Genomic DNA, 112586 nt, shown 5'->3' with positions numbered 1-112586 from the left:
CGTCGCCTTCGCGACGCTGGCCGAGCGCTGGCCGACGATCGACTTCCTGGTCCACGCGATCGGCTTTTCCGACAAGAATGAGCTGCGCGGCCTGTTCGTCGACACCAGTCTCGACAATTTCCTGATGACGATGAACATTTCGGCCTACAGCCTGGTAGCGGTGACGAAGCGTGCCCGCCCGATGATGACCGAGGGCGGCTCGGTGCTGACGCTCAGCTATTATGGCGCCGAAAAGGTCGTGCCGCATTACAACGTCATGGGCGTGGCCAAGGCCGCGCTGGAGACGAGCGTCAAATATCTGGCGATGGACCTGGGCCCGGAGAATATCCGCGTCAATGCGATCTCGGCCGGCCCTATCAAGACCCTGGCCGCGAGCGGGATCGGCGATTTCCGCTATATCCTCAAATGGAATGAGCTGAACTCACCGCTTCGCCGCAACGTGACGATCGACGATGTCGGCGGGGCCGGCGTCTATCTTCTGTCGCAGCTGGCGAGCGGCGTGACCGGCGAGATCCACCACGTCGACGCAGGCTACAACGTCATCGGCATGAAGGCCGAGGACGCGCCGGACATCGCCTTGGCTTAGCAAATGAACCCTCTCCCTTCAGGGGAGAGGGAGGGACCCGCCGCACAGCGGCGGGAGGGTGAGGGCAGGCTCAATGCAGCGACCACCTGGCACCGAGCCGATCGAACGGCTGAGATCGCTCCGTACCTTCTGTACGGACGCAGAGAAGCTGCTCTGGTCGAATCTGCGCGGTCGACGCCTCGAAGACGCGAAGTTCCGGCGGCAGATGTGGCTTGGAAACTATATTGTCGACTTCGTATGCCTCGATCGGAGGCTCGTGATCGAAGCCGACGGCGGCCAACATGCCGAGCAGCAGGAATATGACGATCGACGCACGGCCTTTCTCGCGCAACAGGGCTATCGCGTGCTGCGCTTCTGGAACAATGACGTGCGCGACAACCTGGACGGGGTACTGACTTCAATCATGAATGCCTTGAAAGAAGAACCCTCACCCTCCCAAGCCTCCGGCTTGGGTCCCTCCCTCTCCCCTGAAGGGAGAGGGGCTCTATGAGCTACAACTCCTTCGGCCGCGTTTTCCGTTTCTCCACCTGGGGCGAGAGCCATGGCCCCGCGATCGGGGCTGTCGTAGACGGCTGTCCTCCGGGGCTCGAACTGAAGGAAGGCGACATCCAGCCCTGGCTCGACAAGCGCCGGCCGGGCACTTCGCGTTTCACCACCCAGCGGCAGGAGCCGGATCAGGTGCGCATCCTGTCCGGGGTTTTCGAGGGCAAGACGACCGGCACGCCCATCAGCCTGATGATCGAGAATGTCGACCAGCGCTCAAAGGATTATTCCGAAGTCGCGCTCGCCTATCGGCCTGGCCATGCCGATTATGCCTATGACGCCAAATATGGCTTTCGCGACTATCGCGGCGGCGGGCGATCGTCGGCGCGCGAAACGGCGTCGCGGGTTGCCGCCGGCGCCGTGGCGCGGCTGGTGATTCCCGAGGTCCGGATCCGCGCCTACCTGGTCGAACTGGGCGGGGATGCGATCGACCGGGCGTTCTTTGACGACGCGGCGATCGACGAGAACCCGTTCTTCTGCCCGGACCGGGCGGCGGCCGAGCGCTGGGAAGCCATTGTCGACGGGGCGCGCAAGGCGGGATCGTCGGTGGGCGCTATTGTCGAGTGCATAGCCGAGGGACTGCCGGCCGGCTGGGGCGCGCCGCTTTATGCCAAGCTGGACAGCGAACTGGCGTCGGCGATGATGAGCATCAACGCGGTCAAGGGCGTCGAGATCGGCGACGGCTTCGCGGCGGCGCGGCTGACCGGCGAGACCAATGCCGATCCGATGCGGCCGGGCAAGGACGGCAAGCCGCTGTTCCTCGCCAATCACGCCGGCGGCGTGGCGGGCGGCATTTCGACCGGGCAGCCAGTGGTGGTGCGGGTCGCGCTCAAGCCGACCTCCTCGATCCTGACGCCGGTGGAGACCATCGGCAATGACGGCCAGGCCGCAGACATCCGCACCAAGGGCCGCCACGATCCCTGCGTCGGCATCCGCGCCGCGCCGGTGGTCGAGGCGATGATGGCGCTGGTGCTCGCCGACCAGAAGCTGCTGCAGCGGGCTCAGCGCGGATGAGCTCCGATCCGGGGCGGATTGCCCGGCGCATCCACGTCAAGGGCAAGGTCCAGGGGGTGTGGTATCGCGGCTGGACGATCGATCAGGCGAACGAACTCGGCCTCGATGGCTGGGTGCGCAACCGGATCGATGGTTCCGTCGAAGCCGTGGTGGCCGGGCCGGCCGACAAGGTCGAGGCGCTGATCGTGCGCTGCCATGCGGGGCCACCCGCAGCGCGGGTCGACAAGGTGACCGTCGAGGACATAGCCGCCACTGTCGCTGCGGGCTTCATCCAGAAGGCGACGATATGAGCGTGAAGCCGATCCGCGTCGATGCGTTGGGCGATCTCCCCCACGGCTTTCTCGGCCGCGAGGGCGGCGTGTCCGAAGGGATTCACGCCGGGCTCAATGTCGGGCTGGGTTCCGACGACGATCGCGCCGCTATCGTCGAGAACCGCCGCCGCGCCGTCGAGGCGATCGCTCCGGGCTATCGCCTCGTCACGCTCCACCAGGTTCATTCGGCAGACGCCGTCGCGGTCACCGAGCCCTTTGCCGATGCTGGACGGCCCCATGCCGATGCACTGGTCACCGACCGGCCGGGCCTGCTGCTCGGCATCCTCACCGCCGACTGCGTGCCCGTGCTGTTCGCCGACAAGGGGGCAGGGGTGATCGGCGCCGCCCATGCCGGCTGGAAGGGTGCGATCTCGGGCGTGACCGATAGCACCATCGACGCGATGGAGAGGCTGGGCGCACAGCGTTCGGCGATCACCGCCGCGATCGGCCCCTGCATCGCGCGCGCAAGCTATGAAGTCGACGAGGCTTTCGTGCGGCGTTTCGAGGACGATGATCCAGCCAATGAGCGCTTCTTCGCGGACGGGCGCCGGGCCGGCCATGCCCAGTTCGACATCGAAGCCTATGTCGCGCATCGGCTGGCATCGGCCGGCATCGCGCGGGTGATCGCACTTGGCGAGGACACCTATGCCCAGCCCGATCGATTCTACAGCTTTCGCCGCGCGACCCATCGCGGCGAACCGGGCTATGGCCGGCAGATCTCGCTGATCGGACTGCCCGCCTGAGCGATCCTCAGAACGGCACCGCCTTCGATTCCCGGGTGAAGTTCATATAACCCACATTGACGCCGAGCCGCCAGCCGACGCCGAGCCGGATCGGGATCAGCACGACGTCGCCCCGGCGCAAATAGGTCGCAGTGAACCCGCCGACGACATAGGCCGCCCCTTCGGCGGAAGGATAGCGGCGGAAGAGGTCGTTGCTGTCGAACAGGTTATAGACGAGCACGAAGCTCTTCGAGCCGTTGGCGCCGAGATCGAAGCCCAGCGACGGGCCGGTCCAATAGACCGGCATCTGCCCCTCGACCTTGTGGAACAGAGTGCCCGAGCCGTAGCGCACGCCCACCACGATCGCGCCGCCGGCCTCGCGGCCGGCGATATAGGCGTTCGGTCGCCCCTGTTCCTTGAAGATTTTCTCGACCAGCTTGGCAAGCCCCTCGGCGCCCCGGCCGAACACGCCTTCGGCGGCGCTGAGTACGTCATCCTGGGCATAGGTGTTGTTGGCGGCGGCATCGGCGGCCTGCGCCCGCGCACCGGCGGGCGGCGGCGGGGCGGCCTCTCGTGACACCGTGTCAGCAGCGGCCTCGGTGGATTGCGGGGCAGCGGGCTGTGCAGGCGCGGCGGGAGCGGCCACCTTCGTGCCATAGTCGGCCTCGCTCGCAGGTACCGGCGCAAGGTCGTTCGCCTGGTTGGGATCGACGGTGCGCACCTGCGCCCGGGCAGCGCCCGTTCCGCCAAGGGCCAGCATCACCGCCACGCCCAGCACCTTGCCGTAGTTCATCGCCACTCTCCGATAACCGCCTTGCCTTGGCACAGGTAAAGCCGCTTTTGCCTGTCGCTGCAATGAACGCGGTGATGATTATCCGGATAGGCGATCGAGGCGGTTGATCGCAGGGCATGCGCTCGCTATAGCCCGGCCTCTGCCTTCCCGGAGACGTGGGTGAGTGGCTGAAACCAGCGGTTTGCTAAACCGCCGTAGGGGGATTACTCCTACCGAGGGTTCGAATCCCTCCGTCTCCGCCAAGCGCCCTTCCGCAGGGGTCCGCAACAGCCTGCTGGGATTGGCTAAACAGACCATCGAACATCGGCGCTTGCAGCACCGCAAGCTCGCCGCCTAACGTCAATCCCCAGACGAGGCCCGCACTCCGCTAATTTACTCCACGACCTGCGCCAAATGTCCTGACGACGGACATCCGCAAACTTGAAGCGATCCAAGTTTTAATGAGGCGATGATGGAAAGAGTTGATGCCATCATTGTGGGGGCCGGTGTCGTCGGGATCGCAATCGCGCGCGAGCTGGCGCTTTCAGGGCGTGAAGTGGTGTTGGTGGATGGCGAGCCGACCCAGGGCAGCTGGACCAGCAGCCGCAACAGCGAAGTCATTCATGCCGGTCTTTATTATCCAGCCGGTTCGCTGAAGGCGCGGCTGTGCGTCGAAGGGCGGGACCGACTCTATGACTATTGCGCCCGCCATGCAGTTCCCCACAAGCGGCTGGGCAAATTGATCTTTGCACGGGACGAAGAGCAGATCCCCGTGCTCGAACGGATCCTGGCCGCCGGGACGGCCGCCGGGGTTTTGGACTTGCGCGTTCTGGATGCGATGGGTGCTCGTCGGTTAGAGCCGCGTCTGGATTGCGCGGCGGCGCTTTTTTCGCCCTCGACGGGTATTGTCGATTCCCATGCACTGATGGCGACCATGCTCGGCGAGGCGGAGGCGCATGGAACTTTGTTCGTTCCGCGCACCCGCGTGACACGCGCCGTGCGCCGTGAAGACAGCTGGCATATCTACGTAGAGGGCGAGGACAACGCCGTTCTTTGTGCGTCATTGCTCGTGAATTCAGCGGGACTGGCAGCGCAGGATCTTGCATCCGCGATCGAGGGACTCGATCCTCATTTCGTTCCGCCGCTATATCTGGCGCGCGGGGTCTACTTCACCCTTTCGGGTCGAGCGCCTTTCGAACATCTCATATATCCGGTGCCCGAACCCGGCGGTCTGGGCCTTCATCTGACGCTCGACCTCGCCGGACAGGCGCGCTTCGGCCCCGACGTCGAGTGGATTGATCATGTCGACTATCATCTCGACGCGACCCGCAAACCGGCCTTTGTCGCGGCGGCAAAGTCAATCTGGCCCGATGTCGATCCTGACCGTCTGGAACCCGGTTATACGGGGATCAGGCCAAAACTCAGCGGCCCAGGCGAGCCCGCGGCCGATTTCGTGATTTCGCTTCCGAGCGATCACGGATGCGCTGGATTGGTCAATCTGTTCGGAATCGAGTCCCCCGGCCTCACCTCTGGCCTCGCGATTGCGCGCTATGTGCGGGACGGGCTTGTATGAACGACGGTGAACGATTCGATTATATCATAGTCGGTGCAGAAAGAGATCGTGGTGCGTCCAGTTGCGTCGCAAGGTCGAGACGGTGTCCGCTACCTTCGATACACGGGCCGAGGCCGAAGCTTGGATTCGCATCATCTCGCAGGCGACGCCTGGCGGTATCTTCCTTTCCGGCGGGCTGGGGGCACGTACTTCATCCCCGATGGTACAACCGGGCCAATTCAACTTCGGTTCGATCGTGAGCGATACCCGTTTTGTCTGATCAAAATGGGTCGTTGAGGCGTTGTAGCGCGCCTTCAAGCATATGCGCATGAACTTCCGGGTCGCCATTCTCCAGTTGTAGCCTGCCTACGGCAATGCTGGTCTCGATAACATCGCGACAGCGTTCGAACCGGCGCTCCTGATAGGCAAGAAGCGCCTTCGCCACCTGGTTGGAGTTCGCAAGCTCCTCGGCCAGCACGATGCCGCTTTCGACGGCCATACCGGCCCCCGACGCGAGGTGCGGAGTCGTGGCGTGTACAGCATCTCCGACGAGCACGATCCGTCCATTGAACCAGTCCTTCGGCTGGAGCGCGGCAGCAAGGGGCCGGTAATTGATCCAGTCCTCGGGCGTCATGTTGTCGCGGATCCAGCCGGCATTGCCGCCGAAGTCCTTGAGCAGTTCTTTCAGGGTATCGAAGAGCTGCTCTTCGTCCATGAAAGTCTCGCGCTCGACATGGGGTGTAAGCATCCACATGTAGACGTGGTCGGGCGCACAGGCGGTGATGCCGCAGGGGTTGGCATGGCCGAGAAAGAATTCGCCAGCTTCAAGCCCCGGCGGCTTGCGGATCGAGATGCGCCAGCATCCCTGCCCGGTCGGTACGGCAGGTCGCATATGCGGGAAGGCGAGATCGCGTACGGCCGAGAACACGCTGTCGGCACCGACCACGAGATCGTAACGGCCTTCACCGCCATCGGAAAAGTGCACGTCGACGCCATCATCGCGGTTTTCGAGCGCGGCGACAGTGAGGCCGAGGCGCACCGGCATGGCAAGTTCGCGCACGCGCTGCTGCATGATGTGATGCAGCACGGGGCGCATGATCCCGCCGGTGGCGGGCAGGCCTTCCTCGATTACCGGCTCGTCGAGATCGAACATGTGCGTGCCGTCATAGCGGAACAGACGGGTCTTGCTGGTGATCGCGCCCTGCTGCTTTATCTGGTCGAGCAGGCCTAGCCGCCGATAGGCGCGCAGGGTGGGGCCGGTTATCGTGATGCCTGCGCCATAGACGCGCCAGTCCGGGTCGAGATCGATCAGGTCGACCATCACCCCTCGTTCGGCAAGGCTGATCGCGCTTGCCATTCCGCCGATACCCCCGCCCACGACAAGCGCCGTTGCGATGCTGCTGATGCTCTTCCCGGTCATGGCCGATGCATGAAGGGGCCGGTCCCGGCTGGCAAATTGGAACAATGGATAGGAATCCATCGACGCCGGCGGGACGTTCGGCCGCGCGCTTTCAGGTCAGTGCTGCGCCCTCGTCTGCGATCTTCTGGGCGAGCAGGCGACGGGCGCGGGTGCTGGCCGCATCGATCTTGAGCAGAACCGGCTCAAGCGACCAGAAATCCGTATTGCCGATGCGCGCCTGTTGGCTTTCCAGCATGGGCTTGTCCTCCTGCACGAAGGCCTGCTCGAGCGCACCGCGCAGGAACTGGCTGAAGCCCTCGTCGTCCACACGGAAGCGGCGGGTCGAGCAGTAGAAGTAGTGTGTCGACGTGGCTGTTTCCGGCACCATGTTGTGCAGGGTATAGCCCTCGTCGTGCCAGGTTCGCGGTTGTCCGGCGGGCACGGCAGCCACGCCCAAAGTCATCACCGCAGGAGCCTGCCAGACAACTTCGGTCCACACGTCGGCGCGACCGGCTCCTTGGACGGTGGCGCGGAAGGCCGGAGGCGGGTCGCAGTTCTCGGCCAACCAGTCGACTACGACCTTGCCGCCCTCCTGCCGGTTGGTGGTCTTCGCGGTGCTGTTGATGCCGCCGAGCGTATCGGGGTGCAGGAAGTCGGCGTGACTGAGATCGAGGATGTTGTCGCTGAGCAGCTGGTAGTTCGCGGCGGTGGGCATGTAGCCGGAAATACGGGCCTGTGGCGGAGTCTCGTCGATGTACGACAGATCGGGGATCAGCGCCGGATCGGCGTCGGCATCGCCCAGCCAGACCCATATGATCGTGTGCCGCTCGGCCACCGAAAAGCTGCGCACGGCCAGCGCCGATACGATCGGTCCGTGCGGATTGTGCATGCAGTTGCCGTCCGCGCCGAAGCCGAGGCCATGGTAACCGCAGAAGATGTTGTCGCCATCGACCCGGCCCGCCGAGAGCGGCGCGAAGCGATGCGGGCAACGGTCTACCAGCGCGGTCAGCGATCCTTCGGCGCGGCGGTAGAAGACGAGCGGCACTTCGCAGATGGTGCGGGCGAGCTTGCCGCCTGCCGGGACTTCGCCGGAAAACCCGGCCTGATACCAGGTGTTCATCAGGTATTTGGTCATGGTTCGCATCCTACCAGGCGGTGGCACCGGCATCGATCGAGAAATCTGCCCCGGTGACGTAGCGCGCCTCGTTGCTGGCAAGCCAGGTGGCGCACCATGCGATGTCGGATGGTTCGCCGACCAGCTTGAGCATGTTCTTCGACAGCACGATCTCGAGAAATTCCGGATGCATATCGAGATGGCGACCGGTGGATTCGGTGCGGATGAAGCCGGGGGCGATGGTATTGGCGCGAATGTTGTGCGGCGCGCCTTCCATGGCCAGCTGGCGCGTCATGGAAAGGATGCCACCTTTGCCAGCGCAGTGGGCAAGCGCGGGCGAGCCTTCGAGCGCCTTCCAGGCATTGGCGCTGGCGAAATTGATCACGCTCGCCGCCGCGCTTGCCTTGAGGAGGGGCCATGCCGCGCGGGTGGGCAGGAAGACGATGTCGAGTTCGGCATCGAGCGTCCTTTTCCAGTCGGCATAGGTCAGGTCCTCGATCCAGGCGAAGATGGCAAAGGCTGCGGCGTTGACGAGGATATCGATTTTGCCGTGCTGCGCACCGACCTCGGCGAAGAGGGCGTTGGTGGCGGCTTCGTCGAGCAGGTCGCAGGCGTGGTCAGCCCCCTTGAGATCGACCCCGATCACCGTTGCGCCTTCGGATGCGAAGATTTCCGCACAGCCTTTGCCGATGCCGTTTCCGGCACCCGTGACGATGGCGATCTTGCCTGCAAGCCGGTTTGCCATTGTTTTCTCCCACGATCTGCGTTGCCAATGCGCAGGCATATGCCCGCCATTGCAGTTGGATAGAGCGCCTTGTCCGGCAGGGAAAACTCGAAGTGTCGATAGGTATCCATCGACCGGCAGGGGTTCGGGACGCGCAACGCTGGCAAGTGTTGCCGCGCATACATTCGAACCGTCGATAGGAAAGTATCGATACAAGGAGCGGGCGTTTCAGGCGAGCAGGCACTATCCCGGCAGCCAACAGCGATATCGAGCAATAGGGGAGGGATTCTTATGCGCCTGGTACTTCTTGGAACAACCGCCATCACCGCCCTTGCTCTGGCCGTGCCGGCCTTCGCGCAGGAAGCGCAATCGACCCCGTCCGACGACACTGGTCTGGGCGAAATCATCGTGACCGCGCAGCGCAGGGAAGAAACGCTGCAGAAAGCGGCGCTGGCCATAGATGCCGTGTCGGGCGCGGATCTTTCCGAGCGCGGCATCAGCAATGCCATCGACATCACCAAGGCCGTTCCGGCAATTTCGTTTCCGGCAGCGGGCGGGAACATCTCGTCGATTTTCGTCCGCGGCGTGGGGAACATCACCACGGCAAGCTGGACCGATCCGGCCGTAACGCCGAGCTATGATGGCGTAGTGCTGGGCCGCGGCGGCGGCGTGTTCGGCGCGGCCTTCTATGACCTTGCCCGCGTGGAGGTGTTGAAGGGGCCGCAGGGTATCCTTTATGGTCGCAATGCCACGGGCGGCGCGGTCAACATCATTCCCGCCCGTCCCGAGATCGGCCGCACCTCGGCAGGATTCAACCTTGGCTACGGCAACTACAATGCGGTCGATGTCGATGCGCATGTCAACCTCGGCGTAAGCGCCAACAGCGCCCTGCGCCTAGGGGCTGCCTATTCCGACCGTGATGGCTTCAATCGCGACGGGACCGACGATCTGCACCGTGGCTCGCTGCGTGCGCAGTACCTGATCGAGCCTTCGAGCGACCTCTCGCTGCGCATCGGTGCCGATTACACGCATCTTGGCGGCAAGGGCATCGGCGGTACCTACATCGGTGGTTTTGCGCCCAACGGCACCGGAGGCTACAACTTCTTCCCTTCGGGCCTTGATGACAGCGAAGGCTTCAACACCGCTGCGGCCAACGCCTTCCGCCGGCAGAACCTTGGCGGGCCGGCCTTTGCGTTCCTCAGCTCGATGAACGCCGACCAGCGGCTGGACAGCACCTACTGGGGCGTCAACGCCGAGCTGAACTGGAAAACCAGCATCGGCAAGGTGACGATCATTCCGGCCTATCGTGAAAGCGAGGATCACACCTTCTTCTATGGTCCGGCATTCAACACCGCGAACACCAACGAGAAGATCCGCCAGACCAGCTTCGAGGCGCGTCTCGCGGGGAACGTGGGCATGGTCGACTATGTCGTCGGCGGGTTCTTCTTCAACGAGAAGATCGACGCGAACAACCAGTTCAACCAGGAGTTCGTGCTCCCGATCATCGACTATCGTCACAAGACCGACAGCTATGCCGCGTTTGGCCAGCTGACCGCGCACGTTTCGGATCGTTTCCGCCTGATCGGCGGCGCGCGTTACACGCATGACAAGAAGTCGATCGACGGACTGATCAACAACTTCATCACGTTCTGCGGCGGATTGCCGCCGGCATTGGTGACTCCGCCTGCCTCGTTCGGGATCGGCTGCGCCACGCCGGGCAACGTGCCTCATTACCCGAACTTCCTGAATTCTGCCGATACGGTCAACTGGCTGGCGGCCAACGGCTGGATCGCCGCCAACAGCGCGAACCAGAACAACCCGCAGGTCTTTCCGCTGCTCAGCGGCGTCGGCGCGATTCTCAAGACGCACAGCCCGGTGAAGGACACGCTTGGCTTCTCGCGCGTGACGTGGAAGGCTTCGGCGGAATTCGACGTGACCGACCAGAACCTGCTCTATGCGACGGTGGAGAGCGGCTACCGGGCGGGCGGCCTGCAGATGAGCGAGAGCCGCACCCGCTACAAGCCCGAGTTCATTACCGCCTACACCATCGGGTCCAAGAACCGCTTCTTCGACAATCGGGCCCAGCTGAACCTCGAAGCCTTCATCTGGAAGTATCGTGACCAGCAGATCACCTACTTCACGGTCGATACCTCGGGCACGCTCATCAACTCGAGCGAAAACGCCGGCCGAGCCACGATCAAGGGCATCGATGCCGACCTGCAGGTGAAGCCTGCGCGGGGCACCGCGCTCAGCGCCAAGGTCCAGTACCTCGACGCCAAGTACGACAACCTGCACCTCTTCACCGCTGCCCCACGCGACAACTTTGCCTGTCCGTTCACCTTCACTGGCGGCACGGCTGGCGGCGCGCCCGTCAAGGACTTCAACTGCTCGGGCAATCCGCTGCTCTATTCGCCGAAGTGGACGGTGAATCTGGGAGCCGAACAGGTGGTGCCGCTGGGCGACAGGCTGGAGCTGGTGGCCAATATCGATACCGCCTGGCGCGACCGCCAGTGGGGCGGGTTCGAATATCTCGCCTTCGAGAACATCCCGGCCTACTGGACGACCGATGCCTCGCTGACCCTGCGGACGGCGGATGGTGGCTGGGCGCTGACCGGCTTTGTGCGCAACATTGAGGGCAAGCGCCGCAACCTTGCGCCGCAAGCCGCGCCGATCGGTGTGGCTGTGGGCCACTTCTCGGCACCGCGCACCTATGGCCTGCGCCTGTCCGGCAATTTCTGAGGAGCCCGACGGCGTGAACGTGGTGGTGACCGGTGCCGGCGGGTTCGTCGGACGAGAGCTAGTCCGCCTGCTCGTCGATGCCGGTCACACGGTTACCGGGATCGACAGCGCGGCGGGGGGCGTGCCCTCGGACGCTCGGTGCGTTGCCGGCGACCTGGGCGATGGCGCGGTGCGCGCCGCGGCACTGGGGCAGGGCTGCGACGCGCTGATCCATCTTGCCACGGTTCCGGGGGGCGCGGCCGAGGCTGATCCGGCCGCCTCGCGCCGGATCAACCTCGATGCGATGTACGATCTGCTGCTGGAAGCGGCGGCGGTCAATCCGGGCCTGCGCGTCGTCTACGCCAGTTCGATTGCGGTGTTCGGCGATCCGCTGCCGCCGCTGGTCGACGATACCACGCCGCTTTCTCCCAAGATGATCTACGGGGGGCACAAGGCGATGATGGAGGACGCGGTGGCGATGTTTTCCAATCGCGGCCTGATCGACGGGGTGAGCGTGCGTCTGCCCGGCATCCTTGCGCGGCCCAAAGGGCCTTCGGGCATGAAATCGGCGTTCATGTCGGACCTGTTCCACGCATTGAAGGCGGGCGAGGAATTTACCTGCCCGGTTTCAACGCAGGGCAGGATCTGGGCGCAATCGGTGCGACAATGTGCGCGCAATTTCGCGCATGCGCTTACGCTGGATTCTGGCCTTATGCCATCGACCCGCGTAGTGACGCTGCCCGCGCTGCGCATTGCGATGGGTGATCTTGCGACAGAAATTGCGCGTCAATGCGCAGTTCCGACGGACCTCGTCTCCTACGCGCCGGATGCCGCCCTCGAAGCGACTTTCGCAACGCAACCGCCGCTGGCGACGCCTGCCGCGGAGCGTGCCGGTTTTGCGCATGATGAAGACCTTGCTACACTCGTGGCAAGCGCCCTCGCAACGATTTGAAGGCGCGGCGGAGGTGGCGATGCGATTCGGACGACTGGACCTCAATCTGCTCGTGGCGCTCGATGCATTGCTGGCCGAGCGCAGCGTCAGCCTTGCGGCCGACCGGCTATGCCTCTCGCAGTCGGCCACATCGAGTGCGCTGGGCCGTTTACGCGAGTATTTCGGTGACGAATTGCTGGTGGTGAAGGGGCGTAACATGATCCTCACCGCGCGGGCCGAAGAGTTGATAGATCCGGTCCGGGCGGTGCTCGAACAGATCCGCACCACCGTCGCGGTAGCCCCGCCGTTCGATCCCCTGACGGCCGATCGCCTGATACGGATCATGGCTTCGGATTATTCGACCGAAGTCCTGCTGGCAGCTATGCTGGCCAAACTGGAGACTGAAGCACCGAACATACGTTTCGAGATCCAGACGATGAACGACAACCCGATCGAGGCGATCGACCGGGGTCACGTCGACCTCCTGCTCACGATCGACTATGCGATTTCTCCCGATCACCCGAGCCAGCTGCTGTTCGAGGACGACTACGTCGTTGTTGGCGCTCAGGACAATCCCGCCATGCACCAGCCTATGACGAGGGAACTCTACTTCGGCCTTGGCCATGTTTCCGCGCGCTTCGGCAAGTCTCGCGTGCCAGCATTTGAGGACTGGTTCGTGCGGCGCCACAAGCAGCAGCGCCGGGTCGAGGTGGTGGCGCCGACGTTCCTTTCGCTGCCGGGCCTGATCGGGGGGACCAATCGCATTGCCACGATGCACCGGCGCATGGCGGAAATCGTGGTGCGATCCATGCCGCTGGTGATGCGGGAGGTTCCTTTCGCGATCCCGCCGATCCGTGAGAGCGTGCAATGGAACATCGCCAACAGCAACGACCGCGCTCTTCGGTGGGTGGTTGAGAGGCTTCAGGCCGCGGCATTGGCGACCGCGCCGGTGCGCGATGCCAACGTGGTGCCGCTCGAAACCGCCTCCACGCTCGATCGCGGCGAGATCGATGTCGAATACCGCATGCACCACCCGCAGCGGTAATCAGGCCCTTGCGCAATCGAAGTCGTCGCGGGCCTCCATGTATCCAGACTGTCGATAGCTGCCCTGCCGAAAGATCGGTTTCCGCTAGGCGGAGGCATTGGGCATGACGGCAGCCTGAGACGATTTCGGAGAGAACCATGTCCGACCAACAACCCTGCCTCGCCAGCATTTCTGCCGTACTCGGGGTCGAGAGCGTGGTTTTCGGCGTTGCCGACCTTGCCGAGCACACCCGCTTCTGGACCGACTTTGGCTTGCCGCTGGAAAGCCGCGGCGAAGACGAGAGCGTGTTCCGTCTGGCTTCGGGTAGCCGTGTGATCCTGCTGCGCCACGGCGATGCGCGCCTGCCTTCGCCTGATCCGTTCCCCGGCGACGGGGTGAAGGAGACCGTGTGGGGCGTGGACTGCGCCGGAAATCTCGACAGGATCGCCGCAAGCCTCGCGACGGAGGTGGCAGTCCGGCGCGATGCCGATGGCACTGTGCGGTGCCTGTGTCCCGATGGCCAGCCCATTGCGCTACGGGTGTGGGACAAGCGTGCCGTGGTTTCCGCGGCGAGCCCGGTCAACACCCCGTCAAGCTGGCCGCGTTTCAACCAGCATCGCATCTGGCGCCGCAAGGCCACTCCCAAGACGATCAACCACGTGGTGTTCTTCAGCCCGGACTATGTCGGCAGCTTCGAGTTCTACGAGCGTCACATGGGCTTTCGATATGTGGACCATTCGAAGGGCACCGGCATCTTTGCCCGGCCGGGCGGAACTTACGAGCACCATTCGATCTTCTGGGTAAACTGCGATCTGCCGATTGCGCCAGACCACTTCAGGTTCATGCACATCGCGTTCGGGATGGACGACATCGACGAGGTCATGCTCGGCGCGAACATCATGGACAACAAGGGCTGGAAGAACACCACGATGAACACTAGCGGCGGCATCTCCCGCCACCGCATCTCCAGCGCAATCTACTATTATTGCGAAATTCCGGGCGATGCGGGCGAGGCCGAGTACCACGCCGATACCGATTACCTCGATGACAACTGGGTGCCGCGGGCCTGGGACTTCAAGTTCGGATCGCTGCTGTGGTCGGCCAATGCCCCTGCGATTTTCCGGGGCGACGGCATTCCGTGGGATATGGCGTTCGATCAGGACCGCAGGAGCTTCGAGCCGTTCCGCCGGGCAAAGCCGGGCAAGCAGCAGATCGACGGCGATCTGGCCAAGCTGACCGCCGAGGACGAGCACGCCATCTGAGCGCGGGCAGGGTCAGCGGCGCAGTCCTTCGAACAGCTCGAAACGCAAGGGTCCTTTTGCGTGCCATGGCTGAGCGGCTGCGCGCGGGCTTTGCCGGTCAGCCCATCTCCGCGAAGATCTGCGCGCACCAGTCGGCGATATAGTCGCGCATGCCGGTACCATTGTCGGCCCCGCAATGTTCGACCTCGAAGTCGTTTTTCGTGAACATGCGCAGAGTGCGCTTGGGGCTGTTCACCGCCTGATCGTAGCTCATCTGTGCATTGAAGGCGGGAATCTGGCGGTCGTTCTCGCCGTGGGTGATGAGGAACGGCACCCGGATCTTCTCGACCTGTCCGTCGAGCGTGATCTGGTCGGCATATTCGAGGAAGGCATCGCGATCGTCGATGCCGAAAACCCACATGACGTGGTCCCAGTAGTGCGGCACGGGGTTCTCGCCCTCGTTGGCAACCCGTTCGCGCTGGCGCCGGCCCCAGACGTGGTTGGCGCCCATCACCGCGCAAAGGGCATAGCGGGGATCGTTGGCGGCAATGCGCGGAGCGTGATAGCCGCCGAACGAAAGGCCGAAGATACCGATCTTCGAATGGTTCACATCGCTGCGAGTCAGCAGATAGTCGAAGGCGGGACTGCCCCAGCGTTCGGCAGCGAAGACGGCAGGCAGGTTGCGCTTGCGGATCGCCTCGCCGGTTCCCGGCTGGTCGAGGAACAGCGTGTTCATCCCGCGCTCGAGATTGACCGCGCCGTGGCCCGCCATGGCGACCTGTTCTTTCATCGAATCGAGACCGTTGACCGAGACCAGCGTAGGGCGCGCCGTGCTGCTGCCATCGTGGACGAAGATCGCGGGGTAGCTCGATCCTTCGTAGGGAATTTCGACCTTGTCGACATGCAGGCCGCGCAGGGCGCAGCCCTTGTGGTAAAGATCGAGGCCCTTGTCGTAGGCCACCCATCGCGGTGCGTAGTCGCGGCTCTGCAGGCGTTCGGCGCCGAGGTAATAGCCCGATGCGCGCAGGAACTTGGCACCGGCGGACAAAAGAAAGCCCTCGGCCTCGTCCCGTTCGGCGTTGCGGGTGACCTGATCGGCCACCGCGATCCAGCTGTCGAACAGCATGGCAGACCCCGCGTCGGCTCCAGCCCTGGCCCCTTCGCGAACCGGGCGGCACACCGCGTCCAGCTCGCCATGATTGCCGCCCGCGATCAGGGCGAGGTTGATGCCGAGGTTCCAGACGTAGTTTCCTGGGAAGGGTTCGAACATGCTTCTCCCCGCAGGGCTGTTGTCGGTCGTGCTACCCTTGCAGTAGGGCACGCCGAGCCACCATCGCATTGTATCGATGCAAGACTATCGACCGAATGCCTTTGTCCAGCGCCGGCGGGCCTTATATCGACAGGGTCAGGCAGCGGTTCGGGAGATATGGCAGGATGCGACTGGCGACACTGCGCGATGGCACGCGGGACGGGCGGCTGGTCGTCGTATCGCCCGATGGCCTGGCCTGTGCGTCGGCTCCGGTGCCGACCATGCAGCAGGCGCTGGAGAACTGGGGCAAGGTCGAACCCGCATTGAGTGGGATTACCACCTTTCCCGACCCTCTTGATCCCGCCGGGATAATGGCGCCCTTGCCGCGCGCGTGGCAGTGGCTCGATGGTTCGGCCTTCCAGAGCCACGGCGATCTGATGGACGCGGTTCTGGGCATAGCCAAGCCGAAGACCGACGTGCCGCTCATGTATCAGGGCACCTCGGACAAGTTCTATGGCCCAACCGACGACGTGAAGTTCCCCGATGAGGCTCTGGGCATCGACTTCGAGGGCGAGTTCGGGGTGATCGTGGATGCCGTGCCGATGGGCACCGGCAGCGTAGACGCGATGCGGCACATTCGCTTGCTGGTGCAGATCAACGACTGGTCCTTGCGCACGCTGGCGGGCCCGGAGATGAAGACCGGTTTCGGCTGGGTCCAGGCCAAGCCTCCATGCGGCATGGCGCCGTTCGCCATCACGCCTGACGAACTGGGTGACCAGTGGCGCGATGGGCGCGCCTGCCTCGACCTCATTGTCGACTGGAACGACCGGCCCTTCGGTGCGGCCAATGGCAAGCCGATGGGCCACGGCTTTCATGAACTGATAGCCCATGCGGCGCGGACCCGTGATCTTGTGGCGGGGACAGTCATCGGATCGGGCACGGTTTCGAACGCCAATTTCCGCGAGATCGGATCGTCTTGCATTGCCGAGCGACGCGGGATCGAAGTGATCGACGAGGGCGCCGCGCGCACGGAATTCATGCGGTTCGGGGACAGGGTGAAGATGGAAGCCGTGGACGCGCGGGGCCGCGCTCCGTTCGGCGCGATCGAACAGACCGTTGTCCGTGGCTGACCAAGCTCCGCCATTCGGCCCGATCAAGCTGGTGATCCTGCCGCGCACGCTTGCAGGCCTCGGGCGCGCCGGATTGCGCCGCCACCTTTCGGCCGTGCACGGGCCGATGGTCATGTCCGAGCCTGCGGTCTCCGGTACCTTTCGCGGCTATGTCCATCACTACGCCATCGACTGTCCGGTGGAGCCTGTGCTGGAAGATCGCGATGCGGTGACGGTGATCCGATTCGATGCGCTTGCCGATATGGCTGCCTCGAGGGCGAGCGCCGCCTACCGTGAGCGGATCGGGCCTGACGAGGACAACTTTCGCGAAATCGAAGGTTCGGTGGCCATGTTCGCGCAGGAACAGGCCATAGCACCCGGTACGGACGATGCTCCGCGCAAGCTGTTCGCCTTTCGCACCAGCGGCGATGACGATCTCGACGTGCGGGCAGACAGACTTTCGGCGGTCATTTCGCTGCCTGGTGTGCGGGGCGTAACGACCAACCTTGGCCGCGTGATCGAAGACAGCTTCGATCATCGCTGGTTTGACGAGATCGGCCTCGATCCCGGCGCCGACGTCGCCACGGTAGCGCGGACCGTGGCCACACTCGACGCGGCGAGCGATGTCCGTTTCCTGCTTGTCGATGCCTTACGTTTCATCTGATTCCGACGGAGCCTATCCTCATGCAGATTTCCGATTCCGGCCTTCCTCCCGTGCAGCGCATTGTCACCGGGCATGACGGAAACGGCCGCGCCGTGTTCAAGTCCGAGGATGTGGCGCCGACGAAGTTGATCCCTTCGGGCGATGCCTCGTTTCTGCTGATCTGGACGACGCCGACGGTGCCGGCCGACAACAACGATGAGACCGATGGCCGTCAGCGCGACGCAGGGCTGACGCTGGAAGGAGGATCCGTGATCCGCGTGGTCGACATGCTGCCGGGCAAGGAAAGCCCGATGCATCGCACCAACTCGATCGACTACGGCATCGTCCTGGAAGGCGAGGTCGAGCTTGAACTCGATGATGGGGCGAAGCGTACGGTGCGTCAGGGCGGGATCGTCGTGCAGCGGGGTACGAACCACCTGTGGCGCAACACGACAGACAAGCCCTGCCGCATCGCGTTCGTATTGATCGAAGCGCCGGCCTATCTGCACAATGGACAATCGTTGCCGGAGGATAAGCCGGATCTCAAATGACGAGATCTTCGCCGGACATGCCGGTGACGACAGCGGCGGTTGGTGGACCGGATGCAACGTCCCAGGCGTGGCTCAGGTCGATGCGGCCTGAGCTGAACGCCCTGGCGCCGGATAAGCCGCGTCGGCTCGCCGCCGGGTCAAAGCGGAAGCCCCACATAATTCTCCGCGATCACCCGCTGCATTGCCTCGGACGAGGCAACATAGTCGAGTTCGGAAATCTGCATCCGGTGTTCGAAATCACCATCCTCCGGGAAACGATGCATCAGCTTGGTGAGATACCAGCTGAAGCGCTCGGCTTTCCAGATACGGGCAAGCGCCCGCTGTTCATAGGCCTCCAGTGCGGAGTCGCTGCCATCGCGATAGTGGGCGATCAGGGCATCTGACAGATAGGCCACATCGGATGCAGCAAGGTTGAGGCCCTTGGCTCCGGTCGGTGGAACGATATGCGCCGCATCCCCGGCCAAAAACAATCGACCATGCCGCATTGTCTCGAACACATAGGACCGAAGCGGCGCGATCGACATCTCCAGTGCAGGGCCAGTTGTGACGCCACGTTCAGAGATCGGGTCGAACCGGAGCGCCAGTTCGTCCCACAGACGTTCCGGGGGCCAGTCCTCCAGTCGCTCGGTCAGTGGTACCTGGATGTAGTAGCGGCTGCGGGTACGCGAGCGCATCGAAGCAAGCGCAAAGCCGCGAGGGCCGTTTGAATAGATCAGCTCGGGGTGGCATGGCGGTACGTCGGCGAGAATGCCGAGCCAGCCGAAGGGATATTCGCGCTCGAATTCGCGAATCCTGGCCGTGGGGATCGCTCGGCGCGACGGCCCGTGGAAGCCGTCGCACCCCGCGATGAAGTCGGCGGTGATCCTCTGCTCGATTCCGTCCTGGGCGAAGGTCACGAATGGCTTGTCGCCTTCCAGCTCGTGGAGTTCGACGTCCTTGGCCTCGAAGATGATATCAAGCCCGCGATCGGGCGCCGCGTCGATCAGGTCGCGCGTCACCTCGGTCTGGCCATAGACCATGACATGCCTGCCGGTGAGCCGGGCGATGTCGATACGGATAAGCTTTTCGCCAGTGGCCAGATTGAAGCCTTCCTCCTTCAGTCCGACGGCGTTCAGCCCGGTATCGACCCCCAGCTTGCGAAGCAGATCGGTCGTGACCGTCTCCAGCACGCCAGCGCGAATCCTGCTTTCGACGTAGTCCCGGCTCTGTCGCTCGACGATGACGCAGTTTATTCCAGCGGCCCGCAAAAGATGTCCGAGCAGCAGTCCTGCGGGACCGCTTCCGACGATCGCGACCTGCGTTTCTGCGCCTATTGTCGTTCCCGGGACCGGCCTCATGCGCCGAGCTGCCTCTCCAGGACGTCCAGCACGCGGTAGCAGGGCATGACCTGCGCCACCGAGGCATTGGGTTCGCGGCCCTCGCGGATGGCGCTTACGAATTCGCGATCCTGCAGTTCGATGCCATTTGGAGAAATGGCCACGCCGCTCAGGTCGATCGGCTCCTCCTTGCCCGTGACGAGATCGTCATAGCGCGCGATCCAGGTGCCATTATCGCAGATGTACCGGAAGAAGGTGCCGAGTGGGCCGTCATTGTTGAAGCTGAGCGAAAGCGTGCAGATCGCGCCGCTCTCCGCCTTCAGCTGGATAGACATGTCCATTGCGATGCCGAGTTCGGGATGGATCGGCCCCTGCAGGATGGCCGACTGTACGATCGGGCCCGCCTGATATGCGAAGAGATCGACCGTGTGCGCGGCGTGATGCCATAGCAAATGATCGGTCCAGCTCCGCGGCTCACCCTTTGCGTTCATGTTCTTTCGACGGAAGAAATAGGTCTGCACGTCCATTTGTTGGATGTTCAGCTCGCCCGCACGGATCTTGTTGTGAATATATTGATGGCTCGGGTTGAATCTGCGGGTGTGGCCAACCATCGCGACGAGGCCGGTTTTCTGCTGCTTCTTCAGCACCGCCTCACCGTCGGCCAAGCCGTCGCACAGTGGGATCTCGACCTGAACATGCTTGCCGGCTTCCATGCACTGGACAGCCTGTGAAGCGTGTAGCGGGGTCGGTGTGGCCAGGATTACGGCATCCAGGTCGGGCAGCGCGAGCGCCTCGGCAAGGTCGGTGGTCGCGTGCGCAACGCCATATCTGGCGGCAAGCGCCCGGGTGGGTTCGAGGGGCCGTCCAACGATCGAAATGATCTCGACGTCATCGATCTGTTTCAGGGCATCGAGATGCTTCTCTCCGAAAGCGCCGCCGCCGACGAGGGCAATTTTCATGGATCAGGCTCCGCTGGAAGAGGGGACGGGTTCGAGGACGATGTGCCCAATCGCGGTGTTGCTGCATGGGACGTGGTAATGGCGATGGAGGAGGCGGGTCGCCGGCCCGAGCGCGCCGCGCATGATCAACCACATCACCATTTCGATCCCTTCGGACCCGGTTTCGCGCAGATATTCGATGTGCGGGACCCGCCGTAAATGATCGCTCTCGCCGATCAGCCCGTCGAGAAACATGTTGTCCCACGCGGCATTGATCAGCCCCGCGCGAGGGCCCTGGAGCTGGTGGCTCATCCCGCCGGTCCCCCACATCTGGACATTGATGTCCTCCGGGAAGCTGGCGACGGCGCGGCCGACAGCTTCACCCAGAGCCCAGCACCGATTGCCCGAAGGCGGCGGATAGGTCACGACATTCACCGCCAGCGGGATCACCCGGCACGGCCATTGCTCTACGCGGCCGAACATCATCGAAAGCGGCACCGTCAGGCCATGGTCGACGTCCATCTCATTGATGATGGTCATATCGAACTCGTCGAGGATCAGGCTCTGGGCGATATGCCAGGCGAGATCCGGGTGCCCGATGACATCGGGCACCTGGCGAGGTCCCCAGCCCTCGTCAGCGGGCTTGTATCGCTCGCCACAGCCAATGGCGAAAGTCGGGATGACCTTCATGTCGAAAGCGGAGGCGTGATCGTTGTAAACGAGGATCACCACATCGGGTCTTGCGGCTTTCTCCCAGTTCCGGGTCCACTCATAACCGGCAAAAATCGGTCCGAAGTAATCGTCGCCCTCCTTGCCCTGATCATGTGCCACTCCGAGCAGAGGAACGTGGCTGGAGCCGACGCCGGCGGTGATGCGAGCCATCAGAGTTGTTCCTTCCTGGAGCGCAGCCCTTCGGGCGATCGGCCGCCAGCGTTCATCATGGCCTGATAGTCGGTGACGGTCATGCGGGTCATCGTGCTGACCGCCTGGACGAAACTCAGTCCATCCGTCGAAAAGATCTTCGACAGGAAGTAGATGTTGCCGCCGAGATCGAGCATCCGGTTGTAATCGCGCGCGAGCACCGCGGCCTTCTGTTCGCCCGACAGTGGCCACTGATCGAGATAGGTTTTTTCGTCGGCTTTCCAGCGTTCGCGATTTTCAGGCTTCATCAGGCTCATCGCGAACTGGTTGAGATGATATCCCTGTCGCGCGCGTGACGCGGTGAACACCCGCGTGCCGGGTATATCCTCGAACTCCGCGAGATACTCGTGGATGTCGCGGGGGGCGGTCATGCGGTGGCCGATCCGTTGGCGATAATCCGGCTGATGATCTGCCGCGCTCGCGTGCCGCCCTGATCGATGCTGTAGGCGTTGAGCTTCATCGCGGGGTTTGCGGCGATCGCGCGCTGCTGCGCCTCCAGGATCTCCTTGTCCTCCAGAAAGACGCCGCCTTGCTGTTGCTTGAAACGTGCGGTGAAGCCTGCGTCATCGATATCGAAACTGCGCGCCATGCCCCAGAAATAGTGCATGCTTGTGTCCGATTCCGGCGTGGCGACATCGATGACGAAGCCGCGCACGCCCTGATCGTGATGTTGCAGCGTCGCCCCCGCTTCGACGGGCGCCACGCCGACATCGATGATAACCGCGGATGGTGGGATGAATTCGCAAATCTGCCACCGATCGACCGGACCATCCTTCTTCAGGGCGCCGCGCCAGAAGGGGGGAGCATCGATGCCCGGCATCCAGCGCGACACAAACACGCGATCGCCATCGACCCTCGTCTCCAGCGGCGCTTCCATCAATTCGGGCTGGCCGATGGAGCCGGCATGGACATAAGTTTCGTGGGTCAGGTCCATGAGATTGTCGATCATCAGCCGATAATCGGCCGCGACATGGTAGTAGCCGCCGTCCACGGTCCAGCCTGGCGCGGAGCAGGGCCAGAGATCGGGGATCAGGTTCGGGTCGGCGGCCCGCCGTTCGCCTACCCATATCCAGACGAAACGATGGCGCTCCTCGACGACGAAAGTCTCCGCGCAGATCCGCTTGTTCACCTTTTCCGTCCTGAGCGGCATTTCCTCGGCCATGCCGTCGGCGGCAAGCTTGAGGCCGTGATACTTGCAGCGTATCGAATCGCCTTCGCGCAGGCCCATCGACAGCGGGAGAAGGCGGTGCGGGCACGCATCGCGCATGGCGACGACCGACCGGTCGAGCTTGCGATAGAACATCATCGGCACGCCGCAGATCGTCCGGGCGATCGGCTGATCGCCGATCTCATGGTCCCAGGCGGCGACATACCAGGCGTTGGTGATCCAGGTCGTCACAACCCCCTCTGCCGCAGCTGCGCGTCGAGCCGCGGGAAGACGCGGCGCGCATTGCCCTCGAATATCGCCCGGCGTTCGGCATCGCTGATCTCGAGCGCATCGATATACCGTTTGGTATCGTCGAAATAATGTCCCGTGGTCGGATCGATGCCGCGCACGGCACCGATCATTTCCGAGCCGAAGAGGATATTCCTGGTCTCGATTACGTCGGCAAGCAGGTTGATCCCCGGTTGGTGGTAGACACAAGTGTCAAAGAAGATGTTGTTCATCAGGTGGATCTCGAGAGATGGTTTCTTCAGCATGTCGGCCAGTCCCCGATAGCGTCCCCAATGATAGGGCACCGCGCCGCCGCCGTGCGGGATGATGAAGCGCAAGGTCGGGAAATCGGCGAACAGATCGCCTTCCAGCAGCTGCATGAAGGCAATGGTGTCAGCTGCGATGTAATAGCCGCCGGTCGCGTGCATCGCCGGATTGCAGCTGCCGGAGACGTGGATCATCGCCGGCACGTCCAGCTCGACCATCTTCTCGTAAAAGGGATACCAGTAGCGGTCCGTGAGCGGCGGGTGCTGAAAATAGCCGCCGCCCGGATCGGGATTGAGGTTGCAGCCAATGAAGCCCAGCTCGTTCACGCAGCGATCGAGCTCGGCGATCGAGGCCGACATGTCGGCGTTCGGACTCTGCGGCAGCATGCAGACGCCGGAGAAGGTTTCCGGGAACAGGCCGACGACACGCGCTATCAGATCGTTGCAGCGGACCGACCATTCCCGCGCGACGCCCTGATCGCCGACATGGGGCGCCATCGCGGAGGCCCGCGGCGAGAAGATGGTGATGTCTGCGCCGCGTTGCCTGATCAGGCGCAGCTGGTTGGCCTCGATCGTTTCGCGGATCTCGGCATCGGCAATGTCGGGATAGGCCGGGGGCGTTGTCAACGCCTTGTACGCGGCCTTCTGCTCTTCCCGCCAGGCGTCATGCTTCTTGGGCAGGACGGTGTAATGGCCGTGACAGTCGATGATCAGGCTCATGCTGCTTTCTCATGCCTTCGGGATGTGAGGGCATCGAGCTTGGCGTCGAGTCCGTGGGGCGCGCCCAGGCCGAGGCTGCCCAACGCCCGCTGGCGCTCGACGGTACCGCGCGACATCGCGCTGCCGGTCCCCAGACCGTCGAGGGTCTTGACGACCTCTTCCATTTCGGCGGCGCGGCGCAGGCCATGGACGAGCATTCTTTCCAGATTATAATCGGCGCGTTCGCTCCAGCTGCCCGGCTTCTCGCCGGCGTCGAGCGAGGCGAGCACTTCGTGGCGGACGCCCGCCGCCTCGGCAGCCATCAGACATTCCGCCGTCAGCGCCTCCATTCCCTTGATCATGACCGACCGGATCATTTTGACAGCCGACGCCGCGCCGATCCCGCCTTCCATCCTGCGAATCCGGGTGAATCCCATCGCCGCCAGCAGAGCCAGTCCCGCTTCCGCATGGGGACCGCTTGCGAGCAGGGGAACGTCGCGGCCGGCAGGATGAACCGGTGCCAATATGGCGACATCGACATACCGGCCACCAGCGGCATGGATCGCATCGGCGGCGGAGCGTTTGGTGTCTGGCGCAACGCTGTTCATGTCCAGCCACAGGGCGTCCGGCGTGAGATATGGCGCATAGTCCCGAGCTGCAGCCAGCGCCTCGTCGGCGGTGACGAGCGAAATCGCCGCGCCAGCACCTCGAAGAGCCAGGGCCGCGTCCTCGAAGCCGTCGACGCCTGCCGCGGCGAAGGCGGCAACCATCTCGTCACGAAATGCCGCCTCACCGGTTTTTCGGTCGAACGCGCGCGCTCCGGCGGAGGCGAATGCCCGGCCGGCCTCTCCAAAGCCGATATATGCGACAATCGGTGACATGCGGTCGGGGTAAGCGAACGGAGCGCCGACCCCCAATCCAAATCGAGTATGGCCTAGTGATTTTCCTGAAGTCTTGTTTCTATCGAGGCCAGGTTCAGGAGGTCGATCAGCCGCTGTTGGGATCGCGTCGGCCGCCAGTCGCTGCGCATGCTGAGCCCGATCGTGCGGACGCGGTTCGACAGGCCGGGGCCGATACGCACCAGCATGGAATTCTCGATCTCCACGGCGATCTGGTCGGGCGACAGCAGGGTCAGCAGATCACTCTGCATGAGCAGGCCCCGGATCACCATCACGGAGCCGCATTCGACCGGCATGGACGGCTGCGGCGCACCCTCGAACAATGCCTCCCAATGGGCGCGCAGTGGCGTTTCGGCCGGGCCGACGATCCAGGATTGCGCGCGTAGATCATCCAGGGTGACTGGGCCGCGTGCGAGCGGATGATCCTTGCGGCCGAAAATGGCGAGCCTGTCGGTGAAGAGGGATATCTGATCGATGCCCGGCGTAACTTCGTCGCGGAGCGCGCCGATCATGATGTCGATGACGCCGTCGAGCAAAGGATCGACGAGCTCCCGCCAGGAACCTTCCACGACATTGACCACGGTTCCGGGCGATTCGCGGAGAAAATGCGCCAGCGCCCTCGGCAAAACCAGCGCTCGGCTCAACGGCATCGCGCCGATCGCAATGCGCGCACCTTCGTTCGGTTCGTCCCTGGCCTCGCCGATGCCCGCCGCGATCTCACCGGCAGCGAGGCGCACACCTCGGGCCAGGGCGTGCCCTGCTGCGGTGAGGGTCATTCCGCGGCCCCGCCGCTCGGCCAGGGGAACCGCGCAGACCTGTTCAAGCTCGCGGACGGCGCGATGGATGGCCGGCTGGGAAAGGCCGCTGACGGCAGCGGCACCTGCAAAGCCCTGTGCATCTGCGAAGTGCAGAAAGGCTTGGAGCTGGGTGGCTGTCATCAACCGCTCAGGGCTGGAAAAGCTGCGCGGGCCGCCGCGTGAAGAGCGACGCGCCGCCGTGGCGAGGTGCGTGAAGGCCCTCTCCGCGCGCTCGATCAGGGCTTTGCCCGCGATGGTCGGCGTCACCCCGTCCGAATGTCGCTCGAACAGGAGCACGCCAAGCTGTTTTTCCAATTTTCCCAGACCCTGGGTCAAGGCGGATTGCGAAAGGCCGGCCGTTTCGGCCGCGCGATTGAGGCTCCGCTGCGCCACCACCTCGCTGAGGGCGCGCAGGTGCCGCAGATTGATGTCGAAGGGCTTGATCACGACACAAACATAGCAAAAACTTATTGCCCGTGCACAAGTTGGATTGGCACATATTCGAGCGTTGGGCGCACGGCTCCATGACAAAGGAGATCGAGCATGGGCGTGGTTGTACAGAATATCGAGCGCGCGGCGGCTGCCATCATCGACGGTCTCGCCCATGCCGGGGTCGCTACCGTCCATGAAGCCCAGGGGCGCACCGGATTGCTCAGCCATAGGATGCGGCCGATCTATACCGGCGCGCGCATCGCGGGATCGGCCGTCACCATCTCCGCGCCGCCCGGCGACAACTGGATGGTTCATGTTGCGATCGAGCAGTTGAAGGCGGGCGATGTTCTCGTGCTTGCACCCACGTCGCCGTGCACCGATGGATATTTCGGCGACCTGCTGGCGATCAGTGCGATGGCGCGCGGATGCCGCGGCCTGGTGATCGACGCGGGAGTTCGCGATGTTCGCGACCTGACGGCGATGGGGTTCCCGGTCTGGTCCAAAGCGGTTTTCGCGCAGGGCACGGTAAAGGCTACCTTAGGCTCGGTGAACGTGCCTATCGTCTGCGCCGGGGCGGCGATCGAACCAGGCGATGTGATCGTGGCGGACGACGACGGCGTCTGTGTGGTCAAGCGCGCGGACGCTGAAACAGTGCTGCAAAAGGCGCAGGCGCGCGAGGCGGTCGAGGCGACAAAGCGCCAGCGTCTGGGGGCGGGCGAACTCGGTCTCGACCTCTATGGCATGCGGGCGCGTCTCGCCGAAATGGGCCTTAAATATGTCTAAGGGCGTGCGCTGCATGTGGATGCGGGGCGGGACGTCCAAGGGTGCTTTCTTCCTCGCCGACGATCTGCCTACCGACAGCGCGGCCCGCGATGCATTCCTGCTGCGTGTGATGGGCTCGCCCGATCCCCGTCAGATCGACGGGATGGGGGGCGCGGACCCGCTGACATCGAAGGTAGCGGTGGTGGGTCGTTCGGAGCGGGAAGGCGTCGACGTCGATTATCTCTTCCTCCAGGTGTTTGTCGATCAGGCGATCGTCACCGATAGCCAGAACTGCGGCAATATGCTCGCCGGCGTGGGCCCGTTCGCCATAGAGCGGGGACTGATCACCGCGGTCGGCGAGGAAACGCCTGTTGCGATCTTCATGGAAAACAGCGGCCAGGTCGCTGTCGCAACGGTGCGGACCCGCGAAGGCCAGGTCTGCTATGATGGCGCCGCCGCGATCAGCGGCGTGCCTGGAACCGCCGCGCCGATCCCACTCGCCTTCCGCGATACCGCGGGTTCTTCCTGCGGGGCACTGCTGCCGACGGGCAACGGCGTCGACGACATCGACGGTATCGCGTGCACCCTCATCGACAACGGCATGCCCTGCGTGGTGCTGGCCGCTGCCGACGTCGGCGTAACCGGCTATGAGGATCGCGATACCCTGGATGCCGACATCGCGATGAAAGCCAGGGTGGAGGCGATCCGCCTCAAGGCGGGTCCGCTGATGAACCTAGGCGATGTCGCCCGGAAGTCTGTCCCGAAGATGATGCTGGTGGCGCCGCCGCGCGAAGGCGGTGCGATCAATGTGCGCTCACTCATTCCACACCGCGTTCACGCATCGATAGGCGTTCTTGGCGCGGTGAGCGTCGCGACGGCCTGCCTGGTCCGGGGCTCGCCGGCCGCTGCCAGTGCCCAACTGCCCGTGGGCAGGAGGCTCACCCTGGGCGTCGAGCATCCGACCGGCGTGACGGAATGCGTCGTTACGGTCGATGCCGGTGGACAGCCGGTCGAGGCGGGAATGCTGCGGACCGCGCGCAAGCTGATGGACGGAGAAGTTTTCGCATGATCACCGACAAGGATGGCCGCATCCGCTCCTGGACGCTTTCGCCTTCGCGGCCGCGGTTTGCTTTACCGTCTGGTGCCGTGGATGCGCATTGTCATGTCTTTGGTCCGCAGGCCGGCTTCCCGTTTAGTCCGAAGGCCAAATATCTGCCGCAGGACGCCGGTCCCGAGGCTCTGTTCGCTCTGCGCGATCGGCTGGGCTTCGCGCGCAACGTGATCGTCCAGGCGAGTTGCCATGGCACCGACAACCGCGCTACCCTGAATGCGATCGCCCGGTCGGGTGGCATGGCGCGTGGCGTAGCCGTGGTCGATCCGGCCATCCGCGATGCCGAGCTTGACTCGCTCCATCGTGGTGGCATCCGCGGCGTGCGATTCAATTTTCTCAAACGGCTGGTGGACGATGCGCCCAAGGACAGGTTCCTTGATGTCGCGCATCGCATCCAGCGGCTGGGCTGGCACGTCGTAGTATATTTCGAGGCCGATATCCTCGACGAGATGCGCCCCTTCCTGAGGGCGATCCCGACCCCGATCGTGATCGATCATATGGGCCGGCCCGACGTGACGCAGGGACCGGACGGCTCCGATATGAGAGCGTTTCGCGCGCTGCTCGACAGCAGGGACGACATCTGGACCAAGGTGACCTGTCCGGATCGTCTCGACCCCGCCGGGCCGCCATATGGCGATTTCGTCCGTTCGGTGCGTCCACTTGTCGAGGCCTATTCCGACCGGGTGTTGTGGGGCACGGACTGGCCGCACCCGAATATGGAAAAGGTGTTGCCGGATGACGGTCTGTTGGTCGACGTCATTCCCGAGATCGCAGTGACCGAGGAACTTCAATGCAAGCTCCTCGTCGATAATCCGACCCGGCTTTACTGGCCTGATTTGTAGCGTCTTTGCCCTTGGCGGAAGGCGATCACGGCGAAAGAGCGAGGCGCCGGGAGTCACGCTAGGCCTGGCTAATCTTTGACTAAATCTCATCTCAATCGTAGGCTGAGATGAGAAAGGTTTATCGAACTTATGTCGACGAGTCTCCCGAGCGAACTGCTGAAAACCTTCGTTGAAGTGGTTCAGGCCGGCTCCATGCTGAGGGCAAGCGAGCGCGTATTCCTGACCCCGTCCGCGGTGAGCTTGCAGATCAAGCGCCTCGAGCAGATCGTGAATGCGCCGCTCTTCTTCCGCGACAAGCGCATGCTCACCCTTACCACAGCGGGAGAGACGCTGCTTCGTTTCGCCAAGGATATCCTTGCGCTGAACGACCAGGCGATGGCCGTGCTCGCCGGCGAGCGCGCCACCGGTCCGATCCGGGTTGGAATGGTCGAGGATTTCGCGCGAACCGTCCTGGTGGGTAGCCTGAAGCGCTTCTCGGAGCTCAATCCTGATGCCCAGATCCAGCTTCGGGTCTGCGGCTCGGTCGAATTGCGCGAGCTGATCGAGGTGGGCAGGATCGATATCGCCCTGTGCATGCGGCTGCCGTCGGAGGACGGCGTCATCGCTACGCGCGCCGTTCACTGGTTCGGCGCGGAAGCATTACTCGAGCGTCCGGTTCTCCCCCTCGCCTTGCTCGAAGCGCCCTGTCTGTTCCGGGCACAGGCCCTCGCGGCGCTCCAGGATGCCGGCATCGAACATGAGCTCGCGATCGAAACAGCCAGCACCTCGGCGCTGCACGCCGCCGTCGTGTCGGGCCTGGGTGTCACGCCGCGGACTGCGGGGTTCATGGCGCCGGATCAGCAAGCGCTCAGGCTCTCCGCGCTGCCGATGCTGCCGCCCATCGGATATTGCCTGCTTCAGTCCGCTACGGCCGCTCCCTCTTGCGAGGCGCTGAAATCCATCCTTCTGCAAGCGGTCGAGCAATTATAGGCCTGGGTAGGGATTACTCGGATAGTTCGGTCGCCAGGGCGGAGATGGCCGATGGCCGCGCGAGCAGGGCCAACTGATGTTCGGACCATCGGGGAAATGAATCCATGTCCATCTTGAGCCGTTGAGCCCAGCGGAAGAACACACTCAGATAACCATCGACCACGCTGAACTCCGACCCAAGCGCCCAAGGGCCAACCAGCTTTTGCTCAATGCATCGAAAGGCGTTCTCGAGCCGCCCGGGCGCCGCTGCCATCACCGCCTCCGCGACGGCGGGGTCATCGACAAATCGCTCCGTGCGCCATAACTGAGCGATGGTGACATGCACATTGCTCGCCAACCACGCCATGAATTCATAGGCCTTGGCGAGCGCCGTCGGATTACCGAACGGCAGCAGGTCGGCATGGGGATTCGAATGCGCGGCATAGCTCAATATGGCGATCGTTTCCGTCACGACCTTGCCGTCGATTTCAAGCACTGGCACGCGGCCCAGCGGATTGAGGGCCCGGAACCAGGGGCTGTCCTGCTCTCGATCCGCGAGTTTGACCCTACGCGCCTTGAACTGCAGCCCGGCTTCGTTGAGGGCGATCAGCGACGCAAAGGCGCATGAGCCCGGGGCGAAATAGAGCGTAGCGGAAGGCATTGGTTCTCCTTGAGCACGTCATAGCGGTGATCTCGTGCCCCCGACTGACCGAGATCCGAATATAAGAAGGAAACATAGGGATCGCTTGACGCAACTCCGATGACGCAAATCCGAGAAACTATATCTTTTATGTAAATATGCCGGCTATCAATGATCCGAAACCTGTGTGCCGCAACTGAATTGGCCTTAACGGCGGTTATGATTTTCTCACTTGAGTGGTTCCAAAGTCGAGAGCAGGTGTCGCGGGAAATAAATGGCGCGGCGATCGTCGGGCGCGGGCCACGGGACATTGGAGCGGCTATGACCACGACGGGTTCCAGAGGATGACACTCGACGCGAGGTCAATGCCGAATTCGTCAATTGTGAAAGAAAGGCGCAGTGCAGACTCAGCGCTTCGCCGGCCTTGGAACGGCTGGGTGATAGCTGTCCGAACCCTGTGGGCTATGGTCGGGGAGGAACCCGAGGCGCTCGATCGAACCTGCTGTTCGTCTGGGATGGCCCGATATTATTTTAGGCAGGACTATCCGTGACATGACGCCCGACCGCAGCATCCCGCTCGCGCGCCCTTGCCCCGACGCTGGTGCCGGTCGCCCATCCGCTCGCTCCAAATTGTCGTCTTGTGCTTATGATTCACTTGGCAGCTTCCACGGGCTTCCAATCGAGGCGGAAACCGAGACCAGTATGTGGTCGGGATACGGCGATCACGTCCGGTATATTTACCCGGGGATATTGGTCGCGTTGACGGCGGCAGGCGCAGCGGAATGGCTCTCGGAGCATTATTCGACGCCGGTAATGCTGCTTGCCTTGTTGATCGGCATGGCCTTCAACTTCCTCCGTCAGGAAGCTCGGTTCGCGCCGGGGATCAGTTTCGCGGCAAAATCGGTGTTGCGGATTGGGATTGCCATGCTCGGCGTGCGCATCACCCTTCACCAGCTCGTCGGCCTTGGTCTGTTTCCCGTCGTGCTTGTCCTGCTGTCGATTGCCAGCACGCTGGTTTTTGGGATTGTGCTGAGCCATTTCATGCGGCTGGACAGGAGTTTCGGGCTATTGTCCGCCGGCGCCGTGGGGATTTGCGGCGCGTCAGCGGCGCTGGCCATCAGCGCGATACTCCCGCGCAAGCCTGAAACCGAGCGGGATACGATCCTTGTGGTCATCGTTGTAACCTCGCTCTCTACGCTGGCGATGATATTCTATCCGCAGGTCGCGCTGCATCTCCGGCTCGACGATGCGGATTCGGGTATTTTCATCGGCGGAACGATTCATGATGTCGCGCAGGTAATTGGCGCCGGCTTCTCGATCTCGGATCGCGCTGGAGACATCTCGACCTATGTGAAGCTGCTGCGCGTCGTGATGCTGATTCCCGTCATCCTGATGATATCATTTCTGATCGGAACGCGCGCCGTCGAGGGGGGAGGGCGGCAGAGGGTGCCATTCCCGAAGTTCCTTATCGGCTTTGCGGCCATGGTCATCCTGGCCACCACACTGCCGATACCGCACACCGTCAGCGGCGGGATATCGTCACTCTCCCAGCTTTGTCTCGTCACGGCGATGGCGGCGGTGGGCATGAGCACATCGTTCCGCTCGATCCTGGCGGTCGGATGGAAGCCTATAGGGCTCATGGTCGCGGAAACCGCCTGGATTGCGGGCGTGAACCTGTCGGCCCTGCTGCTTTTTCGATGATAGGCCTGCTCCCTCAGCGGTGACCTTCGTGGGCAGGGCTCGGCACCTGGTTCGAATTCAGCTCGCGCTCGATGTTGGCTGCAGCTTCACGCACGAAATTACGGAGCTGTTTCACTCTGGCAGCGGGCGAAATTCGGAAATCAGGCCCGGACACGCCGATCGCAGCGAGCGCCTGCCCTGAAAGGTGCTGAACGGGCGCCGCAATGCCCCAGACGCCGTCGCGCCATTCGCCCCGGTTGATGGCGATGCCGCTCTCGCGAATGTCGGCGAGCTGATCGCGAAGCTGTCTCGGGTCAGTGATAGTGAAACGTGAATGCCGCGGTAGATCGACCAGCAGACGATCGAGTTCGGGGTCGGAAAGTCGGGAGAGAAGTGCCTTGCCAGTAGCTACGCAATGCGCTGGGCCACGGCCGCCAAGCCGCGAATAGGCCTTCACCGGCTCGGGGCTGTCGACCTTGTCGACATAGACGACCTCCATGCCGTCGAGTATTGCGAGATGAACCGTCTCGCGCGACTGCTGGGCCAGCAGCTGGAGTGCTCCGGATGCAACCGATCGGATATCGAGGCGGTCGATTACCTTCATGCCCAATTCCCAGACACGAATACTCGCGGAATAAATTTTGGACCGAGGGTTCTGTTGAAGAAGCCCCGCGGCGCGAAGAGTGTCCAGGGAGCGATGGGCATTGCTCTTCGTCAGCCCGATTGCGGCCGCGACATCGATCAATCTTGCGCCACCAGGCTGCTCGACCACGAAGGTCAATATCTCGAGGCCTTTAATAAGTGTCTTGTCCATTGCCTCTCAACGCAGCTGACGGGTTGCCGAACTCTCAGATCCTAGCCTCTTGACCGACGCATGCCCCGGTTAGTATCAATATATAGAATAAAGTTCCAAATAATAGAACCAACATCTGCGGGGTTGCGCGCGGCGGTTCTGGCTGACCGAGCGGGTTCGGGATTTGGTTCGGCAGTAATAAAAGGCATCGATCCAGATGAATGAAGCCCGGAATGCGAATGATCTCGAAGAGGGGAGGGCGGCATATATCGACCTGCCGCTCAACGGCCTCAAGGTTATCGAGTTCTGCAATGTTGCTGCGGGGCCATTCTGCGGCATGCTGCTGGGCGATATGGGAGCCTCGGTCATCAAGGTTGAACCCGCTGCGGGTGATTCCTTGCGCCAGTGGCCGCCAATCACGAACGGCTTCAGCGAGAATTTCGCTTCGCTCAACCGAAACAAGCGATCGATCGCGCTGGATCTGAAGAGCCCCGATGATCGCGCAATCGCTCGCGGTCTGATCGAGCAGGCGGATGTCGTCATAGAGAATAATCGTCCGGGCGTGATGACGCGGCTGGGCCTGGGCTATGAGAGTTTCGCCGAAACGCATCCGCGCCTGATCTATTGTTCGATCTCCGCTTATGGCCAGACCGGCCCGCGCTCGCAGGGAGGCGGGTTCGACGTTACCATTCAGGCTATGTCGGGGATCATGTCGGTCACGGGCGAGCCGGGGCAGCCTGCCGTCAAAGCGGGTGTTCCGGTATCCGATTTCACGACCGGCCTGTACGGCGCTTTTGCGGTGTCCTCGCTTCTCAATAGAGTGCGCACGGGCGGCCGCGGCGGCTTCATCGATATTTCGATGCTCGGTGCCAGCCTGGCCGTGTCCGCGCTCCAGGTGAGCGAGTATTTCGGCAGCGGCCGGGATCCGAAGCCGCTAGGCTCGGCCCATCCCCGCAACGCGCCTTATCAGGCGTTTAGCGCGCGCGACGGAGACTTCGTGCTGGCAGCCGGTAATGAGAAATTGTGGCGCCAGGTCTGCGAGATTCTCGGCTGCATGGACCTGCATGCGGACGAACGCTTTCACCTGATGGCGAACCGGGTCAAAAATCAGCAGCTTCTCGCGGAGTTCCTGTCCGAGATCTTCGCCCGCTGGTCTGTCGATGATCTGTTGAAGGCGTTCGAAACGGCCGGAATTCCCTGCAGCCGGATCAACAGCTATTCCGAGGCGCTCGCTGATCCGCAGGTCGGGCATATGGGCTGGGTAAGCGATGTCGAGCTGCCAGGCGGATCGATGACGCATATGTTCGGCTCCCCGCTGATGATCGATGGGGTCCAGCTTCCGATCCGCCTTACGCCTCCCGCTCTTGATGCAGACCGTGCGGCAATCTTGGCCGAAGGCGGGTTCGCACCGCCTGCCTCCGTCGCGCCGGTCCGAGCATGATGGCCCCAGGCGCCGCAACCTCACCCGAAGGGCGAGCTCGCTTTGCTGGGTTCCTTGACCTCGTGTCGCGCGAGACCGCCGATGAGGCAAGCAAACGCGCGCGCATGCCGGACGTGATCAAGGAGGAGTTCCGCTCTCTGCTGGCTCAAGACGACTGGCTCGATGAGGAATTCGCCCGTGCGGACCCGGATAGATACCAGCAATATCTTCTCTACTGCGACGCACGGCGACGATTCAGCGTCGTCAGCTTTGTGTGGGGCCCCGGCCAATCTACGCCGATTCACGACCATGGCGTGTGGGGAATGGTCGGGATGCTTCGAGGCAGCGAAATTTCCGAGAACTTCGATATTCGGAAAGGGGAATTGGTCAAGGTTTCGGAGGATCTCCTCACATCCGGGCAGATCATGAGCTTCACCCCAGATGATGGCGATATTCATCGGGTTCGCAACGCCTATTCGGATCGCACGTCCATAAGCATCCATGTCTATGGTGCTGACATCGGTTCGGTCGAGCGCTCCGTGTTCAGTTCCGATGGACAGCGAAAGCCATTCATATCGGGCTATGCCAATCGCAGGCTTCCGAATTTCTGGGGGCGACCATGAGCGACCAGCTGTTGACCCGCGTCGATGGAGACGCATTCTTCCTGACGCTGTCCCGGCCAGAGGTCGGCAACTGTCTTTCAGCGGCTCTTGTCGAAGACCTTCATCTCGGGTTGGATCGATTTGAGCAATCGTCGGCCAAAGTCGTCATTTTCCAGGGAGAAGGGCGGCATTTCTGCACCGGTTTCGATCTTCACGATCTTGCCGACCAGAGCGACGCCGATCTCGCCTTGCGCTTCATCCGGATCGAGCAGCTTCTGGCTCGGATTTGGACCGCCGACTATCCGACGATAGCCGTCGCCAACGGCCGGACGGTTGGCGCCGGGGCTGACCTGTTCGCCGCCTGCGGCCGACGCATCGCTATCGAGGGCTCGACCTTTCGTTTCCCCGGTGCCGATTTCGGCGTGATTTTGGGCATAGCCCGGCTCACGGCCCGAATGGGCTCGCACGCGCTCGACATAGTCGAGGCTGGCCGGGAGATAGGGGCCATCGAGGCGTTACGGCTCGGGCTCGTCGATCACCTTGTCGATCCGGATGCCTCGTCGGACGTGCTGGCGAGGGAGGTCCGTTGTTCCACCCGGCTCGAGGCGGGAACGCTCGCCCAACTGCGAACGGTTCTCGCTGGCGACGGTGGTTCGGCCGACCGCGACCTCGCGGCGCTGGTGCGCTCCGTGGCGATGCCGGGTCTCAAGACAAGGATCGAAACGTACCGCCATCGGCAGCTTGGGGGTGGGCGTGCGGGGATGTCTAACCGATCGCCGTGACCGTGATGAAATCAGGCGGTCGCCCGATAGGAGAATGGAATGCATGTGAATAAACGGCGAAGCCGCGCAATTCTCCGCGGTGTTTCGTGCGCGCGGCGCCTATGGGGCGGGATGGTCGAATGAGAGATAGTGGCAAGGCGGCGGAGCCGCTCATATTGTCGGTTCTGGAAAGCTTCTACATAGGCGGGGAGGTGGAGGGGTTCCTGAACCCTGCAGGCGCGCGCGACCAACGACTGTGCGGCGCAATGTATGTCCAGCGACTCCGCCCGGCGAAACTGAGATTTCCATTTCCTGTCCTTTTCATTCATGGCGGCTGCCATACCGGCGTGACATGGGAAACCACTCCGGACGGTCGCGAGGGGTGGGCCCAACTCTTCGTGCGCCAGGGATTCGAGACTTTTGTGATCGACCAGCCCCGGCGTGGCCGCTCAGCACCCCTCATGGAGGAGGCCGGCAGCGCCTGGTCCGCCGGCTTTTCCGCCATTCGCCTCTTTACGAGAGAAGGCGGGCGATTTCCGGAAGCGCACAGCCAGACCTATGCGTCTCAGCTCTGGCCCGATTTCGGTATCGGTGACGCTGTCGGTCGGGGCCATCCAGGCTACAGCGATCCACGTGCACTGCCGCCGCTCGTCGATCTACTCGATCGGCTCGGCCGCACGGTACTCGTTACACATTCGCAGGGTGCGGATCTTGGCTGGCGCGCGGCCCTTCAAAGACCCAGCGGGGTGGCAGCTATTTTTTCGGTCGAACCGGGCATCACCACCGCAGGAATCAACTGGCACGATTTTTCGAACATTCCGGTGCGGATCATGTGGGGGGACAACCTGCCCGTGGAGGGTGAAGTGTTAACACGCAAGGATGTCGAAGATGCGCAGCTCCTCGCCGAGCAGTTCGAGAATGTCAGTCTCGATTGGCTGCCGGCGGCCGGTATCCACGGCAATGGCCACATGCTCATGATGGAAGACAACAGCGCTGATCTTGCGGCTCGTGCTATGACGTGGCTTCGCGAGTGCTTTCCCATGATAGGGGACAGTGACGGTCGAGAAATCCCGACGGGGTCATCTGAGTAAAGCGCATACATGGAGAAGCGGTAGTCATAACCGGAGCAACTGAGGCATCGGTTCATCGCGGCGTACCGACACATGCATTCTGTGATCCTGATCAGCCCGATCGAGACCGCTGGCGGGGATTGACGCCAAACGTCTTGCGAAAGACCTCTGCGAAGTGGCTGGGATCGCTATAGCCCACGGCAGCAGCGACGTCGCCGATCGACATGCCGCCACTGACGAGAAGACCGTGAGCACTGTGCATCCGCCTTTCCTGGAGATAGCGCAACGGTGGCAATGATGTCGACATCTTGAACGCGCGTGCAAAATGGGATGGGCTCAGCCCCGCGATGGAAGCGAGCTCTTCGATTCGAAGTTTTTCGCCGAGATGCATGTCCATATATTTCTGAACCTGGAGCAATCTTCGGCGCGATAGACCTCCCTGTACGATCTGCCTGGGCTCCGGAACGAGCAGTCCGCCGGTGATAAGGCGAGCAGCGAATGCATAGCTGGCCGCCTTATACTGGAACGTCCTGACTGCAATCTCCTCCATCCCCATGATGGCGACCATTGCGTGCGCCAGATGCAGCAGCCCCTCGTCCTGAAACGAGCATGGCCGAAGATCCAACCCGCTTCTGCCGATCGATCGTGTTGCGAAGTCCGCTAGGACGTTGTCGAGCCACCATGCCGGCAGAAACAGCTGAAGGATGTCGAAACCGTCCCTGATTTCCGACTGAACGCGACTGCTTCTGGGTATGAAGGCGATTGTGCCGACTTCGAGCGGCCCGTCCACGAGGCTTTCACCGTTGACCTTCAGTTTATGATAGGAGCTGGACTGGAAATGCACGGTCACCTGATGGGTGTCATCGGGAATGAGGCGGTCGTAAGACATCGCCGTTCCGCGCCTCGCAACGAGATGGCATCCTGCCGCGGCGATATCGTCCCCTTCGTCAAGCTGCGATTGAGGCTTGGTGAGGATCAGATCGTGAATCTTTACAGACATGGCGTCATCCCATCTCCATGGCGGTTTTACCGCAATACTCGTAGCTTTATATGGCGAAAATACCCGCAAACAGCAGGATTACCCGCGCTGGCCAATTAAATTCCCCATAAGGTGCCGCTTGTCGACAGATCGCCGAAAGGGCGGCGCGTCGCTTAGGAGGCATCGGTGCACGCCACTGCGCAAATTGATCGAAGCGATGTGCCGGTGGACCGCCTGTTCGACGGTTGGGCTATCGGCTCGCTGCGTCTGGCAAACCGGATGGTCATGCCGCCAATGGGGCGGCACTTCGTCGAAGATGGGGTACCTTCCGCTGATTACGCCGATTATTTCGCGAGGAGGGCGGTAGGGGGCTTCGGCCTCGTGATGACGGAATTGTGCTGCATCGATCACCCCTCATCGCAAAAGACGCCGGGATATGCCCGCATGTATGGTGACGACGTGCGGGCGCCATATCGTGCAATCACAGCTGCGGTGCACGCGGGTGGCGGACGGATCGTCGCTCAGATCGCGCACTGCGGCGTGATGCGACCGCTGGGCACCGCGCCCAATCCTGAAGCGCCGCCGCTCGGTCCCTCCGGCCTATTCCTTGCCCTGGGTGGACTCGCCGGCGAACCCGTCCGTTACGCCGAACCGGCCAGCACCAAGGATATCGAGCATGTGGTGCGGGCTTTCGGTGATGCCGTGGCGTTCGCCCGTGATCTCGGCTTTGACGGTGTCGAACTTCACGGCGCACATGGTTATCTGATCGATCAGTTCCTGTGGCCGCGAACCAACCTCCGGACCGATGAATATGGCGGCCCGATGGGAAACAGGGTGCGGCTCGCGGTGGAGGTCGTCCGGGAATGTCGCCGGCGCCTGCCGGCCGATTATCCGCTGTTCTTCCGATGGTCGCAGTGGAAGCAGCAGGATTATGACGCGCGGCTCTGCGAGAGCCCAAAGGAACTCGAGGCCTTGCTGCTTCCGCTGGCCGATGCCGGGGTGGACGTCTTCGATTGTTCCACCCGCCGGGTTTGGCAGGCCGAGTTCCCAGGCAGTCACCTCAATCTTGCCGGATGGACCAAGAAAATCTCAGGCAAGCCTACGGTGACGGTCGGCTCGCTGCTGCTGGATCAGATTCCTCTGCTGGACGGGCCCGGGGCATCGCCGGATTCGCCTGCGACACCAATCGCAACCGATACGCCGGCCAGCATCAGCTTCGCGGTCGCGATGTTGGAGCGCGGTGAATGCGATCTCATTGCCTTCGGGCGGTCCTCGATCGCCAATCCCGATTTGCCGGCGAAGATTCGCGGGCGGCATTGGGCGGCCATCGAATCTTACCGCCCGGAGCTGCTTAACACACTTGTTTAACGGACTTTTCCACGGGAGAGAGCATGATCGGAGAACAAAATCGCGCGGCTATCCATCCCGGCTACCTGACGGATACCGGCAGGAAGCTGTTCAATCCTGACAAGGAAGCGATGCCGCCAGAAAAGCGATTGCAACATTACACGCAGGCGCTCGAGCACGAATGGGAACGCGCCTGGAAACTTCCCTTCTATCGGGACAAATTCGCCGCGGCCGGTCTGAAGGCCAACGATTATCCAGGGCTGGAAGCCATCCCGCTCACCCGGAAATCCGAACTGCGCATGAACGAACTGGCACATCCTCCGTTCGGGACGCATCGCGCCGTCCAACTGCACGACGCTGTCCGGGTCGCTCGCTCCTCGGGAACGACCGGCAAGCCGTGGTACACTTTCTACACAATAAACGACATCGAACGGATGCGGGAGATCGATCGAACGATCTACTGGCGTGCCGGATACCGGCCCGGGATGCATTATTCGCTCAGCTTCCCGCAGAACCTCTATCCGACCAACGTCAATGGCGGCCGGAGCATGCGCGATGCGGGGATGCTTGAAATGCCAGTGGGTGTGCCGTTCACGCTCGACGAGGCCGCCAGTCATATCCGTGTCTGGCAGGAACTGGGTGTGGATATCATGATGTGCTCGCTCCCGCAGCTCAATCTGTACGATGAGGCGGCGAAGTCGATCGGTGTCGACCTTCCAGAGCTGCTCGATGGCAATATCCTCTCGATCATCGAACTGAGCATGCAGTGGGAAGCACCCCGTTCACGTCTGGAAAGGGCATTTGGGGTCAAGGTCCGCAACACCTATGGCGTCTCCGACTGCATCGGCTTTTCCTGTCTCGACGGTGAGACGCATTCGGGAATGGCCGCGCCGGTCGATTATTACATCACCCAGGTCTGCGATCCCGAAACCGGGCGGGAAGTGCCGCCAGGTACTCCCGGTCACCTCGTCGTTACCATGTTCGGGATGGACCAGTTCGTCATGCGGTTCGATTCCGAGGACGTGGTGGTAAAGCGCACCGAGCCCTGCTTGACGGGTTCGACCTTGGACCGCTGGAATTATCTCGGCCGAACGCCAGACATGGCCATTGTCGGCGACGCCAGGCTTCTGCCGATCCATGTCCAGCTCGAACTGGAGCATTTCGGTGCGCCCGAGTTTACCATCAACGCCGGCGAGGTCCGCGTACTGTCCGTCCAGGTCGAGCATGAGGATGGCACCGCGATCAGGAAGCATCTCGCCGACGCGCTCGATGTCCCCGTCGAAGTGACGAGCCTCGAGGTCGGTGCGCTGCCGCGATCATCCTATAAACCGCGTCGCCTGGCGGCTGCTTGAAGGAGCGTCTTCCCATGACACAACAGACCTTGAGCACGGCCGATGACGAACGGCTCGGCAGCCTGATCGAAAATCCCGCACAATATGTCGAACGGCCCTATCGCGAGATATTCCAACTTGCCGACGACGAGCGCGAGCGGTTGTGGATCGAGGTGGCCCGCCGCCGTTTCGCGGAACTGCGCGGCAGCTTGCCGATGTTGAAAATTCTGGCCGACAAACAGGATATCGACGCCATCGAGACGCTGGACGATCTGGCGCCGCTGCTGTTCAAGCTGTCCGTCTATAATTCCTATCCGCTGAGCTGGTTGGAAAAGGGCGATTTCGCCAAGCTGACGAAGTGGCTCGGCAAGCTGACCACCGTCGATCTTTCGGGTGTCGACGTCGCCGACGTCGAACTGATCGAGGAATGGTTCGCCGCGCTCGCCAAACAGACCCCGCTCATCATCTGCTATTCGACGACGACCGATGGGAAGATGATCTTCCTGCCCCGCACCAGGGACGAATGGCAGCTTTACTGGCGTGGCGGCCAGTGGCGGATGGAGCCGTTCGGCGAGGAACGGAAGGGTTTCCGCCGAATGCAGCCGGGCGTCGACAAGGTGCCGATCTTCTTCCCGGGCCCGAAGGGCGGAAACCGCCCGTTCAACATCAACCTCGCCATCTACGAGGACGTGTTCGGCGAGGGACTTGTAAGGGGCCCGACCGATTACATGGATGCGGATTTGATGTCGCTGGCGGGCCGTATCCAGGCAGCGAGCAAGAATGGCGAGCAGGGGCTCTTGAGCGTCAACCCGCGCTTGCTCGCACGCAAGGACGAAGTCACTGCGATGCGGGAGCAGGCCCCCGCCCGCTATGCCGCCTGGGTCGATGACCTGATCAATGGGCATAAGGGTCAGCGGGTGTGGGTGTTGGGGACCATGAGCAGCGTCCACACGCTTGCCCTGCAACTGCTGAGAGAAGGGACGGAGGCGGCATTCGCCCCGGATTCCATGATTTCCGTGGGCAGCGGCTTCCCGGAAGGCGAGCCCGCCGGCTGGCAGGACGAGGTGCTGAAGGCTTTCGGCATCCCGGCCCAGAATATGACGATCGATTTCGGCATGGGCGAGATGATGAGTGTGGCGACGCGCTGCCCTCATTTGAACTATCACCTGCCACCCACGACTATCCCCTTCGTCCTGGATGTGGAAACGGACGAGGTCCTGCCCCGCACCGGCGAGCAGACCGGGCGCCTGGCCTTCTTCGACCTGCTTCCAACCACCTATTGGGGCGGGTTCGTGACCGGCGACAAGGTTACGCTGAAATGGGACCCGTGCCCCTGTGGACGGACCGGCCCGCATCTCGGATCGACCATCGGCAAGATCACCGAACATGGCGAAAAGATCGGCTGCGCGGGATCCGCGCAGGCGCATGACGAAGCTACCGAATTCCTGCTGGAGAACTGAGATGACGCAATCCCACATCCTACCGATTTTCGCGCGCGGCGAACTGATCGAGGATGCCGACACCGAGTTTCAGGGGCGTTTCGGCGTAAACTTCTTCGCACCTGATCCCTCGAAGCATATCGACAGGCTGGTGTTGCCGAACCGCAAGGTGCTGCAAGAGCTTTACAAACTCTCGCTGGACGAGATCATCGAGTTCCTCGTCGAACTCGGCCGGCGTCTCAACGTGAACGACAACGCGCACGTCCAATGGGCGATGGGTTTGAACAAGGAATTTTCCGACCTTCCACCGGTCTTGTGCGAGCATTCCTATCGCGATCTGGATGGTGCCAACGGCATGCTCTCGCGAGGCCGCATCGACGCTGTGATCAAGACGATCGGGCGCGAGCATCTCGAAGGATGGGCAGAGCAGGATCAGTATAATCGTCGGCGTATCGGCGTGCGCGCCATCGGTGTTCCGACCGTTCACGTCATCGCGGGCAACGCGCCGGGCATCGCGGTGATGACGTTCATCCGAAATGCTCTGATCCGTGGCTACGCGTTGGTCAAAATCCCCTCAAACGAACTCGGCTCCGCGATCGCGATCGGCCGAACCCTGGTGGACATGGCTCCCGACCATCCGCTGACCAAATCGTGGAGCGCCGCTTATTGGCGCGGCGGCGACGAGGCGTTCGAGAAAAAGCTCTACCAGCCCAAGAATTTCGACCGCATCGTTACTTGGGGCGGGCACAGCGCGATCACCCATATTGCCAAATATCTACGGCCAGGGCTGGACCTGGTGATGTTCGATCCCAAGAACAGCCGTGCGTTGATCGGCGAGGAGGCCTTCTCTAGCGAGGATATGATGCGGGAGGCGGCGTTGAGGCTCGCCGCCGATGTGGGTTATATGAACCAGGTCGGCTGCGCCAATGCGCGGCTCGCCTTCGTCAAATGTGAAGACACCCCCGAGGGTGCCGCAAAGCTGCGGCGCTTTGGACAACTCGTGTTCGAAGCGATACAGCGGCTGCCTGGCTCGATCAGCACACCAGCGCAACGGCTGGACCCGGATTTTGCGGCAAAGCTCGACACGCTGGCTCTGCTCGACGACGAGTTCGAACTGATTGGCGGCGATGAGCGCGGCGGAGTAATCCTGTCCCTCGACGGAGAACCGGTGGACTTCTGGAGCGATCTCGCGCACCGCACCGTCAACATCATCCCGATCCGCGATTATGACGACATGCTGCGCCGGACGACGCGCGATGTGCAGACGGTCGGCGTCTATCCCGAGTCCCTTCGCGACGAATTGAAATTGCCGCTGGCTCTCCATGGCGTTCAGCGGGTCACGTCGCTCGGTTACATGCTCAACTATGACGCGCTGACGGTACCCCATGACGGCACGGAGGCCTTGCGCCGCATGGCGACGTGGGTCGTCGCCGAAGACTGTTCACGTGTTCCCGAACTCTGGCAGTCGCTCCTGCCGACGAAAGAGCTTGCCTGACGGTTTGGCGAACCCGATCTGCCTGCTTGTCGCGCCGATCGGGTTCGACAGTCTGAGGATTTTAATCAATGACTAGCGATATCGATACCAAAGACGACTTGACCAGCAACACCGAAGGGCGCCGCAAGGACGGCGAGCCTCTTCCAAGCATCTTCATCGTCATGACCGAGGCGATCGAAGGGCGGGAGGACGAATTCAACGACTGGTACACGAACATCCATTGCCACGACACGATGCGCATCGAAGGAAGCGTAGCGGTTCAGCGGTGGAAGCGCTCACCATATCAACTGCGATACAACAAGGCCTATATTGGTCCGGCACAGCAATGGCTGTGCATCTATGAAATGAACGATACGCAGGCCAACATCGACGCGCACGTCAGGGACTGCTTCACCGATGCCATGCCGATTACCTCCGCGATGAAAATGGAGATGGGCGAAGACTTCTATTATGTTCCCGCGACGCCGGGGAAGAAATCTGCTGTCGAAGCCTACGATTCGCGGGACGGCGACGTACTGTTGATTCGCATGAATGCGCGCCCGGGCAAGGAAGCCGAGTTCGGCAAATGGTATCGCGAGCATTATCTTCCGCGCACCCTCGGTCTGACAGGTTTCGTCGATGGTGAACTTTACCGGGTGAGCGATCTCCAGCTCGTCAACGCCGTACCGACATTCGCCTTCTCCGCAGTGTATCATGTTGCGGATGCCAGAACCGCGATCGAAAGCCTCGACAGCCATCTGGCGCAGGCCGGTACAGTCCTCGACTGCCCCCTGGTCGATCCGAGCAGCATCGGCATTGCCTGTTATCAGCCGATCACCAACCGGTTCTTGGCCAAGGAAGCCCGCAATTTGTCATCCACCCGGCAAAAGCTGGAAAACGAGTTGCGCGCCAACATGGGCGACCGCCGCAGCATGGCGGAAGCCGCGGGCGGCATGAAGATCAAGCGAGACTGATCCGTATCGCCGCTCCGTGCGAGCGGCGAGCTCGGCACCGCGGCCTGTTTGTTGGAACGTCGTCACGATGCTGATTCAGCATAAGAGATACTTGGTCGACGATAACTATTTCTCATCTTTAGATTGTCACATTTTACAGAGCCGGCGGTTGCTTCTTTGCCGCCATTGTGCCGGATCGACCCTTTGAAAAAAACCTAGGCCGAACGGACGATGCCGCCTGTCTCGTCAGGTCATGTAATCGCGTTCGACAATAACGGGTGGCTACGGGCGATACGCCCCGGCAGACCGAAAAAGCGCAATGAATGCGCGTCGGTACTGGCGAGCCGCAGGACGACGGACGGCCCGTCGCCAGGACGCTTTCGCCTGGCTGGGATCGCCGATGGAGATGATGGGAGGGCGAATTGGAAACGGTCAGTTACGCTGCGTGCTCGCCGCTCACTCTCATCGCGGGGGTGCATCTCACTGCACCGGGCCACTGGATTGGCGAGCCATGACGTCGATCAACTATGGTTGGGTCATCGTGGGCTTCACGGTGCTCATGCAGATGTTCTCGCTGGGCGTCTTTCTGTACAGCTTCGGCGTTGTGCTGCTGCCTTGGACGGAAAGCTTCCAGGTAACCCGCGCCGAGTTGACGATGATCCCGGTGGCGATTCAGATCACAACCGGCGTCGCCAGTCCGTTCATCGGCCATTTCATCGACAGGCTGCCGACCAAGCCTGCGATCCTGACGGGTGTCGCTTCGACGGTGCTGTCGCTTCTTTTGCTCTCGCAAGCCACGAGCTTCTGGCAAGTTATGGTCATCAGCGTGATTCCCGTGGCGATCGCGGTCAAGCTTGCAGGCCCATTGATGGCCCAGGCTGTCACCGCGAAATGGTTTCGATCACGGCTGGGCCTCGCGCTTGCGGTCAGCGCGGCTGGGGGCAGCGTCGGCGGATTGGTGATGCCGCCGATCATCCAGTGGATCATCAGCTTTTCCGACTGGCGCACTGCCTATCTTTACCTTGCGATCGGTGCTGCGGTCATCTTCGTCCCGTTCTGTCTGCTGCTGAAGGAAGTGCCTGTCGCCGATGCACCGGCTCAGCAGGCCGGTACGACCACACGGGGCGATTCCAATCTCACCAATCTCACCACGCTCACCATCCTGTTCGACAAGATCTTTCTCATGACGGCGATCGGCATGGGGATCGTCGCGGCTATACAATTGGTGTTCCAGTATAACCTGCCGGCGATCGGCTATGACAACGGCATCTCGGCCGCCAGGTCTGCTCTTCTGCTGTCGGCACTTTCGTCGGGATCGATCCTCGGCAAGCCGGTTTGGGGGCTCATCGTCGATCGCCTCAAGGCTCACGCTGTCTATCTGCTGGTCACCTGCTGCTACCTGTTCTCCATCTCGCTGATGCTCGGGGTGGTCGGGCCGATCGGATATGTTCATCTGCTGGTGGCCGCGGTGGTCGCCGGTTTTGCCTCGGCCGCGATCTCGCCGCTGCTCGGCGTGGTCCTCGTCAAGAGGTTCGGCGTGGAGAACGTCGGCAAGACCCTCGGGCTCGCTTATCCGTTCCTGAGCCTGAGCGCGCTCGGCCCGGTCATCGCCGCCTATGCCTATAGCCAGACCGGGAGCTACGATATCGGGCTCATGGTCCTCGCCGGCTGTGTCCTGGCGAGCGCGGTGGTGATCGTTCGAAACCTCCGTACGGAAGCCGTGGCGGGAAAGGGCCTCGCGCCGGCTCGCGCCGGCTGAGCGGCCTGATTTTAATCGGTGGTGGCGCCCAATGAACACACGAGAGGAAGCGATGATGGACATCACGGAACAAACGCGGGCAGTGAACCAGCAGTGGTGGCATTATTTGGCAAGCGGCGACTCCGAGGCGATGGAGGCCCTGTTGGCCGATGACTTCAGGAGCTGGTCGCCCAGTCGTGGTTGGATCGGCAAGGCGGAGACATCGGAATTCACCAAATGGTTTCGGACGCTCCTGGTCGACGGGTGGTTCAAGTTCGAAGAGCCGGTTGTGACCGTGGAGGGACCCCGCGCCTGCGTTGCGACGTCGTCCTACGCGAAACTGAAGAACGGCGGAATTTACAACAATCACTACCATTTTCTGAACGTCGTGCGGGACGGGAAGATCATCGAGAGCCGCGAATATAACGATTCTCTCCACGTCTGGAGCGTGCTCGAGGCGGAAATCACCGAACATCGCGCGCAACGCGCTGCAGCCGCTCAGGCCTGAGTCCGGCGGAGCGAGCAGAATTTCCAGGAGATCCGACGATGGACGTGACCGAACAGACAAGGGCCATTCACAAGCAATGGTGGGATTGCATGAGCGCGGGCGACACCGACGGCATGTACCGGCTCGTCGCCGATGATTACCGTAGCTGGTCGCCCCGGCGCGGATGGATCGGCAAGGCCGAAACCATGAAGTTCGCTCAGTGGTTTCGGACGTTGCTCGTGGACGGGTGGTTCCATTTCGACGACCCCATCATCACCGTCGAAGGCGAGCGGGCCTGTACCGCTACGGCGTCACATGCCAAGCTCAAAAACGGCAATATATACAATAATCATTATCATTTCCTGCACGTAATCAGGAATGGGAAGATCGTTGAGGCACGCGAATATAACGATAGTCTCCACGTTTGGCAGGTTCTTGGAAATGAGCTTGCCGATCTGCAAAACAAATCGAAATAATATTCGATATGCTCAGGAAATCACGGGATGATCTTGGGGAATCATACTTTATAAATTGGATCGGCCATGGGTGACGCGCAATTCATTGCCAATCTTGGCATCAGGCGGGTAGCGGGGAACATTGGAGCGGAGGTCGCCGATGTCCAGCTTACTGCGGACATTTCGGCGGACCTGGTCGAGGCCCTGAAGCAGGCCCTGTGGCGGCATAAGGTGCTCTTCTTTCGAAGCCATGGTCATATCGATGACGTCATGCACGAAAGGATTGCCCTGCTGTTTGGCGACATCCATGATCATCCGACCACGCCGAACAAGCCGGGCACGCACATCAGCGAACTGGATTCTCGCCGCAAGGAGTTCGCAAATTTTTGGCATACCGATCAAACTTTTCAGGATGCTCCTCCTTCGGCGGCTTTTCTGCGCGCCGTAACTGTGCCCGACTTCGGCGGCGATACGATGTGGGCCAATGCCGCCAGTGCTTATGCCGCATTGCCCGACCAACTGCGCGAACTAGCCGATAGGCTGCGTGCGGTTCACACGAATGCGCGGTGGGACGTCGAGTATGAAGCTGGCCTCATGGCCATGAAGAACCCTTTTACGGCGACGATTTACGAGACCGAGCACCCGGTCGTCAGGGTCCATCCCGAAACGGGGGAACGATCGCTGATGCTGGGCAACTATGCCCAGAAATTCGTCGGATATTCGGGCGAAGATTCACAGCATCTCTTCAGGGTTTTCATGAACGAGATCACGCGGCCGGAGAATGTCGTCCGGTGGCGCTGGCGCGAGGGCGATTTCGTGATCTGGGATGAGCGCGCGACGCTGCATTACGCCATCCGCGATTATGGCGACCAGCGTCGCGTGATCCGGCGGATCACCGTTTGCGGCGAGGTTCCGGTCGGCGTCGATGGAAGGCCGAGCGAGCTCCGATACAAGGTTCGTAATCCGCTACAGCCTTTGGAGTGAATATTGCAAACAACATTACTAAAATAATATCGGTTATGATATTATCATGAAGTGTAAGGTGAGCGTAAACCATTATCCAACAAAAACTATCGAAGGGGGTTGTCATGAATAGGGCTTTCTTACTGTCCGGAGTCGCGTTCTTTGGTGTGATGATGCCGATGGCGGCACAGGCACAGGTCGAGGCTGGCAAGCCGCCAGCCGAAGAGACGGGATTTGCGGACGGCGATATCGTCGTTACGGCTCGCCGGCGTGAAGAGTCGCTGCAGAGCGTGCCGGTCGCGATCACCGCATTCAGCAGCGAGGCGCTCAAGGAGCGCTCGGTCACCACCTTCGTCGACCTGCAGGCGTCGACGCCGTCGCTGGCGTTCCAGGGTGCGGCCGGCCGTCGCGACACGCCATCGATCAGCCTTCGCGGCCAGCGCACCCAAGATACGCAGATCGTCGCCGACGCTTCGGTCGCGGTCTACATGGACGAAGTCGTGCTGACGCCGAACCAGGGCATCAACCTCGGCCTGTTCGACCTGCAGAACGTCCAGGTGCTGAAGGGGCCCCAGGGCACCCTGTTCGGCCGCAACAGCACGGGCGGCGCGGTGCTGTTCACCACCGCCAAGCCGACCGATGAGCTTGGCGCCGGGGTCACCGCGCACTACGGCAACTACGACGAAGTGCAGGTCCAGGGCTACCTCAACCTTCCGATATCCGACACGCTGCGGGTGCGCGTTGCGGGCAACTACCTCAAGAACGACGGTTACGCTGTCGTCGTAGGCGGGACGGAAGCGGGCCACCGGCTGGAATCGGCGGACCAGCATTCGATCCGCGCGATCGTCGCCTGGGAGCCCTTCACGGGCGTCAAGAACACCACGACCTACGAATATGACCACAGCAATGGCGGCGGGTCGGCATTCGTGCTGACTGCGGTGAGCCCGGCGACGACGATCCGCTTCTTCCCGGGGATGCTCACAGCGCTCGCTCGGCAGCAGGCGCGCAGCGTGCGTGAAGTCGAAGCGAGCTCTCCCATTCACGAGAGGAGCAGGGCAACCCTGCTGGTCAACACGACCGAGATCGAACTGGGCGAGGTGAAGTTCAAGAACATCTTCGGCTACCGCAAGATGGACTACGACATCAATTACGACGGGGACGATTCGCCGCTTCCAGTGTTCTACGTGCAGAACCCGGCGCATACCAAACAGTTCACCGATGAAATGCAGTTCCTTGGCAATGCGTTGGGCGGCAAGATGAACTGGATTACCGGTGTGTACTTCTTCAACCAGAAGGGTAGCGACATTTCATTGTCGAACTCATTCTTTGGTCTAAATCCGAACGCACCTGGCTATACTGGCCCCGTTGTGGACAACACCTCGTTCTCCGGCTATGTGCAGCAGACGACCGAAGTTCTGCCGAAGCTTTCGTTGACTACCGGCTTCCGCTTCACGGTTGACCGGCGCCGGACGAAGGTCGTGCAGTACACTTCGCCGATTGCGGGCAACCCGAACAAGTGCCAGGTCCTGGATGACAACGGGGTGCCGCTGACGTTCAATCCGGCGCTGCCCTATAACGGCTGCGCGTTCAATCTGGAGAAGACGTTCACCAGCCCGACGTGGACCATCAGCCTCGACTACAAGCTCGATCCCGACAAGCTGCTCTACGTCTCGAGCCGCCGCGGTTACCGCACCGGCGGGTTCAATGGCCGGGCGTCGGACAAGGTCCAGCGCCTTCCGTTCAGTCCGGAAACCGTCACTGACTTCGAGGCCGGCCTCAAGGTGGACACGCATCCCGCCGGCATGCTTTTGCGGACGAACCTGGCAGCTTATCTGCAGAAGTATAACTCGATCCAGCGCAGCGTGACCCTCATCAATCCGATTACCGGCAGCGTCACTTCGTCGATCATCAATGCGGCGAAGGCGAGGATTTGGGGGATCGAGGCCGAGGCCACCCTGATTCCGACCCGGTCGCTGGAACTGAGCGCCAACTACAGCTACGTGAATGCGAAATATACCAACTTCCCGGCTGTCCTGGCGGACAAGACGGTCGTTCAATATACCGACCGGAAATTTGCGGGCGTGCCTGTTCATCAGTTCAACGCCTCCATCAAATATACGCCGATCGACGACGAGCAGATCGGCAAGGTGACGTTCTTCGGTTCGTACAGCTATCGCAGCGGCTATTTCATCAACGAGCTGATGCAGACCCCGGCGCAGATCATCCTGGGCCAGCAAGCAGCGGATAGGGCGGCTGGCCGGACGCCTGCCACGGCGCTGGCGCCATTGATCCCGACCTCGATCCCGGGGCTCCGGATCCCCGGCGTGGGCCTGCTGAACGCCCGCCTGTCGTGGGACAACGTCATGGGCTCGAACTTCGGCCTTGCCCTCTATGGCAAGAACCTGGCTAACAAGACCTATGCCAGCTCGGGCCTGTCGCTCTACGAATCGCTGGGTACGCTTACCAATACCTATGGCGATCCCCGCACCTACGGTATCGAGGCTTCGTTCAAGTTTTGACCTGTCGGGGAGTGCGCGAGTGCGCACTCCCCGATAGCCTTCCCGTGGACGATCAGCGGCCTCGTGATCCGGCGGGAAGACATGCTCCGCACCGAAACGGCAGTTGCTGCACTTAAAATTTGGTGAGGGGCAATTGGTCCAATGGATCCAGGCAATATAAAAGGCGCCGAAGCCCGCCAGCCAGGGCGGTTGGAAGCGGCGCCGTCGCCGGGCGCGGGGCGCGCTGCCCTCCTGCTCGTGCTCATCGGTATTGGCCTCAGCTTGACGACCTCGATCATGGCGGTGCTTCTCGAACCGATCCGCACCGAGTTCGGTCTGTCGGACGGGTCGCTGGGTATGCTAGCCAATCTTGGGTTCGGCGCAGGACTGCTTGCCGCGTCGCTTCCCGGCGGAATTGCTGCCGACCACCTCAACCGTCGGAACATTCTGTCGGCTTGCCTCGTGATTGCAGGCCTGGCCACCGCCTTCGGCGGTTTGGGTGGAATCGCCGGTATCGTGATCATGCGGATCGTCGCTGGATCCTTCCACGGCCCCAACAGTCCGGCGATAACGTCTCTTTTTTCGGACCTGTTCCCCGCCCACAAGCGCGCGTCGATCATGGGCCTCTATTTCGGCGCCCAGGCGCTTGGCACGTTGCTCGATTTCCTCGGCGGCGGTTACCTTGCCATCCAGCTGGGCTGGCGTGCCACGCTGATGATCTTCGGCCTGGCAAGCGTGGTTATCGGGCTAGCCTTGCCCTTCCTGCTGAAGGAGCCAGCGCGGGAGCGAGCCGCGTCGCCCGCTGCGGAAAAGCCTCCCACCACCCGCTTCGCGTTCGCCTTTCTATGGTCGCAGCGGTCGGCCGTGTATGTGATCTGCTTCAGCGTCTTTGCGGTCGCAACCCTGTCATCGACGCTGACCTGGCTCGTGTCTTTTTTCGTCCGCATCCATCAGGTCCCTCTCGCACAAAGCGGGAGCCTCGTAGCGCTGGCGATCGCCTGCGGGGTGGTGGGGACCTTCGTTGGCGGCATACTGACCGATCGCATGGCGAGGCGGGACGCTCGCTGGGGGATCGGTGTATCCGCGGTGCTCCTGGTGGTCGCCACCATCGCGAATGTCGCGATGGTCTTCGCGCCATCCATCTACCTCGCGGTAGGATTGATGATGCTTTGGGCGCTTGGAATCCATGCTCATCTGGGGCCAGCCTGGGGAATTCTACAGGGACTTGTCCCGCCGCGCATGCGCGGGCGTGCGAGCAGCGTCCTTGCCGGCCTGTCGACGCTCGTCGGCTTCGGGCTCGGGCCGGCCGTCACGGGGCTGCTGAGCCAAGCCATGACCCCCCTGTTCGGGGGGGAGACGATCCGTTACGCGATGGCTGTTACGAACCTGATCAACTTGGTTGCCATCGCCTTCTGCCTTCTGGCGATCCGTCAGCTGCCAGCTGCGCTGGCGCGCATTGAGGCGCTCGGCTCGGAGATGTGAGGTGCCAGCGCTGCAGGTCTCGACCGGCCGTTTCGGGCACGCTCCGGGCGACCGGGCGGGAAGGGGCGCCATCCATTCGCTCCGCGAACCGGGATAAAGGCTCGCTCCGCCCAAGCCCGCGTTGGTGCCTGACGCGCGGGTGGCCGCCATCCCGCCCATCGTGGCATTGGCACCCGGATCGAGGAGGAAGAAAAGATCGCGCACCGTGGATGACCGGGCTGAGTCAGGCGAGACAACCCTGAAGTGCGGTTTTCGGCGCGGCGTGTCGTCATCTCGCTCGAAGCGGAGTGGCGTCATCATGGCATTGAAGAGTTTGCGATGGACGGGAATTGGTCTCGTATTGGTGGCGGTCACCTCGTTTCCGGCGCTGCTGAGATCCGCGAACGGAACGGCGGCGGTCATCGCGCCCAGTGTTCGACAGGATCCGCGTCTGTCGCTGATGACCTATAATGTCGAGGGACTGCCCTGGCCGGTGCGCTTCAGCCGCGACGCAGCCCTTGCGCGGATCAGGGATCGCCTCGAAACGCTGCGCATGCAGGGCGAACAGCCGCATATCGTAGCGCTGCAGGAGGCGTTCACCGCCGAGGCCAAGGCTGTCGGGCCGCAAAGCGGCTATCGCTATGTCGCCGATGGTCCGGGCAAGGACTTGGCTGGTGCTCCGGCGAGCCGCCCCGCGGATCGCGAATTTGAGCGGCAGACAAGCATTTTCAGGGGCGAGCGGAGCGGCAAGCTGGTCGGCAGCGGCCTGCAAATATTGTCGGACTATCCGATCCTGTCGATTCGTCGCATGGCGTTTCCGAGCTATGCCTGCGCAGGTTTCGATTGCCTGGCCAACAAGGGCGCGTTGCTCGCGATGATAGCGGTGCCCGGTCTGTCGGAACCGCTTGCCGTCGTCGATGTCCACCTGAACTCGCACAAGGCATCGGGTGCCGATGATGCGCGCTCGCTCTACGCTTATCGTGGTCAGATCGATGCGCTCGATCGCTTCCTGGGCGACGCTGTGAAGCCGGGCACGCCGGTGATCGTGGCGGGGGATTTCAATGTGGGCAATCGGCCGACCCGTCGCGCCTATTTCGAGGCGTTCGCGCGGCGCTGGGGGAGTGGCACGGCGCAAGGGTCGATGCGGGATGCGCTGGGCATGTGCCTGTCCCCTATGGCGCCCTGCGGTGCGGACATTCCGCCCGACGCGCGCTTTTCGGCGCAGCGGGGCAGGGATTGGCAGATTTCAATTCCAGGCTTCGCTTATGCCCTCGACGCGCGCAGTCTTGCGGTGCCGTTCGGTCATGAGCTCGACGGAACGATGCTGTCCGACCATGTCGGCTACACCGCTTATTATGTGCGGACCGACAGTCCCAGGATTGCCGGCAACACCGCACTGCGAGGCTAGGAGACCGCGAGCACACCGGCATATCGGGGCTCTTCAAGGGCTTGGCCGGCGCCCATGGCGACGCAGATCAGGGGATTATCGGCGATCACGACGGGCAGGCCTGTTGTCTGGCCAATGACGACATCGATGCGCGTGAGCAGCGCACCGCCGCCGGTCAGTACGATTCCCCGATCGACGATATCGGCTGCGAGCTCGGGAGCGGTGTTCTCGAGCGCGGTCATGACGGCCCGTACGATCTGGCTGACGGGCTCGACGATCGCGAGCGACACCTCGGCCTGCGTGATCTTCAGCTCGATGGGGCGCCCCGTCACCAGATCGCGCCCTTTCACGACCATCTCGGGGCCTTCGCCCTCAGGTGCATTGGCCGCGCCGATGCGGTGCTTTACCCGCTCGGCGGTGGCCTCGCCGATCATCAGATTATGTTTTCGCCGCACGAAGGACGAGATGGCGTCATCCATCTTGTCACCGCCAAAGCGAACCGAAGTGCTGTAGGCCAGCCCGCGTAGCGACAGGATCGCGACTTCGGTCGTCCCGCCGCCGATATCGACGACCATGGCACCGGTTGGTTCGGTGACCGGCAGGCCGGCGCCGATCGCTGCCGCCATGGGCTCCTCGATCAGGAAGACGTTCGACGCACCCGCGTTGAAGGCGGCATCGCGGATCGCCCGGCGTTCGACCGACGTGGATCCCGACGGTACGCAGATGACGATCTTCGGCCGGCGGGGGAATCGGCCTGGGCCTCCCAGCGCCTTGTCGATGAAATGCTTGATCATCTGCTCTGCCACGCTGAGATCGGCGATGACGCCGTCGCGCAGCGGACGAACCGCCTGTATGCCGGCCGGCGTCTTGCCCATCATCAGCTTGGCATCGTTTCCGACGCTCCTGACGCGCTGAACGCCGTTGCGGGTCTCAAGCGCCACCACCGAGGCTTCGTTCAGGACGATGCCCTTGTCACGCAGGTAGACGACGGTGTTCACCGTTCCCAAGTCGATCGCCATATCGTGGGAAGAGAAGTTCAATATTCGGGAAATAAACATTTTCGAGCCGCTTCGCAGACTGGTAAGCCGGATGGCTCGATCTGGCCGGCACGCTGCGCAGGGCTGGTCCCTCCGTCAATCGAGTGATCGTCGAACCGCCGTATTTCCAAGCCTAAAAAGGGGCTCTGCGGTGAAGGGTGGTCAGGCTGCGCTGAGCAGCGCTTCTTCGATCTGAGGCACGGTATGGCCGGTCAGGTCCTTGTCGATCTCGCCCGCCAGCCGCTCCTTCACCTCCTTGTGGTAATGTTTGCGAAGCTCGCCGAGGGTGCGCGGAGGCGCGGCAATGATCAGCGTCTCGAAATTGTTCGAAAGGGCCCGCTTCCTGAGCATCTCCGCGATCTCCTCGGCGAAGCGGTCTTCCTCGAGTTGATGAAAGTCGGTTTCGCCCATCGTCCCGCGGGACGGTGCGAACTGCGCGCCGCCGCCGCGTTCGTGCATCGAGCCGCTCTGGGTGGATGATGCCCGTCCGGAAGCGTCCCGCTTCTGATCCGAATCCTTGGGATTCTCGTGAATCTCCTTGCGCTCGACCTGGAGGTTGAGATGCTCCGTGTCGCCTTCGTTCCGTAAAAACAGCATCTTGCGGCCGTCTGCTATGACAACGAACGCATTGTGAGGAACTCGCATCGCTCTTCTCCTGCCATGGTCGGACCCAACGCGGATCCAGTGGCAAGGTTGCGGCGGCGCGAATGTTCCTCGGCCAACGGCCTGCTAGGGCGCCGGCTTCAGCCGGTAATGGCTCACGGCCCAGGGCACGCCGCCCTTATGTCCGAACAATCCCGCCGTCGCGAGGAAGAACAGCCGCCAGCGGCGCTCCCACAGCCGGGCATCCTTCCCATAGGTTTCGCGGAAGATCGCGGCGATCGCGGATCGGTTGGCATCGAACCGCGCCAGCCAGTCGAATGCCGTGCGGGCGTAATGTTCGCCATTCCAGCGCCATTCCTCCTCGACCGTGAAAAGCTTGGGGAAATGGCCGATCAGGCTGTGGCTCGGCATGATGCCGCCCGTGAAGAAATGCTGCGCGATCCAGTCGGCCTTGTCGGCATGATCGAAGCGGTAGCTTGCCCTGTCATGGGTGAAGATGTGGATGAACAGAAAGCCTTCGGGCTTCAGCCAAGATCTCACCTTGGTGAGCAACGCTTCCCAGTTCGACATGTGCTCGAACATCTCGACGGAGACGACGCGATCGAACAGCGCATCGGTCTGGAAGTCGTTCATGTCGCAGGTGACGACCTTCAGGTTGGTGGACCCCTGCGCAGCAGCGAGCTTCTCGATGTGCCGGCGTTGCGAATGCGAGTTCGAAACCGCGGTGATGCGGGCATTTGGGTAGCGCGCGGCCATGTAGAGGCTAAGCGAGCCCCAGCCGCAGCCGAGCTCGAGGATATGTTGGCCGTCGGCCAGCTGGGCATGCTCGGCGGTCTGGGAGAGCGCGGCTTCCTCGGCCTCCGTGATGGTCGTGCCCGGGCCGTCATAATAGCAGCAGCTATATTTGCGGCGCGGGCCCAGGCAGAGGTCGAAGAATGCGGCAGGCACCTCATAATGCTGGGCGTTGGCGTCGTCGGCGTGGATCGCGATCGGATAATCGCCCATCGTGCGCGCGAAGGCTTCGCTGTTGTCGGGCTGCCGCGCGAGCTTGCGCCCGGTGCGCCCGACGAGAAACTCGACACCCGCCAAGGTGATGGCGTCTGGCAGGGGCAGCCGCTCGACGGCGACAGTGGCGGCGGCGATAAAGTCCATCAGTATATATCCATCAGCTTTTGCGCGGGGGCAGGGGAAAGAAGGCGCTGGTCCGGGCCATCGAATTTCGGAAGGCCTCGCCGCGGCTCCTGAGCATGTGCGCCTCGAGCGGCGGAATGCCCGAGACATGCACCAGCAGCCAGTACATCAGCGCCGGCCCGATCAGCGCGAGCCAGCCTTGCCACCAGCCGCCCGTCAGCGAGATTGCCATGACCGGGTAAGACAGCCAGCCAAGCCATTCGAAGAAGTAATTGGGGTGCCGCGACCAGGACCACAGCCCCGTCTCGCAGACCTTGCCGTGATTTGCCCTGTCCGCGGTAAATGCGCGCAGCTGGCGATCGGCGATGCCTTCGCCGATGACCGAGACGATCAGCAGCGCCAGCCCGACGAAATCGGCGATCGACAGCACCGGCCCCGGCCGATGCGCTGCGGCATAGACGGTGACTACCAGCCCCACACCACACAGCGCCTGGACCTGCAGGAACAGGAATAGCCGGAGCTGGAACTTGTCGCCCCACTCGCGGCGGAGATCGGCGTAGCGCGGATCCTCGTAGCTGGCGGAGGCCGTACGCGCGAGGATGTGGAAGCCTAGCCGCATCGACCAGAACACCACCATCGCGCCCACCAGGAGGTTACGCTCGAATGGCGCGTCGCCCTTCACCAGCAGCGACACGACCAGCCCGCCGATGCCGATCGCGAACGACCAGAAGACATCGGCCCAACCGGATTGCGCGGTCGCCTTCTGGACGACCCAGGCGATCATCATCATTGCCGACATGATCAGCGATGCGATGGTGATGGCGGTAATCGCGCCCATTGTTTCGATGCCCCCCCAAAGAACCCACAACACCCCGAGCCCGCTCTCCTAATCCTATACGGGGCTCCGCGCCAATCCGTTGCGGCATGTCCCCCGACGATTCGGGATTGCGCTTTCCATAACGTGGGTTAGCAGTCGGAGCGGGGTAGCGCGCAACCTCTTCCGTCCGGGCGCCGTATCTGGGCCGAGGCAGACGGGGCAGGGCGATGACGGGGAACAGGTTCATGTCGAAAGGCCGCACGGGCCAGCGTATTGCCGTTATCGGCAGCGGGATTACCGGGCTCTCGGCCGCCTGGATGCTTTCCCAGCAGAATGACGTGGTGCTGTACGAGGCCGAGTCCCGGCCCGGCGGCCATACCCGCACGATCGACGTCGACATGGGAGACGGCAGTTCGCTCGGCGTCGACACCGGGTTCATCGTGTTCAACGACCGCACCTATCCCAACCTCATCGCGATGCTCGATCATCTGGGCGTTCCGGCGCGCGCCACCGACATGAGCTTCGCGGTGTCGCTCGACGACGGGAAGCTCGAATATGCCGCGGGGGATCGCATCTGGCAGTTGTTCGCCCAGCCTTCGAACCTGTTCTCACGCCGCTTCTGGTCGATGCTGCGCAACCTTGTCCGCTTCTATCGCGAGGCGGGCGCGCAGATGGGCAGCTTCGGCGAAATGACGCTGGGTCAGATGCTGGAGCAGGGCCGTTACGGCGACGCCTTTCGCGACGATCACCTGCTGCCGATGGCGGCGGCGATCTGGTCGGCACCCGCGCAATTGCTGCTCGACTATCCGGCGGAGGCGTTTGTCCGCTTCTGCGACAATCACGGCCTGCTCGATCTTGGCCGTCGTCCGAAATGGCGCACTGTGATCGGCGGCAGCCGCACCTATGTCGACCGCATCCTGGCGGAGTTCGGCGGCGAACTGCGGCTCGGCACGCCGGTCGCCAAGGTCGAACGCAAGGGCGGGCAGGTCATAATCACCGATCGGGCCGGCAACCCCGACCGCTTCGACGAGGTGGTGATCGCCGCGCACGGCAACCAGGCGCTGGCGATGCTCACCGATCCCAGCCCGCAGGAGCGCGAACTGCTCGGCGCGTTTCGCTACAGCAGCAATCTCGCCGTGCTGCACGACGATCCGGCGCTGATGCCCAAGCGCCGCGCGCTATGGGGGGCCTGGAATTATTTCGGCCGCCGCCATGCGAACGATGCCACGGGCGACCTCTGCGTCAGCTACTGGATGAACCGCCTGCAGGGTTTCGAGACGAAGCGCCCTCTGGTCGTCACGCTCAATCCCAATCGCGCGATCGGCGCGGGGCATGAGATCGATCGCGCCAGCTTCGAGCATCCGATCTTCGATCATGCCGCGCTCGACGCGCAGCGGCAGATCTGGGCGATCCAAGGCCAGCGCAACACCTTTTATTGCGGCGCGCACCTCGGCGCGGGCTTCCATGAAGACGGGTTGCAGTCGGGGCTCGCCGTCGCCGAGATGCTTGGTGCCGCGCGGCCCTGGACGGTCGAGGAGCCCAATGGCCGGCTGGCGATGGAGCTCGCGCCGACGCGCGAAGCAGCGGCGTGAAATCCGCGATCTACGCCGGCGAAGTCTTTCACCAGCGCTTTCGACCGCGGGCCCACCGGCTGCGCTATCGCGTCTTCCAGTGCCTGTTCGATCTCGACGAGATCGACGCGATGGCAGGCCGGCTGCGGCTATTCTCGCGGAATCGCTTCAACCTCTTCTCCTTCCACGACAAGGACTTCGCAGACCGTAGCGGAAAGCCGCTGCGCCCGCAGGTCGAGGCGTTGATGGCGCGTGCGGGGCAGGAACCGGACGGCGGGCCGATCCGTTTGCTCACCATGCCGCGTATGCTGGGCCATGTTTTCAACCCGATTTCGGTGTGGTTCTGCCACCGCCGCGACGGCGGCCTCGCGACGATCATCTATGAGGTCACCAACACCTTCAAGGAACGGCACAGCTATGTGATCCCCGTGGCGGAGGGGCAGGCGCGCGCGCCGACCATCCGCCAGGCCTGCGACAAGCGCCTTTACGTCTCACCCTTCATGGACATGGACATGCGCTATGATTTCACCGTCGAGCCGCCGATGGAGAAGACGCGGGTGGTCGTCGCCGGTGGCGACGCCAAAGGCCCGCTGATCGTGGCCGCATTCTCGGGCAGGCGCCGGGAGTTGAGCGACAGCGCGCTCGCCACCGCCTTCCTGCGCCACCCGCTGCTGACGCTGAAGGTCGTCGCCGGCATCCATGTCGAGGCGCTGTGGCTGCTTCTGAAACGGGTCGGCGTCCGCCGTCACGTCGCCAGCGGGGGCGACGGCGTTTCGATCGTCACCGACCCAGTCTCGATCGTTCCGGCATGAGCGTCGCGTTCCGCCGTGAGAGCGACGAGGAACATCTCGAACCCAAGTTCGAGCTGCCCATCCCGCCCGGCCCTAATCTCGTCACCGAACGCGGCGCGAAGCTGATCGAGGCGCGCATCGCCGAGATTGAAGCAGCCATCGACGCCGCGACAGCCGCAGGCGCCGCGGAGGACGAGCTCAAGGCGCATAAGCGCGACCTGCGCTATTGGCATACGCGCCGCGCGACCATGGAGATTCAGCCTGCGGCCGATGGGGATGTGGCGGCGTTCGGGACACGCGTGCGGTACCGCCTGCGCGGCAAGGAGGCGGAGATGTCGATCGTCGGCGACGACGAGGCCGACCCGGCGGCTGGACTGGTCTCCTACGCATCACCGCTGGCGCGCGCGCTGATCGGAGCCGGCGAAGGGGACTTCGCGGATTTCGGCGGGAAGGCGGATGCGATCGAAGTCCTGGAAGTAGCAGCGATCTAGCTGGACATTTCTCCGCGGAAGTACCGTGCGATAGCACTACTTCGCCGATAATAGTTAGGGCCTCAATGAATAGTTGGGCCGCGCGTCCCGCGCATCGTGATGAAGTCCTGCATCAGGCCGAGCATCCGCGTCGATGCTCTTCTCCTGAGACTTACGCTCCGCGCGGCGGCCGACAGGCGGATCATCTCCTTCCGTACGAAGCCTGCGTCACCGGCATAAGCAAGGCTCCACTCGGAACATAAACGCTCGCCTCGGCAGGGTGTGTCCATGATCTCCAGCGAATGATGCCGCGGATCCGCACGGATCCTATCGATGAGCGCATCGACGTCCTCCTGCATTCCTTCGAGATATTGCGAGAAGTATCCGCCGCTGTAGATAAGGACACCCGTGATGCCGACACTGTGGTTCCATCGCATCGACGCGTTGACTATCTCGTCTATGCCCGGATTGAGTCGAAAACGTTCGGATGCCTCGCTGATACATAAGAGCGAGTAAGGTGAAACCATGCCGGCAACTCCTCTAGCCGCAAGTTGAGCGACCGGAAGTTAGCTCCGGCCGCAACGTGTAACACCTCATATTTTTGGTGAGCTCTGATCGTCAGTCTACCCAGGAACAACCCGCATAGGAGATGGACGTACACCTAGCCTAGATAGCGCACAGCCATTACTGTCAGGTCGTCGGTCGGATCGGTGCCGTTCTCGAAGACCCGCACCGCGTCGCGCACCGCTTCGACCATCTCGCTGGCACTGCGGCGCCCGGCTATCGCGGCGAGCAGCCGTTCATGGCCGAACAGCGCATCCGTGCGGTCAAGGGCTTCGCTGACCCCGTCCGACACCAGCAGCAATGTTTCGCCGCGCAGGAGCGTGAACCGTTCCTCGGGATAGGGAAAGTCGACGATGCAGAAGGGCGGTCCGCCGTCGAGCTTGTGGGATGCGACGCGGCCGTCGGCGCCGATGTGGAGCGGGTCCTCATGCCCTGCGCTTGTCAGGACGAGTTCGCCGGTGGACAGATCCATGATGCCGAGGAGCATCGTCACATTCATCGCTTCGCCGTTGTCGCGGGCCAGCTCCTGGTTGAGGATGGCGGCCGCATCCGCGAGGTTCGGCACACCGCGCAGCAACACGCTCTTCGCGAGCGCCTTCGACAGCGCCATGAACAGTGCGGCAGGCACGCCCTTGCCGGTCACATCCCCCACGAGGAAGGCGATCCGGTCGGCATCGATGCGGATCACGTCGTAGAGATCCCCTCCGATCGACCGGGCCGGCTCGAGCAGGGCGTCGATGTCGACGCGCGGATCGAAACCTGAAAGATCGGAGCGCGGCGGCAGCATGCCGAGCTGGATGCTTCGCGCCGCCTGTAACTCGCCCTCGGTCGCAGCCGCGGCGATCCGCTCGCGCAGAAGGGTTTGGCGGAGCCGCATGCGTTCGCGCCAAGCCGCGACCGAAACGACGAACAGCAGCCCGAGGAGCGCGGAGATCGGTGGCAACCAGATATTGGCGAAGCGAAACAGGCCAAAGCTCAGGCCGACGATGGACAGCGCGACGGCGACGGCAAGGAGGGCGCTACCGCGCGACCGCAGCCGCAGCAGACCAAAGGCTACGATCCAGATTCCCCCGAGTGCAAGGCCGAGCTGCCAGCCTGGCGAGGCCGGAGTGATCGCGTCGCCGCGCAGCAGTGTGTCGAGCAGATGCGCCTGGATCTCTACGCCGGACATCTGGCTGGTAGCGCCGGAGGTGGGGGTGGCGTAGCTGTCGCCCAGGCCGTCGGCGGTCGCGCCGATCAGGATATGGCGGCCCGCCAGCAGCTCGGGCGGCACCCGCCCGTCGAGCAGGTCGACGAAGGAGATCGACGGGACGTGGCCGGTCGTGCCGCCATAGGGGATCAGTACCGGCCGAGCCTGGTGCAATCCGGCCGGGCCGGCTCCGCCGCCGCCCTCCGCCCGGAGACCGGCCATGACGGCGCCAAGCTGGAGCCACGACCGGCCGCCGCCGCCTTCCTCGAGATAGACTTTGCGGACGACGCGGTCGCCGTCGAAGTGAAGATTTACCTGCGCGATCGCGGCGGCGGCGGCGGTCAGTGGACCCGAAGGCGTGGCAATGTCATAGGCCGCCCCGTTGCTGCCGGGGACGTCGATCACCAGCGGCAGATAGGTGCGATTGCGCCGTACCGCTGCGGCGAACATCGCATCGTCGGGGCTCGGATCGACGAACAGCACGTCATAGCCGATGGCGCGCGGACGCGCCTCGGCGAGGCGGTCCAGCAACTGGGCGTGGATGTGGCGCGGCCAAGGCCAGCGCCCGATCTCCTCCAGGCTGCGATTGTCGATAGCGACGATCACGATGTCGTCGGGCGGGGCGCGCTCGGCCGATGCCAGCGCATGGTCGTAGACGATATAGTCGAGGCGTTCGGTCAGCCGCCCGAGCACGAGCGCCGCCACCAGCATGCTCGCCACCAGCGCCAGCACAAGCCATTCGGCCGCGACGCGCCCGCCGATCGTCCGCCACCCGCCAGAATTGGCCGAGGGTGGCATCCCGTCGCCGGTTATGTCGAGACGGTCGGAACGGTAGCGCATTGAGCCGTTGTGCTATGATAGATCAGGGTCGTCCATCCCCTCCGCCGAAAGCCCCGAATGTCTCCTCCGACCGATCTTGCCATCCGCCTGCGTCGCGCCGCCTTCAACCGTGCGCTGGCCGAAGCCGACCTCAATGCCATCGGGCCGTTCCTTGCGCCGAGCGTCATCCTCGTCGCTGGCACCGACAGCGCGCTGCTCTCCGGGCGCAAGGCGCAGTTGATGGCGTGGAAGCGCGAATTCGCCGCGCCGGAGCGCGCCATCTACACCCGGAGGCCGGACAGGATCGTGGTGTCCGCCGTCGAGCCGATCGCACTCGAACACGGCCGGTGGGAGCGTGTCGCCGCTGCAACCGGCCAGCCCCTGGCATCGGGAGACTATAGCGCGAAATGGCGGAGGGTCGGCGCGGATTGGGTGATCGAGGCGGAAATCTACCTCACCCTCGGCTGACGCGCTGTTTGATGAAAAAAAGCGAAAAGGCCGCGCTCCTTGCGGAACGCGGCCTCGCCTTGCCCCTGTAGCAAACTCGTGGGTTCAGGCCGCGACCTGACCCTCTTCAGGATCGCGCAGAACATAGCCGCGACCCCAGACTGTTTCGATATAATTGTCGCCGCCGCAGGCCAGGCTCAGCTTCTTGCGCAGCTTGCAGATGAAGACGTCGATGATCTTGAGCTCGGGCTCGTCCATCCCGCCGTAGAGATGATTGAGGAACATTTCCTTGGTCAGCGTGGTGCCCTTGCGCAGCGACAGCAGCTCAAGCATCGCATATTCCTTGCCGGTCAGGTGCACGCGGGCGCTGTCGACCTCGACCGTCTTGGCATCGAGATTGACCGCCAGCTTGCCGGTGCGGATGACTGACTGGCTGTGCCCCTTCGAGCGCCGGACGATCGCATGAATGCGGGCGACCAGTTCCTCGCGGTGGAAAGGCTTGGTGACATAATCGTCGGCGCCGAAGCCGAGCGCGCGGACCTTCGAGTCCATCTCGCCGATGCCTGACAGGATCATCACCGGCGTCTGGACCTTGGCGGTGCGGAGCTTCTTGAGCACGTCATAGCCGTGCATATCGGGCAGGTTCAGGTCGAGCGCGATGATATCGTAATCATAGAGCTTGCCCAGATCGAGGCCTTCCTCGCCAAGATCGGTCGTGTAGACGTTGAACCCTTCCGATCCGAGCATGAGCTCGATGCTCTTGGCAGTGGTGGGGTCATCCTCGATCAACAATACCCGCATGCGACTGTTCCTGCTCTAGCGTTGGCGGGGGAACGACGTGCCCCGTGCCGCCCGTGAACCAGTGATTAACCACGTCGTTAATGAAGGTAAAAGGTTAATCCGGCGTTAAAAGCCATTAGCGGTTTTTACCTAAGTAAAAATTGTATGTGCAGGCGGGCACTTATCCCGCTGCGGCCGTTCGCTATAGGCTTTGTCGAGGTAATAGCCGGCGAGGTGGTAATGCGCGCGCGCTGCAGCCGGATGGGCCGCCGATATCGCAAGTCTCAGTTCGACCTCGGCGCGGCTCGCATAATATTCATAGTCAAGCATCTGCGAATCTTCCCTGAACCTCTCCAGGTTGTCAGATTGCTTGCCCGACAGCCCGTCGCCGTCAGGAAACCCGCGATCGTTCACGCATCAAGTTGGACCCATCGGCAACGGGGGGGATGCCGATGGGTCCGGCACCGAAGAGCGGGGGCGCTTGCATCGGCTAGGGTAGAACAGCCGGTTCCATATCTGGTTCCACATGATCGTCCGTCGTTGCGACAGGCAGGGCAGCACGCGTTGCATCCTCGTTGGTCGCACCGACACGTTCGTCCGTTAAGTCCTGCGGCACGGTCGTGCGCGCGGGGGACATAACCGCCGGCGCGGACGTTGAGCGCCTCGCAGGCCGCGCGTTAGCGACGATGATGGGAGTGCGACCCGATGACGATCGAGGCTTTCGCCTATTGCGATGACGAGACCGAATTGCTCGGGGAGCTTTACAGGCCTGCCGGTGCGGCCAATGGCCGTGCGGTCCTCGTCGTCCACGAGGCCGACGGAATCGGCGGCAATGTGCGGCGGCGCTGCGCCATGCTGTCCGGCTTGGGCTATATGGCCGCGGCCGCCGATCTGCATGGCGGCGGGCGGGTGCTCGATGACGCTGAAATCGCGCCGGCCATGGCGCGCTTCCGCGCCGATCCGGCACTGCTGCTGCGCCGGATCCGGGCGGGCGTCGATGCGCTGGCAGATGTCAGCGATCTGCCTCCCGATTGCATCGCGGCGATCGGCTATTGCTTCGGCGGGCTTGCGGTGCTCGAACTCGCCCGCTCGGGCGCGCCGCTGCGCGCCGTCGCGAGTTTCCATGGACTGCTGACCACCGACTCGCCGGCAGCAGCAGGCGGCATCACAGCGCGGATCCTGGCCTGCACAGGAGCGCTCGATCCTCTGGTGCCGCCCGAGGATGTCGCCGCCTTCCAGACCGAGATGACGGCAGCGGCGGCCGACTGGCAGCTCATCATATATGGTCGTGCCCTGCACAGCTTCACCAATGAAGCCGTCGATTCCATGGGTGATCCGCGGATGGCCTATGATCCGCTGGCCGAGCGGCAATCATGGGCTGCGCTACTGGGGTTCCTCGACGATAGCTTTACGGCGGCCCGATGAGCGGAGCTTGGGAAGTCGCGGGTGGAGGGATTTGCGAATTGTTTCGCCTGTGTTTCGATTTTCTATCCTTTTTCTGAATAGGCATCACGAGAATCTTCGGGGCGGGGTGCTTGGCTTGAAGAGGCGTTATAGATGAGGCCGCGCAATGTGCTATTCCGGGACCGCGGATCTATTCATTTTCACTACCCTATTTTCAATCATCGCGCTGGTGATTATGCGGGATCGAGCGGACCGGGGGCGTTCGCGACTCCGGGGGAACTCTTATGACCGAAACCAGCTTCGATCTCGTGGACCATTTCGACTCGGATGCGCCCGCCATAATCGCCGACCATATGGGCGATGGCATGTTCGTGCTGACCGAGGCGCTCGAGAATGGGCAATCCGAGCGCGTGTGTCTGACAGTCGCTCAGATCTCCGAGCTGCATACTCGGGCGAGCGCTCTGTACGCGGCGCCGGACGGCGCTGGTACACGCAAAGCCTGAGGGAAGGGTTCGAGGCCTATTGGCAGTAGGTCTTGCCGACAATTCCCTCCACTCTGCCGATACAGACCGACGCATAATAATGCGACCGCCGGGCGTTGCGCGGCAGGTACAGGATTGCGCCCGCCAAGGGACGCATCAGCCAGTTCATCTTCGAAAGCAGTCCAAAGCGGTGCTTGCGGAGCACATGGCCCATGCCCCGCCCATATTGCCGGCCCTTGTTGCACATCGCCCGATCCGGTTCGGTGACGTTCAACTCGGCGTGATGGCCGACGATCGAGGGATCGAACACGCATCGAAAGCCAGCTGCCAGCACGCGCAGCATGATGTCCTGCCCCTCGCCGGACTGCCAGGCCGAGGACGCGCCGACGCCGATATCCTCGTCATAGCCGCCGACCTGTTCCAGGACAGCGCGGCGGAAGGTGACCACCCATTCGATCTGCGTGGTCCAGATATTGGCCCGCGTGATCTCCTGGCGCGTGGTCGCATATCGCCCGTTGATGCTGCGCCCGTCTTCATCGGCCGCCCGCCCTGCCAGCACATCGATGTGGGGAGACGCCATCGAAGCGGCGATCCGCGACAGGAAGTCGGCCGGATACCAGCAATCGTCGTCGGGGAAGAGCACGAGATCGCCGGTCGCGGCGCGCCACCCGCGATTCCGTCCGCGGCTCAGGCCCCGCTCACCCGGTGTCCGGATGTGGCGAAGGTTGAGGCTGGAACGGCTGTCGGCCAGCGCGGCCTCCAGACGGTCGTCATCATTCTGATCGATGATGATAACCTCGAAATCCTGGAAGCTTTGCGCCTGCAGGCTTGCGAGCAGGGCGAGGATTGTCTCGCCCCGGCCCAATGTCGAGACGACGAGTGAGAATGCGGGCCGTTTATCGGCGTCAGTCATGCATCTGCTCCATCAGGGCGGCGGCTTCCTCGTCGCTCACCAGCGTGCAGTTCCGGAAGATATTCTCGATCGAGGATCGGTAGATCGCCTCGATCTTGAAATAGGAGCCGGTGACGATCGACACACGCTTGCCGAGCAGCGCCGCGCCGATCGCCGCGTGGAGCCGATCGGTCACGACATGCTCATATTGGTCCAGATGGCGCAGGAACTCTTCGATCGGGCTTCCTGTGGTGCCGAGTGCGCTGATGTCGACATTGTCGGGGTGCCGGACCGCCGACGAGATGCGCGCCTCGTTGTCGGTGCGGAAGACGAGGCCGAGGCGCTTCGTTGGCGGCTTGCGATCCGCGAGCAGCCGGTCCGGATCGACCAGCGCCAGGTAGAAGGCCATGTCATGGCAGAACGGCGCCGCCGGCAGATTGCGGTGGCTCTGATACAGGTCGCGCACGAAGAGTGGCAGGGAAGGGTCGGGAAGGGTGCGCTCGATCGTGCTTGGCAGCACGAACATGTCCCTGGTTATGGCGAATTGCCGACGGACATTCTTCAGGGCGACATCGCAGACATCCGCCCAGCCGCCGCCGCCGCTGTAGATGAACAGCGCCCTGCGGTCGCGCGATCGAAGATGGTCCGCGGCGCCGCGGAGCATGCCGCGGATTTTCGCCCCGCGTGAGGCCATATCGAGCAGCGTGTAGCGGATGCCGACATCTTCCAGGAACACCTCGGTTCCACGGTGGATCAGCGCGTCGCCGAAATTCCCGTCATTGCGCATGAAATAGACGTCGCGTCCCGCAGAAGCCTTCAGGAGGGCGTCGGCGAGACTGGCGAAGGGTGCCCGGAGCCGCTCGACCGCATCGGGGTGGATGAAGGCATTCGACATATGAGAAGCGAAGTCTTTCGGTAGATCGACCGTCACCGAGCGCTCCTGATCTTGCACTGCAGCAGGCCTACCGGGTAGCGAACGATGAGGTCAAACGCTATTCGTCTTTGGCCGCTGCGCGGGCGATCGGAAGGACGAGCGGGATGACAAGCCTCGGAATTAACGGGCGTTTCAGGCGCGGTCCGCAAACCGGCGTGCAACGCGTCGCCTCGGAATTGATCGAGCGGCTGGGCGTTCGCACCGTCGAACATGTCCCGACGCGGCATGCGACGGGCATGCGCGGCCATCTGTGGGAGCAGACGATGCTGCCACTGCTCAGTCATGGCAAGCCGCTCTGGAGTCCATGCAATACCGGTCCTCTTGCTGTTCGCGAACAGGTCGTGACGTTTCACGACGCCGTGGTGTTCGACCATCCTGAATGGTTTTCTCGCGCTTTCGTTCAAACCTATCGACTCCTTTGGCCGCGATTGGCACGCCGGGTGAGGCGCGTGGTGACCGTTTCCCAATATTCACGCCGCCGCCTTGCCGAGGCGCTCGACATCGCGCCGGGCGCAATCGATGTCGTCCCGAATGGGGTTTCGTCCCGCTTCGGCGTTTCCACCGCCGAGCAGATATCACGTGTCGCGACACGATATGGCGTCCAGCCGCAGCGATATTTCGTCACGCTCTCCACGATCGAGCCTCGAAAGAACCTGCCGCTGGTGTTGCGAGCCTGGCAAAGCGCCCGAGCGCGCCTTCCCGAGGACGTGCAACTGCTGTTGCTCGGATCGGGCGGCGCGACGCATATTTTTTCCGGCAGCGGCGAAGAAGAGATCTCGGGCAAGAGCGTGCTTCGCGCGGGTTTTGTGCCCGACGGCGATCTTCCGGCGCTGCTGGGAGGTGCTTGTGCATTGCTGTACCCTAGCCGTTATGAAGGTTTCGGATTGCCGATCCTGGAAGCGATGGCGTGCGGCACGCCCTCGGTGACCACCGCGCTGACCAGCTTGCCCGAAGTGGGCGGTTCGGCCGCGATCTATGTCGACGCCGACGACCCGGCAGACCTTGCCCGACAGATGATCAGCCTGTGGTCCGAGCCGTCGTTGCGGCAGGAGCTGAGCGAGGCGAGCCTGGAGCGGGCACGGCTGTTTTCCTGGAATGCCGCGGCGCAGGAGATGGACGACATATTGCGCCGCTATCTCGATCTTTGACGCTGCGGGGAGCCGCCTGGCGGCGCCCACCGTCAGATCGGATGCTGGCCTGACCGGGCAGCGGCCACTCTGCGCGCGCCACAGCGCAGATCCCAATCATGGCCCTTGAGATCGCGACGGCATATCGCCAGCGCCTCGGCGTCGGTCTTGGCGTCGATATACTGCCCCCCATGGGCGATATTCCTGATCTGCAACCTGTAAGATGCCATTGCCTCATTATCCTTCGGACACAGTCCAGCGTACAATCGGTCTCGCGATCGACGTTGATACGCAGCTAGGTCGGAGGGCCGGCCGAGACGCTTGACGACTCATTGCAACGGCTCTTTGCAGCGAAGGTTCCGCAGTCCGCGCCAGGCTAATTCGCGACGGCGGACGGGTCGCCGAAGCTGCGCGACACACGCGTGGAGATCAGTCCTCTTCCAGCCGCTTAGCGGGCCGCGACCGCCTTGGGATGCGCCACTGGGCGATGGCGGCGGCGCTGATCGACGATGCGCTCCACCGGGATGCCGTCGGCGGCCAGCATCGCCTGCACCGAGAGCGGTCCGGCAAGGTGTCCTGCGCCGACCGCGACAAAGACGGTACCGGGCGTGGCGAGCCGCGCCTTAAGCCACTGGGTCCAGTTGGCGTTGCGCTGTCGCAACAACACCTCGCGCAAATGCGGCGTGAGATCCTTGTCGTCGGCAAAGGCCTTGGCGATCGCCGGCTCGTCGCCCTTGGCCCAGGCGCGGAGCATGCGCGCATAGTCGGTGCGGGCGTCGTTCTGCCCGTCGACGATGCTCGCCAGCAGCTCGCGCTGGTCGGCTTCGGAGAGATTGGCGAACAGGGCGAGCTGGGCGGATGCCGTCTCCAACCCCTCGATCTTCCTAGGCACGCCGCCGGCAGCGGCAGGCACTTCGAAGGCGGGAGCAATGTTGTTTTCGACCCCGGCATCGCGCTGGATGCCGAGATGCCGCATCATCGCGCCCATCATCATGAACGCGGCCTGCCATGTCGGCATGCGATCGAGCGCCGCCTGGCTCAACCCCGATCCGGCGACCGCGCGGACGAAGGCGGGACGGCTCTTGGCGGGCACCCGCTCGAGGATCGGCGGCAGGCTGGGGTCCGGCGGCGGGAACAGCCGGGCGATGGCCTGCGGGTCCTTGTCTATCACAGTCTCGATGACGAGCGTGTCGGCCTTTGCGAGCGCATCGCCGATCCTTGCGTCCTGCCACTTATAGCCGGGCGGCAGCGCATGGATGGTGCCGAACAGATAGATGGTCGTGTCGGCATCGCCGAACTTCCAAAGCGCCGGCGCCGCAGCAGCGGGGATGGCCAGCAACAGGGCGAGGAGCGACGCGAGCGCGCGGCGGAAAAAGATCATCTTCATGGTGTAGGCATTGCGCGAGCGGATTGCGAGGCCGGGGGCACTGAGCAACCCCCGGCCCGGCACCATCAGATGAAGGTGGCGTAGCTCACTGTCGACAGGCTGGTGTTGTTGAGTTCGAACGACAGATCATAGCCGGCATGGGCGGAATTGGTCTCGGCGAAGATGAACACGTCCGATCCCACCTGCGCTGCGGCCAGCTTGACCGTGCCGGCTGCGAACAGGGCGTTCGCATCGGCGCGGGCATCGGCAAGGTCGGTCGCCGTGGATTCGCGATAATTGGCAGAGGTGGCGATGAGGCCGACATTCAGCCGGTCGTCGGAGTGCCAGTCGACGATCCGGTCGAAATCGTTGCTGGAGAGCCCGGCCGAATGTCCCGCGGCGAAGCTGAAGGTGTCGATGCCGCCGTTGCCGGTCATCACATCGGCGTCGCTGCCGCCGACGATCAGGTCGCTGCCCGCGCCGCCCACGATCGTGTCGTTGCCGCTGCCGCCGATCAGCTTGCTGCCGGCCGCGCCGCCGTAAATCTTGTCGTTGCCCGTGCTGCCATAGAGGATATTGTGGCCGTCACCGCCGTCCATCACGTCGTTGCCGGCACCGCCATAGATCTTGTCGTCGCCGCCGCCGCCGTAGAGGATGTCGTTGCCGTCGCCGCCGACGATCACATTGGCCATGCTGTTGCCGTAGACCTGGTCCTGCCCTGCGCCTCCGATATAGTCGGGATAGGTCGTGGACAGGGTCGTCGACAAGAAGGTGCCGTAGGCCGCGGACGCTCCGCTGGCGTCGAGCGATGCCAGCAGCGTTGTCGAGGCTGTGTCGACCGAATAGCTGGAGGCTAATATGCTGCTGGCGGTAGTGGCCGTGCTGGTGGCGGCGGTCGTGGTTGTAGTCGTCGTCATCCCGGTGTCGGGGATATCGGTCACTTCGACGATCACCGGATGGTCTACGACGTTGACCTTGACAGAGGTGACGTCCGCATAGGTGGCGATCGCGCTCGCCGACTTCAGCGGATCGAACACCGCGATGCTGACGTGATTGCCGCCGAAATCGAAGGTAAGGGTCTTGGCGGCCGCGGTCAGTGAATGATGATTGACCTGGTCCCAGATGTCCGGCTCCGACCAGGCCACCAGGTCGGTCTTGCCGTTCGACTTCTGCATCGCCAGCACCGCGCCATCCGCCGGCAGGTTCGCCACCGTGTACGACAATGCATGGGTCGTGAAGGTAGAGGCGTTGGCGCCGTTGTCGGCCAGGATCGTCGTGAGATTGTGGATTGCCGTCGCTGCCTGCTTCGGATTGCCTGCGATGTCGAACAGGCCGACATTCTTGTCGATGCTCAACTTCGTAGGATCGGGATAGGCATCCAGCAGCTGGTAGAGGTAGGTCTTGGAGACGCCCAGCTTGGTGGCATCCATCAGCAGGTTCAGGGTCATCTTCGCCTGGGTCGGCTGGTCGACGCCGCCCCAGTTCGAACTGGCCGGCGCCGTATAATATCCGGCTTCGGTCAGGACAATCGGCTTGCCCGGCATGGCCGAAGTCTGGTCCCGGACAGCGTTGAGGAGCGTATTGAGCGGCTGGAAACCCTGTTTCGGATAGGCGTGCATGTTCGCGAAATCGACGTTCTGCACGAGGTTGGCACCGGTCAGGCCATAGGTGTCGATGCTGCTGAGCGTGGCGCTGCCGGCCAGTGCCTTGGTCCATGCCGCCATATAGCTCAGCGCGCCGGACGTGCCGGTCAGGCCCCCATAGCTGACCGGCCAATTGTTGATCTCGTTGAGGCCCTCCAGCGCGATGACCGACCCTGGATGAGCCTGTGCGAATGTTGTCACCGCAGAAACGAACGAGCTGGGCGAAAGATTTCCGGCTGTGGAGAAATCGAACTTTATGCCAGCACTCGCCATGGCGTTATCGGCTTTTGATTGATACCAAACGGTAGGAGCATGGTCTCTAACAGTATCTATGCCTAAATATTTCAGATCCGAAATGACTGTATTGTAATCTGCGTACTTACCGTCATTATATGCCATGTGGACATTAACGCCGATGCTTCCAACGAAGTCGGCCGTGCGCGTCGGATTACTCATCTAATTGTTCCCCCGTGGTTCACCTCCTGTCGTTAGGAAAAGTTTTATTAACCTCAGATTACAGGGAACCTTTTCGGCGGCCAAGCGTTCGCGCGCGCCGATGGAGCGACTGATCTGTGTTAGGAAAAGGCCCCGAATCACACGTGCGATTTTCAGCACGGCCCGTACGGTCCGTCGCGATCGGCGATGATGGGTAACGCGCTTACAAGGACATGCTCGAACGAGCGTCTTGAGATTGCCATAGCTGCGCACAGGATCGCCGGTCAATGTCGCTTCAGCGTAGCACTACTTTGGCAGATTATTTGGTGGTGCAGCACGAACGATGGCGGCTGAGCGAGATAGTCGAGGATGGCTTTCCGGACAGCGGGCAGGCTAGTGGTATACGGCGGTCCGCTCAGCGCATCCGATCAAGCGTCGGCCAGGATCAGGTCCGCCGCCTTTTCACCGATCATGATCGCGGCGGCGTTGGTGTTCCCTGAAACGATGCGCGGCATGATCGAGGCGTCCGCCACCCGCAGGCAGGCGATGCCGCGCACGCGCAAACGCGGATCGACGACGGCATGCTGGCCAATACCCATCGCGCAAGTGCCCACGCCGTGGAAGATGCCGTAGCCGAAGGTGCGGGCATGTTCGAGCAGTGACGCCTCATCATTGTCGTCCGGTTGGCTGCCGGCGGCTCCTTCTATGATGGATGCAAGCGCGGGCTGGCGGGACATTTCATAGCAGATGCGAAGGCCCGCGGTGATCTTCCGGCGGTCCTCGGCTGCATCGAGGAAGTTGAGCAGGATGCGCGGCTGTCGATCTGCGTCGGCGCTGGTGACATGGATCGAACCGCGGCTTTCCGGACGCAGTTGGCAAGCGGCCATGGTGACTCCGGGAAAGCGATCGATTTCGCCCGTGGCGGGATCAGCCGAGGCGGCGACCGTATTGATCTGGATGTCCGGCAGGTCGAGCGATAGCTCGCTGCGGACAAATCCCATGACAGACGCAGGCGGCGCAGATAACGCGCCCTTCCTGGCAACAAGATATTTCGCAACCTCGCCCATGAGTCCGATGCCGCGTGCTGCCGTGTTGATCGACGGCGTGCCCGACCGCAGGCGGAACCGCAACATGGTGCACCAATGGTCCTGCAGATTCTTGCCCACGCCGCCCAGGGGGTGACGCACCTCAATGCCTGCCGCACCTAGGATCGTAGGATCGCCGATGCCAGACAGTTCAAGCAGATGCGGCGAATTGACCACTCCTCCGCAAAGAATGACTTCGCCCCGGCAGGCGATTTCGCGCGTCTTGCCGCCCTTGCGAACGCGCACCCCCTTCGCCCGGCCCTCCTCAATGAGGATGCCGGTCACCAAAGTATCGGTCTCCACCTTGAGGTTCTTGCGGCGGATGATCGGGTGAAGATAGGCGACCGCGCTCGACCGGCGACGCCCACGCCGCTGCGTGGCCTGGATATAGGAGAATCCCTCCTGGTCACCCCGATTATAGTCATCGATCAGCTTGTGTCCCGCCTGCGAGGCGGCAGTGAGAATGGCATCCGAAACGAAGTCGCGGGGAATGTCGGAAACCGTGAGAGGGCCACCGGCGCCATGGGCGTCATCGGCGCCCCGGCATTGATCCTCGCTGCGCTTGAACAGAGGCAGGACATCGCTCCAGCCCCATCCGCTGCAGCCAAGCTGCGACCAAAGGTCGTAGTCTGCCGCCTGTCCGCGCACATAGATCATGCCATTGATGGAAGAGCAGCCACCGAGCACGCGCCCGCGCGGGAACGGCGCAGTTCGGCCCGCATTGATCCCGCCCAACTCCGAGCTGTATTTCCAGCTAAGCGGCGGGGCCTCCACCGTATAGCGGTATCCGGCGGGAATGTGGATCAGGCTGTTCAGGACGAATTGCCGGGGATTGTCGAACGGACGATCATCGCCCCCCGCCTCGATCAGCAGGACGCGGTTGCCCGCTCGCGCACTGAGACGGTTGGCCACGACACAGCCTGCCGATCCCGCGCCGACTATGATATAGTCGAACTCCATGTCGTTTTCCCGTGCGTCCTGTAAAGCCATCAGGCGGCGATCGCGCCCACCTTCTTCTCCAGGCGGAAACCTTCGTAGCCACCCGCCGCCACCGCCGCGCACTTGTTACGATAGACATCGAGACCGGCGAGATAGAAGGAATAGACCCGCGGTTTGCCGGGGATATTGGCACCCATGGCCCAGGAATCGGCCTTGGTCATCAGCGTGTAATTTGCCACCTCCCCGACGTGGGTCACCCAGTCACTCTGCGCCTCTTGGGTGGCCTCGATCGAGGTGTAACCATTCCGGCGCATGTGTTCGATGCAATCGCTGACCCATTCGACGTTCTGCTCGATCGCCAAGGGAGCGTTGACCATGATCGATGGGCTCTGCGCGCCGTCGATCATGAACAGGTTGGGGAAACCAGCAATCCCGACGCCGAGGTAGGTTTGCGGCCCCGAGGACCACACATCGCGCAACGAGAGGTCATCCTTGCCTGTGATCTGCAGCTTTAGCACGGCGCCGGTCACGGCGTCGAACCCGGTCGCCAGCACGATGTCGTCGAAGGCATGGAGTTCGCCGCCGGCGGCGATACCTTCGGCGCAGAACCGTTCAAGCGGAGTCTTCCTGAGGTCCACCAGCTTCACGTGCGGCAGATTGAAGGTTTCATAGTAATTGATGTCAAGGCACGGCCGCTTGGCGCCGATCGGATATGTCTGCGAGGTCAGGACAGCGGCAGTCTCCGGATCGTTCACCTTGGCCCGGATCTTGCGTTTGACGAAGTCGGCCGCAAGATCGTTCGCCTCCTGGCTAAGCAAGATGTCACGGAAAGACTGCAGGAAGGCGAAGCCACCCAGGGTCCAGCAGCGCTCGAACTCGGCCTCGCGCTCTTCCTCACTGACTTCAAGCGCGCTGCGCGAGCTCAGCATCCAGCTCAATCCACCCGGAGAGGCGCGGCGCACCTCGCGGTCCTTGGCGAATCGGTCGTGCTTCTGCTGGATCTCCTCTGCCGAGAGAGAGCGGTTTTCGGCCGGCAGGCTGAAAGCCGGGGTTCGCTGGAAAACCGTCAGGCTGGCTGCCTGCTGGGCTATGACCGGGATGCTTTGCACACCCGATGAGCCTGTGCCGATGATTCCCACCCGACGACCGGCAAAGTCGACCGGCTCTTCTGGCCATCGGGCGGTGTGGAACAGCCGGCCCTGGAATTCTTCCATGCCTGCAAAGGAGGGCGTATTGACCGAAGTCAGCGGCCCCACCGCAAGAATGAAGTAGCTGGCGCGGAAAGTGTCGTCGCGATCGGTCTGGACCAACCAGGTTTGCGTGCCCTCTTCGAAAGTAGCCGCCTTGGCTGTCGTCTCGAACAGGATGTCGCGGCGCAGATCCAGTGTGTCGGCGACATAGGACAGATACTTCTGGATCACTGGTCCTCTGGAATAGCGGTCCGGCCATTCCCACCCGCGTTCGATCTCGTCAGAAAACTGATACTGGTAATCGACCGATTCCACGTCGCAGCCCAAACCCGGATAGCGGTTCCAGTACCATGCGCCGCCCACGTCCTTGCCGGTCTCGATCAGCTTGGCCGAAAGGCCCTTCTCCCGCAGGCTGTGCAGCATGTACAGTCCGGCAAAGCCGGCACCGACCACGATGGCGTCTACTTCATTCGTCATTGGACACATCCTTTGGAAGCCGGTGAGATAAGGCCGTGCTGCCGCATGTCGGTGAGATGCTTGTGCAGGTACGCCTCCGTCAGAGCCGGCGGCGCTTCGCTGCCGCCGGTCCGCAGTGCGTGGGCGAAGGCACCTCCCGCACGGACCGGGTTCCGGGCCATGGGCATGGCGAAGGCAGAGAGGATCGGCAGGACGCTGGACTGACGAGCCTGAGTTGGCAGGCGCTCCAAGCGTGCTTCAAGCTGCGCCAGCCATTCCGAATGGCTGTTTGCCCGATCGAGGGCATAGCCGGCAGATTCGATCCAGTCGGCGATGTGGTCGAGCGAGGCCGATCCGGTCTCCACCGTCGGGGCAACGTCGAAGCTGCGATAGCCCTGCTCGCCGGTAAGTGCGAGATCGACCATTGCGTGGGCGACATGGTCTACCGGCAGACCTTCGAACCCCGAGGGGTTGGCCGCATCGCGATAGAATGAAGGAGGGCGTACTCCCGCCAGCACGAGACTGCCGAGAAGGCGGATGAACAGGTCCGGGACGTTGATCTGCCCGGCGAATTTGCGATGCGCCATCAGCATCCCGCACCGGAACACATTGACCGGCAGCCCGAACTGCTCGTGCGCATGGCGCAGCAGGACCTCGCCGGCCCATTTGCTGGCGGCGTAGCCGGAAGCATAGTCATCGCCGGGCGCAATCCGGGGCAGAGCGGTGCGTATATCGGCCGTTTCCAGTTCAATCCCGCTGGCGCCGGGCAATTCCGAAACCGCCCGGGAGGAGACGAAGTCGATCGGTTTCATCCGTCCGGTGAGCGCCAGCTGGATAAGGGTAAGAGTTCCCTTCACATTCGGTTCGAACAGGTCCTTGTAGGACATCCGGTGATTGACCAGCGCGCCAACGTGGACGATCCTGTCAACCCGCTGGGCAAGATCGTTGAACACGGCAGCATCGATGCCGAGGCCCGGCTCACCGAGATCGGCCGCGACGACCTCAAGATGATCGGCCGCAAGCTCGCGGAATCGGTTCGTGAGTTCGGCGTCATCCGTGCCATACGTATCTTCGAGCCGGCGTTGCGCATCCGCCTTGTCTGCACCTCGGACCAGGGCGATCACCTTGCCGCCAACGTGGGCGAGCCGCTCCAACCATTCGAGCGTGACGAAACGGCCCAGAAATCCATTGGCGCCGGTCACCAACACTACGCGCGCTAAAGCGGGATCTCCCGCAGGGCTGGTGCTCCTGCTCATGTCCTCCGGCAGCAGGCGCGCAGGATCGAGGTCCGCGCTGTCAAGTTGCTGCGCATCTTTTCCATGGACATCGGCGAAGGTCAGGCCGTGCTGCTCCTGACCGCCGCGAAGCATTTCGACCCAGCGTCGCGGGCCGCCACTCGGGCTGAGGATGGCGCCAGCGGAAATGGCGGTTCCGAAGACATCTTCCAGCAGCATGGAAAGGGTGATGGCGTCGAAGGAATCGCCGCCAAGGTCAAGAAAACTGGGGTCACCCGACAGGTCGATGTCGTCGCGCCCCAAGGTCGCACGCAAAGCCAGCGCGATGCGATCCTCGATCGTCAGGCCCGAGTCCGGATTGCGCAGCATCAGCACCTCTTCGCGCTGGCGTGCCGCGATGCCATCGTAGAGCGATTCCAGGCGCTCCTGGTACTTGCGGTTGAATGCGGCCCTGAGCGGTTTGCGAATGGTCGACAGGAGACCGCTTTCGATGGTGAAGGGTTCATCTTCGATGATGAAGTCGCGCGGGATTTCGAACTTGCGCAGACCGGCCTTGCGCGCCGCCTCGGCCAGGCCGGCGTGAAGCAGGCTGCGCAGTTCCATCTCGTCAGGGGCATGCCCTAGCCGCTCGGCCGCGAGCTCGCGATCCGGCACGATCACTGCGACCAAATTGGGCCGGAACGAGGTGCCATAGAGGTAGATCTGCCTGATCCAGGGAACCGACCCGGCGTATTCGATCTCCAACTGGCTCAGCGCGACATATTCGCCCTGTGAAAGTTTGAGCACGTTGTTCCGCCGGTCGATCCAGACCAGTTCCTCGCCGTCGCGAAGCTCGAACACATCGCCGGTCAGGATCCAGCCGTTCTCATCGCGGATCCCGGCCGTGGCCTTGGCGTCCTTGTAATAGCCGGGAATGGCGCTGCGCGTCTTGACCGCCAGTTCGCCGCGCGGCCAAGGGCGGTCGGCGTTTGAATAGCCGAGCTCCGGCACGTCGCGCAGCTCGAAATCGGTGACGAAGCGGCGGTCGAGCCGGCCGTCGAAGGTCACGCCCGAGGTTTCGGTCGAACCATAGCCTACGCATAGCGGAACGCTGAACGTATCCATGAAGAATTGGCGAAGCTCTCGCGATATCGGGGCGCCGCCGACCACGGCAAAGACCAGGCGGTCGCCAAGGAACGTCTTTGCCATGGCCTGGCGAACTTCGGCCTCCGCTTCGGCCCGATCCTGGCCCCTGCTGACGCGGTGCAGGACCTCGCCAAGGAAATACTGATAGATCTGCTCGATCACGCGCGGGAATAGGTTGAGGTGGGTAGGCCGGCTGATCCGTAGGTCGTCGAACAGTGAAGACATGTCGCTCTTGAGGGTAAAGAGCGCGGTCCCGCCCTGAGCGAGGGTACGGAACACCTGCGAGTAACCGAGGGAGTGGTTCATTCCCGCGAAAACAAGCGCGATATTGGCCTGCGCCTTTTCCACCTGGAGGATCGGCAGGCGCACGATCGCCTCGCTGTAAATCGCGCCCTTGGGCCTGCCCGTACTGCCCGAGGTATAGAGGATCGCCAGCATGGCATCCGCACCTGCAGGATCCGCCGGAAGCGGTTCGAATGTCCTCTCCCGCCCAAAGGCGATCAGTTCGTCGATGGTGGCGAGCGAGATTGCGTGGCTGGCAGCGGCCAGAGCCTTGCGTGCGCGCTCAAGAATAGCTGAATCCTCGTCGATGTGGGGATCAGCCGACAGCACCACGAAACTGCGCAGCGAGGGCGTGGCCAGGGCGAAGGGGACCATCCGCTCCACATCGCGGATGTCGACCAGCATCGCCGCCGGCGCCACCTCGTCCAAAATCGTCCGGGTGTCGTCCGCCGCTTGTGACGCCAGAAGGGGAACGTGCACCGCCTGGGCGAAGATCGCCGCGAGTATGCCGGTGGTTATATCAACTCCCGGTTGCCCGAACAGCGCAATGAATTCGCCCGGCCGGACAAGGTGCTTATCGTGCCATCGCCAGGCCGTGGCAAGCCCCGTCACCCTTTGCCCAAGTTCAGCATAACTGATCGTGGAGAACGCATCGAGGTACTCACGCACCCGCGTGGCCTCTTTGGTCTCCGCCACGCGCCAGGCCCGCTCGCCCAGCGCGGGATGAGAGGCGTAAGCATCGAAAAGGAGCGAATAGGCTTGCCGAAGCGAAAGCCCTGGCTGGAGGAGGGCAGCTGTGACGCGATCGTCAGGCTGGATGGCAAGGAGCTGCTCATCAACCGGCGCTCTCTCACCCTGAGGAGCTTCCCGGTCCGCCAGTTCGCTCGTTTCTGCGCTCATCCTCTCTTCTCCCATACGGCTTGCTGAAGCCGGCACATTTGTGAAGCACTCAGTTCTTGGTGATTACCGGCCGTTGCTGTCCTGCAATTGCCGCCTGCGCTTTCCATGTCAGCCTAGCGGTCACGCCGCCTGCTTGGGGGAGGGCAGTTCCGTCTCCTCTTCGACGATCCAGCGGCACATGCGGCGCATCGGTTCGATCGCATCCTGAATGCCGTGGTTCGCCATGCCCAATGCGCTGCCAAGCGTCACGAGCCGCTGTGCGCCCTGCAGCGCCAGTCGGTCTCGTAGTTCGCGCTTCAAGCTTTCGGGGTAGATGCCGATCGTCTGGGTATAGCTCGTTACCGCGCGAACCGGCGTGTCGACATCATCCACCGGCACAAGATTGATGACGCGGTTTGCAAGCATGCGCGCGAAATCCACCGGCTCACTGTCCTGCGACACTATTACCGCGCCGTTCCGTCCGCCGCCGATGACCTTATACCATTCGTCGCCGCCAAGTTTCAGCGCTTCGATCTCATCCGCCAGCGCGGCATCGATGCGCACTGCCGGACTGCTCAACGTCGACGGAAGCGCCTGCACAGTTTCGTATAGCCGTTCGCCGAAGCGGTTCAGCCGGGCGATGCCGGCCGCATCGGTGCCGGACTGCACATAGACGACCCGAGCATTGACGCATGCTTCTTGGTTCAGCCCGCCGGCATCGATCGCCAGCAACTGGGCTACCGCCGCTTCAGTTGCCTCGTCTGCGAATGCCTCACGCCCGATGATGGTTGAGCTCAGCTTGGGATCGAGCGAGACGAGCTCGACACCCGGTCCGATATATTTGGCGATATGCTTGATCGACGCCATGCCCCCCCAGGCGACGATCTTCTCGATGTTGGCGGACTGGTAAAGATCTTCCTCAACCTCGGTGTCGCCGCCCTTCCAGTAGGCCACGCTGATATGCTTGGTGAGCGGATGATCTGGCGCCATTTCAATCATCGTGCGGGCGACGGCCGACGCGGTCAGCGGGTCGTTGCTGGGCGTCTTGATGATCGCATCACCGCGCGTGAGCGCATTGCGGGCGATCGTCGTGACGGAAGTGCCCGGCGCGTTGCCGGCGACGATGTGCACGCTGCGCGAGCCAAAGGCACGGATGCGTGCGAGTTGACCGCTATCCAGCCGGGTCTCCACCCAGCCTTCCAGATGGGGGATGCCGATCGTCCGTTCCGCTACTTCGCGCAATGAATCGCGATTGAGCAGACTGCCCATATTTTCATACATGTTTCGCAGGATATCCGCGCCCAGTCCCGAGGTGCGGCACGAGATGTCGAACGCCTGTTGCACCCAGCGATTTTGCCCCAAGGTCAGCCGCTGGCCGAGTGCGCCGAGAAAATCGAGGATCTCCTCCATGCTCAAACGGTAGAGATCCGCCATTGCGCCGGGCGAGCGGAGCGGGAGTCGGTCGATATAGCGCCGAACGTCAGGCGAGCGGAAGCTTATGTCGCCGCCACGACCGCCATGTTCTACGTCGCCGTCCTCGATCACTTCACCGCGGATGATAAGCGGCACACTATAGCCGGTAGCAGTCATGATATGCTCACTCCATCTCGGTCAGGAAGGCCAGGGCCTTGTCATGCGCTTCGGGCGCGCCGGCGCAGGTAATCTTGTCGTCGCCGCCTTCCTTTTCGCTGAAGCGGCGGATCATCGGCTCGATGAAGGGGCCGGACTTGCCGCATTTGCAGGGGCCGAACGTCATCGTCACCTCATCGCCACTCAGCACGCCGCCCCAGCGGCTTTCCTGCGCCAGATCAATCACCCCAAAACGGCCGGTGTGAGTGCCGTTACGCGGGAAGGGCTGACCCGTCTCGGGATCGAGCAGGTAGACGATCATCCACGGCAGCGCGTGGAACTTGCCCTCTGAACATTGTGGCATCAGCGTCGACATCTCGCTCATGCCATAGCCTTCGAAGAAACGCGGCACGCCGAGGAACTCGCGGATTTCCTCCTGATAGCCTTCCGGCAGCGTCTTGCCCTTGGTGCCGCCAGAAACGGTGATGCGGCTTTCTGGCGCGAAAACAGCGGTCAGTCCACGCTCACGCCCGGCCTCCATCATCTCGTAGAGCATGATCCAGTTGGCGGCCATCATGATGCGCTTGCCGCGCAGCGTGTCAAAGACCTTGTCGTAGAACGCCCTGCGCTGGGCGGGCGCCTGCTTCTGGTCCTCGATGAACTTCTCGCGCCGGGCGAGGAGCGAGGGCGAGATGGTGGAGCGGTCGCCCCGGTCTTCGGCCGCCGAAAGACGACCGCCGAGCGACACCATGTCGGCGCTCATCCGCCCCGGATAGAGCGGGTTCAGCATCGATTCGTCACCGTCGTAGAGTTCGTCCACGATCGAATCGATCATCGCGCCATAGGCGTTGTACATGTGGCGATAGCCGATCAGGATCATCGGCATCTGGTCCAGATCGGCGGGGTCTTCCTCACCGTCCCGCGTGATCGGCAGATAGGTGTAGCGGACCTGCCGCGCAGCTTCCGCCGGACCGCGGGGAAGGAAGGACAGCTTTCCGCTGGTGCCGGTCGTATGCATGACGCGCACGCCCGCGTCGCGCCGCACGGCGTCGAGCCAGTCGTCGATCGACTCGACCCCCTCCGTCTTCACGCCCGACAGGTCGCACGTCGTGAGCTTGGCCAGCCAGGCGGTCAGCCGGTCGAAGCGATTCTTCTCGATCAGCGACATAGGATAGGATTTGTAGATAGAATGCTTGAACAGCAGCGCCGCCGCGTCGTTCAGCGTCTCGATCTCGCCGATGCCCTGCTCGGTCGCCAGGCTGTCGAGCGCCGGGATCTTCGGCCGCAACTCGGCGAATCGCTTGCGCAGACCTGCGAGCTGGATCCGCTCAACTTCCTTAGGGTCCATGGTGAGGCTGGTAGCGCTCTTTTGCCAAACCATTTCCTCCGGATGTTCGGGAAAACGCGACGGATCGACGGGACGCGACGTGCCCACTTTGGCCAAGACCCTTCTCCTATACCTAATGCTATAAACTAGTGCCTGTCGTCTCTCATATGACAACCAGGTTGTCAACTCCTTTGCGCGATTTGGGCTTGCCGACAACGGCGACGCGCGTCATCGGCTAGGCATTTGATGAGGCTGTGGAGCATGCATGAGCGAGCGATCGCCTGATGACGAAATCGCGGATGAGCTGGTTGAACTGACCCGCTCGATCAGCCGCGCCTATTTCGCGCTCAAGGATTTCGGCGACCACGTAGGATTTTTCCATGAGTATGGAAGCAATGTGACCGAGGTCCTGAACCTCCTCTATCTGCACGGACCGCATAGCATCACGGAAATCGCGCGCTTTCGCAGGGTATCGCGCCAGTTCGTGGTGAAGCTGGCCCGGCAGTTCGAGGATCGCGGTTGGGTGACCCTTGAGCCGAACGCGGCGGACAAGCGGGGCTACATCATTAAGCTTACGGCCGAAGGTGTCGCTCATTGGGAAACGAGACGTCTGATGTTTCGTAACAGCTTAGGTAATATAAATTTTCGCCTGGCGATTTACGAGTTGCGGGCGATACGAGACGTGCTTGACACGTTTTCCGACGACATAGTGGACAGTATACCTTTGCTGGCGGATGATCGGACAGCAAGTCATTGATTTCTAATCGCTGATCAACAGCGCTGGCGGCGGCATTCAAGGTGTTACCGCGCAATTTCACGCACGAAATCGAGGAAAGCCGTGATTTTTGCCGGCATGATACTGGCGCCGTGGTGATAGGCATAGAGCGGGAAGGTCTCATCCGACCATTCTGGCAAGAGGTGGATAAGCCGCCCCTCGGCAATGATCGGGCGCGCACAGACCTATTGCGCAATGCCGGCGCCCCCCAGGCATGCGCCCAGCAAAGACCCTGTGTCATTCACAAGCAGCCTGCCGCTGGGGGCAACCGGGACCCTTTCCTCCCCCCGCTGGAACTCCCACTCAAAAGGCCGCCCGGTCGCATCGTTGCGGATCAACAAAGCCTGGTGGCCATGCGCCACCTCTTCCGGTCTTTCCGGCGCGCCATATGATGCCACCTTCGACCAGAGCATTGCCATCAACCTGAAGGGCACCTTCAACATATGCCGAGAGGCGGCCCGGCGCGTGCGCAAGGGCGGCCGGATCATCAATGTCTCGACCAGCTTGGTCGGGGTGTGCCTGCCCACCTACGGCGTCTATATCGCCACCAAGGCGGCGGTCGAAAGCCTCACGCAGGTTCTGGCGCAAGAGCTGCGTGGCCGCTCGATCACCGTCAACGCGGCGCGTCGTCACCTTCCTCGCGGGTCAGGAAGGCGGCTGGATCAACGGCCAGGTCATTCGCGCCAACGGCGGCATGTGCTGAACCAGGCGTTCCGGCGGGCCGCATGGCACGGCCGCTCCCACCAAAAACACCATCAAAGCTGATGGTATGCCGATGGTTCCGGGCGGATGAGCCCGGGTTCCAATCGGCGATTCTCTCTAAGAAAATGCTGGAAAATCAGCCACTTGCTGAGCGATTCCAGGTGCCCCCGGAAGAACAAAATGGTGCCCAGGAGAGGCGCAAATTTGGACCCCTGAACCTGCTCATATCGTGCCATGCTGACCCTAAGTTACTGAAGTAGGGTCAGGGGGTTAGCTCATACCTCTTCCTGCCTGCTTACTACATCTCGGATCAAAAGGTGGACTAGAAGGTGGGCTGGGGGAGGCGAGGCTGGGGACAGTTACAACATCAACTGACCGACAAACGCCATGAGCGCCTGGAGACGAACATCGGCGCGAAGCCATCGGTCGCGGTCATGAGGATGGCAGATCACGAACGGATCATCTGACCCAAGTGCCCATTCGAAGCTCGCGGCATGGACGATCTTGTTCGTCATGTCGCGGAACCGGAGATCGGTGGTCGAGCCATCCTTCTGCGTCACTGTCCCGAATGGCGTTTGCGGTGTCTGGCTAAGATAGTCGGCATTGAGTTGGTATGCGTCGTCGAGCACTCGCAACTGTACGCCCAGTTCAAGCAAGGCGCGATCGGCGCGCCTCTCGGCGTATTCGTCGATCGTCTGGTGAAGGTATTGCCATTCACCATAGAAGCGGTCGCCCATAAGCTTCTTTGCGGCCGGCTGTGCGAGCGCAAAGGACAGCACGATCCAGAAGTTCTCGTGGATTAGCCGCGTGATCTCCGGAGTTTTGTGCATCTGGCATCTGATAACTGATTCCGGATACGAAATCACCTGATCGGCAAAGGTGGGCCGGAAACTTCTTCGAACTAAGATATTGAAGTATAGTCAATATCTTAGGAGAAGTTGTGGTGCCCAGGAGAATATTTCCATCGGTCACCTAAGCCGCTGATTTCTCCTGCAAATTGGCAATGAGAAATCACCGTAGCCAGCAATACCACCATTTTACCGTCTGGAAAAGGCTGGATTGCAGCGGACAAGCCCGCGCCTGCTAAGCCATGAACCCGTCCACAAACGCCGACGGCTGAGATGGGTTGGAAGCCGAAGGGCAGGTTTCGGCTAGCCCGCTCAGAAAGCGGACGACGCAACCAGTTCGGTGGCACTGCTAAATCGCTCGATAACAGGCGCCGCAACGCCAACAGCCACAGCACCCAAAGGGTTGTGTAAGCGGGTCAGAGGTGTTCGTACCCAGGCTGGACGACGATGATCCCGCCGATAACTCCGCTGCAAGCAGAGCGGCGATCCCACCGAAAGCCAGCGTGACCGCTAGGCTCCAGCGCCCAGATGATATCAAAGCGGCAGAGGCAGAAGGCCGGCTCTCGGTTCAGATTGCGGGTGTGAAGCTCATATGCCCTTGCGAGACCGTAACCGCCGCGCGAAATAGCCAAGGGCCGCCAGCGCGCCAATTCCGAGTCCTGTAACGGGTGCGGGAGTGCCTTTGGGATCCCCGCTACCCCCACCGTTCGAGCCGACATCGACTGTGCCATGACTTGGAGCCGGTCCGACGCTGGCGGTAGGCGTGCCGCCCTTTGCAGCCAGCGCAGGGTGTGCGTTAGCTAGGAAGACCAGTGCCGCCATCACCGTTGCTCCCCGGATGACCATCGACATCACAGATCCTCCAAAAAAAGTGGTTCTCTGGGATGAATACGCGCGAAGTGCCCTCGGAGGGTGAAACCCTTCATGTGTAACTCGAAAGCCTTGGTCGGTCTGGCGACGAGGCTTCCACGGCGCGGTTTCACAAATAGAGGGTGGCTTGTCTGTGAAAGCGTAGCTGGGAGGCGTATGAGGTCAACCGTGATCCGTTATGGGCGGTCGAGATGGTGAATTCCGCCAGATAGGTTGGGAGCGGACATTGTGCTTTGGCGCGCGATCGATAGTCTCAAGCCATGCACACTGGCGACGTTCGCCGCAGGGTAGGAGCGATCCTCGCCGCTGAGGAAAGGCAGCCCCCGGATTGGGCTGAAGTGGCTCGGCTAACCGACGAACTTCAGCGGCAGTTGATGGCAGAGCCGAACACCGAATGTCCTGAGATAGTCGACCGCTACCTTGACGACGCCGATATCCGATCTTCGGACGCCGCCTATGGAAAGCACCAGCGGCACCAGGTCGGCCGGTTTGTAGCTACTGGAGAGTATGAGGACAGCACGCCTGTTCCCTTCTGGACATGTGCGGTCGCTCTAGCTGTGTTCGTCGGGGTGATCGGCTGTTTGGTCTGGCAGCACTGATGCTCGTTTTGGGTCCAGAAGCTGCCTATGATCCGTTCCGGGCAGGAATGACCGAGAAGGGTGGATTGCCGACAGGCGTCTTTCGATCGGCAAACGACGGCACTGCGTAGTTCACAATAGGCTAAATATGTTCGTCGAATACGAACGGAATGGTTCCCCAACCACCCTTCGCGCGATCGGTTACTCGGGCGTTTGTGATCCCGGCCTTGAGGTTGAGCGCTAGGCGAGCGCCAGATTCATTCTATCAATGTTGGGAACAAAATGCAAACATCTTGAGCGAATCGAACAAGGATGTTGAACATGCTGCTGTCAGATGGATCTTTGCTCATGGGGGTGGCGGCGATCGTCACCAGCCTCGCCAATCTCATCGCAGTGCTGCGGCAATCGAGTGCTCGGCGTGAGATTGATGGAGGTGGACGGGGAGGCCACCGCGATGATCGATGACAAGGAAATCTGGGCCTGTGCCCACCATGTTATGAAACGCTATGGCGACGCAGCGTGGCTCCATGCTGCGCAGCGCGCAGATGAGCTGCTGGAGGCAAATGATCAGGAAGGGCATAAAAGCTGGATGCGCATTCTCGAACGGATCGAGGAGCTGGAGGAAATGACCCCGCCAGGAGCCGTTCATTGATTCGGCGGGATCTGCCTTTCCTATGCGTTGGGGTGGTTGTCGGCACCCTGTTGGCGACAGCCTATTCTTTCCCTGCGGGCAACTTCATTGGTGTGCCGATCCAGGCTCGATGAGCAGCGGCAGTTGTCGTTCTCTATGCGATTCCAATCGCAGCGATCTGCGCACTGCTTTGGCGCGCGATGATATCCAAAGGACATCAAGGCTGTAGAGATGCTGCGGCTTTAGGGTTCGTTATCACCCTGCTGGCGTGGGTCAGCACACATTATGGGGGCAACGAGTTACTCGGTGACGTGCTGTGCTCACCTTTGCCTTATGCAATTAGTGGCGCGTTAGCCGCGGTGGCGGCATGGCTGGTCGCACGGCCTCGTTCGCGCCGCCGCTAGATCGGCTTGGCACCCGGCACACCGCATTTTGCAAACTTGCCCTTGGCATCCTTGCAAACCTGCTTCTTGGGCGGCTTATCAGCACACTTGATGAACTTGCCGGTCCTGGGATCTTTGCAGGGCGCCGCGATGGAAGGCGCTGCACTTGAGATCACCAACACAGCCGCCAATGCGAGTGAAAGAGCCTTCAACTTCCTTCTCCTTCGAGTCGATAACGCGAATGTACGTGCTTCCGGCCATCGACAGAAGTGAGGGCTGTAACGCGATATCGGCAGCGGCCCCCAGTGGCGTTGGGAGCTGACCTTTCCAACGCCTGCCGCTTCGTGGAATCGGTTTGGGCTGTCCCGGAACCTCCTCGCGACCACCAAAACAGATCGATTATCAGCTAGGCGCCGCTAAACGACCCTCGTCGTTAAWCAGGCAGGCTTCTCTCGACACGATCAGGGGGGCTAGCGAATGGCGATGACGTTGACCGCCGCGGCGTCGGCTATTGCCTTCCAGGCTTTGTCGGCTGTCCAGGCGGGCAGGCCGTCTCGGTGCGCAAGCGCTAGGCAATATCTGTCTCCGAGCGATAGCCCGGCCTCGGCTGTTACGGCACGAAGGCGCCCGGCGAGCTTGCCCAGCCCCTGGTCCGCCGGCACGATCGTTATGGGTAACGGGTCAAGCATTGCATCTACCTCGCGAGCGGACATCCCCAGGCGAATGAAGTGGCTCACGACTTCGGAATAATTCACCACGCCCATTCTCGCATTGGCGATCACGGCGGCGACTTTCGCGCCGCCGCTCTCGTCTTGCAGCATTGCCAGAAGGGCTGATGCGTCGAGAACGACTTCGCTCATTCACCGCTTTCCGCGCGACGACTGGCCAGGAAGGCATCGACCGAAACCTCCGGCTTACCCGAAGAGAATTCCCGGGCAATCGCCTGGGCGCGTGCGACGGCTTGCGCCGCCGTCCGGAGTACGAGGCCGTCTTCGGTTTCTTCCAAAAAAATCGAGCCTCCCTCGTTCAGCCCCAAGCGCTTCCGGATGTCCGCCGGAAGGCTCATTCGTCCAGTGGGCGTAATGTTCACTTGAATGGTCACGGGCGGCTCCGGCTCTGAATGCTCAAAGCACGATATTCTGTCCTCAAGAATATGGCAATATGGCCAGTTTTGGGCATGATCTATATTTTATGGCATAATCTCCCCCCTGGGCCATAAACGGCTATGCGGTACACTCGGGCGCTTGTGATCCGGGCCTTGAGGGTGAGCGCTGGGCGAGCGCCAAATTCATGCTATCAATGGGCGATTATATAGTTTGCAAACACGGCCTTGACCCTGTTTGGCTGGGCGAGATCTCCTCCAGCTATGGACAAACCGCGAGACCGCCCAGCTATCCCGAAGCTTCAGCCACGGAATGCTTCTATCCGACCTGAGAAGGCGGACACGATCTGCTCCCATTGCAGCAATCCGTTTGTAGGCCATCAGGGCATGGTAGTGGACGGCTTTGCTCTCTGCCCGGTTTGCGATAGCCGAGACTAAGCGTCCGACTTCTCGACTGGCTTGTGCTTGACGAGCTTCTGTAGCCGCTCATCCTATTGCGCCTCGTCATCGTCCGCCTCTAGCTCGCGGGCGAGTTCCTTGAACTTCTCACTTTGGCTTTTGTGACCCATCGCCGGTCTCCTTTCGAGCCGATAACGTGAATGCGCGCGCTTCTGGCCATTTGACAGAAATCAGGGCTATAACGCGACATCGGCAGCGGCTCCTCATGACGTTCGGAGCCGACCTTTTCAACGCCGGCCGCTTCGTGGAGTCGGTTTGCGCTGTCCTGCAATGATCGGGAGAAGCCGATAATCGATCCGCTTGCCCAATTAGTGAAGCGTAAAGGGTGCAGCTTGTAACAACCGCGCTCTCACGTCGCGGAGGCAGATCGATTTCGATCGGGGGAGATTATGCTTAAACTGGCAGGGCTGAAATCCGTGGCGCGCAAAGTGCAGCGAAGGCTGTTTATCTGGCTCGCCATCATCGTCGTCCTGAGCGTCGCAGCAATTGAAGTGGCCGCAGATCATCTCAAACAGTTGACAGTGAGAGCGTAGTCCCGATCATCGCGGCTTGCTGGGCTAACCGCTCTGCCCGCCGAAACCTTCAGGTCTGAAGCCATGAGTCATTTTGCACCGAAATGGATGCAAAAATGGGGCGCGACCCGATCTGTTCTTTGATGGTTCGGGACCTGGCAGCTGTCGCTGTTTCTGCAGGACGGCGCCGTGCCATGCAGGCGAATGATCACATGGCGGTTGGTGAATCTTCTCGAGAATGAAAACCATATATCCGAAGACGGCCCAAATAACGGGCTTCATTCAGCCTGCTCTGAAACCGGAGCGACAGCAATTCCGACGATGAGCCGCTAACTATCCACCCGTTTAATCGCTTGCGGTCTCGTCGGCTACACGCAGGGTCTGGCGGGCGAAGGGAGATCCTTTGGCTCCGGGGCGGATAGTATTGCTTCTTGGAATCAGGATGTTAGTCTCGGTACGCGCCGCGAGGGCGGCGCCGAGGCTTGAGAACCTCGCTTGAGAGATTTTTTGACCCGCCATCGAGCGGCCGGGTGGCCGATGCGCATGTCCAAGCCGCTTGCGGCCAAAGGCATCGGCGCATGTCTCAAGCATGTTCTCATATAGGCCGTCGAGGACCGGAACATCCCATTTGAGCAAGTCGACGAAGACCGATTTGCGCGCAGCGAACATTGCGAGGAGGATAGTTTGCGACATGGGGCTGCCGGTAGATTGAAGAACATGCAGCATGGATGTGGCTCCCTGGGCCTGTGATCGGCGCAGGGTGGGCGAGAAGCGGATGGCGCCGCTATGCCGGAAAAGGGGTATATCAGCGGCGGGAGAGATCGGTGAAGGTCAGCGTTCCGTCGTACAGCGTCCGGATCGCCAGCAATGTCCGCTTGTTCACCCCGTAGCGCTCGCAGGCGTGCCTGATATGGCGAGCGACCGTCTCCTCGCTCAGACCGAGAATGCGGGCGATCTCCCAGTCGCCCTTGCCGTGCGCAACCCACAGCACGCAGTCACGCTGACGGTCGGTCAGCGCCCGTGGAGGCGGGACCGGCAGATGGCCGCGCTTGGTCCACAGACGTCGCGCTGCCTCGAAGGCAAAGTTGCCCGCAAGCTGCGCGACCAGCAACATCGTCTCGGCTATTGGCCGGCCGGCCTGACTGGCAAAGGAGCAGGAGCCCCGTGCCTCTCCGGGGACATTGGCGGGCACGGTGAAGCCGTCGCCAATACCCTGCTCACGACCCAGCGCCAGCATTCGGCGGTCGGCCGCGGTCAGCGGAATCATGCGCGGCATCCGCGACCAGCGGAAGCCCAGGCTCGTCACATGGCTCGCGCGGTGCACCGGGTCGGCGACGCCGAGCGCATTGCCATCATAATAATCGGCCCATTGCGGGGGATAATTGTGCAGTCGGATCGCGCTGCCGCTGGCCGCAACGATATCGACATGATGGGTCAACGCAAAATATTGAAAGCCGAGTTCGGTCGTGATCGCGGCCATGGCCACGGCGAGGTCATCGGCGTTTCCGGCCGCCTCGACGAGGTGCATGAACCGCATCGCCATTGCGTGCAGATGCATCGAGCCGCATCGCGACCGCGGGCGGCGTCTCAAGCCACCGCACTCCCGGCGATCGTCCTTTCCTACGCCTACGGGCCAGAGGGCGGGCTCTCAGTCCGACACCCGGCGGATTCAACAGTAACAATGCGCTATCATAGCGCACTCAGGGATGGAATCCGTAGATTATCGTTGTGCGCTATGCACTGGGACGGGCTGGCAAATGCCTCCATCATGGGTCTTCTTCGCGTCGGCCGGTTCTCGCCGCGGGCACCCAGCCGGTGAGCGATGCCGCCGAAGAGAGCCCTTCACCGGATTGGCGCAATGTAACGGACTATGCGCGATTGCGCGGCATCGACCGAACGGGGCTTATGTGGGAATGGCTGCGTCGCGATCCGGGTTATATTGCCTGGTATGTTCGCGCGAGCACCGCCACCTGCGGAATCCACCCTGCGGGCCGCCAGGACCCGCTCCAGTGGGGGCTGCACTTTCGCCGAGCATCCGGACCGCGCAGCACCTGCGGCCCGGATCATCTGGCATGCCGATCTCGATCCCGGCACGATCGCTGTCGCCGCCATCCCCGCCGACCCGGCCGACCCCGACTCAATTCGCATCGACCGGTTCTCCCCTTGGCTCAGCATCGCGATCGACGAGGCAGGACGAGAGCATGCGGTCCTCTCCGATGGCTGGCATCATATAAGGCTCGACATCGAGGAGGGGCGACTGGAAGGTCAGGAGGCGGTTCTGTTGCAGTATCGGGTTCGCGGGCTGGCTTCAGCGGAGGCGTTATTGCTGCCGTTGCGTCGCTTTCTGTACCTATGCCGCCATCACCGCTTTGCCCGATCGCTATTTCCCAGTGATCCGCGTATCGATCGCGGGATTGCGACGCTGCGAGTCCATGACGCTCTGCGGCAAGGAGCGAGCCAGCGCGAAATCTGTGCTGTGCTATTCGGCAGCGAGCGGGTGGCCGGCGATTGGGCCGGAGAATCGGATTCGCTGCGTTCGCGGGTCCGGAGATTGGTGCGCGAGGTGCGGATCATGGCGCGGGGCGGTTATCGTCAGCTGATGCGGCGCGGACCCTGACGAGCCCTTTCGAAGGTCAGCGTCGATGGATCTGCGCGGGCAGCTTTCGGCCGGACGTTGTGAGGAGCTGCCTTTCCGCCCGCGCAAAAGACTGGCCCTGGACTGATTGAGGGGTGTTGGGCGACGAACGAGCGCTGCGCAAGATCAACCGAGTGGCCGAGGGTGGGGAGCGGCGGAAGGGAGGGCTTCCCATAGCTGGGCGCATTATCGATGTGGCGATCGCTAAAAGCGCCGTCGACTCAGCCGAGAAAGCTCGTCGGGCTTGCCTGAGCGACGGTGCGCTGCATACCGGGAGATGACTAGCGAGGTCGGCTTTTCGTTATTGGCGGTGGCGAGGCGCTGGCGCACATGGTTTCTCTGCCAGACGTCAAACACCTCTTCCCCAGAAGAGCAGGACAGGAACAATCGCGAATGCCGTAAATAGAGCCGAGAACGGATAGAGTTCGTAGAACCAACTAGCCTTCCGAGAGAGTAACGCCGCCAGCGCGGTTATCGCCAGGAAGAAGGCTGGGACAACAACATATAAAACCCATTGTCCGGTTGCTGGATAACCCGGCAAATGCTGCGCTTCGATTGCCAGAACTCCCTCAACGCCTGATAGAAGCAGGAGTGTCCAGATGACTGCAATAATGATAGTTGGCAGATCGGCCCAGCGCATGCTGCAATATACCTGCTTTGAAGGATCTCTGCCAGTGCGAAGCATCATTCAGCCGGCGAGGGCGTCATGCACCTTCAGCCGGTTCGTGACGGGAACGGTTGACGCGATCAGGGCTGTCGCCCGGGTTTGACTTTTGCTGCTACCATTGTTGCTGGTGACGATGACATCAGATCAGTGCAAACTCACGTCAGAGAACAAGAAGGACTCTGTCTCGGTGAAGGCTGCGGCTGGTACCGCCGTCATGTTGTCAAAACAGAGGGTTTATGAAATTGCCCTCAAAATCCCAGAGACGTTTCAGCGAAGATTGTAAATAGTCAATGAGGTGGTCGATCCATATTGGAGGTATCTTCTCCGCCAGCTTCGGTGTCGGCAGCCTGTTCCTCTGTTGCGATCGATCGCTAGGCAGATCAAGCACCGGTTATGCTGACGATCCGCCACCATGCCTTTGTCAGCGCATTCGCGGCTTCAGCGGTTGCTGGCCAATGAAGTGACCCGCGGGGAGGCGTTCCAACTTGCGGGTTGCCGTCTCAACTCCCGGGTGACGCCTGTCGGCGCCGCATTGGGGCAAGCGCAAGGCAACCGTTGACCCAATCGGAGATTGCGGCGGCCTGGCCATCAGGCTGAAACCAACCGTTTTCCTTCAGCACCATTTTCATTGACGAGTGCAGAACCGTCCGTAAGTAATAGGGTAGAGGGGCGTAACGAGGGCCGGCGATCGGCCATGCGACGGGCGTAGTGGGCCAGGGGTGTACTCGGATGAAAAACTATCTGGCTAGGGCGTGAGCTGCGTGCGGCGCACATCATCTTCACGACTGGCGGTCTCCTCTCGCAGCGAACCTTCCGGATACACAGACACAGCTGGCCTCAATGAGGGCCGGCGGCTACCCGAGCCCCGTCCTTATAATGTCGGTGGAGTTCATCGTCTGCGTTGGGCGAAGCCCGATGGTGCGAACTATGAATGCGCCTATCTCGGAGATGTAGAGATAGCGATGATTGGCGCCGGGACCGTCGATTACATTTCATGGTGGTACACCATCTATGGTGTCACGATGGAAAATGTAGCAAAGCGCCGTGGCGCAGTCAGTACCAAGGCGCAGGCAAGGGATTCTGTTGAGAGAGCCTGGAAACTATGGTGCCGGACTGCTGGGCTGTGCCCGTGAAATGCTCGGTGACGTGAATGGATGTCCGGGAGGTCGACCCGAGGTTCGTGAGTGGCGGGTGAAAATCAACAGCTGACAGACCCGCAATGGTCAAAAGCATGATAGCGGATTTCGTTCGGCTTGTTAGGCGAAAGTAAACCTGGTCGAACTTCACTGACATGATTCTTGAATGGGTACGGGAACTCGCGTGCCTAGGATCTGCGTCACATAAGTGCGCAGTGCATCGAGGCCTCCGAGCTCATGTTTATTCGCTAACATCGTTACGCACACTAACAGTGTTAATGTTGTCGTGCGATATTATATTATCGATCGAAGCGCGGCGGGCCGATCTTCTCCAGCAATGCGGGGAAAGCCTTCCCCTGCCACCGAGCCGAGCCGAGCCGTCTCGGCGGACCCCTTCTGCGGGGGGAGCCCCCCGCAACGCCCCCCTTGATAGTCGCCGTGTTCCGCGGCGGCGTTGTCTGTAGCCTCTCCCGGCGGCGCGCGAGGTGGGCGTCGCGTCGTCCGGTTCGCGCTTCCGCTTTCGATCCGATCGCATCGAGCCGCTCAAGAAGAATGCTGACATCGCCGGCGGTCATAACCTGCTTCGACATTCGCTCGCCGCTGCCCGGCGACAAACACGTGATCAGCCATTTCGACCGGCTAAGCTCCATCGAAAAGAGCATCGCTGAAATCGTCGTCTGAATTGGCGCGTCGTTGAATAGATTGATCATGTCCAGGGAGACCTTCAGTCTTGCCACCGACGTTCGGGGTGGACGTCGGCTTGTGGTCATCATAGTCGGACCGCTGCGGTCATCGCTGCACGATGGCGTTGTTTGAATCCTAGCCTCTGGTCGGGGGTGGGCGGTGCTTCCTGCTAGGCCCGCTTCGGCGCGCCGCAACATTCGCTTCGCTCATGTCCTTCACTCCGTTTCGGCCCTTCGGGTGCGGCCCGCCGCGCGCAGCGGGCCTTTTCGGTCGCACCTGCCGCCCACCCCCGACCGGGGCCAGGAACGCGCGATTTGGTTTCGTGTGTGGCTCCGGTCTGGACCTCTCCCATGGGGTCTTCGGGGGAAGGCCATGGTGGTTTTGGGGCGGTGCAGGAGGTGAACGATGCCTGTCTTCCCGAACGTCCGCGCGCGCGGCAAGCGTGACAAGCACAAGGCGGCCAGCGCCGCTTGCCGGCCCGCAGTCGCAGCCCGGACCAGTCACGAACCGAGCCGCACAAATCTTTATGAGGAGGTGACGGCACGGATCATCACCGAACTGGAGGCGGGGCGCGTGCCGTGGGTGCAGCCTTGGGGGCATCCCGGCGGAACCGCGCCCGGACTGCCGCGTAACGCACTGACCGCGCGCCATTACTCCGGCGTCAATGTGCTGATCCTGTGGGGCGCGGTGATCGAGCATGGCTTTCCCTCGCAGGGATGGCTGACCTCCAAACAGGCGCTCGAGGCGGGCGGCGCGGTCAGGAAGGGCGAGCGCGGCACGACCATTGTCTATGCCGACCGCTTCACCCCCCGTGATCGGAAATGGGAGGCGCTCCGGGGGAGCGACTCCTCCGATCGCGCCGCGAAGGCGCGCGCCATAAAAACCGGCGAGGACGCCAAGACCATAGCCTTCCTGAAACGGTTTACCGTGTTCAACGTCGCGCAGTGCGAGGGGCTGCGCCCCGGCCTCGCGCCCGAGCCGATCCCCTTGCCCGAGCGCCAGATCGTGCCCGTCGCCGAGGAGGTGATCGCGGCGAGCGGCATCGAGTTCCGCGTCGGCGGCAACCAAGCCTTTTATGTGCCCTCGCAGGATTATGTGCAAGTGCCGCCGCAACCAGCCTTCGTCGAGCAGATCAACTATTACCGGACCTGCCTGCATGAACTCGCCCATGCCACCGGGCACCGATCGCGGCTGAACCGGAAACTCGTCAACAGCTTCGGATCAAAGGATTATGCCCGCGAGGAATTGATTGCCGAAATGGGCTCGGCCTTTCTCTGCGCGGCCCTCGGCATCGTCCCGACCGTGCGCCACGCCGATTATCTCGGCCGTTGGCTGGACGTTCTACGCGAGGACCTGAGCGAAGACCCGGCAGTCCGGGGGACTGCCGGGCCGCGAGGGCGAGCGATCTTCCGCGCGGCCAGTGCCGCCAGCAGGGCCGCCGACTGGCTGCTGGCGCGGCACGCCTGTCCTGAGCAGGGTCGAAGGGCCGAAGCCCGAGCCGAAGCCGCCCGAGCCGACACCGGCGAACGGAGGGCTGCGGGATGATCCTGTTGACCTCGGAGCTTCACGCCGCATTGCGCGTGAACGCCGACCACTCCGCCGAGAGCGGTCATGATCCCGTGCCCGTCGTCAAATTCTTCAATCCGCTGGGCGGAGCAGCCCAAGGTTCCACCGATGCGCAGCATCGTTGGAATGGCTGCGGAGGGGCGGCGACATGGCTCGCGACCGAGCTTTACGACGACGGCGACACCCTGTTCGGGCTGGCCGACCTCGGTTTCGGCTGTCCCGAACTTGGCTGTTTCAGCCTGTCCGAACTGGCGAGCATCGCCCTGCCGTTCGGCCTCGGCCCTTCGACCGTCCGCCTGCGGCGGTCGCTCGGGACAGGCATCGAGCGCGATATCGGCTTTTCGACGAGTGTCAGCCTGTCGGTCTGGGCCGACACCGCGCGCCGCGCCGGTTCGATCAGCCAAGCCCAATCGATCATCCGGCGCATCGAGTCCGCGCCGGTCCCCGAGCTTCCGACCGATCCCGAAAGCGGGAAAGGCGGATGACGCGCGGCGCGTAACGCCGCCTATCGTAAGCCGGTCCGCCCACCCGGAAAGATCGACGGACCGGCACTCACAAGGAGTGACGACAATGAAACTCGATTTTATCCCGCTCGACGAGCTGGTCGTGAGCAAGGCCAACATGCGCTACGGCAAAAAGGCCCCGGACGTGTCCGATATCCTGCCGACCGTGCGCAGCCGTGGCGTCATCCAGCCGGTCATCGTTCGCCCGAACTGCGCGCCGGACGGTTTCGAGATCGTCGCCGGAAGCCGCCGCTTCCACGCCGCCAAGATCGTCGCCGAGGAACGGCGCTTGGGTGGTGATACGACGCCCGAGCCCCAGGACTCACTGCTGCCCTGCGCGATCCTCGACGAGGGCGACGATGCCGCCGCCATCGAGGCGTCGATGATCGAGAACATGGCGCGGCTCGACCCCGACGAGGTGACGCAGTGGGAGAATTTCACCCGCCTCGTCCGCGAGGGTCGCAAGGTGGAAGACATCGCCGCGACCTTCGGCCTGCCTGACCTTACCGTCAAACGGGTGCTGGCGCTCGGCAATTTGCTCCCCGCCATCCGCGACCTATACCGCAAGGAACGGATCGACGCGGCGACAGTGCGCCATCTGACGATGGCGTCCAAGAGCCAGCAAAAGGCGTGGCTGGCGCTGGCCGACGACGAGAATGCCTATCTGCCGACCGGCCACCAGTTGAAATCATGGCTGTTCGGCGGGCAGTCGATCCCGGTGAAACATGCTCTGTTCGACGTGGAGGCGAGCGGCCTTGCGACCATCGCCGACCTGTTCGGCGAGGATCGCTATGTCGCCGATGCCGATGCGTTCTGGACGGCGCAATATGCCGAGATCGAGGCGCGCCGCGCGGCCTATGTCGAACAGGGCTGGGCCGACGCGATCATCGTGCCGCCGTCCGATCATTTCTCGACTTGGGAATATGAGAAGGCCGGCAAGCGCAAGGGCGGGCGCGTCTATATCGACGTGCGCGCGACCGGCGAGGTGATCGTCCACGAAGGCTATGTCTCCGGCAAGGAAGCCCGCCGGATCGCCAAGGCCGAGGGGTCGGAGAACGGGACCGGCCAGAAAGCGGCGCGGCCCGAGGTGACATCGACCATGCAGACCTATGTCGATCTGCATCGCCATGCCGCCGTCCGTGCCGCGCTGACCGGCCATCCGGCCATCGCGTTACGCTTGATGGTGGCCCATGCCATCGGCGGTTCGCACCTCTGGCGCGTCACGCCCGAGCCGCAATCCACGCGCAACGACGAGGTGCGCGACAGCCTCGACAACGCACAAGCCGAGGCCGATTTCGACGAACGCCGCCGCGCGGTGCTGGCGGTTCTCGGCTTTTCCGCCGAGGAACCGACCGTGACGGGGGGCAATGGCGCCGACTATGGCGTCGTCGGCATTTTCCAGCGGCTACTCGACCTTCCCGATGCGGTCGTCATGGAGGTGATCGCCATCGTCATGGGCGAAACCTTGGCGTCGGGCAGCGCCGCCGTCGAGGCGGTGGGCATGGAGATCGGCGTCGATATGGCACGCTGCTGGCAGGCCGACGACGCCTTTTTCTCGGCTGTCCGCGACCGGGAAGTGCTGACCCGGATCGTCGCCGAGGTGGCCGGCGAAACCATCGCCAGCGCCAACCGGCAAGAGAAGACCAAGACCCTGAAACGCATCGTCCGCGATCATATCGACGGCACCAACGGGCGCGAGCGGCGCGAGAATTGGGTGCCGCGCTGGATGGCGTTCCCGCCCGCCGCCTATACGGCGCGCGGAGGCGTCGGCACCGTTGCGGCCCATGCCAAGGCGCAGGCGGCGCGCAAGATCGAGCGGCTCCGCCCAAGCGAGGACGAGCCAGTATCGGGTCGGTCATGCCCCCAGCATGACCTGAACAGCACCGGGTGCTGGTCACCCGAACCTCCGACCGCACCCGGCGCGGTCATGGCCCTGCCGGATCCCGAGGCCCTCGCCCTGATGGGCTCGGGCGCGCGGGAAAGGAGGGCATCATGGCCGACCGCGTATCCGCGAGCATCTCCATCGGCGGCACCCTGCCGCGATCCCTGCTGATCGATCTCGCCGCCCTCGTTCAGGCAGAGGGACTGTCCACCGAATGGGATGCCGAACCCTTCACGCTCGCGATGTTTCGCGAGGGTGCGCCGCTCGAACTCATGGCGCATGAAGTGGCCTGGGGCCGGTTCGAGCGCCTCGAAAGCCGGTGCATCACGCATGGCCTGCCCTTCGCGCGCTGGTCGGGCGCCTATTGCGGCCAATGCGCCAAGCACGCCCTGTTCACCCGCGAGGGCGGGGTGCAGTCCTATGCCGCCGACGAGGACGATTATCTCCTGATCGGTCGCTGCACCGTCGAGCGTCTCGGCACGCTGGCCGGGGCGCGGCTATTCCCCTTGTTCTCATCCGCGTGCGCGCCCGCACCAGTCGGGTTTGCGCTGCCAGCGCGGCCACCAGCGCGCGACGCCGGTCGCCACCAGTTCGGTTCCCACATCGAGACCGGCCAGCGTCACCCGCGCGACCGTGCGGTTATAGCTGCGCCCGACCCGCATGATCGTGACATTCTGGCCATCAAGCAGCATCCGGGCACGCGCGGTCGCGGATCGTCCGAGCGCGATCTCGGCCCTGCATCTGGCCTGTCCCGCATGTGTTTCCGGCGCGTCGATCCCGGCGATGCGAATGCGCTCGCCGCTCTCCAGCCGGAATGTGTCGCCATCGATGACGTAGCCGACGCGCCCTTGGTCGGGCGGCGCGGCCGCAATCAGCAACAGCGCGGCGCAGCTCGTCGGCAGGCGGATGGCGATCATCGACATGGTGCTGACCTTACCGTCTTTCGTACCGCACCGGGAACCCTTGCCCGTCCTTGTCCGCCGCACAACCGGCAATGGCGGCAGCGTCGCCGTGCGTGCCCTGGACGATCGATCCGATGGCGCGATGGTGCGTCCGCGCAGTCCACGACCAATCCATCGGGCGCCCGCCCCCACCCCCCGCGGCCCGCCGCGTGGGGTGGGCGCGGGCTCCTCGCGGTCGCTGCGCTTCAAATAAGCCTTTGGCTCCGGTCCTCCGCTGTCGCTCCGGCCTGTCGGTTCGCGGGGCCTGCTTCGACCGCCCCTCTGGTCCGCCCATCGCCCGGAAACGGTTCGGGGCGACTTTTCAGGAGACGAAATATGCCAGCCATCGGTTATGTCACCCGCGACGGAAACGGCTTCAAGGGCCAGCTCAGGACGCTCTCGATCCGCACCGACATCGAGATCATTCCCAACACCCGCAAGTCCGGCGACACCCAGCCCGACTATCGCGTGTCAGCAGCCGGCGTCGAGGTCGGGGCCGGGTGGGTCCGGCGCGGCGAAATGAGCGGCAAGGACTATGTGTCGCTGTCGCTCGCCGCCCCCGAATTCGGCCCGCGCCGGCTCTACGCCAATCTCGGCCGCGCCGCCGGTCAGGACGACGACGACGCCTTGGCGATCATCTGGAACCCGGCCGATTGAGCGAACTGCCCCGCGTCCGCCAAGGGCGCGGGGCATGAAGCGGTGCGCCGGATTTGCCATAGCTCGCGAGGGACTCTGCAGGCGGGGGCGTCTGCACCGTCCGCTTTCCGTTGCACGGACAAAAGCCCGTGCCACCCGGTTCAACCCACACCGCTTTATACGAAATCGAGCCTCAAGAACCCGGCCGCCTGAGCCCGGCGGCCCGTGTCCAGCAAGGGCGCGGGGCATGGCCACCGGCCCGAAACGAGGGGGGCGGAATCGCATGGGTCGATTTGCGACCCTGCCGAAGACGGTCGGATCGATCCAATCCGCGCTCATCAGCCGGCGCACGATGCACTGGCACGGATGGACCGAAATCATGGACGACACCGCCGAACGTGCGCAGGCCGCGCGCGAGACCTGCCCCTTCCTCACCGCCAAGCAGGCGGCCTTTCATCTCGGCCTCGCCTACTCGACGCTGAAGCGCCTGCGCCAGACGGGAAAGGGTCCGAAATGCCGCCTGCATGGCCGCACCTGGCGCTATCATATCGACGATATCGAGGCGTGGTCGGCGGCCCGCGCGCGCGGAGGCGACCGTGGTTGAGCGCCGCGACCTGCCGCTCTTCGCCTGGGGCAACGCACTGCGCGCCGCCCGCGCACGCCGCACAAGGCTGCGCCGCCGCGCCCTGTTGCTGAGCGCCGGCATCGCCTGCCTCGGCCTCACGATCGCGCTGTCGCCGTTGCCCCGACTGGTCTGGAACGCCAGCGCCAGCGCACCCATCGGCCTCTATGCCGTGTCGCCCGGCGCAGCGCTCAAACGCGGCGACATGGTGATTGCCTGGCCGCCGGTCGAAGCGCGGCACCTCGCCGCGAGCCGCCACTATCTGCCTTCCAACGTGCCGCTGGTGAAGCGCGTCGCCGGCATCGCCGGGGACATGATCTGCGCGGTCGATCGCGCGGTGACGGTGAACGGCCGGCGGGTTGCGGTGCGCCGTGCCGTCGACTCTGCGGGCCGCGAACTGCCCGCGTGGCAGGGATGCGTTCGGCTCGGGCCGGGCATGGTCTTCCTGCTCATGACCGAGACCCCGGACTCGTTCGACGGACGCTATTTCGGTGCGACGCTGGCGCAGGATGTGATCGGCAAGGCGACCCCGTTGTGGCTGCGCTGAAGCCGCTCGCTCTCGCCGTCGCGCTGCTGATCGCGCACCCCGCCGCCGCCGATCCTGTCGATCGCTGGCAGGCAGAGATCGCGCAAGCCTCCATGCGGTTCGGCGTGCCGATGGCGTGGATCGAGCGCGTGATTCAGGCTGAAAGCGGTGGCCACACCATGCTCAACCGACGCCCGATCACTAGCCGCGCTGGCGCGATGGGGCTGATGCAGTTGATGCCGGCGACGTGGGCGGCGATGCGAGTGGCGCACGGACTTGGGCGCAATCCCCATGATCCGCACGACAATATTCTTGCAGGCACAGCCTATCTGCGCGCGATGTATGACCGCTTCGGCTATCCTGGGCTGTTCGCCGCCTATAATGCCGGTCCCGGCCGTTATGCCGCCCATCTCGCAACAGGCCGCGCGCTGCCGACCGAGACGCGCGCCTATCTCGCGCAGGTGTCGGGCACATCTTCGGTGTCGTTGCCATCCCTTCCGCAGCGGCCGCCACCGGCATTGTTCATCGCGCTTCGGACTAGCAACACATCGGCCGATCCATCGCCATCGCGCGTGTCGGATGAACCGCCCGATACCCTGTTCGCGGTTCACGCACCTCGCTGACCTGGCATATCCGGCAGCCTCAAACAGTGCCGGTTGAGCGGGCACCGCGCGACGCCAGACGTTGGAGGGGCTCGTCTCGGCAAGGCCCAGCATGACGGGCGCCGAAGCGGCTGTGCAAGGCCGGCGGCCCCTCCAATTTTGCTGCGAGCCGGAGGCTGCTGCGCAGCCGAGTCTGTTTGTTCCAGCGCAACAAAATCGGTTCCTCCGCCGCCGCTGCGCGGCGCTTCCGGCTTCGCCTCCAGCGGCCCTGACAGCCGCTCCGCCACCCGTCTTCGGAGGTCTGTCCTCAATGAGGAGGATTTCAAGCGAAGGAAGCGATCATGACCATGTTTCAATCCATTGGTGCGGCGTCGGACCGCGTAGTGGCAACGCTCGTGGCAGGGCTCGAGATCGAGTTCGGACGGGACGCGGGCGAGGCGCTGGCGCAGCGGTTCCTGGAGGCCGAGGAAAGCGATTTCCTGTGGGATGCGAGGCTGTCGGAGCGGTGGCTCGGGGCTTACGAGAGCATCGATGAGGAGGATTTCGAGCTCGATCGGGTGGCGATTGTCGGGCGGCTGGATGGCCGCTGGTTCGTCGCGGTGAGCATCGTCGATGGCGATGGCAACGCGCATGGATTGATGGGGCGGCGCAGCTTCAGCAGCGAATGCCAGGCACGCGAAGCGTTGGCAGCCATATATTGATCGGTGGGTGGGGGAGGCCGGGCAGGGTGCGGACAGCATCCTGTTCCGGCTTCATTTTTGCCTCGGCGCGCGCGGCAGGGGGGACAGGAGGATGACCGGCATCGGCGCGCGCGGCGGGGGGACAGGAGGATGACCGGCATCGGCGATCGGAGCGGTTCAAACGGGAGAGCGGCGTAAGGCAAGATAAAGTCATGGCACTGGTGCGCCATAAGCCCTTGTCTGCACATCCTTTTTTGGATCCGTGGCCGGCACTGCCTCCGCGGCGCCAGTGCCGGTGCGCGTCGGAATGACGGCATTCCGCGATGTTCGATGGCACCGGTTTTCACGGGACCCGCGGCGCGGCATGCTTGCCGTCCGCGCCCCAGGATCAGGACAATGGCCGACGACGACAGCTTTGTGCCCACCCTTGGGCGTCAGCGCCAGCAGGGCAGCAAGCGCGCCCGGCGCTATCTCGGCCGCGTGCTCGCTGCCGCCAATCTTGCGCGCGGTGGCGCGGCTGCTCCGCGCTTCCCAGACGGGGCCTTCTCGGGCACCCGGATCGGGCGCGGCGCGGGGGTCGGCCGGCTGCTCGCCAGCCGCGGCGGTGATACCGCCTCCAAAGGCCGCCGCGTCATCGTCAAGGCGAGCATCGTCAAACTCGCCGGCAGGGGCGCGTCCGCTGCCGCTGCGCACCTGCGCTATCTCCAGCGCGACGGCACCACTCGCGACGGCGAACGCGGCACGCTCTACGGGCGCGAGTCGGACGCCGTCGACGCCAAGCCTGTCTCGAGCGAAGTCGAGAGGGCTTTCGGCGAACGCGGCGCCGGCGATCGCCATCAGTTCCGCTTCATCGTCTCGCCCGAGGACGGCGACCAATATGACGATTTGAAACCGCTGACGCGCCGGCTGATGGACCGGATGGAAGAAGATCTCGGGACCAGGCTCGACTGGGTGGCGGTCGACCATTTCAACACCGGCCACCCGCACAGCCATATCGTCGTGCGCGGCAAGGATGATCGTGGCGCGGATCTCATCATCGCCCGCGACTATATGACGACCGGCATCCGCGAGCGCGCCGTGGAGCTCGTCGACCTCGACCTTGGGCCTCGTACCCACCGCGAAATCGCGCGGACGCTGCGCGCCGAAGTCGAGCAGGAGTGTCTGACCTCGATCGACCGTGCTTTGCTCAAGAGGGCAGGCGCAGAGCGAGTAGTGGCAACCAGCGGTCGCGACGCCTTCGACCAGACGCTGCGCGTCGGCCGGCTGGCGAAGCTGTCGCGCCTGGGCCTGGCCGAGCCGCTCGGCGCCGGCCGCTTCCGGCTCGCGCCCGACCTCGCCGATATACTCCGCGCATTGGGCGAGCGCGGCGACATCATCCGCACGATGCAGCGCGAATTTTCCCGCGCCGCGATTGCCCGGACGCAAGCCGACCAGGCGATCTACGATCCAGCCGCACCCGATGCCCGCCCGCTGGTCGGTCGCCTGCTGACGCGCGGGCTCGCCGACGAGCATGCCGACCGCCATTACCTGATCGTCGACAGCGTGGATGGACGCAGCCACTATGTGGCGATCGGCAAGCCTGTCCTGAGCTTCGCCGAAGGGGGCATGGAAACCGATGCCAGCCTGCCGCATGGTGCGATCGTGCGGATCGATCCCGTTAGCCCGACAGTGCGGGAGGTGGATCGGACCATCGCTGCGGTCGCCGCTGCCAATGATGGACGATACGATGTGGATGCCCATCTTCGCCACGATCCGACCGCCACGCAGGCCTTCGCTGAAACCCATGTCCGGCGGCTGGAGGCGATGCGACGGATATCGGGTATCGTGGAGCGCGAGCCATCGGGCCGCTGGATCATCGCGCCAGACCATCTGACACGCGTCGCGGCCCATGAGGCTGCGAGGCTGCAAGACCGTCCGGTCGCGATCACCATGCTGTCGGCTCAGCCGCTCGATCGGCTGGTCGATGCCGAGGCTGCAACCTGGCTCGACCGCGAGCTTGTTTCGGCCGCGCCTGAGCCCGTCCGAGATGCCGGGTTCGGCCACGAGCTGCGCGAGGCCCAGGCGCGCCGGCGGCAGTGGCTGGTGGCGCAGGGATTTGCCGAGGAAAATGGAGGGAGCACGGCCTTCCCGAGCGGGATGATCGCCGCGCTCCAGCGCCGCGAGCTGCTCCGGGTTTCAGGGCAACTCGCAGACGAGGTGAATATGCCATTCCGGGAGGCTGCCGAGGGCGCCCGGATCGATGGGGTTTATCGCCGTTCGGTCGACCTCGTCAGCGGGCGCTTTGCGCTGATCGAGCGCGCCCGGGATTTCACGCTGGTGCCATGGCGTCCGGTGCTCGAGCGGCAGGTCGGCAAGTCGGTGTCCGGACTGATGCGCGGCGAGGGCATCAGCTGGTCGATTGGGCGCGGTCGCAGTGGGCCGACCATTTCGTGAAAGGCCCTATCAGGCCACCGGCGTTCAGAGAGAGGCATCCGCGCGTCGGCAGCCCACTATTTCGAGCGCCAGCGCGAGCGCCCCCGGGTGGTGGTGGTTGGGGTCGACTCACATGTCGGCCGATCGTCGATCCAGGCTGGATCCGCCCCGGCAGCCCGGCAGCCCGGCACGTTGCCGCGATCGGAGGCTCGCGCCGACGACCATGTCGGGGCGTAGGTGAGATCGATATCGCCGCGGCGAATCTATCGGAGGATCGCCCGTAGAGGCGTCAACCTGTCCTCGGATATCTTCCAGATCGTCAGACCGGCTCGCGTGACGGGCTGGCGCCGTGCGCTGATGGCCCGTGGTGCAGCCCCCACGATCAGGACTGGATCGCAACCCAGGTCGGACCGCGCGATGCCTGGCGCATGTGGAACCGATAGCCAACCTGCTCGAGGCGCTGCCATGACATGATCGTGGGAAAGCGGCTGTCCAGGACCAGGGTCGCCTGCGATCCCTGTCGCGCCACGTCGATCGTGAGCACCGTGTGATAGGCACGCTGTTCGGTCCAGGCGGTTGCAAGGCGCACCGCGGACGCCGGCCATCCCATCGCCAGGAGTTTCTGGCGGGCCGCCAGCGCGATGTCCTCGCAATCGCCCTCCTTGGTGGCGACGGTCCAATATTCGGCGCGGTGATATTCGCGCTGATCGTCGACCGCGCGGATTTGTCGCACGCTCGCCTGGACCGCCTGAAGCTGCTTCATATGCGCGTCATCGAGCTGCACCACCTTGCACGACGGATCGCTGGCATTGCGGCCGCAAAAATCGATCCAACCGGCCGGCGGCATTACGAGCCCGCCATCGCGCATGGCGGATGCACCCGAACTCGTCGTGGCACAGGCCGAGAGTGACAGCGAAAGTGCCGCGCCGATCCCGATCGCTACAACGCGCATCGTCTTGCCGAAAGGGAGCTGCCGAGCTGTGCCAAGGATGTTGTACGCCATGCTACTGATCCGCCTCTGTATGTCTGCGGACCTTACTAGCGTTTGATCGGTCAAAGCATGGCTACCAAGCCTAGTTAGCGGGGCGTTAGGATTAATCCGTGCGCCGCGTCTTGGATATATTCGGTGTTGCGGGGCGCCAGTCTGGTTATCGAGTTCTTCGACTCCGCCCTGGGACGGCATCCCCGCATCTCTACTTTAGGACCGCGCCGTGATCCTGTCATCCCTGATGATATAAACGGGAAGTGTCGCGATGGACACTTCCCGTGTTGCAACGGCTTCAACGGCCGACAAGCCAGTCTCGCTAGTCTGAACAGCGGCATAACATTGCCAAAGCTTTTTCCAAGCATAGTTGGCTTCGCCCATCAGCCCGTTGCAACCCCATCATCTGAATGTAACGGGCTCCGAACGGGCCTATATTGTTCATCCTTAACGATCATTGCCCATGCGATACGGGCCGTTTTGTTCGCGAGCGCCACGGCGGCGACGCGCGTCGGCTTGCGGGCAAGAAGCTGAGTCAGCCACGGATCGGCCCGCTCGGGCAGGCGCCGAGCCCAGCCGATACGCGATATCATCCCGCTCACCAGCAGCCGGCGAATATATTGATCTCCCATGCCGGACATCCGCGTTGAACGCGCCCGCCCGCCGGTGGAGTGAAGCAAAGGCGTCAGCCCAAGCCACGCGGCGAAGCTCCTGGCGTTGGGAAATCGCCTCATATCCGCGACGGTACCGGCTAAGGCCGTGGCGGTCATCAACCCAATGCCCGGAACGGCCAGCAACCGCTGGGCGATGGGATCGCTTTTTGACCATGAGCGCAGCACGTCTTCGAGCTCCCCGACTTTCTTGTCCACATTGCGGACCTGGCTGCACATCGCCGATAGCGGCTTGGCCGCCATCCTCGGTATGCGAGGCTGCTTGGCGGAACGAAAGTCGACGATCCACTGCGTGGCGTCGATCTTATTGGCGGGAACCTCAAGGCCGAACTCGGCAACCAGCGCCCTGATGGCGTTAACGAGCTGAACCCGTTGCTTTATAAGCAGCGTTCGCGATCTATGGACCGACATGACGGCCTGCATCATCGGGCTCTTCAGCGATACGAAGCGGATATTCTCCTTGATCATCGCCTCGCAGATGGCAGCGGCATCATTGGGGTCGTTTTTCCCGCGGATGACGAAGGGTTTGACATATTGAGGGGGGATGATCCGGGCCTGATGACCGAGACCTTCAATCTCTCTCGCCCAATAATAAGCGGAACTGCCCGCCTCCAGGCCAACCAGGGTTGGTGGGATAGTGGCAAAGAAATCGAGAAGCTCTTCGCGCTTGATCTTCTTCTTCAGCGCGGTTCGACCATCCGCATCGATCGCGTGCACCTGGAATGACCGTTTGGCTATATCAAGACCTATGCGCGAGATCATAGTCGATGGACCTTGTTCAGCCGTAAGGTCGCGATACCGAAATAAAATCATAATATCAAGATATAATGATATGATGGCTATGACGTCGAACGATGTAGAGACGCATGCCGCCATCGACGGATCGGGCAGTCGCCGCACACCGCGATAGCCGACGGATATTGCTAGGGGTGAGCAGCCGGTGATACGGGCGGGAAAGTGCTCAAACTCAGCAATTGCCGGCGTAGACAAATCCAATGCGCAGGGAAGGATCGGCGATTGCCACATGTCGGCACTCACCCGCGAGGTCAGCGCTTTACAGGCCTGTCAGCCGCCGCCGCTGCGGGTGCATTCACCCTGGCCGATAGCCGAGCGGCATGTCGTTTGCAGCAGCCGCGAATGACGGATCAATCGGCGTGACGGAGCATATTCTCCAGGACGCCGATGAGATATTCGACGGTTTCCCGGCGGGCATGGTAGATACGCTGAGATCCGCGTCTTTCCGCCACTACCAATCCAGCTCGGGCTAAAATGGTGAGGTGGGTCGAGGCCCCATTTTGCAGAATGTCCAGTTCCTCGGCGAGCGCATTCACGGAGCGCGGGCCACCATCGAGAAGCTTGCGGACGATGCTGAGGCGGGTTTCCTGACCCAAGGCCGATAGCAGCTCGCAAAGCCCTGCAGTGGGGGCGGCGCTCACAGGCAACACCGCGCGGTGTTCGAGGAATTGGCGCAAATGCTGGGAATCGGTCTCGTCACGGGATCACAAATACCGACAATGCACTATATCATGAAATCAAGATATAATGGATTATCTATATTTATGTTTTTGTTTCAAAGGTGACCTTCATGATGGCGGCGGCGTTTCTGATCCAGGTCACTTGCTAGACCCGACCCGCCGATCCCAAGCGGTGCGGCGTTAGGCACGTCGGAAGGGTGCAGCGCGCCGCGCTCGCCGATGATCGCGGCGATAAGCTGCTGCGGAACTCCCATCTGGCTCTCGGGTCCTCCGCGAACGCGCAGTGGATCAGCGCATGTTGGTCAAGCAGCGCAACATCGGATATCGGCAGGTGAGCTAGGATGGCCGACAGCCTGCCAGGCGCGAGACTCGTCCTGCTGCGCTGGGATGCGAGGCCACAAGGAAATGCGCTCTCGGCAACGGGCACAGCCTGGAAGCTGGCGGTCAGTCGGCATCGCAAGCTCGATTTCGGATGAGTCTTCTGGGGCGCTCGATTTCAGAGCAATCTGCTTTCGTCAGACCGGTTGCTCGGGGCGCTTCCAACGACGCCTGTCGTGGAGCTACTCTGCGGCGGGGCTGAGGATGGGACTGCCGTGCTGCAAAAGATTTTTCTGGCGATCCATATCCTTTCGGCAGCACCCAGCTGTGCAGCGTTGTACACGAGCGATAGGTGCGTCCAGACGGGAACAGACCAACCAGATTGGGTGGAGCCGATGGCGCGTTGGGGGATGCTGATATTCCTGGCATCCTCCATCCCCCCGACGATAGCCGTTGCCTGGGACATCGCTGAAGCGCGGACGCGCGGCCGTCGCCCGCAGTCGCGGAAAAAGAAAGCAGGTCGATGCTTGTTGTTTCCCTGCTCCGATGCGCTGATCTGCCGGGGGATGGGCGGGCCGCAGGCAGAGGACTGGGTTTGACATAGCGAGGAGCCGCTAATCATTGGTCACATGGGGATATGGATCCAGTTTGGCACCGAATCCATCGGCCCAAGGCAGCGCTAGCCAGAGGCAGGCCGCAGACATTCGCGCAGCTGGCATCGGGATCTTCGCGGTCAAGCTTCCGGGATAGTCCAATGTGTTGGCGTCCAGTCGATCGGGCGCCCTTCGATGTCCACCCAATCCCCCGCCGAATAACGGGCGCCGCCCAGTTTCCCGCGCCGTCCGGCACCCATATCGTCGACCATGCACAGCACTCCTGTCGGGGGTGTTGTCGCCACCGGTCTGCGGACGATGCGCATTGGGCCGAAGCGATAGATTTCGCCGGGAGGTGGTCTGCCGTGCATCTGCGATTCCCTGCTTGGGTTTCGGACTAGCCTGTCCGATGTTGCCGCACTGATTGCGCTGTCCGGCTTGTCAGAAAGCTAAGGGAGCTTGGTCGCCATGCCAACTAAAACCGATGATAACTGATGATCCCGCAAGGGGGGCGTCTATGACTAAGTCGGAGCCGAGCGCCGGCCACGCGATGCCTGGCGGAGATCCGAGCTGTGGAAGAAGACGAAGGAGGGAGAGGCATGTCGGCGAGGCGCGCGCATTCGGCATGGAGAGCACCGCGTCGATATTCAAAATTGGGCCGGTAGCCGAGGCTATTGCTCTGATTTCACCCAGATGGCACCAATTGACCTGGAGGTGTCATGATAGCGGGGAGCATCATGATAGAGGGGGGATCATGATCGAGCGAGTCGATATAGTCTGCGCGAAGCAGCGGATGGATAGCTTCGCACAACAGCTCGGAGCGGAGCCGCGCTACTTGCCGACTTGCGGAGAGCCGTGGCACGAAGGCCGGCCGCATATCGAAGTTGACGGCGAATATCATCTCGTCACCTATGAGAATGGGATCGCGTGCGAACGGCGCAGTACCGAAGATCTTGAAACATTGCTGTACTGGATTTTCGAAGAGGTGACGTTCGCGATGGCGGCCGAATATGAGCTGCGGCATCGCCGCACGGCAGAAGATAGCCGTCGCCAGCTATTTTCAAAACAGATCGAATTATTGGGCCGATTGTTGCCGAGATGGACTCTCAGAAAAGCGGCGGAGCAGGGCGATATACTCAAGCGCTATCCGTATAGCGATGCCGTTGATAAAGCATGTCACTGATGCTGAGCTTGTCGGCCGACTACCGTTCAGCGTCGCCGACGGGCGTCGTGCGGCCAGGACCGGTAGCCATGGGGGTCGATCGAACCTGCCGTCATGTCCGGTGCCTCGCTTGACCTTGGCATGTCGGCTGGCAGGAGTTGCCGATAGAGCTTAGCTCATGTTTACCGACGGCTTGAATTCCCCCTGACCCGAGCTTTATGGCTCGGAAGCCTGAGTTTGAAACGGAGCAATAACAAGCATGGACGGCCTAGACTCAATGTTCAGAGCGCTCGGGAACTCGATTCGCAGAGCGATCCTGTTGCGCCTCGCCTTGGGCGAAACCACTGTGAACGCCCTATGCGAGTCCTCTGATATCTCAGCACCGGCAATCTCTAACCATGTTCAGATACTCGAAAAGGTTTCTCTCCTGACTCGGCGTCAGCAGGGTAAACAGCATCTTTTGCGACTTACGCCTGAGGCGCTCGACCACACCAAGGCGTGGATCGACTTCATCCGGCGGGCATAGCCCTTGGGATCTGTTTTTCTACCTCGAGCATCGAGCGCAGCCACGCGTTCAGTGGGGAGGGGGCAAGGCGTGGTGTCGCCTGCAGGGTTCCCAGCGGGCTGCTGCAGTGTCAGCACAAGGGCAGGGCAGGGCAGCGTAGATTGGCGCAACTCATTGATATAACAGGTCGGTCATCCAGGCCGGCGCTGCCCGTCAAGGGTGGAAGTGCAGCATGGGCATCCGCGAGGACGTTGGTGCGGGGGCGCAGCAGCTCGGCAAGCTAGTCGAGGTCACGCTTGTCTGATATCCGACGCTGCTGCTGATCACGCTCCTCGCATGATCCCGCTGGCATCCACATGATGATGGCGTTGTTCAATATTACCAGGCTAGCGCAGCCGAGCGTTGATCGCTGCATAGAGGCAGGCAATATTCTCGATTCGATATTCCTCCATTCGATGACCTCCCTCGGTGAAGCAGGTCTTGCCGCATTTGGGGATGCGAGCTGCCGGGATCAGGTAGAGGCGCTGGACCAGTTGGTTGGCTGGGTCCATCAGCCCGACAAGCATGGCTCCGACCTCTGGTCCGGCACGGTATGACACGCGCCAGAATGGCTCGGCTGATTTGATGTATCGCGCGACGGTGACGCCCAGCAGGAGGTCGCCATCGATATGCAGCAAGCGGCGCCCGGGTAGCTCGGAAACGCCACCCCCATCGCCCCGGATCGCGGCGCGCGCCTGACCAAATAGTTCGAGGGCGTGACGAACCATGCCTCGGCCGACTGAGACGTGGGAAAACTCGCCAATTTGGAAATCGACCAGCCGATAGACCGCAGGTAGTGAGCCAAAGCGTTTTCGATAGGTCGACACGGATGGCACATCCTTTGATCGCTGGATGATCGCCCCAGACAACTTGCCCTCGCGTTCGAGAAGCGTCTGCAGGCGGGAGGTCAGCTCGTCCTCCTGGTAAATGTGCAGCACCCGACCGCGTGCGCGCTGGGCACGATCGAACAATCGGCGGCTGATGATCGGCTCGAAGGCACCCTCGCAACGAATCCATGCATCTCGGCTGTTCCGCCGCGAACCACCGCGGAGCTTGCTTGAGGACTGGTTGAACACATTGGTGCCAAGATAGCGCTCCGACTGCAGGATGTGACTGATCATGGATCGGCTCCAGGCCCCGCCGGTAGGGCCAGTGCTGCCTTCGGCATTGAGGAGCCGGACTATCTCACAATCGAGCAGCAGCTTGTCGGCTGAGAGCCGGAATATCCGGCGTACCATCTGGACTTCGCGCGCAGGCCCGGGGACCAGGGCAACACGGTCAGAGCGCAGATTTTTGACCTGCCCGGACTCAAGCGCGCCTTTCAAATTGCCATGTTCGTCGAGTAGGACGCGACGCATTCCATAAGGCGGTCGTCCCCCCATTTTGTGCCCATTGGATGCAAGCCGGCATTGGGCGGCAAAGACTTTGTCGGACAGGTCGCGGCTGAATTCACCGGCCATGGCGCGCCGCACATTCTTGATGATCGTGCTGGCCAGGCTGCCATCATTTTCGAACAGCTCGGCACAATAATGGACCTGTACGCCCGCGCTGCGGCAAATGAATTCATAATGTGCGCTCTCGTCCGTATCCTGAAAGCGCCCCCATCGGCTGACATCGTAGATGAGAATCGCATCGAAGCCCCGATCCTTTGCAAGCACGTCGCTCAGCAATTGCTGGAGCGCCAACCGACCCTTGAGATGGAGACCGCTGCAGCCCTCGTCGCGGTAGGTTTCGACGATCTCGAATCCGTTGAGTTGAGCATAGTCAGTGATCTTCGCCATTTGGTTGGCGATCGAATAGACCTGCTTCTCCGTCGACATTCGCACATATTGCACAGCACGGGTTGAAGGCTGATCGACTGGCATACCCCCTCCCACGGCTGAGAGCGCTCATTGATCATGAAGCTGGTTTGCGAGCATACACCTTTTGCGGCGGTTCAGCCAAAACATCCCGGCGATCGCATTGGTGACGGATCGGCTTGCTTCGAACGACAGTCTCTTGTTCGTCGCATTGATGGTGCCGCCTGTCTATGCGACGCTACTGACAGTAGCGAAGCAAACAAGGCGGCTATCGCGCGGCCTTCACCGCACCCATCAGGAATTCGACATTGCCTTCGGGGCCGGTGATCGGGCTCGGCGTCACGCCCATGCTACGCCAGCCCTGCGCCTCGATCCAGCCGACAGCTTCGGCGCAGACGCGCGCGTGGATCGTTGGATCCCGCACAACGCCGCCCTTCCCCACCTCCTCGCGTCCGGCCTCGAACTGCGGCTTGATCAGCGCGATCAGCCGCGCGTCGGGCCGCGCGAAGCCGATCGGCGTCGCCAGCACTTTCGCCAACGAGATAAAGCTCGCATCGCACACGATCATGTCGATCGGCTCGGGGATGTGCGCGGCGGTAAGGTGCCGGGCGTTGGTCTGCTCGAGGACGATCACGCGCGGATCGCTGCGCAGCTTCCAGGCAAGCTGGTTGGTGCCGGAATCGACCGCATAGACCCGCGCCGCGCCGCCGCTCAGCAGCACGTCGGTAAAGCCGCCGGTCGACGACCCGACGTCGATCGCCACCGCGCCCTCTGGGCTCCAGCCGAAATGCGAAAGCCCATGGGCCAGCTTCACGCCGCCGCGCGACACCCAGGGATGATCGCGCCCGCGCACCTCGATCGCGGCATCGGGCTTCAGCGCCTGCCCGGCCTTCTCGATCTTCCGCTCGCCGGAGAAGACCAGCCCGGCCAGGATCAACGCCTGCCCGCGGGCGCGGCTCTCGACGAGCCCGCGATCCACCAGCAACTGATCCGCGCGCACGCCGGCGGCCATGAATGCCCTTTGCATCTGGTGGGCGGTGACGGGCTCGAACCG

General features: G+C 62.6%; 108 protein-coding genes, 1 tRNA gene and 1 pseudogene (1 of these 110 running past the window's edge). 61 read left to right on the top strand and 49 right to left on the bottom strand.

The window, feature by feature from the left end; all coding sequences use genetic code 11:
• The 5 genes from fabI to pgeF form a co-directional block, all read left to right on the top strand.
• Window positions 1-586: the 3' portion of an enoyl-ACP reductase FabI gene (gene fabI / locus AC1DQK_RS02875; protein WP_477867211.1), read on the top strand. 218 nt of this gene lie to the left of the window's left edge; 586 of the gene's 804 nt are visible here — the last part of the coding sequence; its start codon lies beyond the left edge, outside the window; it ends in the stop codon at window positions 584-586.
• Window positions 587-659: 73 nt separating this feature from the next.
• Entirely contained in the window at window positions 660-1076 is a 417-nt protein-coding gene (locus tag AC1DQK_RS02870; RefSeq protein WP_477867209.1) for an endonuclease domain-containing protein, read from the top strand.
• Window positions 1073-2143, top strand: a complete 1071-nt coding sequence (gene aroC / locus AC1DQK_RS02865; protein WP_477867207.1) for a chorismate synthase — start codon at window positions 1073-1075, stop codon at window positions 2141-2143. Before AC1DQK_RS02870 ends, aroC begins: the two co-directional genes overlap by 4 nt.
• Window positions 2140-2433: an acylphosphatase gene (locus AC1DQK_RS02860; RefSeq protein WP_477867205.1), complete on the top strand. Its 294-nt coding sequence runs from the start codon at window positions 2140-2142 to the stop codon at window positions 2431-2433. Before aroC ends, AC1DQK_RS02860 begins: the two co-directional genes overlap by 4 nt.
• Window positions 2430-3197 (top strand): peptidoglycan editing factor PgeF, encoded by a 768-nt coding sequence (gene pgeF / locus AC1DQK_RS02855; protein ID WP_477867203.1) that lies wholly within the window; start codon window positions 2430-2432, stop codon window positions 3195-3197. The genes AC1DQK_RS02860 and pgeF overlap by 4 nt, the downstream gene beginning before the upstream one ends.
• A gap of 7 nt (window positions 3198-3204) precedes the next feature.
• On the opposite strand, the gene AC1DQK_RS02850 is transcribed toward pgeF, so the two are convergent.
• A complete protein-coding gene (locus tag AC1DQK_RS02850) occupies window positions 3205-3969 on the bottom strand; it encodes a DUF1134 domain-containing protein (RefSeq protein ID WP_477867201.1) in 765 nt (254 codons plus the stop codon).
• A 149-nt stretch (window positions 3970-4118) separates the two neighbouring features.
• Here AC1DQK_RS02850 and AC1DQK_RS02845 point away from each other — a divergent pair.
• From AC1DQK_RS02845 to AC1DQK_RS02835, 3 genes are all read left to right on the top strand, one after another.
• Window positions 4119-4211 (top strand) — tRNA-Ser (locus AC1DQK_RS02845).
• A 206-nt stretch (window positions 4212-4417) separates the two neighbouring features.
• Window positions 4418-5521, top strand: a complete 1104-nt coding sequence (locus AC1DQK_RS02840; RefSeq protein WP_477867199.1) for an NAD(P)/FAD-dependent oxidoreductase — start codon at window positions 4418-4420, stop codon at window positions 5519-5521.
• A 61-nt stretch (window positions 5522-5582) separates the two neighbouring features.
• Entirely contained in the window at window positions 5583-5780 is a 198-nt protein-coding gene (locus AC1DQK_RS02835; RefSeq protein ID WP_477867197.1) for a hypothetical protein, read from the top strand.
• Here AC1DQK_RS02835 and AC1DQK_RS02830 read toward each other — a convergent pair whose 3' ends face one another.
• From AC1DQK_RS02830 to AC1DQK_RS02820, 3 genes are all read right to left on the bottom strand, one after another.
• Window positions 5781-6920: an FAD-dependent monooxygenase gene (locus AC1DQK_RS02830; RefSeq protein WP_477867195.1), complete on the bottom strand. Its 1140-nt coding sequence runs from the start codon at window positions 6918-6920 to the stop codon at window positions 5781-5783.
• Window positions 6921-7011: 91 nt separating this feature from the next.
• On the bottom strand, window positions 7012-8034 hold the full coding sequence (locus AC1DQK_RS02825) for a Rieske 2Fe-2S domain-containing protein (RefSeq protein WP_477867193.1): 1023 nt from the start codon (window positions 8032-8034) through the stop codon (window positions 7012-7014).
• Between the two features lie 10 nt (window positions 8035-8044).
• Window positions 8045-8758, bottom strand: coding sequence for an SDR family NAD(P)-dependent oxidoreductase (locus tag AC1DQK_RS02820; protein ID WP_477867191.1), 714 nt, complete (start codon window positions 8756-8758; stop codon window positions 8045-8047).
• A gap of 270 nt (window positions 8759-9028) precedes the next feature.
• Here AC1DQK_RS02820 and AC1DQK_RS02815 point away from each other — a divergent pair, with 270 nt between their 5' ends.
• The 4 genes from AC1DQK_RS02815 (at window position 9029) to AC1DQK_RS02800 (ending at window position 14672) form a co-directional block, all read left to right on the top strand.
• The gene (locus tag AC1DQK_RS02815; protein ID WP_477867189.1) at window positions 9029-11476 is read left to right on the top strand and encodes a TonB-dependent receptor; all 2448 of its coding nucleotides are present in this window, start codon (window positions 9029-9031) and stop codon (window positions 11474-11476) included.
• A gap of 13 nt (window positions 11477-11489) precedes the next feature.
• Window positions 11490-12407 (top strand): NAD-dependent epimerase/dehydratase family protein, encoded by a 918-nt coding sequence (locus AC1DQK_RS02810; RefSeq protein WP_477867187.1) that lies wholly within the window; start codon window positions 11490-11492, stop codon window positions 12405-12407.
• A gap of 19 nt (window positions 12408-12426) precedes the next feature.
• Window positions 12427-13431, top strand: a complete 1005-nt coding sequence (locus AC1DQK_RS02805; RefSeq protein ID WP_477867185.1) for a LysR family transcriptional regulator — start codon at window positions 12427-12429, stop codon at window positions 13429-13431.
• 137 nt (window positions 13432-13568) lie between these two features.
• Window positions 13569-14672, top strand: a complete 1104-nt coding sequence (locus AC1DQK_RS02800; RefSeq protein ID WP_477867183.1) for a VOC family protein — start codon at window positions 13569-13571, stop codon at window positions 14670-14672.
• Window positions 14673-14769: 97 nt separating this feature from the next.
• Here AC1DQK_RS02800 and AC1DQK_RS02795 read toward each other — a convergent pair whose 3' ends face one another.
• On the bottom strand, window positions 14770-15921 hold the full coding sequence (locus tag AC1DQK_RS02795) for an alpha/beta hydrolase (RefSeq protein ID WP_477867181.1): 1152 nt from the start codon (window positions 15919-15921) through the stop codon (window positions 14770-14772).
• A gap of 164 nt (window positions 15922-16085) precedes the next feature.
• On the opposite strand from AC1DQK_RS02795, the gene AC1DQK_RS02790 reads away from it, so the two are divergent.
• The 3 genes from AC1DQK_RS02790 to AC1DQK_RS02780 are packed head-to-tail and all read left to right on the top strand — an operon-like array spanning window position 16086 to window position 18203.
• Window positions 16086-17030, top strand: a complete 945-nt coding sequence (locus AC1DQK_RS02790) for a fumarylacetoacetate hydrolase family protein (RefSeq protein WP_477867179.1) — start codon at window positions 16086-16088, stop codon at window positions 17028-17030.
• On the top strand, window positions 17023-17673 hold the full coding sequence (locus AC1DQK_RS02785; RefSeq protein ID WP_477867177.1) for an EthD domain-containing protein: 651 nt from the start codon (window positions 17023-17025) through the stop codon (window positions 17671-17673). The genes AC1DQK_RS02790 and AC1DQK_RS02785 overlap by 8 nt, the downstream gene beginning before the upstream one ends.
• A 20-nt stretch (window positions 17674-17693) precedes the next feature.
• Window positions 17694-18203, top strand: coding sequence for a cupin domain-containing protein (locus AC1DQK_RS02780; protein WP_477867175.1), 510 nt, complete (start codon window positions 17694-17696; stop codon window positions 18201-18203).
• A 137-nt stretch (window positions 18204-18340) separates the two neighbouring features.
• On the opposite strand, the gene pobA is transcribed toward AC1DQK_RS02780, so the two are convergent.
• The 8 genes from pobA to AC1DQK_RS02740 are packed head-to-tail and all read right to left on the bottom strand — an operon-like array spanning window position 18341 to window position 26080.
• Window positions 18341-19540, bottom strand: a complete 1200-nt coding sequence (pobA, locus tag AC1DQK_RS02775) for a 4-hydroxybenzoate 3-monooxygenase (RefSeq protein WP_477867173.1) — start codon at window positions 19538-19540, stop codon at window positions 18341-18343.
• The gene (locus AC1DQK_RS02770; RefSeq protein ID WP_477867171.1) at window positions 19537-20478 is read right to left on the bottom strand and encodes a Gfo/Idh/MocA family oxidoreductase; all 942 of its coding nucleotides are present in this window, start codon (window positions 20476-20478) and stop codon (window positions 19537-19539) included. The genes pobA and AC1DQK_RS02770 overlap by 4 nt, the downstream gene beginning before the upstream one ends.
• A gap of 3 nt (window positions 20479-20481) precedes the next feature.
• The gene (locus AC1DQK_RS02765) at window positions 20482-21339 is read right to left on the bottom strand and encodes a class III extradiol dioxygenase subunit beta (RefSeq protein WP_477867169.1); all 858 of its coding nucleotides are present in this window, start codon (window positions 21337-21339) and stop codon (window positions 20482-20484) included.
• Window positions 21339-21749, bottom strand: coding sequence for a protocatechuate 4,5-dioxygenase subunit alpha (ligA, locus tag AC1DQK_RS02760; RefSeq protein ID WP_477867167.1), 411 nt, complete (start codon window positions 21747-21749; stop codon window positions 21339-21341). The genes AC1DQK_RS02765 and ligA overlap by 1 nt, the downstream gene beginning before the upstream one ends.
• On the bottom strand, window positions 21746-22777 hold the full coding sequence (locus AC1DQK_RS02755) for a Rieske 2Fe-2S domain-containing protein (protein WP_477867165.1): 1032 nt from the start codon (window positions 22775-22777) through the stop codon (window positions 21746-21748). Before AC1DQK_RS02755 ends, ligA begins: the two co-directional genes overlap by 4 nt.
• Window positions 22774-23799 carry an amidohydrolase family protein gene (locus AC1DQK_RS02750; protein WP_477867163.1) on the bottom strand — a complete coding sequence of 342 codons (1026 nt, stop codon included), beginning with the start codon at window positions 23797-23799 and terminating at the stop codon, window positions 22774-22776. Before AC1DQK_RS02750 ends, AC1DQK_RS02755 begins: the two co-directional genes overlap by 4 nt.
• Window positions 23796-24659, bottom strand: coding sequence for an NAD(P)-dependent oxidoreductase (locus AC1DQK_RS02745; RefSeq protein WP_477867161.1), 864 nt, complete (start codon window positions 24657-24659; stop codon window positions 23796-23798). Before AC1DQK_RS02745 ends, AC1DQK_RS02750 begins: the two co-directional genes overlap by 4 nt.
• Before the next feature lie 53 nt (window positions 24660-24712).
• Complete coding sequence (locus tag AC1DQK_RS02740; protein ID WP_477867159.1) at window positions 24713-26080, bottom strand: LysR family transcriptional regulator; 1368 nt, start codon at window positions 26078-26080, stop codon at window positions 24713-24715.
• Here AC1DQK_RS02740 and ligK point away from each other — a divergent pair.
• The 4 genes from ligK (at window position 26018) to AC1DQK_RS02720 (ending at window position 29590) form a co-directional block, all read left to right on the top strand.
• Window positions 26018-26689, top strand: coding sequence for a 4-carboxy-4-hydroxy-2-oxoadipate aldolase/oxaloacetate decarboxylase (ligK, locus tag AC1DQK_RS02735; RefSeq protein WP_477867157.1), 672 nt, complete (start codon window positions 26018-26020; stop codon window positions 26687-26689). The two genes, AC1DQK_RS02740 and ligK, sit on opposite strands and share 63 nt — an antisense overlap.
• Window positions 26682-27737, top strand: coding sequence for a 4-oxalomesaconate tautomerase (locus AC1DQK_RS02730; RefSeq protein ID WP_477867155.1), 1056 nt, complete (start codon window positions 26682-26684; stop codon window positions 27735-27737). Before ligK ends, AC1DQK_RS02730 begins: the two co-directional genes overlap by 8 nt.
• Entirely contained in the window at window positions 27734-28621 is an 888-nt protein-coding gene (locus tag AC1DQK_RS02725) for an amidohydrolase family protein (RefSeq protein ID WP_477867153.1), read from the top strand. Before AC1DQK_RS02730 ends, AC1DQK_RS02725 begins: the two co-directional genes overlap by 4 nt.
• A 129-nt stretch (window positions 28622-28750) precedes the next feature.
• A complete protein-coding gene (locus tag AC1DQK_RS02720) occupies window positions 28751-29590 on the top strand; it encodes a LysR substrate-binding domain-containing protein (RefSeq protein WP_477867151.1) in 840 nt (279 codons plus the stop codon).
• 13 nt (window positions 29591-29603) lie between these two features.
• Here AC1DQK_RS02720 and AC1DQK_RS02715 read toward each other — a convergent pair whose 3' ends face one another.
• Window positions 29604-30230, bottom strand: a complete 627-nt coding sequence (locus AC1DQK_RS02715) for a glutathione S-transferase family protein (RefSeq protein ID WP_477867149.1) — start codon at window positions 30228-30230, stop codon at window positions 29604-29606.
• 531 nt (window positions 30231-30761) lie between these two features.
• Between AC1DQK_RS02715 and AC1DQK_RS02710 the strand changes: the two genes are divergently transcribed.
• Window positions 30762-31910 carry a YeiH family protein gene (locus AC1DQK_RS02710; RefSeq protein WP_477867147.1) on the top strand — a complete coding sequence of 383 codons (1149 nt, stop codon included), beginning with the start codon at window positions 30762-30764 and terminating at the stop codon, window positions 31908-31910.
• 13 nt (window positions 31911-31923) lie between these two features.
• Here AC1DQK_RS02710 and AC1DQK_RS02705 read toward each other — a convergent pair whose 3' ends face one another.
• Window positions 31924-32703, bottom strand: coding sequence for an IclR family transcriptional regulator (locus tag AC1DQK_RS02705; RefSeq protein ID WP_477867145.1), 780 nt, complete (start codon window positions 32701-32703; stop codon window positions 31924-31926).
• A 196-nt stretch (window positions 32704-32899) separates the two neighbouring features.
• On the opposite strand from AC1DQK_RS02705, the gene AC1DQK_RS02700 reads away from it, so the two are divergent.
• The 4 genes and pseudogenes from AC1DQK_RS02700 (at window position 32900) to AC1DQK_RS02685 (ending at window position 36556) form a co-directional block, all read left to right on the top strand.
• Window positions 32900-34123, top strand: a complete 1224-nt coding sequence (locus AC1DQK_RS02700) for a CaiB/BaiF CoA transferase family protein (RefSeq protein WP_477867143.1) — start codon at window positions 32900-32902, stop codon at window positions 34121-34123.
• A gap of 137 nt (window positions 34124-34260) precedes the next feature.
• Window positions 34261-34725, top strand: a pseudogene (locus AC1DQK_RS02695) (cysteine dioxygenase family protein); the annotation flags it as partial.
• A complete protein-coding gene (locus tag AC1DQK_RS02690; protein WP_477867141.1) occupies window positions 34722-35486 on the top strand; it encodes an enoyl-CoA hydratase/isomerase family protein in 765 nt (254 codons plus the stop codon). The pseudogene AC1DQK_RS02695 and the gene AC1DQK_RS02690, both read left to right, overlap by 4 nt.
• A 119-nt stretch (window positions 35487-35605) precedes the next feature.
• Window positions 35606-36556: an alpha/beta fold hydrolase gene (locus AC1DQK_RS02685; protein WP_477867139.1), complete on the top strand. Its 951-nt coding sequence runs from the start codon at window positions 35606-35608 to the stop codon at window positions 36554-36556.
• 91 nt (window positions 36557-36647) lie between these two features.
• On the opposite strand, the gene AC1DQK_RS02680 is transcribed toward AC1DQK_RS02685, so the two are convergent.
• A complete protein-coding gene (locus AC1DQK_RS02680) occupies window positions 36648-37535 on the bottom strand; it encodes a helix-turn-helix domain-containing protein (RefSeq protein ID WP_477867137.1) in 888 nt (295 codons plus the stop codon).
• Between the two features lie 165 nt (window positions 37536-37700).
• On the opposite strand from AC1DQK_RS02680, the gene AC1DQK_RS02675 reads away from it, so the two are divergent.
• The 12 genes from AC1DQK_RS02675 to AC1DQK_RS02620 all read left to right on the top strand — a co-directional run bounded on the left by AC1DQK_RS02675 (window position 37701) and on the right by AC1DQK_RS02620 (window position 53068).
• Entirely contained in the window at window positions 37701-38882 is a 1182-nt protein-coding gene (locus AC1DQK_RS02675; RefSeq protein WP_477867135.1) for an oxidoreductase, read from the top strand.
• A gap of 23 nt (window positions 38883-38905) precedes the next feature.
• Window positions 38906-40213, top strand: coding sequence for a phenylacetate--CoA ligase family protein (locus AC1DQK_RS02670; protein WP_477867133.1), 1308 nt, complete (start codon window positions 38906-38908; stop codon window positions 40211-40213).
• A 14-nt stretch (window positions 40214-40227) separates the two neighbouring features.
• On the top strand, window positions 40228-41652 hold the full coding sequence (locus AC1DQK_RS02665; protein WP_477867131.1) for a hypothetical protein: 1425 nt from the start codon (window positions 40228-40230) through the stop codon (window positions 41650-41652).
• A 1-nt stretch (window position 41653) separates the two neighbouring features.
• Entirely contained in the window at window positions 41654-43126 is a 1473-nt protein-coding gene (locus tag AC1DQK_RS02660; protein WP_477867129.1) for an acyl-CoA reductase, read from the top strand.
• A 68-nt stretch (window positions 43127-43194) separates the two neighbouring features.
• Entirely contained in the window at window positions 43195-44079 is an 885-nt protein-coding gene (locus AC1DQK_RS02655; protein ID WP_477867128.1) for a hypothetical protein, read from the top strand.
• 490 nt (window positions 44080-44569) lie between these two features.
• On the top strand, window positions 44570-45817 hold the full coding sequence (locus tag AC1DQK_RS02650) for an MFS transporter (protein ID WP_477867126.1): 1248 nt from the start codon (window positions 44570-44572) through the stop codon (window positions 45815-45817).
• Window positions 45818-45869: 52 nt separating this feature from the next.
• A complete protein-coding gene (locus tag AC1DQK_RS02645; protein ID WP_477867124.1) occupies window positions 45870-46304 on the top strand; it encodes a nuclear transport factor 2 family protein in 435 nt (144 codons plus the stop codon).
• Window positions 46305-46342: 38 nt separating this feature from the next.
• The gene (locus tag AC1DQK_RS02640; protein WP_477867122.1) at window positions 46343-46759 is read left to right on the top strand and encodes a nuclear transport factor 2 family protein; all 417 of its coding nucleotides are present in this window, start codon (window positions 46343-46345) and stop codon (window positions 46757-46759) included.
• 66 nt (window positions 46760-46825) lie between these two features.
• A complete protein-coding gene (locus tag AC1DQK_RS02635) occupies window positions 46826-47722 on the top strand; it encodes a TauD/TfdA dioxygenase family protein (protein ID WP_477867120.1) in 897 nt (298 codons plus the stop codon).
• Between the two features lie 104 nt (window positions 47723-47826).
• Entirely contained in the window at window positions 47827-50220 is a 2394-nt protein-coding gene (locus AC1DQK_RS02630) for a TonB-dependent receptor (RefSeq protein WP_477867118.1), read from the top strand.
• Window positions 50221-50361: 141 nt separating this feature from the next.
• Window positions 50362-51681 (top strand): MFS transporter, encoded by a 1320-nt coding sequence (locus tag AC1DQK_RS02625; RefSeq protein ID WP_477867116.1) that lies wholly within the window; start codon window positions 50362-50364, stop codon window positions 51679-51681.
• A gap of 298 nt (window positions 51682-51979) precedes the next feature.
• Window positions 51980-53068 carry a sphingomyelin phosphodiesterase gene (locus tag AC1DQK_RS02620; RefSeq protein WP_477867114.1) on the top strand — a complete coding sequence of 363 codons (1089 nt, stop codon included), beginning with the start codon at window positions 51980-51982 and terminating at the stop codon, window positions 53066-53068.
• Here the strand turns inward: AC1DQK_RS02620 and AC1DQK_RS02615 are convergent.
• From AC1DQK_RS02615 to AC1DQK_RS02600, 4 genes are all read right to left on the bottom strand, one after another.
• A complete protein-coding gene (locus tag AC1DQK_RS02615; protein WP_477867112.1) occupies window positions 53065-54105 on the bottom strand; it encodes a rod shape-determining protein in 1041 nt (346 codons plus the stop codon). The genes AC1DQK_RS02620 and AC1DQK_RS02615 overlap by 4 nt on opposite strands.
• Window positions 54106-54246: 141 nt before the next feature.
• The gene (locus tag AC1DQK_RS02610; RefSeq protein WP_477867110.1) at window positions 54247-54729 is read right to left on the bottom strand and encodes a host attachment family protein; all 483 of its coding nucleotides are present in this window, start codon (window positions 54727-54729) and stop codon (window positions 54247-54249) included.
• 84 nt (window positions 54730-54813) lie between these two features.
• Window positions 54814-55839 carry an SAM-dependent methyltransferase gene (locus AC1DQK_RS02605; protein ID WP_477867108.1) on the bottom strand — a complete coding sequence of 342 codons (1026 nt, stop codon included), beginning with the start codon at window positions 55837-55839 and terminating at the stop codon, window positions 54814-54816.
• Between the two features lie 13 nt (window positions 55840-55852).
• Window positions 55853-56656 (bottom strand): DUF1295 domain-containing protein, encoded by an 804-nt coding sequence (locus AC1DQK_RS02600; RefSeq protein ID WP_477867106.1) that lies wholly within the window; start codon window positions 56654-56656, stop codon window positions 55853-55855.
• A 224-nt stretch (window positions 56657-56880) separates the two neighbouring features.
• Between AC1DQK_RS02600 and AC1DQK_RS02595 the strand changes: the two genes are divergently transcribed.
• Genes AC1DQK_RS02595 through AC1DQK_RS02585 form a run of 3 tightly spaced genes read left to right on the top strand, consistent with a single transcriptional unit; the run spans window position 56881 to window position 59488 of the window.
• Complete coding sequence (locus AC1DQK_RS02595; RefSeq protein WP_477867104.1) at window positions 56881-58227, top strand: NAD(P)/FAD-dependent oxidoreductase; 1347 nt, start codon at window positions 56881-56883, stop codon at window positions 58225-58227.
• Window positions 58224-59018 (top strand): DUF1365 domain-containing protein, encoded by a 795-nt coding sequence (locus AC1DQK_RS02590; RefSeq protein ID WP_477867102.1) that lies wholly within the window; start codon window positions 58224-58226, stop codon window positions 59016-59018. The genes AC1DQK_RS02595 and AC1DQK_RS02590 overlap by 4 nt, the downstream gene beginning before the upstream one ends.
• Entirely contained in the window at window positions 59015-59488 is a 474-nt protein-coding gene (locus AC1DQK_RS02585; protein WP_477867100.1) for a GreA/GreB family elongation factor, read from the top strand. The genes AC1DQK_RS02590 and AC1DQK_RS02585 overlap by 4 nt, the downstream gene beginning before the upstream one ends.
• A gap of 62 nt (window positions 59489-59550) precedes the next feature.
• On the opposite strand, the gene AC1DQK_RS02580 is transcribed toward AC1DQK_RS02585, so the two are convergent.
• Both AC1DQK_RS02580 and AC1DQK_RS02575 read right to left on the bottom strand, forming a co-directional pair.
• Window positions 59551-59994, bottom strand: a complete 444-nt coding sequence (locus AC1DQK_RS02580) for a BLUF domain-containing protein (RefSeq protein ID WP_477867098.1) — start codon at window positions 59992-59994, stop codon at window positions 59551-59553.
• Window positions 59995-60128: 134 nt separating this feature from the next.
• Window positions 60129-62060, bottom strand: a complete 1932-nt coding sequence (locus tag AC1DQK_RS02575; protein WP_477867096.1) for a CHASE2 domain-containing protein — start codon at window positions 62058-62060, stop codon at window positions 60129-60131.
• 57 nt (window positions 62061-62117) lie between these two features.
• On the opposite strand from AC1DQK_RS02575, the gene AC1DQK_RS02570 reads away from it, so the two are divergent.
• Window positions 62118-62507, top strand: a complete 390-nt coding sequence (locus tag AC1DQK_RS02570; protein ID WP_477867094.1) for a nuclear transport factor 2 family protein — start codon at window positions 62118-62120, stop codon at window positions 62505-62507.
• An 84-nt stretch (window positions 62508-62591) separates the two neighbouring features.
• On the opposite strand, the gene ctrA is transcribed toward AC1DQK_RS02570, so the two are convergent.
• Both ctrA and AC1DQK_RS02560 read right to left on the bottom strand, forming a co-directional pair.
• Window positions 62592-63287, bottom strand: a complete 696-nt coding sequence (gene ctrA, locus AC1DQK_RS02565) for a response regulator transcription factor CtrA (protein WP_477867092.1) — start codon at window positions 63285-63287, stop codon at window positions 62592-62594.
• 129 nt (window positions 63288-63416) lie between these two features.
• Window positions 63417-63680 carry a hypothetical protein gene (locus AC1DQK_RS02560; protein ID WP_477867090.1) on the bottom strand — a complete coding sequence of 88 codons (264 nt, stop codon included), beginning with the start codon at window positions 63678-63680 and terminating at the stop codon, window positions 63417-63419.
• A gap of 291 nt (window positions 63681-63971) precedes the next feature.
• Between AC1DQK_RS02560 and AC1DQK_RS02555 the strand changes: the two genes are divergently transcribed.
• Window positions 63972-64691: a dienelactone hydrolase family protein gene (locus tag AC1DQK_RS02555; protein WP_477867088.1), complete on the top strand. Its 720-nt coding sequence runs from the start codon at window positions 63972-63974 to the stop codon at window positions 64689-64691.
• Window positions 64692-64954: 263 nt separating this feature from the next.
• Window positions 64955-65173, top strand: coding sequence for a hypothetical protein (locus tag AC1DQK_RS02550; RefSeq protein ID WP_477867086.1), 219 nt, complete (start codon window positions 64955-64957; stop codon window positions 65171-65173).
• Between the two features lie 16 nt (window positions 65174-65189).
• Here the strand turns inward: AC1DQK_RS02550 and AC1DQK_RS02545 are convergent, their stop codons facing one another.
• Together AC1DQK_RS02545 and AC1DQK_RS02540 are read right to left on the bottom strand one after the other, a co-directional pair.
• Window positions 65190-66065, bottom strand: coding sequence for a glycosyltransferase family 2 protein (locus AC1DQK_RS02545; RefSeq protein ID WP_477867084.1), 876 nt, complete (start codon window positions 66063-66065; stop codon window positions 65190-65192).
• On the bottom strand, window positions 66058-66975 hold the full coding sequence (locus AC1DQK_RS02540) for a polysaccharide pyruvyl transferase family protein (protein WP_477867082.1): 918 nt from the start codon (window positions 66973-66975) through the stop codon (window positions 66058-66060). Before AC1DQK_RS02540 ends, AC1DQK_RS02545 begins: the two co-directional genes overlap by 8 nt.
• 107 nt (window positions 66976-67082) lie before the next feature.
• Between AC1DQK_RS02540 and AC1DQK_RS02535 the strand changes: the two genes are divergently transcribed.
• Window positions 67083-68126: a glycosyltransferase family 4 protein gene (locus tag AC1DQK_RS02535; protein ID WP_477867080.1), complete on the top strand. Its 1044-nt coding sequence runs from the start codon at window positions 67083-67085 to the stop codon at window positions 68124-68126.
• Between the two features lie 32 nt (window positions 68127-68158).
• Here AC1DQK_RS02535 and AC1DQK_RS02530 read toward each other — a convergent pair whose 3' ends face one another.
• From AC1DQK_RS02530 to AC1DQK_RS02495, 8 genes are all read right to left on the bottom strand, one after another.
• Window positions 68159-68335 (bottom strand): hypothetical protein, encoded by a 177-nt coding sequence (locus AC1DQK_RS02530; RefSeq protein WP_477867078.1) that lies wholly within the window; start codon window positions 68333-68335, stop codon window positions 68159-68161.
• 218 nt (window positions 68336-68553) lie between these two features.
• Window positions 68554-69492 carry a TraB/GumN family protein gene (locus AC1DQK_RS02525; RefSeq protein WP_477867076.1) on the bottom strand — a complete coding sequence of 313 codons (939 nt, stop codon included), beginning with the start codon at window positions 69490-69492 and terminating at the stop codon, window positions 68554-68556.
• A 65-nt stretch (window positions 69493-69557) separates the two neighbouring features.
• Window positions 69558-71315 (bottom strand): calcium-binding protein, encoded by a 1758-nt coding sequence (locus AC1DQK_RS02520; protein ID WP_477867074.1) that lies wholly within the window; start codon window positions 71313-71315, stop codon window positions 69558-69560.
• A gap of 662 nt (window positions 71316-71977) precedes the next feature.
• Window positions 71978-73594, bottom strand: coding sequence for a GMC family oxidoreductase (locus tag AC1DQK_RS02515; protein ID WP_477867072.1), 1617 nt, complete (start codon window positions 73592-73594; stop codon window positions 71978-71980).
• A gap of 29 nt (window positions 73595-73623) precedes the next feature.
• Window positions 73624-75240 carry a flavin-containing monooxygenase gene (locus tag AC1DQK_RS02510; RefSeq protein ID WP_477867070.1) on the bottom strand — a complete coding sequence of 539 codons (1617 nt, stop codon included), beginning with the start codon at window positions 75238-75240 and terminating at the stop codon, window positions 73624-73626.
• A complete protein-coding gene (locus AC1DQK_RS02505) occupies window positions 75237-78761 on the bottom strand; it encodes a thioester reductase domain-containing protein (protein ID WP_477867068.1) in 3525 nt (1174 codons plus the stop codon). The genes AC1DQK_RS02510 and AC1DQK_RS02505 overlap by 4 nt, the downstream gene beginning before the upstream one ends.
• A gap of 120 nt (window positions 78762-78881) precedes the next feature.
• On the bottom strand, window positions 78882-80330 hold the full coding sequence (locus AC1DQK_RS02500) for an acyl-CoA reductase (RefSeq protein WP_477867066.1): 1449 nt from the start codon (window positions 80328-80330) through the stop codon (window positions 78882-78884).
• Between the two features lie 7 nt (window positions 80331-80337).
• Window positions 80338-81753: a hypothetical protein gene (locus AC1DQK_RS02495; RefSeq protein ID WP_477867064.1), complete on the bottom strand. Its 1416-nt coding sequence runs from the start codon at window positions 81751-81753 to the stop codon at window positions 80338-80340.
• Window positions 81754-81901: 148 nt separating this feature from the next.
• Here AC1DQK_RS02495 and AC1DQK_RS02490 point away from each other — a divergent pair, with 148 nt between their 5' ends.
• Both AC1DQK_RS02490 and AC1DQK_RS02485 read left to right on the top strand, forming a co-directional pair.
• Window positions 81902-82393, top strand: coding sequence for a MarR family winged helix-turn-helix transcriptional regulator (locus AC1DQK_RS02490; protein ID WP_477867062.1), 492 nt, complete (start codon window positions 81902-81904; stop codon window positions 82391-82393).
• Window positions 82394-82738: 345 nt separating this feature from the next.
• Window positions 82739-83176 carry an SDR family oxidoreductase gene (locus AC1DQK_RS02485; protein ID WP_477867060.1) on the top strand — a complete coding sequence of 146 codons (438 nt, stop codon included), beginning with the start codon at window positions 82739-82741 and terminating at the stop codon, window positions 83174-83176.
• A 296-nt stretch (window positions 83177-83472) separates the two neighbouring features.
• Here AC1DQK_RS02485 and AC1DQK_RS02480 read toward each other — a convergent pair whose 3' ends face one another.
• On the bottom strand, window positions 83473-83979 hold the full coding sequence (locus AC1DQK_RS02480; RefSeq protein WP_477867058.1) for a hypothetical protein: 507 nt from the start codon (window positions 83977-83979) through the stop codon (window positions 83473-83475).
• Between the two features lie 1884 nt (window positions 83980-85863).
• Between AC1DQK_RS02480 and AC1DQK_RS02475 the strand changes: the two genes are divergently transcribed.
• Window positions 85864-86061: a DUF6961 family protein gene (locus AC1DQK_RS02475; RefSeq protein WP_477867056.1), complete on the top strand. Its 198-nt coding sequence runs from the start codon at window positions 85864-85866 to the stop codon at window positions 86059-86061.
• A gap of 379 nt (window positions 86062-86440) precedes the next feature.
• On the opposite strand, the gene AC1DQK_RS02470 is transcribed toward AC1DQK_RS02475, so the two are convergent.
• From AC1DQK_RS02470 to AC1DQK_RS02460, 3 genes are all read right to left on the bottom strand, one after another.
• On the bottom strand, window positions 86441-86635 hold the full coding sequence (locus AC1DQK_RS02470) for a hypothetical protein (protein ID WP_477867054.1): 195 nt from the start codon (window positions 86633-86635) through the stop codon (window positions 86441-86443).
• A gap of 258 nt (window positions 86636-86893) precedes the next feature.
• The gene (locus AC1DQK_RS02465) at window positions 86894-87283 is read right to left on the bottom strand and encodes a type II toxin-antitoxin system VapC family toxin (RefSeq protein WP_477867052.1); all 390 of its coding nucleotides are present in this window, start codon (window positions 87281-87283) and stop codon (window positions 86894-86896) included.
• Window positions 87280-87525: an AbrB/MazE/SpoVT family DNA-binding domain-containing protein gene (locus AC1DQK_RS02460; RefSeq protein WP_477867050.1), complete on the bottom strand. Its 246-nt coding sequence runs from the start codon at window positions 87523-87525 to the stop codon at window positions 87280-87282. Before AC1DQK_RS02460 ends, AC1DQK_RS02465 begins: the two co-directional genes overlap by 4 nt.
• Window positions 87526-88373: 848 nt before the next feature.
• On the opposite strand from AC1DQK_RS02460, the gene AC1DQK_RS02455 reads away from it, so the two are divergent.
• Complete coding sequence (locus tag AC1DQK_RS02455; protein ID WP_477867048.1) at window positions 88374-88517, top strand: hypothetical protein; 144 nt, start codon at window positions 88374-88376, stop codon at window positions 88515-88517.
• A gap of 324 nt (window positions 88518-88841) precedes the next feature.
• Here AC1DQK_RS02455 and AC1DQK_RS02450 read toward each other — a convergent pair whose 3' ends face one another.
• Both AC1DQK_RS02450 and AC1DQK_RS02445 read right to left on the bottom strand, forming a co-directional pair.
• Window positions 88842-89222, bottom strand: coding sequence for a hypothetical protein (locus AC1DQK_RS02450; protein ID WP_477867046.1), 381 nt, complete (start codon window positions 89220-89222; stop codon window positions 88842-88844).
• A 79-nt stretch (window positions 89223-89301) separates the two neighbouring features.
• Entirely contained in the window at window positions 89302-90054 is a 753-nt protein-coding gene (locus AC1DQK_RS02445; protein WP_477867044.1) for a LuxR family transcriptional regulator, read from the bottom strand.
• A gap of 347 nt (window positions 90055-90401) precedes the next feature.
• Here AC1DQK_RS02445 and AC1DQK_RS02440 point away from each other — a divergent pair, with 347 nt between their 5' ends.
• A complete protein-coding gene (locus tag AC1DQK_RS02440) occupies window positions 90402-90890 on the top strand; it encodes a transcriptional regulator domain-containing protein (RefSeq protein WP_477867723.1) in 489 nt (162 codons plus the stop codon).
• Window positions 90778-91113 carry a DNA -binding domain-containing protein gene (locus AC1DQK_RS02435; protein ID WP_477867042.1) on the top strand — a complete coding sequence of 112 codons (336 nt, stop codon included), beginning with the start codon at window positions 90778-90780 and terminating at the stop codon, window positions 91111-91113. Before AC1DQK_RS02440 ends, AC1DQK_RS02435 begins: the two co-directional genes overlap by 113 nt.
• Before the next feature lie 367 nt (window positions 91114-91480).
• Here AC1DQK_RS02435 and AC1DQK_RS02430 read toward each other — a convergent pair whose 3' ends face one another.
• Both AC1DQK_RS02430 and AC1DQK_RS02425 read right to left on the bottom strand, forming a co-directional pair.
• Entirely contained in the window at window positions 91481-91771 is a 291-nt protein-coding gene (locus tag AC1DQK_RS02430) for a hypothetical protein (protein WP_477867040.1), read from the bottom strand.
• Window positions 91772-93233: 1462 nt separating this feature from the next.
• Complete coding sequence (locus AC1DQK_RS02425; protein WP_477867038.1) at window positions 93234-93644, bottom strand: hypothetical protein; 411 nt, start codon at window positions 93642-93644, stop codon at window positions 93234-93236.
• A 379-nt stretch (window positions 93645-94023) separates the two neighbouring features.
• Between AC1DQK_RS02425 and AC1DQK_RS02420 the strand changes: the two genes are divergently transcribed.
• The 3 genes from AC1DQK_RS02420 (at window position 94024) to AC1DQK_RS02410 (ending at window position 97740) form a co-directional block, all read left to right on the top strand.
• Entirely contained in the window at window positions 94024-95163 is a 1140-nt protein-coding gene (locus tag AC1DQK_RS02420; RefSeq protein ID WP_477867036.1) for an ArdC family protein, read from the top strand.
• Entirely contained in the window at window positions 95160-95669 is a 510-nt protein-coding gene (locus AC1DQK_RS02415) for a DUF2958 domain-containing protein (protein WP_477867034.1), read from the top strand. Before AC1DQK_RS02420 ends, AC1DQK_RS02415 begins: the two co-directional genes overlap by 4 nt.
• A gap of 85 nt (window positions 95670-95754) precedes the next feature.
• Window positions 95755-97740, top strand: a complete 1986-nt coding sequence (locus tag AC1DQK_RS02410; RefSeq protein ID WP_477867032.1) for a ParB/RepB/Spo0J family partition protein — start codon at window positions 95755-95757, stop codon at window positions 97738-97740.
• 341 nt (window positions 97741-98081) lie between these two features.
• Here the strand turns inward: AC1DQK_RS02410 and AC1DQK_RS02405 are convergent, their stop codons facing one another.
• Window positions 98082-98492: a thermonuclease family protein gene (locus tag AC1DQK_RS02405; protein ID WP_477867030.1), complete on the bottom strand. Its 411-nt coding sequence runs from the start codon at window positions 98490-98492 to the stop codon at window positions 98082-98084.
• A 354-nt stretch (window positions 98493-98846) separates the two neighbouring features.
• On the opposite strand from AC1DQK_RS02405, the gene AC1DQK_RS02400 reads away from it, so the two are divergent.
• The 6 genes from AC1DQK_RS02400 (at window position 98847) to rlxS (ending at window position 104009) form a co-directional block, all read left to right on the top strand.
• Window positions 98847-99167, top strand: a complete 321-nt coding sequence (locus tag AC1DQK_RS02400; protein ID WP_477867028.1) for a DUF736 domain-containing protein — start codon at window positions 98847-98849, stop codon at window positions 99165-99167.
• A 262-nt stretch (window positions 99168-99429) separates the two neighbouring features.
• Window positions 99430-99750, top strand: a complete 321-nt coding sequence (locus tag AC1DQK_RS02395; RefSeq protein ID WP_477867026.1) for a helix-turn-helix transcriptional regulator — start codon at window positions 99430-99432, stop codon at window positions 99748-99750.
• Window positions 99743-100315, top strand: a complete 573-nt coding sequence (locus AC1DQK_RS02390; RefSeq protein ID WP_477867024.1) for a S26 family signal peptidase — start codon at window positions 99743-99745, stop codon at window positions 100313-100315. The genes AC1DQK_RS02395 and AC1DQK_RS02390 overlap by 8 nt, the downstream gene beginning before the upstream one ends.
• Complete coding sequence (locus AC1DQK_RS02385; RefSeq protein WP_477867022.1) at window positions 100303-100917, top strand: lytic transglycosylase domain-containing protein; 615 nt, start codon at window positions 100303-100305, stop codon at window positions 100915-100917. The genes AC1DQK_RS02390 and AC1DQK_RS02385 overlap by 13 nt, the downstream gene beginning before the upstream one ends.
• Before the next feature lie 320 nt (window positions 100918-101237).
• Window positions 101238-101597: a hypothetical protein gene (locus AC1DQK_RS02380; protein WP_477867020.1), complete on the top strand. Its 360-nt coding sequence runs from the start codon at window positions 101238-101240 to the stop codon at window positions 101595-101597.
• Between the two features lie 375 nt (window positions 101598-101972).
• The gene (gene rlxS, locus AC1DQK_RS02375) at window positions 101973-104009 is read left to right on the top strand and encodes a relaxase/mobilization nuclease RlxS (RefSeq protein ID WP_477867018.1); all 2037 of its coding nucleotides are present in this window, start codon (window positions 101973-101975) and stop codon (window positions 104007-104009) included.
• Between the two features lie 361 nt (window positions 104010-104370).
• Here the strand turns inward: rlxS and AC1DQK_RS02370 are convergent, their stop codons facing one another.
• From AC1DQK_RS02370 to AC1DQK_RS02360, 3 genes are all read right to left on the bottom strand, one after another.
• On the bottom strand, window positions 104371-104940 hold the full coding sequence (locus tag AC1DQK_RS02370) for a transglutaminase-like cysteine peptidase (RefSeq protein ID WP_477867016.1): 570 nt from the start codon (window positions 104938-104940) through the stop codon (window positions 104371-104373).
• Window positions 104941-105353: 413 nt separating this feature from the next.
• A complete protein-coding gene (locus tag AC1DQK_RS02365; RefSeq protein ID WP_477867014.1) occupies window positions 105354-106667 on the bottom strand; it encodes an IS110 family RNA-guided transposase in 1314 nt (437 codons plus the stop codon).
• Window positions 106668-106786: 119 nt separating this feature from the next.
• Window positions 106787-107113 (bottom strand): ArsR/SmtB family transcription factor, encoded by a 327-nt coding sequence (locus AC1DQK_RS02360; RefSeq protein WP_477867012.1) that lies wholly within the window; start codon window positions 107111-107113, stop codon window positions 106787-106789.
• Window positions 107114-107457: 344 nt separating this feature from the next.
• Here AC1DQK_RS02360 and AC1DQK_RS02355 point away from each other — a divergent pair, with 344 nt between their 5' ends.
• Window positions 107458-107592, top strand: coding sequence for a hypothetical protein (locus AC1DQK_RS02355; protein WP_477867010.1), 135 nt, complete (start codon window positions 107458-107460; stop codon window positions 107590-107592).
• 575 nt (window positions 107593-108167) lie between these two features.
• Here AC1DQK_RS02355 and AC1DQK_RS02350 read toward each other — a convergent pair.
• Complete coding sequence (locus AC1DQK_RS02350) at window positions 108168-108299, bottom strand: hypothetical protein (protein WP_477867008.1); 132 nt, start codon at window positions 108297-108299, stop codon at window positions 108168-108170.
• 482 nt (window positions 108300-108781) lie between these two features.
• Between AC1DQK_RS02350 and AC1DQK_RS02345 the strand changes: the two genes are divergently transcribed.
• Window positions 108782-109210 (top strand): Imm63 family immunity protein, encoded by a 429-nt coding sequence (locus tag AC1DQK_RS02345; protein WP_477867006.1) that lies wholly within the window; start codon window positions 108782-108784, stop codon window positions 109208-109210.
• A 238-nt stretch (window positions 109211-109448) separates the two neighbouring features.
• Window positions 109449-109715, top strand: a complete 267-nt coding sequence (locus AC1DQK_RS02340) for an ArsR/SmtB family transcription factor (protein ID WP_477867004.1) — start codon at window positions 109449-109451, stop codon at window positions 109713-109715.
• A gap of 365 nt (window positions 109716-110080) precedes the next feature.
• On the opposite strand, the gene AC1DQK_RS02335 is transcribed toward AC1DQK_RS02340, so the two are convergent.
• Window positions 110081-111598, bottom strand: coding sequence for a recombinase family protein (locus AC1DQK_RS02335; RefSeq protein ID WP_477867002.1), 1518 nt, complete (start codon window positions 111596-111598; stop codon window positions 110081-110083).
• Between the two features lie 202 nt (window positions 111599-111800).
• Complete coding sequence (locus tag AC1DQK_RS02330) at window positions 111801-112544, bottom strand: TlyA family RNA methyltransferase (protein ID WP_477867721.1); 744 nt, start codon at window positions 112542-112544, stop codon at window positions 111801-111803.
• Window positions 112545-112586 lie beyond the last annotated feature (42 nt).

The sequence above is a fragment of the Rhizorhabdus sp. P4_G5 genome (assembly GCF_056401065.1).
This window is presented reverse-complemented; position numbering and strand designations above follow the sequence as displayed.

Coding starts and splice junctions, on each gene's coding strand:
- AC1DQK_RS02870 (WP_477867209.1), top strand. CDS start 660: ATGCAGCGACCACCTGGCACCGAGCCGATCGAACGGCTGAGATCGCTC.
- AC1DQK_RS02825 (WP_477867193.1), bottom strand. CDS start 8,034: ATGACCAAATACCTGATGAACACCTGGTATCAGGCCGGGTTTTCCGGC.
- AC1DQK_RS02415 (WP_477867034.1), top strand. CDS start 95,160: ATGATCCTGTTGACCTCGGAGCTTCACGCCGCATTGCGCGTGAACGCC.
- AC1DQK_RS02630 (WP_477867118.1), top strand. CDS start 47,827: ATGAATAGGGCTTTCTTACTGTCCGGAGTCGCGTTCTTTGGTGTGATG.
- pobA (WP_477867173.1), bottom strand. CDS start 19,540: ATGAGGCCGGTCCCGGGAACGACAATAGGCGCAGAAACGCAGGTCGCG.
- AC1DQK_RS02395 (WP_477867026.1), top strand. CDS start 99,430: ATGGGTCGATTTGCGACCCTGCCGAAGACGGTCGGATCGATCCAATCC.
- AC1DQK_RS02335 (WP_477867002.1), bottom strand. CDS start 111,598: ATGCCAGTCGATCAGCCTTCAACCCGTGCTGTGCAATATGTGCGAATG.
- AC1DQK_RS02640 (WP_477867122.1), top strand. CDS start 46,343: ATGGACGTGACCGAACAGACAAGGGCCATTCACAAGCAATGGTGGGAT.
- AC1DQK_RS02510 (WP_477867070.1), bottom strand. CDS start 75,240: ATGACGAATGAAGTAGACGCCATCGTGGTCGGTGCCGGCTTTGCCGGA.
- AC1DQK_RS02475 (WP_477867056.1), top strand. CDS start 85,864: ATGATCGATGACAAGGAAATCTGGGCCTGTGCCCACCATGTTATGAAA.
- ligA (WP_477867167.1), bottom strand. CDS start 21,749: ATGACCGCCCCCCGCGACATCCACGAGTATCTCGCGGAGTTCGAGGAT.
- AC1DQK_RS02525 (WP_477867076.1), bottom strand. CDS start 69,492: ATGAAGATGATCTTTTTCCGCCGCGCGCTCGCGTCGCTCCTCGCCCTG.
- AC1DQK_RS02550 (WP_477867086.1), top strand. CDS start 64,955: ATGACCGAAACCAGCTTCGATCTCGTGGACCATTTCGACTCGGATGCG.
- AC1DQK_RS02650 (WP_477867126.1), top strand. CDS start 44,570: ATGACGTCGATCAACTATGGTTGGGTCATCGTGGGCTTCACGGTGCTC.
- AC1DQK_RS02610 (WP_477867110.1), bottom strand. CDS start 54,729: ATGCGAGTTCCTCACAATGCGTTCGTTGTCATAGCAGACGGCCGCAAG.
- AC1DQK_RS02370 (WP_477867016.1), bottom strand. CDS start 104,940: ATGCGCGTTGTAGCGATCGGGATCGGCGCGGCACTTTCGCTGTCACTC.
- AC1DQK_RS02750 (WP_477867163.1), bottom strand. CDS start 23,799: ATGAGCCTGATCATCGACTGTCACGGCCATTACACCGTCCTGCCCAAG.
- aroC (WP_477867207.1), top strand. CDS start 1,073: ATGAGCTACAACTCCTTCGGCCGCGTTTTCCGTTTCTCCACCTGGGGC.
- AC1DQK_RS02450 (WP_477867046.1), bottom strand. CDS start 89,222: ATGCTGCATGTTCTTCAATCTACCGGCAGCCCCATGTCGCAAACTATC.
- AC1DQK_RS02425 (WP_477867038.1), bottom strand. CDS start 93,644: ATGATCAATCTATTCAACGACGCGCCAATTCAGACGACGATTTCAGCG.
- AC1DQK_RS02380 (WP_477867020.1), top strand. CDS start 101,238: ATGACCATGTTTCAATCCATTGGTGCGGCGTCGGACCGCGTAGTGGCA.
- AC1DQK_RS02490 (WP_477867062.1), top strand. CDS start 81,902: ATGAGCGAGCGATCGCCTGATGACGAAATCGCGGATGAGCTGGTTGAA.
- AC1DQK_RS02765 (WP_477867169.1), bottom strand. CDS start 21,339: ATGGCTCGCATCACCGCCGGCGTCGGCTCCAGCCACGTTCCTCTGCTC.
- AC1DQK_RS02635 (WP_477867120.1), top strand. CDS start 46,826: ATGGGTGACGCGCAATTCATTGCCAATCTTGGCATCAGGCGGGTAGCG.
- AC1DQK_RS02410 (WP_477867032.1), top strand. CDS start 95,755: ATGAAACTCGATTTTATCCCGCTCGACGAGCTGGTCGTGAGCAAGGCC.
- AC1DQK_RS02860 (WP_477867205.1), top strand. CDS start 2,140: ATGAGCTCCGATCCGGGGCGGATTGCCCGGCGCATCCACGTCAAGGGC.
- AC1DQK_RS02420 (WP_477867036.1), top strand. CDS start 94,024: ATGCCTGTCTTCCCGAACGTCCGCGCGCGCGGCAAGCGTGACAAGCAC.
- AC1DQK_RS02455 (WP_477867048.1), top strand. CDS start 88,374: ATGCTTAAACTGGCAGGGCTGAAATCCGTGGCGCGCAAAGTGCAGCGA.
- AC1DQK_RS02500 (WP_477867066.1), bottom strand. CDS start 80,330: ATGACTGCTACCGGCTATAGTGTGCCGCTTATCATCCGCGGTGAAGTG.
- AC1DQK_RS02535 (WP_477867080.1), top strand. CDS start 67,083: ATGACAAGCCTCGGAATTAACGGGCGTTTCAGGCGCGGTCCGCAAACC.
- AC1DQK_RS02345 (WP_477867006.1), top strand. CDS start 108,782: ATGATCGAGCGAGTCGATATAGTCTGCGCGAAGCAGCGGATGGATAGC.
- AC1DQK_RS02620 (WP_477867114.1), top strand. CDS start 51,980: ATGGCATTGAAGAGTTTGCGATGGACGGGAATTGGTCTCGTATTGGTG.
- AC1DQK_RS02690 (WP_477867141.1), top strand. CDS start 34,722: ATGAGCGACCAGCTGTTGACCCGCGTCGATGGAGACGCATTCTTCCTG.
- AC1DQK_RS02705 (WP_477867145.1), bottom strand. CDS start 32,703: ATGGACAAGACACTTATTAAAGGCCTCGAGATATTGACCTTCGTGGTC.
- AC1DQK_RS02805 (WP_477867185.1), top strand. CDS start 12,427: ATGCGATTCGGACGACTGGACCTCAATCTGCTCGTGGCGCTCGATGCA.
- AC1DQK_RS02355 (WP_477867010.1), top strand. CDS start 107,458: ATGGCCGACAGCCTGCCAGGCGCGAGACTCGTCCTGCTGCGCTGGGAT.
- AC1DQK_RS02730 (WP_477867155.1), top strand. CDS start 26,682: ATGTCTAAGGGCGTGCGCTGCATGTGGATGCGGGGCGGGACGTCCAAG.
- AC1DQK_RS02615 (WP_477867112.1), bottom strand. CDS start 54,105: ATGTTTATTTCCCGAATATTGAACTTCTCTTCCCACGATATGGCGATC.
- ctrA (WP_477867092.1), bottom strand. CDS start 63,287: ATGCGGGTATTGTTGATCGAGGATGACCCCACCACTGCCAAGAGCATC.
- AC1DQK_RS02340 (WP_477867004.1), top strand. CDS start 109,449: ATGGACGGCCTAGACTCAATGTTCAGAGCGCTCGGGAACTCGATTCGC.
- AC1DQK_RS02330 (WP_477867721.1), bottom strand. CDS start 112,544: ATGGCCGCCGGCGTGCGCGCGGATCAGTTGCTGGTGGATCGCGGGCTC.
- AC1DQK_RS02795 (WP_477867181.1), bottom strand. CDS start 15,921: ATGTTCGAACCCTTCCCAGGAAACTACGTCTGGAACCTCGGCATCAAC.
- AC1DQK_RS02660 (WP_477867129.1), top strand. CDS start 41,654: ATGACGCAATCCCACATCCTACCGATTTTCGCGCGCGGCGAACTGATC.
- ligK (WP_477867157.1), top strand. CDS start 26,018: ATGGGCGTGGTTGTACAGAATATCGAGCGCGCGGCGGCTGCCATCATC.
- AC1DQK_RS02570 (WP_477867094.1), top strand. CDS start 62,118: ATGTCTCCTCCGACCGATCTTGCCATCCGCCTGCGTCGCGCCGCCTTC.
- AC1DQK_RS02445 (WP_477867044.1), bottom strand. CDS start 90,054: ATGCATCTGCACGCAATGGCGATGCGGTTCATGCACCTCGTCGAGGCG.
- AC1DQK_RS02770 (WP_477867171.1), bottom strand. CDS start 20,478: ATGAAAATTGCCCTCGTCGGCGGCGGCGCTTTCGGAGAGAAGCATCTC.
- AC1DQK_RS02430 (WP_477867040.1), bottom strand. CDS start 91,771: ATGCGCTGGGCCGATCTGCCAACTATCATTATTGCAGTCATCTGGACA.
- AC1DQK_RS02545 (WP_477867084.1), bottom strand. CDS start 66,065: ATGACTGACGCCGATAAACGGCCCGCATTCTCACTCGTCGTCTCGACA.
- AC1DQK_RS02400 (WP_477867028.1), top strand. CDS start 98,847: ATGCCAGCCATCGGTTATGTCACCCGCGACGGAAACGGCTTCAAGGGC.
- AC1DQK_RS02830 (WP_477867195.1), bottom strand. CDS start 6,920: ATGACCGGGAAGAGCATCAGCAGCATCGCAACGGCGCTTGTCGTGGGC.
- AC1DQK_RS02725 (WP_477867153.1), top strand. CDS start 27,734: ATGATCACCGACAAGGATGGCCGCATCCGCTCCTGGACGCTTTCGCCT.
- AC1DQK_RS02655 (WP_477867128.1), top strand. CDS start 43,195: ATGACTAGCGATATCGATACCAAAGACGACTTGACCAGCAACACCGAA.
- AC1DQK_RS02670 (WP_477867133.1), top strand. CDS start 38,906: ATGATCGGAGAACAAAATCGCGCGGCTATCCATCCCGGCTACCTGACG.
- AC1DQK_RS02840 (WP_477867199.1), top strand. CDS start 4,418: ATGATGGAAAGAGTTGATGCCATCATTGTGGGGGCCGGTGTCGTCGGG.
- AC1DQK_RS02575 (WP_477867096.1), bottom strand. CDS start 62,060: ATGCGCTACCGTTCCGACCGTCTCGACATAACCGGCGACGGGATGCCA.
- AC1DQK_RS02600 (WP_477867106.1), bottom strand. CDS start 56,656: ATGGGCGCGATTACCGCCATCACCATCGCATCGCTGATCATGTCGGCA.
- AC1DQK_RS02505 (WP_477867068.1), bottom strand. CDS start 78,761: ATGAGCGCAGAAACGAGCGAACTGGCGGACCGGGAAGCTCCTCAGGGT.
- AC1DQK_RS02850 (WP_477867201.1), bottom strand. CDS start 3,969: ATGAACTACGGCAAGGTGCTGGGCGTGGCGGTGATGCTGGCCCTTGGC.
- AC1DQK_RS02710 (WP_477867147.1), top strand. CDS start 30,762: ATGACGCCCGACCGCAGCATCCCGCTCGCGCGCCCTTGCCCCGACGCT.
- pgeF (WP_477867203.1), top strand. CDS start 2,430: ATGAGCGTGAAGCCGATCCGCGTCGATGCGTTGGGCGATCTCCCCCAC.
- AC1DQK_RS02790 (WP_477867179.1), top strand. CDS start 16,086: ATGCGACTGGCGACACTGCGCGATGGCACGCGGGACGGGCGGCTGGTC.
- AC1DQK_RS02465 (WP_477867052.1), bottom strand. CDS start 87,283: ATGAGCGAAGTCGTTCTCGACGCATCAGCCCTTCTGGCAATGCTGCAA.
- AC1DQK_RS02665 (WP_477867131.1), top strand. CDS start 40,228: ATGACACAACAGACCTTGAGCACGGCCGATGACGAACGGCTCGGCAGC.
- AC1DQK_RS02530 (WP_477867078.1), bottom strand. CDS start 68,335: ATGGCATCTTACAGGTTGCAGATCAGGAATATCGCCCATGGGGGGCAG.
- AC1DQK_RS02595 (WP_477867104.1), top strand. CDS start 56,881: ATGTCGAAAGGCCGCACGGGCCAGCGTATTGCCGTTATCGGCAGCGGG.
- AC1DQK_RS02680 (WP_477867137.1), bottom strand. CDS start 37,535: ATGTCTGTAAAGATTCACGATCTGATCCTCACCAAGCCTCAATCGCAG.
- AC1DQK_RS02580 (WP_477867098.1), bottom strand. CDS start 59,994: ATGGTTTCACCTTACTCGCTCTTATGTATCAGCGAGGCATCCGAACGT.
- AC1DQK_RS02800 (WP_477867183.1), top strand. CDS start 13,569: ATGTCCGACCAACAACCCTGCCTCGCCAGCATTTCTGCCGTACTCGGG.
- AC1DQK_RS02815 (WP_477867189.1), top strand. CDS start 9,029: ATGCGCCTGGTACTTCTTGGAACAACCGCCATCACCGCCCTTGCTCTG.
- AC1DQK_RS02780 (WP_477867175.1), top strand. CDS start 17,694: ATGCAGATTTCCGATTCCGGCCTTCCTCCCGTGCAGCGCATTGTCACC.
- AC1DQK_RS02740 (WP_477867159.1), bottom strand. CDS start 26,080: ATGGGCGAGACCGTCGATGATGGCAGCCGCCGCGCGCTCGATATTCTG.
- AC1DQK_RS02585 (WP_477867100.1), top strand. CDS start 59,015: ATGAGCGTCGCGTTCCGCCGTGAGAGCGACGAGGAACATCTCGAACCC.
- AC1DQK_RS02625 (WP_477867116.1), top strand. CDS start 50,362: ATGGATCCAGGCAATATAAAAGGCGCCGAAGCCCGCCAGCCAGGGCGG.
- AC1DQK_RS02645 (WP_477867124.1), top strand. CDS start 45,870: ATGATGGACATCACGGAACAAACGCGGGCAGTGAACCAGCAGTGGTGG.
- rlxS (WP_477867018.1), top strand. CDS start 101,973: ATGGCCGACGACGACAGCTTTGTGCCCACCCTTGGGCGTCAGCGCCAG.
- AC1DQK_RS02555 (WP_477867088.1), top strand. CDS start 63,972: ATGACGATCGAGGCTTTCGCCTATTGCGATGACGAGACCGAATTGCTC.
- AC1DQK_RS02350 (WP_477867008.1), bottom strand. CDS start 108,299: ATGGTCGACGATATGGGTGCCGGACGGCGCGGGAAACTGGGCGGCGCC.
- AC1DQK_RS02440 (WP_477867723.1), top strand. CDS start 90,402: ATGTGGGAATGGCTGCGTCGCGATCCGGGTTATATTGCCTGGTATGTT.
- AC1DQK_RS02720 (WP_477867151.1), top strand. CDS start 28,751: ATGTCGACGAGTCTCCCGAGCGAACTGCTGAAAACCTTCGTTGAAGTG.
- AC1DQK_RS02405 (WP_477867030.1), bottom strand. CDS start 98,492: ATGTCGATGATCGCCATCCGCCTGCCGACGAGCTGCGCCGCGCTGTTG.
- AC1DQK_RS02745 (WP_477867161.1), bottom strand. CDS start 24,659: ATGTCACCGATTGTCGCATATATCGGCTTTGGAGAGGCCGGCCGGGCA.
- AC1DQK_RS02365 (WP_477867014.1), bottom strand. CDS start 106,667: ATGTGGCAATCGCCGATCCTTCCCTGCGCATTGGATTTGTCTACGCCG.
- AC1DQK_RS02820 (WP_477867191.1), bottom strand. CDS start 8,758: ATGGCAAACCGGCTTGCAGGCAAGATCGCCATCGTCACGGGTGCCGGA.
- AC1DQK_RS02605 (WP_477867108.1), bottom strand. CDS start 55,839: ATGGACTTTATCGCCGCCGCCACTGTCGCCGTCGAGCGGCTGCCCCTG.
- AC1DQK_RS02700 (WP_477867143.1), top strand. CDS start 32,900: ATGAATGAAGCCCGGAATGCGAATGATCTCGAAGAGGGGAGGGCGGCA.
- AC1DQK_RS02715 (WP_477867149.1), bottom strand. CDS start 30,230: ATGCCTTCCGCTACGCTCTATTTCGCCCCGGGCTCATGCGCCTTTGCG.
- AC1DQK_RS02685 (WP_477867139.1), top strand. CDS start 35,606: ATGAGAGATAGTGGCAAGGCGGCGGAGCCGCTCATATTGTCGGTTCTG.
- AC1DQK_RS02515 (WP_477867072.1), bottom strand. CDS start 73,594: ATGGAGTTCGACTATATCATAGTCGGCGCGGGATCGGCAGGCTGTGTC.